The 113,406-nt window shown below is 65.9% G+C and carries 112 protein-coding genes and 1 pseudogene (2 of these 113 running past the window's edge); 33 read left to right on the forward strand and 80 right to left on the reverse strand.

Features of this window, described 5'->3' with window-relative positions:
- From LGR54_RS00550 to LGR54_RS00600, 11 genes are all read right to left on the reverse strand, one after another.
- Positions 1-680, reverse strand: partial view of a replication initiator protein A gene (locus LGR54_RS00550; RefSeq protein WP_230360041.1) — the 5' portion only. 400 nt of this gene lie to the left of the window's left edge; 680 of the gene's 1,080 nt are visible here — the first part of the coding sequence; its start codon is at positions 678-680; the stop codon falls past the left edge of the window.
- Between the two features lies 1 nt (position 681).
- The gene (locus LGR54_RS00555) at positions 682-951 is read right to left on the reverse strand and encodes an AlpA family transcriptional regulator (protein WP_048646203.1); all 270 of its coding nucleotides are present in this window, start codon (positions 949-951) and stop codon (positions 682-684) included.
- A 157-nt stretch (positions 952-1,108) separates the two neighbouring features.
- Positions 1,109-1,666, reverse strand: a complete 558-nt coding sequence (locus LGR54_RS00560; RefSeq protein WP_370638101.1) for a DUF2285 domain-containing protein — start codon at positions 1,664-1,666, stop codon at positions 1,109-1,111.
- A complete protein-coding gene (locus LGR54_RS00565; protein ID WP_230360042.1) occupies positions 1,647-1,901 on the reverse strand; it encodes a transcriptional regulator domain-containing protein in 255 nt (84 codons plus the stop codon). Before LGR54_RS00565 ends, LGR54_RS00560 begins: the two co-directional genes overlap by 20 nt.
- Before the next feature lie 297 nt (positions 1,902-2,198).
- A complete protein-coding gene (locus LGR54_RS00570) occupies positions 2,199-3,041 on the reverse strand; it encodes a DUF932 domain-containing protein (protein ID WP_230360043.1) in 843 nt (280 codons plus the stop codon).
- 387 nt (positions 3,042-3,428) lie between these two features.
- Positions 3,429-3,749 carry a DUF736 domain-containing protein gene (locus LGR54_RS00575; protein ID WP_048646204.1) on the reverse strand — a complete coding sequence of 107 codons (321 nt, stop codon included), beginning with the start codon at positions 3,747-3,749 and terminating at the stop codon, positions 3,429-3,431.
- A 733-nt stretch (positions 3,750-4,482) separates the two neighbouring features.
- Positions 4,483-4,773, reverse strand: coding sequence for a putative quinol monooxygenase (locus LGR54_RS00580; RefSeq protein ID WP_230360044.1), 291 nt, complete (start codon positions 4,771-4,773; stop codon positions 4,483-4,485).
- Between the two features lie 41 nt (positions 4,774-4,814).
- On the reverse strand, positions 4,815-5,237 hold the full coding sequence (locus tag LGR54_RS00585; RefSeq protein ID WP_230360045.1) for a type II toxin-antitoxin system VapC family toxin: 423 nt from the start codon (positions 5,235-5,237) through the stop codon (positions 4,815-4,817).
- Entirely contained in the window at positions 5,234-5,488 is a 255-nt protein-coding gene (locus tag LGR54_RS00590; RefSeq protein ID WP_230360046.1) for a plasmid stabilization protein, read from the reverse strand. The genes LGR54_RS00585 and LGR54_RS00590 overlap by 4 nt, the downstream gene beginning before the upstream one ends.
- Before the next feature lie 96 nt (positions 5,489-5,584).
- On the reverse strand, positions 5,585-6,001 hold the full coding sequence (locus tag LGR54_RS00595; protein ID WP_230360047.1) for a hypothetical protein: 417 nt from the start codon (positions 5,999-6,001) through the stop codon (positions 5,585-5,587).
- A 134-nt stretch (positions 6,002-6,135) separates the two neighbouring features.
- Entirely contained in the window at positions 6,136-8,172 is a 2,037-nt protein-coding gene (locus tag LGR54_RS00600; protein WP_230360048.1) for a ParB/RepB/Spo0J family partition protein, read from the reverse strand.
- A gap of 635 nt (positions 8,173-8,807) precedes the next feature.
- On the opposite strand from LGR54_RS00600, the gene LGR54_RS00605 reads away from it, so the two are divergent.
- From LGR54_RS00605 to LGR54_RS00630, 6 genes are all read left to right on the forward strand, one after another.
- Positions 8,808-10,814, forward strand: a complete 2,007-nt coding sequence (locus tag LGR54_RS00605) for an ATP-binding protein (protein WP_230360049.1) — start codon at positions 8,808-8,810, stop codon at positions 10,812-10,814.
- A 30-nt stretch (positions 10,815-10,844) separates the two neighbouring features.
- Positions 10,845-12,116 carry a hypothetical protein gene (locus tag LGR54_RS00610; protein WP_230360050.1) on the forward strand — a complete coding sequence of 424 codons (1,272 nt, stop codon included), beginning with the start codon at positions 10,845-10,847 and terminating at the stop codon, positions 12,114-12,116.
- Positions 12,116-13,270, forward strand: a complete 1,155-nt coding sequence (locus LGR54_RS00615) for a hypothetical protein (protein ID WP_230360051.1) — start codon at positions 12,116-12,118, stop codon at positions 13,268-13,270. The genes LGR54_RS00610 and LGR54_RS00615 overlap by 1 nt, the downstream gene beginning before the upstream one ends.
- A gap of 148 nt (positions 13,271-13,418) precedes the next feature.
- Complete coding sequence (locus LGR54_RS00620) at positions 13,419-13,967, forward strand: hypothetical protein (protein WP_230360052.1); 549 nt, start codon at positions 13,419-13,421, stop codon at positions 13,965-13,967.
- Positions 13,964-14,647, forward strand: coding sequence for a hypothetical protein (locus LGR54_RS00625; protein ID WP_230360053.1), 684 nt, complete (start codon positions 13,964-13,966; stop codon positions 14,645-14,647). The genes LGR54_RS00620 and LGR54_RS00625 overlap by 4 nt, the downstream gene beginning before the upstream one ends.
- A 42-nt stretch (positions 14,648-14,689) precedes the next feature.
- A complete protein-coding gene (locus LGR54_RS00630) occupies positions 14,690-15,913 on the forward strand; it encodes a DUF3644 domain-containing protein (RefSeq protein WP_230360054.1) in 1,224 nt (407 codons plus the stop codon).
- Between the two features lie 417 nt (positions 15,914-16,330).
- Here the strand turns inward: LGR54_RS00630 and LGR54_RS00635 are convergent, their stop codons facing one another.
- From LGR54_RS00635 to LGR54_RS25905, 3 genes are all read right to left on the reverse strand, one after another.
- On the reverse strand, positions 16,331-16,504 hold the full coding sequence (locus LGR54_RS00635; RefSeq protein ID WP_230360055.1) for a hypothetical protein: 174 nt from the start codon (positions 16,502-16,504) through the stop codon (positions 16,331-16,333).
- 152 nt (positions 16,505-16,656) lie between these two features.
- Entirely contained in the window at positions 16,657-17,337 is a 681-nt protein-coding gene (locus LGR54_RS00640; RefSeq protein ID WP_230360056.1) for a uracil-DNA glycosylase, read from the reverse strand.
- Positions 17,334-18,017, reverse strand: coding sequence for a nucleotide pyrophosphohydrolase (locus LGR54_RS25905; protein WP_370638129.1), 684 nt, complete (start codon positions 18,015-18,017; stop codon positions 17,334-17,336). The genes LGR54_RS00640 and LGR54_RS25905 overlap by 4 nt, the downstream gene beginning before the upstream one ends.
- A 303-nt stretch (positions 18,018-18,320) precedes the next feature.
- Between LGR54_RS25905 and LGR54_RS25910 the strand changes: the two genes are divergently transcribed.
- Together LGR54_RS25910 and LGR54_RS00650 are read left to right on the forward strand one after the other, a co-directional pair.
- Positions 18,321-18,398 carry a hypothetical protein gene (locus LGR54_RS25910; RefSeq protein WP_370638130.1) on the forward strand — a complete coding sequence of 26 codons (78 nt, stop codon included), beginning with the start codon at positions 18,321-18,323 and terminating at the stop codon, positions 18,396-18,398.
- Between the two features lie 280 nt (positions 18,399-18,678).
- Complete coding sequence (locus tag LGR54_RS00650) at positions 18,679-20,871, forward strand: metallophosphoesterase (RefSeq protein WP_230360058.1); 2,193 nt, start codon at positions 18,679-18,681, stop codon at positions 20,869-20,871.
- A gap of 16 nt (positions 20,872-20,887) precedes the next feature.
- On the opposite strand, the gene LGR54_RS00655 is transcribed toward LGR54_RS00650, so the two are convergent.
- From LGR54_RS00655 to LGR54_RS00850, 40 genes and pseudogenes are all read right to left on the reverse strand, one after another.
- A complete protein-coding gene (locus LGR54_RS00655; RefSeq protein ID WP_230360059.1) occupies positions 20,888-21,478 on the reverse strand; it encodes a hypothetical protein in 591 nt (196 codons plus the stop codon).
- Positions 21,478-21,957 (reverse strand): hypothetical protein, encoded by a 480-nt coding sequence (locus LGR54_RS00660; RefSeq protein WP_230360060.1) that lies wholly within the window; start codon positions 21,955-21,957, stop codon positions 21,478-21,480. Before LGR54_RS00660 ends, LGR54_RS00655 begins: the two co-directional genes overlap by 1 nt.
- A gap of 424 nt (positions 21,958-22,381) precedes the next feature.
- Entirely contained in the window at positions 22,382-22,579 is a 198-nt protein-coding gene (locus tag LGR54_RS00665) for a type II toxin-antitoxin system RelE/ParE family toxin (protein WP_370638131.1), read from the reverse strand.
- 312 nt (positions 22,580-22,891) lie between these two features.
- Positions 22,892-24,529 carry a hypothetical protein gene (locus LGR54_RS00670; protein WP_230360062.1) on the reverse strand — a complete coding sequence of 546 codons (1,638 nt, stop codon included), beginning with the start codon at positions 24,527-24,529 and terminating at the stop codon, positions 22,892-22,894.
- 146 nt (positions 24,530-24,675) lie between these two features.
- A pseudogene (locus LGR54_RS00675) lies at positions 24,676-25,007 on the reverse strand (transposase); the annotation flags it as partial.
- A gap of 371 nt (positions 25,008-25,378) precedes the next feature.
- Complete coding sequence (locus tag LGR54_RS00680) at positions 25,379-26,410, reverse strand: hypothetical protein (protein ID WP_230360063.1); 1,032 nt, start codon at positions 26,408-26,410, stop codon at positions 25,379-25,381.
- Between the two features lie 54 nt (positions 26,411-26,464).
- Positions 26,465-27,187, reverse strand: a complete 723-nt coding sequence (locus tag LGR54_RS00685) for an SDR family oxidoreductase (protein WP_230360064.1) — start codon at positions 27,185-27,187, stop codon at positions 26,465-26,467.
- 35 nt (positions 27,188-27,222) lie between these two features.
- Positions 27,223-28,548, reverse strand: coding sequence for an FAD-binding oxidoreductase (locus tag LGR54_RS00690; protein ID WP_230360065.1), 1,326 nt, complete (start codon positions 28,546-28,548; stop codon positions 27,223-27,225).
- A complete protein-coding gene (locus LGR54_RS00695; protein WP_230360066.1) occupies positions 28,545-29,006 on the reverse strand; it encodes a GtrA family protein in 462 nt (153 codons plus the stop codon). Before LGR54_RS00695 ends, LGR54_RS00690 begins: the two co-directional genes overlap by 4 nt.
- A complete protein-coding gene (locus LGR54_RS00700; protein ID WP_230360067.1) occupies positions 29,007-30,416 on the reverse strand; it encodes a UbiA family prenyltransferase in 1,410 nt (469 codons plus the stop codon). It abuts the gene before it with no gap.
- A 332-nt stretch (positions 30,417-30,748) separates the two neighbouring features.
- Positions 30,749-32,221, reverse strand: coding sequence for a phage terminase large subunit (gene terL / locus LGR54_RS00705; RefSeq protein ID WP_230360068.1), 1,473 nt, complete (start codon positions 32,219-32,221; stop codon positions 30,749-30,751).
- Entirely contained in the window at positions 32,214-32,669 is a 456-nt protein-coding gene (locus LGR54_RS00710; RefSeq protein ID WP_230360069.1) for a DUF5681 domain-containing protein, read from the reverse strand. The genes terL and LGR54_RS00710 overlap by 8 nt, the downstream gene beginning before the upstream one ends.
- A gap of 5 nt (positions 32,670-32,674) precedes the next feature.
- Positions 32,675-34,291: a DNA methyltransferase gene (locus LGR54_RS00715; RefSeq protein ID WP_230360070.1), complete on the reverse strand. Its 1,617-nt coding sequence runs from the start codon at positions 34,289-34,291 to the stop codon at positions 32,675-32,677.
- A gap of 258 nt (positions 34,292-34,549) precedes the next feature.
- Positions 34,550-34,789: a hypothetical protein gene (locus LGR54_RS00720; RefSeq protein WP_230360071.1), complete on the reverse strand. Its 240-nt coding sequence runs from the start codon at positions 34,787-34,789 to the stop codon at positions 34,550-34,552.
- Between the two features lie 9 nt (positions 34,790-34,798).
- Positions 34,799-36,085 carry an RNA polymerase subunit sigma-70 gene (locus tag LGR54_RS00725; RefSeq protein ID WP_230360072.1) on the reverse strand — a complete coding sequence of 429 codons (1,287 nt, stop codon included), beginning with the start codon at positions 36,083-36,085 and terminating at the stop codon, positions 34,799-34,801.
- 11 nt (positions 36,086-36,096) lie between these two features.
- Entirely contained in the window at positions 36,097-37,617 is a 1,521-nt protein-coding gene (locus tag LGR54_RS00730) for a tripartite tricarboxylate transporter permease (RefSeq protein ID WP_230360073.1), read from the reverse strand.
- A 34-nt stretch (positions 37,618-37,651) separates the two neighbouring features.
- Complete coding sequence (locus tag LGR54_RS00735) at positions 37,652-38,155, reverse strand: hypothetical protein (protein WP_230360074.1); 504 nt, start codon at positions 38,153-38,155, stop codon at positions 37,652-37,654.
- A gap of 125 nt (positions 38,156-38,280) precedes the next feature.
- Positions 38,281-39,297, reverse strand: coding sequence for a tripartite tricarboxylate transporter substrate binding protein (locus LGR54_RS00740; protein WP_230360075.1), 1,017 nt, complete (start codon positions 39,295-39,297; stop codon positions 38,281-38,283).
- Positions 39,298-39,901: 604 nt separating this feature from the next.
- Positions 39,902-40,183, reverse strand: coding sequence for a metal-sensing transcriptional repressor (locus tag LGR54_RS00745; protein WP_230360076.1), 282 nt, complete (start codon positions 40,181-40,183; stop codon positions 39,902-39,904).
- Between the two features lie 199 nt (positions 40,184-40,382).
- Entirely contained in the window at positions 40,383-42,263 is a 1,881-nt protein-coding gene (htpG, locus tag LGR54_RS00750) for a molecular chaperone HtpG (protein ID WP_230360077.1), read from the reverse strand.
- Positions 42,264-42,383: 120 nt separating this feature from the next.
- The gene (locus LGR54_RS00755) at positions 42,384-44,027 is read right to left on the reverse strand and encodes a Na/Pi cotransporter family protein (RefSeq protein WP_230360078.1); all 1,644 of its coding nucleotides are present in this window, start codon (positions 44,025-44,027) and stop codon (positions 42,384-42,386) included.
- Between the two features lie 211 nt (positions 44,028-44,238).
- A complete protein-coding gene (locus tag LGR54_RS00760; protein ID WP_230360761.1) occupies positions 44,239-45,192 on the reverse strand; it encodes an aminotransferase class IV in 954 nt (317 codons plus the stop codon).
- Positions 45,193-45,239: 47 nt separating this feature from the next.
- Positions 45,240-45,782 (reverse strand): flavin reductase, encoded by a 543-nt coding sequence (locus LGR54_RS00765; protein WP_230360079.1) that lies wholly within the window; start codon positions 45,780-45,782, stop codon positions 45,240-45,242.
- A 31-nt stretch (positions 45,783-45,813) separates the two neighbouring features.
- The gene (locus tag LGR54_RS00770; protein ID WP_230360080.1) at positions 45,814-46,959 is read right to left on the reverse strand and encodes an ABC transporter ATP-binding protein; all 1,146 of its coding nucleotides are present in this window, start codon (positions 46,957-46,959) and stop codon (positions 45,814-45,816) included.
- Entirely contained in the window at positions 46,956-47,795 is an 840-nt protein-coding gene (locus tag LGR54_RS00775; protein ID WP_230360081.1) for an ABC transporter permease, read from the reverse strand. The genes LGR54_RS00770 and LGR54_RS00775 overlap by 4 nt, the downstream gene beginning before the upstream one ends.
- Positions 47,792-48,598, reverse strand: a complete 807-nt coding sequence (locus LGR54_RS00780; protein WP_230360082.1) for an ABC transporter permease — start codon at positions 48,596-48,598, stop codon at positions 47,792-47,794. Before LGR54_RS00780 ends, LGR54_RS00775 begins: the two co-directional genes overlap by 4 nt.
- A gap of 95 nt (positions 48,599-48,693) precedes the next feature.
- Positions 48,694-49,773: an ABC transporter substrate-binding protein gene (locus LGR54_RS00785; RefSeq protein ID WP_230360083.1), complete on the reverse strand. Its 1,080-nt coding sequence runs from the start codon at positions 49,771-49,773 to the stop codon at positions 48,694-48,696.
- Between the two features lie 110 nt (positions 49,774-49,883).
- Positions 49,884-51,185 (reverse strand): LLM class flavin-dependent oxidoreductase, encoded by a 1,302-nt coding sequence (locus tag LGR54_RS00790; RefSeq protein ID WP_230360084.1) that lies wholly within the window; start codon positions 51,183-51,185, stop codon positions 49,884-49,886.
- Between the two features lie 355 nt (positions 51,186-51,540).
- Positions 51,541-52,233 (reverse strand): TetR/AcrR family transcriptional regulator, encoded by a 693-nt coding sequence (locus tag LGR54_RS00795; protein ID WP_230360085.1) that lies wholly within the window; start codon positions 52,231-52,233, stop codon positions 51,541-51,543.
- Between the two features lie 468 nt (positions 52,234-52,701).
- Complete coding sequence (locus LGR54_RS00800) at positions 52,702-53,640, reverse strand: ABC transporter ATP-binding protein (RefSeq protein ID WP_230360086.1); 939 nt, start codon at positions 53,638-53,640, stop codon at positions 52,702-52,704.
- A gap of 19 nt (positions 53,641-53,659) precedes the next feature.
- Positions 53,660-54,295, reverse strand: coding sequence for an ABC transporter permease (locus tag LGR54_RS00805; RefSeq protein WP_230360087.1), 636 nt, complete (start codon positions 54,293-54,295; stop codon positions 53,660-53,662).
- Complete coding sequence (locus tag LGR54_RS00810) at positions 54,292-54,924, reverse strand: ABC transporter permease (protein WP_214008085.1); 633 nt, start codon at positions 54,922-54,924, stop codon at positions 54,292-54,294. The genes LGR54_RS00805 and LGR54_RS00810 overlap by 4 nt, the downstream gene beginning before the upstream one ends.
- Positions 54,925-54,967: 43 nt before the next feature.
- Positions 54,968-55,786, reverse strand: a complete 819-nt coding sequence (locus tag LGR54_RS00815) for a phosphate/phosphite/phosphonate ABC transporter substrate-binding protein (RefSeq protein ID WP_230360088.1) — start codon at positions 55,784-55,786, stop codon at positions 54,968-54,970.
- Positions 55,787-55,791: 5 nt separating this feature from the next.
- The gene (locus LGR54_RS00820) at positions 55,792-56,796 is read right to left on the reverse strand and encodes an ornithine cyclodeaminase family protein (RefSeq protein ID WP_230360089.1); all 1,005 of its coding nucleotides are present in this window, start codon (positions 56,794-56,796) and stop codon (positions 55,792-55,794) included.
- Positions 56,797-56,890: 94 nt separating this feature from the next.
- The gene (locus LGR54_RS00825; RefSeq protein ID WP_230360090.1) at positions 56,891-57,787 is read right to left on the reverse strand and encodes a glycine betaine ABC transporter substrate-binding protein; all 897 of its coding nucleotides are present in this window, start codon (positions 57,785-57,787) and stop codon (positions 56,891-56,893) included.
- 45 nt (positions 57,788-57,832) lie between these two features.
- Positions 57,833-59,335, reverse strand: a complete 1,503-nt coding sequence (hutH, locus tag LGR54_RS00830) for a histidine ammonia-lyase (RefSeq protein WP_230360091.1) — start codon at positions 59,333-59,335, stop codon at positions 57,833-57,835.
- Positions 59,332-60,093 (reverse strand): histidine utilization repressor, encoded by a 762-nt coding sequence (gene hutC / locus LGR54_RS00835; protein WP_230360092.1) that lies wholly within the window; start codon positions 60,091-60,093, stop codon positions 59,332-59,334. The genes hutH and hutC overlap by 4 nt, the downstream gene beginning before the upstream one ends.
- Complete coding sequence (locus tag LGR54_RS00840) at positions 60,090-60,959, reverse strand: MaoC family dehydratase (protein ID WP_230360093.1); 870 nt, start codon at positions 60,957-60,959, stop codon at positions 60,090-60,092. Before LGR54_RS00840 ends, hutC begins: the two co-directional genes overlap by 4 nt.
- A 2-nt stretch (positions 60,960-60,961) precedes the next feature.
- The gene (locus LGR54_RS00845; protein WP_230360094.1) at positions 60,962-61,762 is read right to left on the reverse strand and encodes an SDR family oxidoreductase; all 801 of its coding nucleotides are present in this window, start codon (positions 61,760-61,762) and stop codon (positions 60,962-60,964) included.
- Positions 61,759-63,309, reverse strand: a complete 1,551-nt coding sequence (locus tag LGR54_RS00850) for an acyl CoA:acetate/3-ketoacid CoA transferase (RefSeq protein WP_230360095.1) — start codon at positions 63,307-63,309, stop codon at positions 61,759-61,761. Before LGR54_RS00850 ends, LGR54_RS00845 begins: the two co-directional genes overlap by 4 nt.
- 362 nt (positions 63,310-63,671) lie before the next feature.
- Between LGR54_RS00850 and LGR54_RS00855 the strand changes: the two genes are divergently transcribed.
- The 3 genes from LGR54_RS00855 to LGR54_RS00865 all read left to right on the forward strand — a co-directional run bounded on the left by LGR54_RS00855 (position 63,672) and on the right by LGR54_RS00865 (position 67,278).
- Positions 63,672-64,496: an aldo/keto reductase gene (locus LGR54_RS00855; RefSeq protein WP_230360096.1), complete on the forward strand. Its 825-nt coding sequence runs from the start codon at positions 63,672-63,674 to the stop codon at positions 64,494-64,496.
- 29 nt (positions 64,497-64,525) lie between these two features.
- Positions 64,526-65,734 carry an MFS transporter gene (locus LGR54_RS00860; protein ID WP_230360097.1) on the forward strand — a complete coding sequence of 403 codons (1,209 nt, stop codon included), beginning with the start codon at positions 64,526-64,528 and terminating at the stop codon, positions 65,732-65,734.
- 110 nt (positions 65,735-65,844) lie between these two features.
- The gene (locus tag LGR54_RS00865; RefSeq protein WP_230360098.1) at positions 65,845-67,278 is read left to right on the forward strand and encodes an amidase; all 1,434 of its coding nucleotides are present in this window, start codon (positions 65,845-65,847) and stop codon (positions 67,276-67,278) included.
- Between the two features lie 15 nt (positions 67,279-67,293).
- Here the strand turns inward: LGR54_RS00865 and mgrA are convergent, their stop codons facing one another.
- Together mgrA and LGR54_RS00875 are read right to left on the reverse strand one after the other, a co-directional pair.
- Positions 67,294-68,325 carry an L-glyceraldehyde 3-phosphate reductase gene (gene mgrA, locus LGR54_RS00870; RefSeq protein ID WP_230360099.1) on the reverse strand — a complete coding sequence of 344 codons (1,032 nt, stop codon included), beginning with the start codon at positions 68,323-68,325 and terminating at the stop codon, positions 67,294-67,296.
- A gap of 116 nt (positions 68,326-68,441) precedes the next feature.
- Positions 68,442-68,834 carry a GFA family protein gene (locus LGR54_RS00875; protein WP_230360100.1) on the reverse strand — a complete coding sequence of 131 codons (393 nt, stop codon included), beginning with the start codon at positions 68,832-68,834 and terminating at the stop codon, positions 68,442-68,444.
- Between the two features lie 230 nt (positions 68,835-69,064).
- Here LGR54_RS00875 and LGR54_RS00880 point away from each other — a divergent pair, with 230 nt between their 5' ends.
- Positions 69,065-71,089: a primary-amine oxidase gene (locus tag LGR54_RS00880; protein WP_230360101.1), complete on the forward strand. Its 2,025-nt coding sequence runs from the start codon at positions 69,065-69,067 to the stop codon at positions 71,087-71,089.
- Positions 71,090-71,125: 36 nt separating this feature from the next.
- Here LGR54_RS00880 and LGR54_RS00885 read toward each other — a convergent pair whose 3' ends face one another.
- Genes LGR54_RS00885 through LGR54_RS00895 form a run of 3 tightly spaced genes read right to left on the reverse strand, consistent with a single transcriptional unit; the run spans position 71,126 to position 74,299 of the window.
- Positions 71,126-71,536, reverse strand: coding sequence for a GtrA family protein (locus LGR54_RS00885; protein ID WP_230360102.1), 411 nt, complete (start codon positions 71,534-71,536; stop codon positions 71,126-71,128).
- A gap of 1 nt (position 71,537) precedes the next feature.
- On the reverse strand, positions 71,538-73,265 hold the full coding sequence (locus tag LGR54_RS00890) for a hypothetical protein (protein WP_230360103.1): 1,728 nt from the start codon (positions 73,263-73,265) through the stop codon (positions 71,538-71,540).
- A complete protein-coding gene (locus LGR54_RS00895) occupies positions 73,262-74,299 on the reverse strand; it encodes a glycosyltransferase family 2 protein (protein WP_230360104.1) in 1,038 nt (345 codons plus the stop codon). Before LGR54_RS00895 ends, LGR54_RS00890 begins: the two co-directional genes overlap by 4 nt.
- A gap of 106 nt (positions 74,300-74,405) precedes the next feature.
- On the opposite strand from LGR54_RS00895, the gene LGR54_RS00900 reads away from it, so the two are divergent.
- Both LGR54_RS00900 and LGR54_RS00905 read left to right on the forward strand, forming a co-directional pair.
- Complete coding sequence (locus tag LGR54_RS00900; protein WP_230360105.1) at positions 74,406-75,275, forward strand: ChbG/HpnK family deacetylase; 870 nt, start codon at positions 74,406-74,408, stop codon at positions 75,273-75,275.
- A 65-nt stretch (positions 75,276-75,340) separates the two neighbouring features.
- Complete coding sequence (locus LGR54_RS00905) at positions 75,341-76,549, forward strand: M23 family metallopeptidase (RefSeq protein WP_230360106.1); 1,209 nt, start codon at positions 75,341-75,343, stop codon at positions 76,547-76,549.
- On the opposite strand, the gene LGR54_RS00910 is transcribed toward LGR54_RS00905, so the two are convergent.
- Genes LGR54_RS00910 through ftsE form a run of 3 tightly spaced genes read right to left on the reverse strand, consistent with a single transcriptional unit; the run spans position 76,525 to position 78,892 of the window.
- Positions 76,525-77,217: a YdcF family protein gene (locus tag LGR54_RS00910; protein WP_230360107.1), complete on the reverse strand. Its 693-nt coding sequence runs from the start codon at positions 77,215-77,217 to the stop codon at positions 76,525-76,527. The two genes, LGR54_RS00905 and LGR54_RS00910, sit on opposite strands and share 25 nt — an antisense overlap.
- 12 nt (positions 77,218-77,229) lie before the next feature.
- The gene (locus LGR54_RS00915; RefSeq protein ID WP_230360108.1) at positions 77,230-78,240 is read right to left on the reverse strand and encodes an ABC transporter permease; all 1,011 of its coding nucleotides are present in this window, start codon (positions 78,238-78,240) and stop codon (positions 77,230-77,232) included.
- Positions 78,233-78,892 carry a cell division ATP-binding protein FtsE gene (gene ftsE / locus LGR54_RS00920; RefSeq protein ID WP_230360109.1) on the reverse strand — a complete coding sequence of 220 codons (660 nt, stop codon included), beginning with the start codon at positions 78,890-78,892 and terminating at the stop codon, positions 78,233-78,235. Before ftsE ends, LGR54_RS00915 begins: the two co-directional genes overlap by 8 nt.
- Before the next feature lie 172 nt (positions 78,893-79,064).
- On the opposite strand from ftsE, the gene hpt reads away from it, so the two are divergent.
- Entirely contained in the window at positions 79,065-79,631 is a 567-nt protein-coding gene (hpt, locus tag LGR54_RS00925; RefSeq protein WP_230360110.1) for a hypoxanthine phosphoribosyltransferase, read from the forward strand.
- A gap of 38 nt (positions 79,632-79,669) precedes the next feature.
- On the opposite strand, the gene LGR54_RS00930 is transcribed toward hpt, so the two are convergent.
- Positions 79,670-80,128: a helix-turn-helix domain-containing protein gene (locus LGR54_RS00930; protein WP_230360111.1), complete on the reverse strand. Its 459-nt coding sequence runs from the start codon at positions 80,126-80,128 to the stop codon at positions 79,670-79,672.
- A gap of 83 nt (positions 80,129-80,211) precedes the next feature.
- On the opposite strand from LGR54_RS00930, the gene LGR54_RS00935 reads away from it, so the two are divergent.
- Positions 80,212-82,551 carry a heavy metal translocating P-type ATPase gene (locus LGR54_RS00935; RefSeq protein ID WP_230360112.1) on the forward strand — a complete coding sequence of 780 codons (2,340 nt, stop codon included), beginning with the start codon at positions 80,212-80,214 and terminating at the stop codon, positions 82,549-82,551.
- Between the two features lie 38 nt (positions 82,552-82,589).
- Here LGR54_RS00935 and argH read toward each other — a convergent pair whose 3' ends face one another.
- Entirely contained in the window at positions 82,590-83,975 is a 1,386-nt protein-coding gene (gene argH, locus LGR54_RS00940) for an argininosuccinate lyase (protein ID WP_230360113.1), read from the reverse strand.
- 27 nt (positions 83,976-84,002) lie between these two features.
- Between argH and LGR54_RS00945 the strand changes: the two genes are divergently transcribed.
- The 4 genes from LGR54_RS00945 (at position 84,003) to LGR54_RS00960 (ending at position 87,980) form a co-directional block, all read left to right on the forward strand.
- Positions 84,003-84,791 carry a TlpA disulfide reductase family protein gene (locus tag LGR54_RS00945; protein WP_230360114.1) on the forward strand — a complete coding sequence of 263 codons (789 nt, stop codon included), beginning with the start codon at positions 84,003-84,005 and terminating at the stop codon, positions 84,789-84,791.
- Positions 84,792-84,806: 15 nt separating this feature from the next.
- Positions 84,807-85,721 carry an alpha/beta hydrolase gene (locus tag LGR54_RS00950; protein WP_230360115.1) on the forward strand — a complete coding sequence of 305 codons (915 nt, stop codon included), beginning with the start codon at positions 84,807-84,809 and terminating at the stop codon, positions 85,719-85,721.
- Between the two features lie 213 nt (positions 85,722-85,934).
- Positions 85,935-86,885, forward strand: coding sequence for a DMT family transporter (locus LGR54_RS00955; RefSeq protein WP_230360116.1), 951 nt, complete (start codon positions 85,935-85,937; stop codon positions 86,883-86,885).
- A 168-nt stretch (positions 86,886-87,053) separates the two neighbouring features.
- Positions 87,054-87,980 carry a sugar phosphate isomerase/epimerase gene (locus tag LGR54_RS00960; protein WP_230360117.1) on the forward strand — a complete coding sequence of 309 codons (927 nt, stop codon included), beginning with the start codon at positions 87,054-87,056 and terminating at the stop codon, positions 87,978-87,980.
- 101 nt (positions 87,981-88,081) lie between these two features.
- Here the strand turns inward: LGR54_RS00960 and aceA are convergent, their stop codons facing one another.
- Positions 88,082-89,380, reverse strand: coding sequence for an isocitrate lyase (aceA, locus tag LGR54_RS00965; RefSeq protein WP_230360118.1), 1,299 nt, complete (start codon positions 89,378-89,380; stop codon positions 88,082-88,084).
- Between the two features lie 187 nt (positions 89,381-89,567).
- Entirely contained in the window at positions 89,568-89,816 is a 249-nt protein-coding gene (locus tag LGR54_RS00970) for a hypothetical protein (RefSeq protein WP_230360119.1), read from the reverse strand.
- A gap of 135 nt (positions 89,817-89,951) precedes the next feature.
- Between LGR54_RS00970 and LGR54_RS00975 the strand changes: the two genes are divergently transcribed.
- Entirely contained in the window at positions 89,952-91,391 is a 1,440-nt protein-coding gene (locus LGR54_RS00975) for a short-chain fatty acyl-CoA regulator family protein (RefSeq protein ID WP_230360120.1), read from the forward strand.
- A 66-nt stretch (positions 91,392-91,457) separates the two neighbouring features.
- Positions 91,458-91,928, forward strand: a complete 471-nt coding sequence (locus tag LGR54_RS00980; RefSeq protein ID WP_370638102.1) for an OsmC family protein — start codon at positions 91,458-91,460, stop codon at positions 91,926-91,928.
- A gap of 868 nt (positions 91,929-92,796) precedes the next feature.
- Here the strand turns inward: LGR54_RS00980 and LGR54_RS00985 are convergent.
- Complete coding sequence (locus LGR54_RS00985; protein ID WP_230360121.1) at positions 92,797-93,105, reverse strand: putative quinol monooxygenase; 309 nt, start codon at positions 93,103-93,105, stop codon at positions 92,797-92,799.
- Positions 93,106-93,228: 123 nt separating this feature from the next.
- Here LGR54_RS00985 and LGR54_RS00990 point away from each other — a divergent pair, with 123 nt between their 5' ends.
- Positions 93,229-93,822, forward strand: a complete 594-nt coding sequence (locus LGR54_RS00990; protein WP_230360122.1) for a TetR/AcrR family transcriptional regulator — start codon at positions 93,229-93,231, stop codon at positions 93,820-93,822.
- A 50-nt stretch (positions 93,823-93,872) separates the two neighbouring features.
- Here the strand turns inward: LGR54_RS00990 and LGR54_RS00995 are convergent, their stop codons facing one another.
- The 12 genes from LGR54_RS00995 to LGR54_RS01050 all read right to left on the reverse strand — a co-directional run bounded on the left by LGR54_RS00995 (position 93,873) and on the right by LGR54_RS01050 (position 102,507).
- On the reverse strand, positions 93,873-94,754 hold the full coding sequence (locus LGR54_RS00995; RefSeq protein ID WP_230360123.1) for a 3-hydroxybutyryl-CoA dehydrogenase: 882 nt from the start codon (positions 94,752-94,754) through the stop codon (positions 93,873-93,875).
- A gap of 72 nt (positions 94,755-94,826) precedes the next feature.
- Entirely contained in the window at positions 94,827-95,774 is a 948-nt protein-coding gene (locus LGR54_RS01000; RefSeq protein WP_230360124.1) for an electron transfer flavoprotein subunit alpha/FixB family protein, read from the reverse strand.
- Position 95,775: 1 nt separating this feature from the next.
- Complete coding sequence (locus LGR54_RS01005) at positions 95,776-96,528, reverse strand: electron transfer flavoprotein subunit beta/FixA family protein (RefSeq protein ID WP_230360125.1); 753 nt, start codon at positions 96,526-96,528, stop codon at positions 95,776-95,778.
- Between the two features lie 257 nt (positions 96,529-96,785).
- Entirely contained in the window at positions 96,786-97,505 is a 720-nt protein-coding gene (locus LGR54_RS01010; RefSeq protein ID WP_230360126.1) for a rhomboid family intramembrane serine protease, read from the reverse strand.
- 95 nt (positions 97,506-97,600) lie between these two features.
- The gene (locus LGR54_RS01015) at positions 97,601-98,260 is read right to left on the reverse strand and encodes a glutathione S-transferase family protein (RefSeq protein ID WP_230360127.1); all 660 of its coding nucleotides are present in this window, start codon (positions 98,258-98,260) and stop codon (positions 97,601-97,603) included.
- The gene (locus LGR54_RS01020; RefSeq protein ID WP_230360128.1) at positions 98,257-98,838 is read right to left on the reverse strand and encodes a cob(I)yrinic acid a,c-diamide adenosyltransferase; all 582 of its coding nucleotides are present in this window, start codon (positions 98,836-98,838) and stop codon (positions 98,257-98,259) included. The genes LGR54_RS01015 and LGR54_RS01020 overlap by 4 nt, the downstream gene beginning before the upstream one ends.
- A gap of 9 nt (positions 98,839-98,847) precedes the next feature.
- Positions 98,848-99,051 carry a twin transmembrane helix small protein gene (locus LGR54_RS01025; RefSeq protein WP_230360129.1) on the reverse strand — a complete coding sequence of 68 codons (204 nt, stop codon included), beginning with the start codon at positions 99,049-99,051 and terminating at the stop codon, positions 98,848-98,850.
- A gap of 52 nt (positions 99,052-99,103) precedes the next feature.
- On the reverse strand, positions 99,104-99,580 hold the full coding sequence (locus tag LGR54_RS01030) for a TspO/MBR family protein (RefSeq protein ID WP_230360130.1): 477 nt from the start codon (positions 99,578-99,580) through the stop codon (positions 99,104-99,106).
- A gap of 192 nt (positions 99,581-99,772) precedes the next feature.
- Positions 99,773-100,228, reverse strand: coding sequence for a host attachment protein (locus tag LGR54_RS01035; protein ID WP_230360131.1), 456 nt, complete (start codon positions 100,226-100,228; stop codon positions 99,773-99,775).
- A gap of 109 nt (positions 100,229-100,337) precedes the next feature.
- Positions 100,338-101,027, reverse strand: a complete 690-nt coding sequence (locus tag LGR54_RS01040; RefSeq protein WP_230360132.1) for a GNAT family N-acetyltransferase — start codon at positions 101,025-101,027, stop codon at positions 100,338-100,340.
- Entirely contained in the window at positions 101,024-101,512 is a 489-nt protein-coding gene (locus LGR54_RS01045; RefSeq protein WP_230360133.1) for a MarR family winged helix-turn-helix transcriptional regulator, read from the reverse strand. Before LGR54_RS01045 ends, LGR54_RS01040 begins: the two co-directional genes overlap by 4 nt.
- 161 nt (positions 101,513-101,673) lie before the next feature.
- The gene (locus tag LGR54_RS01050; protein ID WP_230360763.1) at positions 101,674-102,507 is read right to left on the reverse strand and encodes a YihY/virulence factor BrkB family protein; all 834 of its coding nucleotides are present in this window, start codon (positions 102,505-102,507) and stop codon (positions 101,674-101,676) included.
- Between the two features lie 241 nt (positions 102,508-102,748).
- Between LGR54_RS01050 and LGR54_RS01055 the strand changes: the two genes are divergently transcribed.
- The 7 genes from LGR54_RS01055 (at position 102,749) to LGR54_RS01085 (ending at position 109,722) form a co-directional block, all read left to right on the forward strand.
- A complete protein-coding gene (locus LGR54_RS01055; RefSeq protein ID WP_230360134.1) occupies positions 102,749-104,047 on the forward strand; it encodes a glutamate-5-semialdehyde dehydrogenase in 1,299 nt (432 codons plus the stop codon).
- 172 nt (positions 104,048-104,219) lie between these two features.
- Positions 104,220-104,795: a nicotinate-nucleotide adenylyltransferase gene (locus LGR54_RS01060; RefSeq protein ID WP_230360135.1), complete on the forward strand. Its 576-nt coding sequence runs from the start codon at positions 104,220-104,222 to the stop codon at positions 104,793-104,795.
- Between the two features lie 214 nt (positions 104,796-105,009).
- The gene (gene rsfS, locus LGR54_RS01065; protein WP_230360136.1) at positions 105,010-105,423 is read left to right on the forward strand and encodes a ribosome silencing factor; all 414 of its coding nucleotides are present in this window, start codon (positions 105,010-105,012) and stop codon (positions 105,421-105,423) included.
- Between the two features lie 19 nt (positions 105,424-105,442).
- On the forward strand, positions 105,443-105,925 hold the full coding sequence (gene rlmH / locus LGR54_RS01070) for a 23S rRNA (pseudouridine(1915)-N(3))-methyltransferase RlmH (RefSeq protein WP_230360137.1): 483 nt from the start codon (positions 105,443-105,445) through the stop codon (positions 105,923-105,925).
- A gap of 70 nt (positions 105,926-105,995) precedes the next feature.
- Complete coding sequence (locus tag LGR54_RS01075) at positions 105,996-107,615, forward strand: murein hydrolase activator EnvC (protein ID WP_230360138.1); 1,620 nt, start codon at positions 105,996-105,998, stop codon at positions 107,613-107,615.
- Complete coding sequence (locus LGR54_RS01080) at positions 107,612-108,961, forward strand: S41 family peptidase (protein ID WP_230360139.1); 1,350 nt, start codon at positions 107,612-107,614, stop codon at positions 108,959-108,961. The genes LGR54_RS01075 and LGR54_RS01080 overlap by 4 nt, the downstream gene beginning before the upstream one ends.
- 353 nt (positions 108,962-109,314) lie before the next feature.
- On the forward strand, positions 109,315-109,722 hold the full coding sequence (locus tag LGR54_RS01085) for a hypothetical protein (protein ID WP_230360140.1): 408 nt from the start codon (positions 109,315-109,317) through the stop codon (positions 109,720-109,722).
- 197 nt (positions 109,723-109,919) lie between these two features.
- Here LGR54_RS01085 and LGR54_RS01090 read toward each other — a convergent pair whose 3' ends face one another.
- A complete protein-coding gene (locus LGR54_RS01090) occupies positions 109,920-110,930 on the reverse strand; it encodes a hypothetical protein (RefSeq protein ID WP_230360141.1) in 1,011 nt (336 codons plus the stop codon).
- Between the two features lie 286 nt (positions 110,931-111,216).
- Between LGR54_RS01090 and LGR54_RS01095 the strand changes: the two genes are divergently transcribed.
- From LGR54_RS01095 to LGR54_RS01105, 3 genes are all read left to right on the forward strand, one after another.
- Positions 111,217-111,729 (forward strand): RNA pyrophosphohydrolase, encoded by a 513-nt coding sequence (locus LGR54_RS01095; protein WP_230360142.1) that lies wholly within the window; start codon positions 111,217-111,219, stop codon positions 111,727-111,729.
- Positions 111,730-111,947: 218 nt separating this feature from the next.
- Positions 111,948-112,640 carry a TetR/AcrR family transcriptional regulator gene (locus tag LGR54_RS01100; RefSeq protein ID WP_230360143.1) on the forward strand — a complete coding sequence of 231 codons (693 nt, stop codon included), beginning with the start codon at positions 111,948-111,950 and terminating at the stop codon, positions 112,638-112,640.
- Positions 112,637-113,406 carry the 5' portion of an efflux RND transporter periplasmic adaptor subunit gene (locus LGR54_RS01105; protein ID WP_230360144.1) on the forward strand. Its footprint extends 502 nt past the window's final position, so the window shows 770 of its 1,272 coding nt (coding positions 1-770); the start codon lies at positions 112,637-112,639; its stop codon lies beyond the right edge, outside the window. Before LGR54_RS01100 ends, LGR54_RS01105 begins: the two co-directional genes overlap by 4 nt.

Genomic DNA, 113,406 nt, shown 5'->3' on the forward strand with positions numbered 1-113,406 from the left:
AACAGCCAGCCATGCTGCTGGCGGCCAGCGTGCTTGCGGGCGACGCGATAGAGCCAGCGTTCGATGCCGCCGGTCAGCCGGAAATAGAGCGGGTCGATGGTCAGGACCAGCGAGCGGTCGATGACGCCGCGATAGAACCAGTCGGGCAGGACGAACTCCATGCCCTCGACGCGGCCGTCGCGGGTGGTCAGTTCTTCCCATTCGTTGATCCAGGAGAATTGATGCCGCCGCCAATGCTCGCCGTGACGGATGGTGGTGCGGATGACGGTCGATTGTAGGCGGGCGAGCGCGCCCTTCAGCAGGCGGTATTCGCGCGCGCCGGTGGCGCGGCCGATCGCCTGCAAAAGCTGATAGGGCGTGAAGCGCAGGAAGCGCGACGTGCGCAGGCCGTGGTTCTCGGCCTCGACGATCTGGCTGGCGGCCCAGATGAGCACGTCCGCATCCCAGATGGTGGCCATGCCGTGTTCGGGCATCCCGAAGACTTCGACACGCTGGCCGCCGGCCTCGTAGAGGATCGGAGCGACCCGCTTGGCCTTGGCGAGCGAGAAGAACGGCCGCTCCATGAGGTCGCGCTGATCGCGTGGGGATGCGTCGCCGGTGGCGACCACGAACGGATCGAGCCGTTCGCGCTCGCTGCCTCGTGCGAAGCGTCCTCTGCCGGAGGTGACATCACCGGGCATCTCAGCGTGACGCCTTTTCGGCGGGTGTCAGCGGACGGGCCGGGAAAACGCGCGTGGCGGTCTTCTCGGACGCGGACTTGCGGATGCCGTCCTCGGTCCACGCCTGAAGGTCATCGACGGAGTAGACGATCCGCCCGCCGATCTTGCGGTAGGTCGGGCCGGTGCCGTAGGTGCGGTGCTTTTCCAGCGTACGAATGGAAATGCCGAGGAAGCGGGCCGCATCGGGAGCGCGCAGGTATCGGGGCGGCAGCCCCGTCTTCGGATCTATCATGATCGGATCTCCGGTCGGGTTCGAGCGGGCTACCGGTGGCGGCAGCGGGCTGTGGCGAACCGTGGCGGAGAAATGGCGGCTTGCAGCGTGCCGGATTTAAGGGGGCGCGATTCCGGCACCCCGACCGATTGCCACGTCTTCGGCAGCGCGATGGTGATTAGCGCCAGTATGCGGAATGGATGGGATAGCGAAGCAAGTCGCGGTAGCCGCCCCGCATGTAGCGCAAGCCATCGGCAACCAGGCGGCGCGTCTGGTTCTTGCGCGAATCTGCTTCCCAGTCGGCTTTGGTGCCAGCGAAGCCAAGGAGCTTTTCGGCGATCTGGCGATAACTTGCGCCTTCAAGATGGCCGTCGAGCGCGCGCAGGACCAGAATGAACCGATCGCGCGTCTGCTGTGGCAGGACCCGCGGTCCCTCGCCGATGGGCCGATCAGACAGGGCGCGCCAGATGCGCAAAAGCGCCTCGGCGCGAAGTTCCAACAGGGCGTCAAGGGGCAGAACAACGCAGTAGGTCGCTCGATCGTCTGGTGGCGTTTCGGCGAGCCAGAACTGATGGCTCAAGTCAGTCGATTGCCAAAGGCCATGCCATCCTCCGTCCACATCCGGGCGAGCATCGAGGCCGGACAGGCCCGGCAGATCGATCGGCATGGCGGCGGGATCGTCGCCGACTTTGGTGGTACACCGAAGCTCGATGGCCTCAGGCAGCAGCGCGGGCATCCAGAACAACGGGACGTGGCCCGCTGGCTGGTGCGGATCGGCCGGGAAATCGTAACCCCCAGCGCTCGGAGAAACTTCTCCGGGCGGCGGCTTGATGTTGAGGAAGAGCTTTCACGCGATGAAAGTCACGATGATAGTCGTCATCGCGGCGTAGAAACTCCCAGGCAAAGCCGGCGGTGGAGATGCTATGCGCATGTCCGTAAGCGGCCGGCGCGCGCCAATCAGAACTCGGCATGGCGTCACCCCTAATCTTGCGCCGCCTCGCGACACTAGAAAGAAGAAAGGTGAACAACCTCAGATGTATTTTGCAGATATTGTTTAGAGATATGTTGATCGTTTAATGCGATCAATATTGGTTAATGTTTTACTATCAGAATAGACGTTCTCTGGCGAGCCGGGCGTGCCCGGCGAGCCGTTTTTTGCGCAGCAAGCCCGCCGATCCGCGAAAGCGGATCGGCGGGAAATCGGAAATCCGATGTTGGGCAAAGGCGGAAAGCCGTAGAACCGGAGTGGCGGTTCTACGGCTTTGCGATCAGGCGGTTTTCAGGCGCTGCATTCCCTCGGCCAGCGTCCACAGGGCTCGATTGAGGCCGACATTCTGGTCGATGCCGTTGATGGCTCGGGTCTGGCTGCGGCGGATACGACCGTCTGACGTCTGGCGGCGTCCGCTGAGTCCGCCCCGGATGAGGTTTTCCTGAATGACGTTGAAGGTCTGCCACAGGCTTTGCCCGATATCCTCGCGGCGGCGCGGAGCGATAATCTGGTCCGGGCGAAGGGGGCTTTCGTCCTCGCCATAGCGGGCGACGAGGCTCGCTTCCCCCAACACCTGCTGTTCGGCCTGCGACAACCGGGTTTCCTTCATCGTCTCAGTCGCATCGATCAAGCGCGGGAAATCCTCCGCGACAGTGTAAACGCCTTCGATGATCTGATCCTGTATCCCGCCTTTGTGCGGAACGCGGACTTCCTCGAACCGCTCGCCCGCGATCATGCTGTTTGTGCAGACGAAACGCAGCACGCCCGCGAACATCTGATAGGCTGACGTACCGTCATGTGAATTGACGATGATGACTTCCGCCGCCTCCGGCTTGCCGATGCCATCGTCCCGGCGCAGGCGCAGCATGTGCTTGGCGTGGCCCATGCGCTCACCATCGCGCGGAACCGCCTGCACGGCGAAGAACGGGAACCATCCTTCCCGGCGCAGCCCCTCCACAATCTCGATGGTGGGAACATAGACATAGCGCTCCGAGCGGCTGTCATGGGCTTCGCGGGCGAAGATGGACGGGACGTGTCGATAGAGGGTTTCGTTGTCGAGGGCTTCGCGCCCGCTGATCTGGTGGGAGTTGCGGCCGAACCGGGTGGCGAGGCTGTAGGTCATGATCTTGATCCTCATTGGCTTGGGTTGGAGCGCAGCGCTGCGCTGCAACCCTGGCCGTCGCCGAGACCGGGGGGTGCAAGGAGCAAGGGCGGCCGGGCCGGAGGGGGATCACCCGGCCTGCACGGAACGGCGGAACGACGTGGAGGAAGGCTGGGGAGACCGGCCCGGACGAGCGTCAGCGATCCCTTGCGCCGCGCCAGGGGGCAGCGCCCCCAAGCAAGCTTGCCGGCGTGAGCGCCAGCGGGAGCCGGGCACAAAGCTGGATCAGGATGTGCAAAGCCGCCGAGACTGAAAGCCGCATATCCTGATTGCCGTATTCCCCTCAGGACGGCGGATAAGCATGAAGAAGCCCCGCGCGCGGCGGGGCTTCGTCGGCGATATCCGTTTTCAATCGCCGTTGCGGCGGGACCAGATCAGATTGTGGCTTTCGCCGCTCTCGTCCTCGACCAGGCTGGCGTAGATCGGGGCCGGAAAGCTCGGATCGTCCAGCTTGACCGAGAGATATTCGCGGCCGGTCTCGCGAGCGGTTTTCTTCCAGGCTGCACCGAACTCGACGGATGGGCCGGCGATGATGCGATAATCAGGGCCGCGTTCGCTTTCGCCTTCGGTGGGGACGAGCTTGGCCTTGACGTTGAGGGTCAGGGTTTTGACCGTGCCGGTGAAGCCCGCGCCATTGTCGTTCTTGGTAAAGGTGCCGATGGTCGCCATTGTCGTTACTCCGTTCCACGGGCCGCGCCTATCGCGACCTCGATGGTGGTCGTGCGACCGGAGACGATCGGCCCGCACCCTTCAGGGCTGGAACGCAGTGGAAGGCGGCCGGCGGCGGCTTTTTTGGCTCGCGGTGCAAAGCGCGCTCGCGCGCGGCGGAAAAAAGCTCGCGACGGACGTTGCGGGAAATCGATCGAGGCGAAGCCGGTCTTCGGTCAGACCCATGCCATTCGAGGGCGCCGTGGGCGCGGCCCTGCAGAAGGAAACGTGACCTTGGCGATGATGCCCCTTGTCCGACGCGATGCGCGCCATGAACCGGCAGATCGAGATCCGACCTTCAGGCGTTGGATGGCCTTTCCACACTTTGGCGGTAACGTGCAGACCGCCGCGGCATCCTCCGTTCACGCGATACGGGTGCTGAATGCTCGCCGCCGGGCCGGCTTTGCAGTTCAGTCGGTCGGGCTAGGCGACCCGAGCGCCCATCCTGATTTCAGCTTCGTGATCGGAGGACGCGGGAAAGATTCGCGGCAAATCCGCTGCAACTGCGATTGAAAACGGATATCGCCGAAGCGGCCCCCTCCCGTGCGAGGCTTTGTGTAGTCCGCCAATTTTTCGCCTTAGCGATCGAAGCCGAATGGCGGAAACGCGCCATCGCGTGGTTCCGGCGCAGCCGAGAGCGCGGCCCGAAGGGCAACGCCTAAACTTGTTCGGAAGAAACGCCTCTCCGATCGAGTCAGGCCGGAAACGCATCCATGAGGATGAACGTCGCTTTCTGCCGCTGGTGAGCATTGATGAGCGGGACCAGCCGCGTGAAATGCTCGGTCCTGCAATGGGCGTCCAGCGCCGCTCGATCCGGCCATTCCTCGATGAAGATGAAATGTCCGGGGTCTTTCTGGTCGGTGAAGAGGTCGTAGGAGATGCAGAGGTCTTCCTGCCGGGTCTTCTCGACCAGCTCGCGGTAAAGCGGCAGGACGATCTCAACCGCTTCCGATTTGATGAAATCCTCGGCGATGACCTTGAGCATAAGGCGGCTCTCCATTTCGCAATCGGGCGATGCTCCGATGCTCAGCGTCCGGCCGTCCAAGGGTCGATGATCGGGAGACCCGCCGCCTTGAAGGCGCTGGCGTCACGCGTGGCGACCGCAAAGCCGTGGGCGGTCGCGATGGCCGCGATGTAACCGTCCGGTGTCGGAAAGCCCTTGCCAGCGTTGCGCGCCGCAACGGCGAGGTCGGCATAGCGGCGGGCCGCGTCCGTATCGAAGGGGAGGATTCTGCCGTCGAACAGGCCGAGGAGTCCGTCGAGGGTTGCGGCGAGCTTCTGCTTGCGCTGCCCGTCCGGCATCGCGCCGATGCCGAACAGGAGTTCCGCGACGGTGACGCTGGAGAGATAAAGGGTTTCGGCAGCCTGCTCGTCCAGCCAGTCGCGCACGGCGGGAGCCGGTTCCGGCTTCATCGCCTCGGAGACGACATTCGTATCCAAAACGATCATTCAAAGCTCATGGGCACGGCGGGCGTCCGGTCGCGGGCCTGTTCCAGCGCCTCGAAATCGGCATTGGTCAGCCCGGCCTCCCGGCTCAACGCTGCTAGGGCGGAACCGATGCGCAGGCGGTTGGCGGGACGAACCGCCTCTTCCAGAATGTCCCGGATTTCGGCTTCGGTGCTGCGGCCATGATGGGCCGCACGCACCTTGAGGGCGCGGTGCGCCTCGTCGGACAGGTTGCGAATGGTGACGGCGGGCATCTGATGGCGTCTCCGGCTAGGTGATAGCGACGCCATCAACATAGTTAAGTTGATATCATCAATCAAGATGTGACGGCCACAAGAGGCGCGGTTGCGCTATCTGGTGGGCGGGCTGATGTCTGCCGCCAATCGCAACCACGCCGCTAGGCCAACGAAGCCGCCGCCGATGATCGAGAAGACTTGCCGCCAGACTTCGGACGGCACGGCTTGCGTGGCGATGCCATGAACCAGCGCGTAGCCCGCGATGGCAGCGGGCGCGGCGAAGACGAGCGCCACGGCAAGGCGCAGGATCGGCGCGCGCACCGCCATGAACAGGACGATCAGCAGGCCATAGGCGGCTGCACCCGCCACCAGCCCGACCAAGCCCGCGCCGATGAGGCCGGAGCCGGAGGCGTAGGCCCAGCGCGCCGCCTCAACACCGATCATGAAAGGCAGCGCATAGACGGCGAGCGTATAGGCCAGAATGCAAAGGCCGGCGACCACTGCGATGGCCATCAGCATGAGCACGAACATCGCAAGTTCCTCCTGAACCGATGACGGTCACGGTCATCGGCGGGTCGCGGGGGGCGATCCCCGCGCGACCGCGATTTTTTTCCGAGAGTGAAGAAAGGAAGGCCGGGACCGCGTGCACGATCCCGGCCCGGTCCTCACTCGGCGGCTTGGAGGTAGGCGTCCGCGTCCGGCTCGGCGTCGAGCCATGCGGGTCGCGTGGTGCGCAGCACGGTCGGCAGCCAGCCGGTTCCGGCCAGAAGCTGTTCGGCGGCTTGCGCCATCTCCGGCTTCTTCAAGCCCGCGATCCGCTCGGCGGCTTCATCGCTGACGGCTTCCCGCACGGCGGCGAGGATATGCGCCTTGGTCACACGCCCGAGATAGGTCTGCCCGGTCGGGGTCCAGTGCGCCGACATGTCCAGTGTCGTCGCCGTCGCCAGTTTCTCCGCCGTCGCGCGGGCGTTCGGCTTCTGCTCCCATGGCAACTTGACCGCATTGACGGTCATGGCGGCGCAATGGGCGAGCAAGGCCATGAGGCTCGCATGGTCCAGCCCGGCGATGAAAGTCCAAAGGTCCGCCACGTTGCGAGGCATATCCGACGCCCATCCGGCATGACGATCGGCCAGCGCCTTCGCGGCGGGCGTGTCCTCGATCCCGTCCGCGTGGGAGGCGAGATAGGCGCTGGTCAACCGGATTTCGAGGCAGGAAGCTTCCCCGCCACGATAGAAGGTCTGCGCCGCCAGCGCATGAACCACGGCGACAAGCGCCATATCCGGCTGCTCGCCAAGAGCGAGGCGAAGGCCAAGGGTGCGATGGGCCGTCAGGTCGCGGATGAGAAGATCCGATAGCGACTTGCCCGCATCCCCGGCGTCCTCGTCCTCCGTGTGCGGTTCGGCTTCCTCGTCCTCACCGTCTCCCTCGTTCCCGATGATCTCCCCATCCTCGGTGACGATCACGCCGTCCACGATGCCGGGTTCTTCCTCTGGTTCAGGGGCCTCGTCCTCGGCGCGAATGAAGCCGCGTTCGATCCGAGCCGTGCCGTCATGATTGAGGATAACGAACACGCCGCCGCGCGCGATCTCGCCGGCGTCATAGGCATGGCGCTTGGCGTCGATCCGCTCGATCTCCGCTTCCAACTCCCCGAACCGCTGGTCCACCTCGTCCGGCAATTCGTCATAGCCGTCATATTCGGCGGTCAGACGGTCGTATTCCTCCTGTGATGCGTCATAGGCAGTGGCATCTTCCTCCGACAGGTCCACCGGATGCGGATAGGTGCGGCGCATTCCGTGTGCATGGGGGAAGTCGATGTGAACGGCAGTCCACTTCCACCCCTCTGCCGTCTGCACCTCGGCGGCAACGCCTTCCAACTTGTTGATGACAAGCCGGTCGAGTAGCGCGGCATCCTCGAAATAGCCGCTCCGATCCTCGGTGAAGAGGTCGCGGATGATGGTGCCACCAGCCTCAGCGTAACTGTCCGCTCCGACGAAGATCGCGCGCCGGTCGGTCGCCGCGACATTCATTTTGGTCAGGTCACGCCGAATGGTCGCGGGATCGCGGTTCCATGACAGGTTCTCATAAACCTGCTCCTGCCGATCGTGGTCCTCGGTGATGGCAAAGGCCATCAACTGGTCCAGCGACAAGCTGCCGTCTCGATAGACCCGCATCAGCTTGGGGCTGACCGCACCAAGCCGAAGCCGCTGCTTCACGACATGCGCCGAAACCCCGAACCGGGCGGCGATTTCCTCCGCGCCCCATCCCCTGCGCTCGGAAAGCTCCCGGAATCGTTCGAACTGATCGGCGGGCGACATGCTTTCACGGGTAATGTTCTCATCAAGGCTGATTTCCGCCGCATCATTCTCGGTATCCAGCACGCAGCGGATGGCCTCTGTCTTCTTGATCTGCTTGCGCTTCACGCGCAGCAACTGCGCCAGCCTGCGGCCTTCGCCAATGGTCACGAAATAGCTTCCGGTGGGCTCGCCTTCCGCGTTCGTTTCTGGCTCCACCACCAGATTTTGCAGCATTCCCTTGGCCGCGATGCTGGCCGCCAGCGCCTCGATATGGGCTTCGCTGTGCGGGGTCTTGCGGGCGTTCTTAAGCGACTTCTTCAACTTGTTCAGCGGCACGAACAACACCGCGCCGTTTTCGATGGCGGGGGCTTCGGAAACCGTGGCGGTGGTTTCGACAGTGTAGGTCATGGTCTTGATCCTCATTGGCTTGGGTTGGAGCGCAGCGCTGCGCTGCAACCCTGGCCGTCGCCGAGACCGGGGGGTGCAAGGCGCAAGGGCGGCCGGGCGGAGGGGGATCACCCGGCCTGCACAAGCGGATCGAAGTCATGACGAGAGTGCGCAGCACATATCCGCGCGGAAGGCTGGGGATACCGCCCGTCCGCCCTTGTGCCGCGCCAGGGGGCAGCGCCCCCAAGCAACCGGCCCGGCCAGAGCAAAGCGGAGGCCGGGGAGATAGATTGGACCAGGATATGAGCGCGCGGGAGGCTGGAGACCCTAGATCCTGATCGCCGTTCTTTACGGAACGATCTCTCTAGGCAGATGTGTATCCATTGGGTACACTCCTGGCATGACCAAAAAAGATGTCGGGTTGCGCATCAGGTTGGACCGGGATCTTCGGGACGAATTCGTCGCGGCGTGCCAGGTCCATGATCGTCCAGCGGCACAAGTGCTTAGGGAGTTCATGCGCGAGTACGTCCGCGAAAGTGTCGCGTCCTCTGCGATCAGAGCTCCGGAACGAGAATCGAGAGGGAACGAAGAATGACATCGGCGAGCCTGTCCAGATACAAGGCAGACGACGGCCCGACCGACGTGAGCGAGGCGGCATGAGCAATGTCAACGTCAGGCGGCTGGTCGAGAACATCCGATCCGGGACTAACGTCTATACGCCTTTGGTTGAGCTAGTGGTGAACGCCATTCAGGCCATCGACCAAAAGGGCGTCAAGAATGGTCTGATCCAGATCGAAATCCTGCGAAGCGGACAGGCGGACATCATCGACCGTCTTGAGGATATCGATGGTTTTATCGTCAAGGACAACGGGGTCGGCTTCACGAAAAGCAACCGCGATTCCTTTGATACACTCTATACCGAACAGAAGATTGCTGATGGCGGTAAAGGATTCGGCCGTTTCACCTGCCTCAAGTATTTCAATTATGTGAAGGTCGCAAGCACCTTCGCTGTCGACGATGCGTTCCATGATCGATCCTTCAGGATGGGCCTAGATAAAGACATCATCGTTGAAGAGGAAACGTCTGCTTCGGAAAAGCGGGAGACGGGTACGGCAGTCGAGATTTCCGGAATCAAGTCGGTCAAGTTCCCCGACAAGCGCCTCGATACCGTCAGCCGCGTTATCGTCGAACGGTTGCTGCCTTATTTCGTGGACAAAGAGCGGGCTTGTCCGCGCATCTTGATCCGGGAAGCGAGCGAGCCATCCGGCGGCGTCTCTCTCAACGATTATCTGGGGAAGGACAACAGCCAGATTGTGGAGATGCGAGTTGAACAGGGCACGTTCACGCTCCCGGCCAACGAAGAGGCTAAAGACTTTCAAGTCCGCGTCTTTAAGTTCTATGCGCCGAGGTCGGCCAAGAGCAAAGTTAGCCTTGTCGCGCACCGGCGCGAGGTGACGGACAATCCGCTTCAAGCCTACATACCTGAATTTGCCGAGGAGTTTTATGAGGCCGGCCCCGACCAGGACCTGTCCAAGGGGCGCAACTTCGTCGTCAAATCCTATGTATTCGGCGACTACCTTAATGACAACGTGTCGCTCGAACGAGGCGAATTCCGCTTCCAGACCGACAACGACCTGCTGAGCGGCATTTCTCAAAGCGAGATCGAGCAAAAGGCCGCCGAGATCGCGCAGTCGGCGCTGGGCTCGGAAATTACCGAGCGGAAGAGGCGCAAGCAGGCGCGCATCGCCGACTATGTGTCGGCCGATGCGCCCTGGCACCGGACGCTAGCGAACGAGGTCGATTTCGACGCCCTGCCCATGCGTCCGTCCAACCAAGATATCGAGCTTCATCTCCAAAAGAAGAAGTACGAAAAGGAAATCCAGACGCGCTCACAGGTGGCCGCGCTACTGAAATCAGAAAACCCCGATGAGTTGGGCGAGAAGATCATTCAGCTTATGGATAGCATTTCTGACACCAGCAAGAACGATCTCATCCACTACGTTTCCATGAGAAAGTGCGTTCTCGACCTCTTTTCCAAGTCTCTAGAAATCGATGCCGATGGAAAACATAAATCGGAAGGCGACGTGCATGACATCATCATGCGGCGCAAGAAGGATTCAGAAGACCTCGACTATGATGCGCATAATCTCTGGATGCTGGATGAGCGGCTGAATTTTTCGTCCTACGTGTCTTCCGACAAGCCGCTGAACAGAGCCAATGGCGACAGGACCGATATCACTATCTACAACCGGCGTGTCGCCTTTCGTGGTGAGAACGAGGCCAGCAATCCCATCACGATCTTCGAGTTCAAGAAGCCGCAGCGCGACAACTTCGCTGATCCTTCATCGAAGGAAGACCCAATTCAGCAGATCGTTCGCTATGTGAACCAGATTAGAGACGGGAAGTTCAAGACCCCCACCGGACGGGACATTATCGTCAACGGCACGACGCCATTTTACGGATACGTGGTTTGCGACCTAACCGCCAAGGTCAGGAAATGGCTTGAATTCGAGAAAGACTTTACACCTATGCCTGACGGACTTGGATGGTTTCGATGGTTCGGTAATAATAGTCTCTATATGGAGGTTTTAAGCTGGACTAAGCTCCTTCGAGACGCAGAAATGCGAAACAAGATATTCTTCAATAAACTCGGAATAGACTGAAAAGATACGAGTAAAAAACTAGGGGGGTGTATGGGAACGGCGAGCGACAAGGAAATCAAGGGCGCGTGGGTAATCCACCACGGTCGCAAGCTCGTTCTGGATGTGAACGGGCCAGCGGAGTTTCCCGCCATTAACGAGGCGGCGAAGGCCGCGACCCTCCTCACTAAGCTCGGCCAAACAAACCAGGCAACCGTCACCAAGCTTGAAGCGCGCGCTATCGCTGTGGCCTCGGGTCTCGATCCCCGGTTGGAGCTAAATGGGCTTCTCCAGGTGCTTGAGCGCAAGCGCCTGATCGACCAGTCCAAGGACGACATCTCTATTCTGGGCGTCACGACGCGCGGCTCGCTTGGTCATGCCACCGACATCTACAACGAGGCCGAGCCGAGCACCTACGAAGAAGCGTCAATCACGCTGGCGGAAGTTGCTTCGGAGGCACCCATCCGGCGCGCCGATGTTTCGCAACGGATCGGCGATACGCACAAGCTCACCAATGCTCAGGTCGGCGATTTTCTCGATCGTGCCGAAGGCATCGGATTTGTCGACAAAGAGGGTGATGGAAACGACCGGCTGCTGTTTAACGGCAACCTTTTCCGCCGGTCGTCCGTCGTCAAAACCCAGAAGGTACTAACCTCCCTCACCGATGCCGAACAGCGTTTGATCAGCGAGATCTCCGAACAACTGTCCAAGAGCGGATGCTTGAGCGTCCAGCACGTTGAGCACGTTCTGTCGAAGCCGCTCTTCGAGAAGCTGGTTGCGGCAGCCGTCTATGATCTCAACGAGGTCACGAACGAGCAGGGCAGCCATGTCTACGTCACTGCACCCGCCGCCTTTCATAAGTTTGTCGATCCGATGGTTGATGATTGCTTCGACATGGCGAAGTCGCTTGTGGCGGCGCTCACCTACGGCATGGTTTCTCGGTCATCCTCCCAAGGCCGGATCACGCAGCTTCCTGCACTTGTGAGCAAGCTAATCTCGGGCCGTGAGGTTGGGCCGACAACTTCCATTGGACAGGACTATCGGGTTCTTGAGGTCAACGGCGTCGTCAAGCTCCGGCGTGACGCGAATTATGCTAATCGTTACTATCTGCGGCTGCTCAAGAGGGAGGTAGGAGAGCTTGCGTTGCAGGTGCTTACGCAAGGTAATGCCTATGCCCAATCTCTAGCCGATCTGCCCAGCGCGCCCATGGCAGGATACGTTGGCCCCGAAGAGAGCCGAACCTCAATTCGTAAGAACCAATCCCCGTTGAGCAAGCGAGCGACGCGGGACGTGCTTGAGGCCGTTCGTGGCGGGCGGGTGCTGTGATGAACGACAAGGTGCAAACGCCCAAGGGGGCTGTGTTGGAGGAGGTGCTGCGCGCCTACTTTCTGCGTGCCGGTTTCTTTGTCATTCGCGGGGTTCCGTTTCGCTTTGCGGATGAAGACCTTACTGACGTCGACCTTTGGTTGTATGAGCGTCCGACCGGCACTTCTCGGCGGGTGCAGATTTGCGACATCAAATACAAGCAACGCCCAAAGGCAGTTGAGCGCATCTTTTGGACGAGTGGGCTAGCCGATGCGCTAGACGTTGACGGAGCATATGTTGCAACGACCGATAAGCGTAAGAGTCTACGGTCCGTAGCAGAGAAGCTTGATCTGCAACTGATCGATGGCACAGACATTCAACGCATTCAGAACAGCCAGGCCGTGCTCTACTCGGAGCGAATGGGCGATGAGCAACTGATCGCCGAATTGCAGGCAGTGGATAAGGGCTTCCGAAACAAGAACCTGCAGGACGCACGATTTGATATACTATCGGCTCTCTCGGAGGGTTTTGGCGCTCCGTCCGCAGTCAGAGCTTTGGAAGGCTTCTCCCGGTTGGCTACGGCCGCCGTTGCTTACCACCCTGACTCACAGGCCGCTCGTTCGGCTGGCCGCTTGGCCTACCTTGCTGGGGCCATCGCCTGCCAAAGCCTCGATTACGTCAGCGTCGGCGCGGCATTTCGAACAATAGACGAGAGGCGGGACTTAATCCTGCGGGCTGTGCGGCTGGGTGCATTGGGCAATGACGATGGGCAGCAGACGCTTCGCTTGGCTATGGCGCTGGTCGAAAAATACGCGCCCGGTGGCAGGGGAACCGCTATGGCAGTAGAAGCCGGCTTAAAGCGGGATCTGGATCAAATCCCCGCTGAGATCGTCGCGGATCAAGCGGTACGGCTCCTAAAATCGGACCAGCTTTTCGTGACCGGGCGCGAGCTTGAAATGGCAAGCTACCACATCGCGCTGCCGACGTTTGACGGCCTCAGCGTCCAAACCAAATCGATGCTCGGAGCACTTCTCGACTATGCCAATGTCGATCGTCAACGATTCGCGAATGCATGGAAGTCTAACTCCAGCGCCACTATCGCATCCGCCCAGGCGATGACTGAACAGGTTGATAAGGACGCTTCATCGCAAGCCTCTCTTTTCGGAGAGGAATAGCTGTGATCGCGGTGATCAACATGGGTGGCCGGACATCCGATATAGCCGCCGTCAAGGGGGGCTGCGCTTTCGCGAGCAAGCAAGTATCTTATTTCCTATGTTCAGACCCGCGGTTGGAAAAAACGAACTCATATCGCTCATCGAGGAGATGTCTGAACTCGATGTGGCGAGATTTCTCTATTTTCAGGAAATGGCGGCTACCTATCTGTCCGTTGGCAAATTCGAAAGCATGCTGATCTCAGCGATGCATATGTGCGATCGCGTCAAGGTTCAAAAAGCCCTCGGGCTGGACGAAGATGCGTGGGCACTGTCAGTCGCTAAAAAGTCTCAGCTTGAAGGATCGACCCTCGGCTCCCTGATCAAGATACTCGAACGCCATAACGTCGATCCGGCCGACATCGCGTATCTGCGGTGGATCAAGGATAAGCGGGACTACTTTATTCATCGACTTTTTCACGACCACGCTTGGCCTGGTGAGATGGACGCAGAGAGCTGCCAATTCATGAGGCGCCGCCTTCTCGCGATCCAGCTATGGTTGGAACGGGGAGAACGTAAAATCTGGCGCATTTTCGAACGCGCCGGATTTATCGAGCTGGATCACCTCGAAGATGGGGGATTGCTCGTCATGAATAGCGGGATCTACGACCTGATCCAGGCGGATATCACTAAGCTCGGATCTGAAGGAGCTGACGCTTGAATCCGGATCTGAAAGATATACCGGATCGCATTCTCAACCTCGCGATCGGCGCGCTCAGCCAAGCTAACACACACGCTGTCTATTCCGATCCTGGCCGGGAATATTGGGATCATATGTGCATTCTCAATGCGGCTCACGCAGGTGAGCTCTTTTTAAAGGCAATTATTGCGCGAGAGCATCCACTCCTAATATTCAAAGATCTGTTCAGCTTGGACGACAACAAAGGCAAGCTTCTTGATATAGAAACTCTGATCAGACGGGGTCGGACGCACGATTTTGAGCGGTTGCCCCAGGTGCTTTGGGCGACGACAGGCAGACGAATTCCTAACCGAGAATGCTACGAGCGGGTGAGGTTAGCGCGCAATTCCATCCAGCACTTTTGCGCGCCGGAGAAGGACGATCTTCGGGCCTTATCACTCGAGTTCATTTACACCATTATCGATCCGCTCATTATGGAGGTGTTTGGTTTATTCGCGATCGAATACCATGAAGATCCAAGCGTCGGGTACGACTATGTCGTCAGCTCGCTGCTCGGCAGAGAACTCAAGTTTAGCATTCCTGACGATTTTACGATCACCGAAATCAGTATGCCGGAGGTACTCGGAGGCACGAGTGCCAAATATAAAAACTGGATCAAGAAGCAGGTGACGAAGATTGGAAGGCTTGACCTCCTATCGTGACGTTGCGGAATGTGATCCAATCTTGGAAGGGGGAGATTGGGCATGGCGCAAAGGCCGAAACGCAATGCGGCCAACAAACTGGAACGTTGGGAAATCGCGCTCATTAAGCGCATGATCTCAGCAGGTATTTTGAACGATCAGGACATCCTTGCCTATTTCACGCGGCCAACTCGTAGCATCAACCACGCGCGGATTGCCGAAATTCGGAATCAGGCAAAACACCGCAACGTAGCGGCTGCCAGCCAAGCAGAGCTTGGGGCATTTTTGCAAGCGTGGCCACAGATAGATCCGGTCACTGGAGCTCACCTGCGCGGCGACGAGTTGCTTGTTAAAGCGCGCGAAGCGATGCTCCAGGCGGTGCAGGGCTTCAATAATCCTCGCGCATATTTTAAAAGCGAAATGTTCATCGTCATCGCGGTAATTGCTTACACTTACCTTCTTCACTGGCACTACCGTCGAAGCGGCGTCGACATCCGCTACAAGCGAGCGGTGGACGGTGTGGAGACCGTCTTGAAGACGCGGCACGGAGCAGACAAACATTGGGAGCTGGAGGCGTGCATCGACTACGCCGAATGTCCTCTCGATGCTCCAACGATTGCGAACCTCAGGTTTTTGATCGCTATTCGGCATGAGATTGAGCACCAGCTAACCAACAAGATCGATGATACGATCTCAGCGAAGCTGCAGGCCTGCTGCTTGAATTTCAACCGGGCTATAAAGGAGATTGCGGGCGCGCAGCACGGCCTGGACCGAGATCTATCCCTCGCCTTACAGTTCAGCGGTATCAGCAGAGATCATCGTAACATCCTGCTCTCCGAGACGGATATGCCGGCTCACATCCAAGCAGCTCATACTGAATATGAGGATGGGTTGACCGACGAGATGGTGGCGGATCCGCGCTATTCTTATCGCGTCGCCTACATCGAGCAGGCCGTGAACTCGCGAGGGAAGGCGGATCAAGTCGTTGAGTTTCTACGTCCGGGTACTGAGAAGGGTGACCATGTTCGACTGGCGTTGAAAGAAGTCGAAAAACCGAAGCTTAAGCCGGGCCAGATCGTCTTTCTGATGAGAGAGGAGGGCTATCCTCGCTTCAATTTGCATCATCATACCCAGCTTTGGCAGACGGCGGACGCTAAGGCTCCAGGCAAAGCATTTGGGACGACTCTGGCTGATGGCGCTTGGTATTGGTACCCAGCGTGGGTCGACCAAGTGCGAGCGCATGTGCAGGCAAATGGAGATCGATATGGGCCAGGGCCAGCCGGGTGAAGAAATCGAGCGCCTTCGCGATGCGCATGATCAGTGTACTGCGATACCGTGCCAAACCTCCGAAATGGCCGCCGTTAGCCGCCCAAATGCCGCCGATAGCCGCCGATAGCCGCGTAGTGCGGAATATCTGTATAATAATCAGAGGTTTATGATGATGTCGTAGTTCTCATCTTCATCGGGCGCTGCCCGCCAGTTAATTTCATCAAGTAATTGATTCTGCTTCATTTTCAGCGTCGTCGCCGACGCAACATCGCCATTTCGCCCCACATTTTTGATTTGCTGTCGCCGCCTTTTACATTCGCATGATACCCTGTCGTGGGTTGACCTTGAACGGCGACGACCCAATGTCGCGGTAGCGCCAATATGCCTATGCCCTCCGTCAACTCCGATATGATACGGAGGACAAGGCCATGGCGCTCAAACTTCTCGCTGCAATCCCTTGCCGTATTCGGGCGATGTGAGCTTGAAAGCCGCGGCAACGCCGAGCAAACCTGCCGAATGTGAGCTGAAGGCCATCGGCAACAAGCCGCCGATCCTACTCCAGAATCTCAGCAGAGCATCCATCTCACCGCCGTGATCAAAGGCCGGCACTCTAACTCCGGCGATCCAGCCATTGGTCTCGGATTAACGGCGCCTGGCTCCATCCAAATTCGGACGAAAATCAGGGTCGCAGGTCAGAGAGATGTCCACGTGACGCTTGACTTTACTCGATGTCACCCGCCGCCAAGGCTTGCTCAACAGCTTCAAAATAAAGGAATCTGCTGCAGGCTTTTCGAGCGCTTCACTGGCAATGAGTAGAGGCGGGAAATGCCTTCGATAAACTCTGACTGTCCACCGTAGCTGGGATGCCTAACGCACGCCGCCTCGAAACCAAGTTCCGTCAGTGCCGACTGAGCATCGCGGCCAATTGCGACGAGCTGCCGGGGCCGAAGTGTATCAACAAGCCATTCCATGAGAAATCGCGTCGCATACCGCTCAGAACGCTTGTGAGTTCGGTTGGACATCGGCGCACCAGCATCGTGAGGATGCAGGGGGAAAACATTCCACAAGAACACCTTGCGGTTCACGGCCGAAAGCGTGTCCCAGACCACCCTTGCAGTGCGTTCTGATAAAGCAGGTCCACCCGTCGAGCGCGAAAGCTCATCCACACCCATCATGGCTGCATAAGCCTGCAAGTGCATCTCATCGGTTAGCGCCAAGCCAGTTCGGCGCCCTCCGCGATAGCCCAAATCGCGTGCTATCCACATGGAGTCCACGCCGGTCTCCAAGGAGGCGTCAATTACCTTGCGCAGATTGTCCCGCCGGGTCGCGGCAGCCCCCGGAAGATCATGGTCAGCATCTTCGTCACTATAGGGATTAAAGGCGTTCTCGAATTTCAACGACGAGATATGGTCCACAAACGACCATGCGGATTGACCAATCATTCCGGTGCCTGGAACGTAAGGGTGTGTGCGTTTAGGTCGGCCGTCACCGTGCCGCCCCGATGTTCTCTGAGCTCCCGGAATACCCGAAATCCGTCCAGGATCGCCATCTCCCATTGCCACATTGGCAACTTGTCCACTTCGTATCCGCACACAAGCTCCTTGATCGCCTTCAGCAGGTGGTAGTCGACCGCGGTCACGTTCCGGAAAAATTGGTGCCGTTGACCGTGGTTGAACACCCATGTCGAGATGCCCTCCTCAATGAGCGAAGCGCGCGCGCCGTCCTCATTTTCATCAACTGCCGGGTCACTCTTCCGCTTGACCCTCAGCAGTCCCCGCAGAGAGGGTGACCAACCGAGGATCGCAGCGTAGGAGAGGTGGAAGACGTCGTGGAAGCGATAGTCGTCGGGCGGGTGCCGGTTATCGGTGACAGCGTCACCGATCTGGACGCCGTCCATTTCTTGGATCACTTGGACCCGGATGCCAGACGTTTCCTCGCGAAATCGCATGCGAATGACACGGGGTAGCCGTTCTTTGGCCGGGTACTTCTCGTCGAAGTGCTCCGGCCAGACCTTCTCCAGCGGCCAGCGGCTGAGCGACTTGGTGATATTTTTCCGGGCTGCCGTTTCGAGGCTGACGTTCACATCTCCCGCCGCCGAGATCAACAGCCGGAAAATCTCCACCAGATGGGACGATAGCGCATCGCGATTCCGCTCAATCCTACCCTGATAGTGGTCCTCAAGCAGGAGCCCAACCTTGCCTGCAAGCGCCAGAAGGCCGCGTTCGACGACAGCGGCCGGCTGCGGCCACTGAGCGGGCGAAATAAGCTTCTGCAGCTGCTCAAATGTCAGGCTGGCATTGGCGTCGTCCCAGTTTGAGTAGCCGGCGCTGGCTCGGTGAGCGACCTCGCTGAGCAGCAAACCAGCGCGTGAGGCTGCGTTGGCGAAGTACCATAGCGTGTCGCCCAATTCTTCGAGGGTCGATTCATGGTAGGCTTGGTAAGCGTCCTTATCGCGCTGCTTCTTTTTGAGCTCGCTCAGCAAGCTGCCAACCTCGCCGTATAGACCCAGCAGCACGAAGCTCAGGCCGTCCATGCCCGGCTTGGGGTTCTTGTCGGTTTGGCGTGTGAAGCCTTGATATTCGTCCAGGGCGAGCGGCGCATCGAGGCCAGCAAACAACGAATGTTGGTTGCGCAGAAACACCGTGTCCGCTTCTCCGAACATGAAGAATCCCTCCGCTAGTCTTTGTAGGCGATGCCGGTCCCTTTGAGAATCATGAATCGATAATTTATACCGGTACCATGCTCCGCTCGCGTTGAGTTGTGATCGTTCTTAGGGAGGGAAAATGACCAGAGACGCGGTGTTTCTACATGTTACCGACTCGCATCTCGACGGCGGCATTCAGGTCATCAAGCGCGATGATCACAAGGAAAAAATCCAAGGCATCGATCACGCGACCAGAGATCATCTCTTGAAATCGACATTTGAGCGGGTTGCAGAGATCCTAGCCGCAAGGGGCATCTCTCTGGCTGGCGTTATCTTTTCCGGAGATGCAACCGACAAGTCGAAGCTGGAAGGCCACATCCACCTGTACGAGCTGATACTTAGCTCTTTCGGCCGATTTGGGGTCTCTACCAAGAATATCGTAGCCGTCCCAGGCAATCACGACGTCGTGCGTGGCTCCAAACCTAGCTCTCGGGAACGCTATGAACGCTTCAACAAAGCGTGGCGCGAGACCGGATGCATTACGCCCTGGCTCGACGGGCTTGATACGAGTTTTGCGCTCTCCGCCAAACACTCTCTCGCATCGTCGGACGGCGATTGGCTGATTGCTCCGATCAACAGCAGCAACTGGTCTCAAATTCGGCTCGACCTCACCGACAAATCGCTGGCGGCAGTTTGGGACAAACTTCACGAGATTCCTGAGTTGGATGCTCTAGGGCAAGCAGCCGTGAGAGAAGGCCTCGACGGCTTGTTGCACGCCGACATGGCGCGTGTGTCGGAGGAGCAGCTTGAGTACGTCCGCAAACTCATCGCGACTTCGAACGTCCCAACGCATGGGCACCAGCTCAGAATCGTGGTCCTACATCACCATCTGCGCTCTCCCGGCTTACGGGAAGAGGTCAAGCCTTTCGCCGATCTCACTAACCTCACGCTGCTGCGGACTTTCATTCGGCAGCAGCGGATCGACGTCGTTATTCATGGCCACAAACACGAATCCACCGTTGCTTACGATTACATAGACAACGATGCAGGCGATGATCCTCATAGGACGCTGGTGATATCGGGCGGTAGCCTGATTGGAGAAGATGGCGGCTACCCCGTGCGCCTGCTCACATTCAAGGGAATGCCATCCACGCCGGAGGTTACAGTCGAGGAATTTGGTATCCCGCGAGGCGGTACTACGACCGAGATCCGGCAGGAAAAAACGCGGCGCCTTTGGCAAGTTGAGGAGAAATTGCCCGGTGGGCCCGTCGTTCTTCAAGGTGCCGACATCGATGTGCTGTACGATCGCGCTATTAAAGTCGTTGCCGATGGGCATGGAGGCGGCCCGCTCATAGTGCACCTCGATGCTGAAGACGCTCCCCACGGAAATCTTCCACTCCCTCGCCGTTATGAGGTTCCGGGAATTGAGGATGAAGCACGCCGCCAAAAGTGGCTGGAGGACCTAGTTCGCTGGTGGCAGGAACCTCATTCCAAGCTTGCAGTACGTCTTCCTCAGGCACACGGCGCAAGGATGCGGCGCTACGGTGGCAAGCTTGATCAGGTGGACCGCATCAAGCGGCTTCTGCAAACGAAAAACACAACGCGAGCAATAGCTATTTTGCTAGACCCGTTTGTCGATTTTGAGAAAGACACCACAAAAGAGGAATTTGCGTCGTTCTGTCTCGTGCAGTTTACACGGCGCCAATCCGCTTCGATCGGTCCGCAACTCAAGGGTGAGGCGGCGAAGCCCAAACTCGACTGCATCGCCTATTACCGAGCCCAGGAATTCCGGCAGTGGTGGCCGATCAACATGGCAGAGCTTCGCCTCGTGCAACGTCAGATCAGCGAGGGGATAGGCGCCCTGCCTGGCCGGATAACGACTATTGCTGCCGACGCTCGGTTCATTTCTACCGCCCCGATGCAGGCGATCGTGCCCATTATTGACCGATGGTCCGACCACGCTCCGGAAACCCTGCACATCCTAGCCAATGCCCTGTTGAGCGATGGCGCCCTCACCGCCAGGCAGGAGGAGGTCGTCGAGGAATGGCTGCTCTCGCTAGATAATCAGCTCTCGGCGACCACGGCATGGAACCCCGATGGCATGCCCGTAGCCCTAGAGGGGCTGGAGACCTTGCGCAGTTATCTCATGAGCTCCGAGCCAGCGACGGATGACAGCAAGGCCATATGCGATCTGCTCGCAAGGCAGATCACAACCAACCGAACTTGGACACGGTCACCGCGGGAACAGACCGATTTCGCCAATTGGGCACCCGCGACGAAAGCTAATCTCGCCGAGATGCGTCAGCTTTCCACAAGGAGAACATCGAAATGATGGCAAATTACCGCCATCATCTCCAATCAGTGGGCTCCGCAATGTAGCCGCGGCCCGGATCGGCAAAAAGCCACGCCGTGAAATGCTCAAGGCCGACGGCTGAGAAATTATTGCGGTGTCCTGGACCCCGTTTGATGAAGCCTTTGAACTCGTCGGGAATGAGCCGAGCGTGCTTGCCGTAGTACGCGAAACTCCGTCCGAGTAAGACGCGCTGTGTCCTGCTGGTATCCCGATTCAGATTGGCCGGATCCGGGCGACCATCCTCTCTGCTATGAAAAGAGTCGGCTTGAAAAAAGCCCCCGCCCGGCAGCGAGTGGTAGATATTGTCGCCATGCCGTTGAGCCATGCTCCCGTGCATTACCGCTCGCTTCCGATGGAAGCGCTGATCACTCCAGTACGCGTCGAAGTCGATGATCTCATCGACACGCATCCAATAGATCAGATGCTGGCTCATTTTATTATGTGCCGTCCCTGTACCTATCACGTGGTCTCCGACCGCCGCGGTCGCGCGGATCATCGGCTTACACGCCGCCAATGAACACCATCCATGAAACGGGTTCGGCGCAAATCCCACGTCATGCTCGATCACATAGGAGTGCAGCCTCATCAGCACTTATTCCGCTTCGTCTTAGGGGCAACTCGCGGCTCGCCCGCTGGCGTGTCCCAAGTCGATTCTTCGTCCGACAGGACAGCCGCTAGCTTCTTTGAATCCCAAACGACAGCGCCAGAGCCAATCTTCCCAAGAATGCTCGGGAGCGTCCTTTCTTCAGCCCCCTTCGGCCAAACTCCGACCGCGCGCCCACCACTTCCGACTGCGCTGCCAACCGCACCTTCCAACTGAGGGTCATCGGCACATTCCGGGGTCAAGACCACGATAAGGGTGACATCGTCCTCCTCGTCATTGACCTCGGTGTCGTTGTCGCCTGCGTCTGACCTTTGGTGCTCTTCATCCTCCTGATCGTCGGCACCATCGCCCGGCGCGGGTTTATCCTCATCAACCTGGACGCAGCCCGCTTCAGCCAGCAACTGATCGAGCTCGTTCTCGTCGACGCCGACCTCGCCCTTCTTGAACACGCGAACCTTCATCACGGCAGCCCCTGTTCATTATATGTTCGTCCAATCTTTCGCCGAGTCTTGTTCAGTAGTCAAACCGGGATGCTTCGTAGGACTAGGTGGCTTTGGTGTTTCCCAGGACGAGATTGAACGCGATAATGCGCCCAGTAGCGACTAGATGCCGGACCGAAGGCAGGCCTCACAGCCGCCAATTAGACCAACCAGACCCAGTCAAGCTGCTACCTCACACTAGATGGAACACCTAGAAGCGGGCACTCCGGGCGTCAGCTCCGACTGCCCGATGTTTGGCGCCGCTGCCCAGCCTCGAAGTAAACTGCCGAAAAACAGGATTTTCAGACGCGACACTGAGGATCGCCCGACATCGGCTTCCTGACCTGGCATTAAAACACTGCCGATTTTTAGAGCTGCCGAAGGTGCCTTCAACGGCATATGTACCTTAGAGCAGTTTTTCCCATTGTCGCGTACCATGCACGACACGGACAATCTCGGCCCCCTCGTCGGTTTCGCGGTACAGAATGAGGTAGTTGCCGATGGAGGAGCATCTCAGTTCGGGCCGAACCTCGGGCTTGGCGACGCCGATACCCGGCATCTCCCCAATCCGCTGGCAACGGCGGTGACCCCACGGTAGGCAAATTTACTACCGTGGGTAAGGGTAGATTTCCCATGCCATGTTCGACGAACACAGGCAGCGACAGGTAACCAAAAACATCGCGCCTTCGTTTTCGTATGGCCGATCAAACCGACAAAGTTTTTCGTGCGTCACTCTCAGGGTGGCAGGTTCGCCACGAGTTGCCATGAAGGCCGTCACCGAAAACACCTGTTTTTCGGTATGGTCGCACCGAGGCGCTGGATCGCTGATGAAATTCATCGCTGCGGGGGCTGACCGACCGCTTTCTGGTGTCTGGTTGTCCTAATCGGATCCCGTGTGACGTGCACTTAACGGCGGCTAGGCGGCCGCATCCTTAGGCTTGGGCTTCAGGTTTAAATTGACCTTCGCGCAGCCGCAGCGGGCTGCTTCCTTGGTCTTGCCGGTATGCACGACGTATATCAGGTCGCCGCAGGCATGGCACTCAAACTCGCGCTCCAACTGTTTGAAGGCGGCAATCACCGGCGCAAAATCCTGTCGCTGGAGGTTGGCCCATTCGTTGAAATGGACGGCTGGGTTGATTTCCCATTGCTCGCTTTGCGATTGGGTCACGGCAGCGGTGAAGTCCGTATGACAGCCGTTGATCTCCTCAACGCGGGCTTTGTCGCCCCAGCTTTGCGCGGTCGTTTTTGCCTTCTTGTAGAGTTCGTTCATCGCGCCGATAGCGGCGGGCAACAGGTCGCCCAGCTCGTACTTGCCATCGCTGCGATACTCGACGCGACCGCCTAGGCGCGCGCACCACTCCGCCGCGGCATATTCGAGGTAATGCCGTAGCTGACCGGCGGCGGCGCGTATCTCGTTGTTGGCAACCAATTGATCGACCTCCGCCCATACGTCGATTTGCTTCCATTCCTGTGGACCGTGATCGACATGCCATTTGCGGAAGGTAATTGCACTCTTGCCCGCAACAAGCTTGCTGCTCTTCATGTGATTCAACCACACCGGGTCGTGGGTGGTGAGCACAAACTGGGTTTTCGGAAACTTGGTCCTGAGTAGGGTACAGACTTCGCGCCGGTGCCCGGCATCGACAGACATCAACACGTCGTCCAGCACGGCGAAAGTGAACTGGTCGCCAAGCAGGTGCTTCATCAAGGCGAGGTATAGGCACAGGCCCATGCCGTCCTGATGTCCTTCGCTGTGATAGGCACCAGGCGGAAAAAAGCCCTTGCCGTAGAAATCAACTTCGAAGCCGAGCTTGCCGAGCGAGGGCGTTAATTGCGCCTCAAACTTGCTTTCGTCGTCAGCGTTGATGTCGCGGTAGTAGCCGCGGAACTCCGTCTCCACCTCATTGTAGATTGCCTCGAGCGCTTTATCAGTAGCCGTGCCATACAACGCGTGTACTTTGGCGGCGGCGTCGGTTTTAGCCTTCCCCGACGCATATTTTGTCATCGCATGACGCCACGATTCCAAGCGTTCCTGCCCCACGGTCAGGAAATCGCGTGCTGCGTCGCGGTCGGTCGGCTCGGGCAATGCCTCGACGCTCGCGGAAAGCATGGCGATATGTTCAAGCGCCGGTTGGACGTCCGCCCAGTCGGTGTCGAGCGCCGCGATCGCGTCATCCAGCGGCAGGAAATTGCGCAGCGCTTCGGCACGACGATCAGCTTCGTTTGCCACCACCGCGAACGGCTCAAATGCGAGCGGGGTAGGCAGGTCGCGGGCATAGACAGCTAACTGCCGCAAAATCGGTCGCAACCCTTCCAAAGCGACGGCGACGGGCGCAATCAACTCCTCGACTCGTTTGCGTTCGGCCGCGGCCGCTTTCAATTGCTCGCGTTGGGCCTCGACCACGGCGCGAAACTCGGCGGGTTCCCACTCGGTTTCGCAGACGGGGCAATGTTCTTCATCGAAAAGAGCAAGGGCAGTGGCAAGCATCCCATCGCGGGTCAGGTCGGCAAGTTTGGCCTCGTTCTCTTTTAGCGCAGTGAGCGTATCAACCACGCCCGACCATACCGCTTCGGTTTCTGGCGTTTTAATCGCTTCAAGCGAGGCAAGCCCATTGGCAATGTCGGTCTTGGCCTGGACCTTGGGAACCTTAGACGCGGGTAGGCCACTCTGCGTTTCCAGCCCGTCACGAATAGATGTGGTCGCCGCTGCGAGTAGCTCTTCTCTTCGATCGCCAAGGTCACGAACGCTCTTCGCGATCCGGGCTTCAGAAGTTTTTTCCGAGCGCCTCGCGCAGCGTCGCGACGTCCAGCATCGATTCCGCCAAAAGCTTCTTGAGCTTGCGGTTCTCGTCTTCCAATGCCTTAAGCCGACGCGCGTCGGATACCTCCATGCCGCCATAGCGACTGCGCCAGTTGTAGAAGGTGGCGTCGCTGATCCCGTGCTTGCGGCAGATATCCGCCACCGCAATCCCAGCCTGATGCCCCTTCAGCACCGCGATGATCTGCTCTTCGCTGAACCGGCTCTTTTTCATCTCCGTCTCCTTCCGACGGAGTCCAATTCAAACCGAGGGCGCTTCAGGGGGCAACGTCACTGCCTGCGCAAATGAGGCAGGATGGCCCGGTTCACCCGCCGGGTACCGAGCACGTTGACGTCGTAAAGCTCGGCACGCCCTTTGAGGAGGAGAACAAGCGGCTGATCGCCGTCGGTCGAACCAGACTGCAGACCTACTTAATTGGACTAGGCGCTGCAGACTGGGAGTGAGCCTAGTCAACGGCAACCGCCTTCAACCTTTCAACTCTCCACCAGCCATAGGCAGCTGCCTCCGATTAGACGGCGCTACTGGGAAGCGAAGTTAACCGTGGGCTGGCGCCCATCCCGACCAGACAGCAACTCCGGGAACGTTCAGCTTCGCGTGACCACACCAGTTTGGCCTATACCGCCCATCTCCATCATTCGAGCAAAGAAAATAAGGAAAAAAATGGATATCAATGGAAGATACATCCTCGTTTCATTTATAATTCCAAATATAATAATATTTAAAATAATAACAAGATACAATACAATCGAACAATTTATGTAAAAATTTTTAGTTTTTGACATAATAAAAATCAAATACAATATAGATAATAACACCATTAATGTATGAAATATACTTGGTGATACGAAATTATGAAAAAATAAAATCTTAATATTTGATAATATATGGATATGATTTCCAATTACCAAATTTATATTATCCATTCCACCAAATGGTCGCTCTATGAAAAGAAAATCTCGAGAAAATTTCGTGTAAAAAATTCCTACTATCATCAATATAATTGATGATGGTATTTTTAATAAAATATAGTTTTTGAATTTTTTCCTTTCTTTCTCATTACCAAATAATACCCCCGACAACACCACAATCACGTAAAAAATAGGAATAAGTAGAGCTATCTCTCTATTCAAGATCGCAATTAAATATATTAAAAGAAGCCATTCCTTTTCTTTTGAAAATAAAATAACATAGGACACTAATGTAAATACGATAATATCAACAATATCCCACGTATAAAGCCAATAATCTTGCAATACAATGAAAATGTAAGACCACATGCATGCCGCAAAAAGCGCAGGCGGACGCGGAATTCCCTGAAGTCTAAGCAGCAGATAGAAAACAAAATTCTGCACCAGTAGCCCTGCAGCCGTGAAGGCAAGTAGACTCTGCTTGTAAGTCGGAAGCACCCAATCGATAGTAAGGACGAGATAAGGCCCGAGCAAACGGTTCTGAAATGCACGCCAATGCGGACGCCCCTCGGTAACCCCGTACGCAGCATCCACGAGATCCTTCCAATCACCGTGCATCATATATAGCGCACGAAAGGTCAATCCCGACAGGATGAAAATGGCAAAAATGTAGATAAATTCCACTCTACTGAAAAAAATCGTCCGCATTCCCGCCATCCTTTGACAGTAACTATTCAAATAATTCTATGTCGTCGAGAGATTTCATGCCTTTATTTTCTTAAATATGAACTCCGGCAAGTGGCGAATGACCGACATGATCATGCGCCAGATCGCGCGCACATAGACAACGTCACGCTTCTTGGCGAGCGCGACGCTTACGGCATCGGCGACCTCCTCGGGCTGGGCGGTCAGGATGGGCGGTAGTTTCAGCTTCGCGGTCATGCGGGTGGCCACGAAGCCCGGCTTTACTGTCACGATACGGACCGAGGAGCGCGACAGCCGCGCCCGAAGACCGGAGAGAAACGCAGTAAAACCAGCCTTGGCCGATCCATAGACATAGTTCGAGGCGCGCCCGCGCTCGCCCGCGACCGAGCTGATGCCGACGATCACTCCGCTGCCACGGACCTCGAAGCGGAGGGCGACAAGCCCGACGAGAAGGGACGGCGCGACATAATTGGTCTCCATGACCAGCCGCGCCGCCGCCGGATCGTTGGCCGAGGTCAGGTTGTCGCCGAGCAGGCCAACCACGCACACGGCGATATCCGGCAGCCTCGGCAAGCGGTCGAGAAGGGCCGCATGGGTATCGAGGGCCAGGATGTCGAACGTCACGATAGTGACCTGCACCCGATAGCGCAGACGAATGTCCTGCGCATCCGCCTCGATGCGGGCGGCCTCGCGCGTCGTCAGGATCAGGTCCCCGCCCGCAGCGGCATGGCGGCGGGCTATGGCGCTCCCGATATCAGAGGTGCCACCGACCACCAGCATGAGCGCTCCAGTCCTGCGGGAGCCCGTGAATGCATTCATAGGTCGAGCCTTTGCGACAGGAGAGATGAGAAGCGCCGCAACGGATCGAGGCGGGCACGCACGGCGCGAAAGGCATCAACCTCCTCGTACCCGGCCAAGATACTCGGCCCGCCGCGGGCATCCTTGGCCAGATAAAGCCGGCCTCCATGCGCTGCGACCACCCGATCCAGATCGAGCAGCAGATTAAAGGTGTCGGCGCACACCGGAAAGTCGAGCGCCAGCGTGTAACCCTCGCGCGGGAACGAAAGCGAGGCGGGACGCTGCAAGGCAGCCCCAAACAGCTTCAACACTGCAAGAAACGACCCCACTCCCGCCGCCGCGACACGCGAGAGTATGGCGCGCAGGCCGGTGCGGCTTGACGCCATCGGCAGCACGAACTGGTACTGCACGAAGCCATCACGCCCATAGAGCCGGTTCCAGTTGCCGATGGTGTCGAGCGGATAAAAATAGGAAAACAGCGTCACCAGGCGATCGCCGGGGCGCCCGCGACGGTAATAGGCCGCGTTGAATGCCGAGACGGAGTAGCGGTTCAGCATCAGGGCCGGCGGCGAGAACGGCAGCGACATTTTCTGACGCCAAGTCGTCGCGAAGGCGCGCCCCGCCCTCCCGGCCGGCAGTTCGTCCCTCCCCAGATGCTCTCCCAGCATCACCAGCGAGCGCCCTAGCCTTGCTCCCGTCGACAGGCAATCGATCCACGCCACCGAATAGCTAGCGGCACCGTTTGCCTCGAACAGGTCCATCGCCACGTCGAGATCGGCTGCCTTCTCCACCCGCTGCCACACCAGATCCGTCTCGATCCGCCGCATGAAGAAGGCGACCCGGAAAATAATCCCGGTCAACCCCATGCCGCCGAGCGTGGCGTTGAAGATGTCGGCTTCATCGATCGAAGAGCAACGCAACAGCCGGCCATCCGCAAGCGCTAGATCGATCCAATCCACATGATCACCAAACGAGCCGTCGACATGATGGTTCTTGCCATGAACATTCGCCGCCACCATGCCGCCGACCGTGACGAAACGGGTTCCCGGCGTAACCGGCACGAACCAGCCGCGGGGCAGAAAGAGATCGATGAGTTCCGACAGGAGCAGGCCCGCTTCGCAGACCAGCAACCCGGTTTCCTCGTCAAACGCGACAAGCCGGTTCATCCGCCGCATATCTAGTACGCAGACGGCGTTGAGCGCGGCATCGCCATAGGCGCGGCCATTGCCCCGCCCAATGAGACTGGTCGCGTGGCCGATGCATGCCTGGACCTCCTCAACGGCGGCAGGCCTGGCGGGCACGGCTTCGATGCGCGGATAGCCTCCCCAGCCCGAGAGCATCATATGGCATTCTCCGTCGTGGCCCTGGCCCGGGCCTCGGCTTTGACTCCGAAGACGAAACTCTTGTCCAGCTGGTATTTCAGCAGATACCCCACGGCCAGACCAAGCCCGCCGCCGACATACATCCCGGCACCGCCCGGATCGACCATCGAGCCGACGATCTCGGCCGACCAAAAGATGACGGTAGTGACGCCTCCCGTCGCGGTATAGAGGGAGAACCTCCTGGCGTGATGGGCGGCCCCTCGCGAGGCATCGCGAAAGATGTAGTGCTTGTCCAGGACGTATTTCGCCACCAGGCCGGCGCCGGTGCCCACCACCAACGCCACGCCAAGTTCGACCCAGGCACTCAGCTGCAGCACTGCTAGGATCTGCAGCACGATCCATTGGCAGCAGAGATTGATGCTGGTCGCCAGCAGCGCGAACAGCGCATAGAGAGCGGCGATCGTCGTGGCGCGCGTCATCTAGATGCTGATGGCAATCGCGCCGGAGCAGGCCGCGGCACTCAGAAGGCTTGTACGATCGGTCGCGGCGAACACCACGGGGTCGTCATGCATTTCGCCGCGCTGGGTGAGGAGCAAGATTCGACTGATCCAGAATAGCAGGATGATGCAGATGACCCAGAGGCGATCCGGATACGTATAGAGTGCTCGCACGGCGTCGCTATTGAGATAGAGCGCCAGTACAAGCAAGGATACATAACCAGAAGCAGCCGACATGAACTGCAACGCCGGCAGATCGTTCAACCTGTAGGCACGGCCGACCGGATCCTTCCTGTCCTTGCCCAGGCGGTCGATCAGTTCCGAGCATCGCTTGACCAGCGCCAGACAGAAGAAGATGAAGATCGCGAAAGCGATCAGCCAGGGCGACAGCACGATACCGGTCGCCACCGCTCCCGCCCACAGGCGACTGCCATAGAGACAGGCAAGGACGACAACATCGACGAGCAGCTTCTTCTTCAGATGGAATGAATACGCGCAGGTTACCGCATAATATACGACAAAAACCTGAAGAAATGCGACAGGCAACAGCAGGGACAGGAGAATCGAGCAGGACAGTAACACGGGGCACAGGATCACGCCATGGAGAATGGGGATACGCCCGGACGCGAAGGCGCGGTCCTTCTTCCGGCTGTGAGCGCGGTCGCTCTTCAGGTCAAGCAGGTCGTTCAGGACATAGACGCTGGATGCGCCGAGACTGAAGCTGACGAAGGCAATGAGAACCGTCAGGAACTGGTCGAAGAATTGATGGGCCGCGATGGCGGGCACGAAGATCAGCGTGTTCTTCAACCATTGATGAATGCGAATACAGGACAGGTAATCCTTGAGCCGAAGATGCCTCAGGCAGATCGGCTCCGCATGCGGCGCCCAGGTGCGGATCTCCGCCAGATGGGCCGGACGCGCATCGGCGACATAGACATTGCGAGCCTTGCGCCACACATACTTGTCCACCGGGGCATCGCCGATATAGTCGAACCCGCCTTCGCCGAAGGCATCGCACAGCGAACGCGCTTTGGCGCCACCGGCAAGATTGACCGTGCCTTGCGAACCGAAGACACCATCAAAGAGTCCGAGACAATCGGCGAGCGCCTGTGCGTAGCGTATGTCCGCGGCAGAAGCGAGATAGATCTTCCGGCCCTTTTCACGCTCCGCGCCGATGAAACTCAACACTTCTTCATTGAATGGCAAAGTATCGAACTCTATGACAGCCTCATCCGCAAGGCGTGACTTCAGAGCCGCCTTACCTCCCGGGAGCCCCACCAGAGATTTCAGTGCCTTGTACGGGGAAACAGAAAGCAAAACAAAGAAAGATTCCAGCAAAAGGTCCGTACGAATAAGCGTTCCGTCAAGATCCACGACGAGAGGCGGATCCATAGGGCACCCTCCCTTCATTTTCACGGATACGTTGATTGCACGTGTCGGACGAAGACTCATTGGACAGACGTCGATATACCGTAAGGTAAATCTACCTACGTGTGCGCCCCCAATCGGACCAACAGCCTTCCCGAAATGTAGCCGGATTCGCCATTTTGGCGTAGGCGGAGCACATATTCGCTGCGACGAAACATTTTCGAGAAAACCGCACAGTTCTTGTCGGTTATCTGGCTTGTTGCTGGTTCTGTCGACACCGTGATCGGGCGCTCAAGGAAACAGGAAAGCGAGGCAACCGAACGATTGGAGGTTGCTCCATCCCCCTTTCCACCCAGCTATGTGCGTGCCTTGAAACTCCGCCCTTTCGGTCGCGGCAGGCTGGACGGGCGCGGGCGCGCGGAGGGCTCGGACTGACGCACAGGATTGAGCGGGCTGGTCCGGCGAGTGAGGTATTCGAGCGCCTGACTGGTGGAATCGACCTGGTCGTCATGACGGCCGTTCGGGAAGGCCAACAGCTCGTTGAGCCACTCGGCATACCAGGGCGCGTCGGTAGGTGCGTAGACTTGGCCCGATTTAAAGCGTGCCGACTGGGCGAGGAACCGCGCCTGCTTGTCGACATGCGGCTTCTTGAGCACCACCTGACGCTGGCCGGTGCGGCGCAGGTCCTGTGCGATCGCCCGCCCCATGTCACCATCTTCAATAATGGTCTGATCCACCTGCCAACGGCCGGCGAGGTTGGTGATCTCGCGGCGCAGATCGGGGACTTCGAAACGTCCGCGGACACGGTCCAGCAGGTAGAAGTCCAGCCCCTTAGCTCCCCAGACCGTCCCGACCGACCAGTCGGCGGTCTCCGAGAGCGTCGATGCAGTATCCCAACTTGCAATCACGAGGTCGAAGGAGGTCGGACGGTTGGCGTAGCTGCGCAGCCACTCGCGCTTGACGATGTTGCCTTCGAGCGGCAGCGGTGTCTGCTGATACTGGCTGGAGAAAACAAGACTGCCTTGGGCGCGACGGATGCCCTCCAGGATGTGCAGCGGCTCACGGTCGGGATGCAGCACCTCTCCCGGTCGGCGCAGATGAACATCATGAGCATTGTCACTCAGCTGGTAGGTTTGCTCCTCTATGGCGATGGCCGGAATGGACACGACCGCCCACTCGTCCTTTCCCAAGACATGGCCAACCAGATCATCCTCGTGCAGCCTTTGCATGATGATGACGATCGCGCCGGTGACCTTGTTGTTGAGGCGCGTACGCAGGGTATTGTCGAAGGCTTCGTTGACACGCCGGCGCTCCGCTTCGGACAGCGCATCGGTCGCCTTGATCGGATCGTCGATCAGGATGACGTCGGCACCACGGCCAAGCAGAGAGCCCTCCATGCCGGCGGCATAGCGATAGCCATGCAGGGTCGTTGTCAACTCCAGCGTGCGCGGCGCCCTGCTGGCGAAGACGAGCTGCGGGAATGTGCGCTGATACCAATCGGTCAGCATGACCGTCTTGGTATCAGCGGCGAGCTTCTGGGCGAGATCCCTGGCGTAGGATACCGCCATGACGCGCTGGGTCGGGTCCTTGCCCATCAGCCAGGCGGAGAAGGCGACCGAAACAGTAATCGACTTCATCGAGCGTGGCGGGACGTTGACGATCAGGCGGCGCACCTCACCGCGCGCCACCCGGGTCAGTTGCCAGCACAGATGCTCAATGTGCCAGTTGGGGCGATAGCGGATGCCGGGCTCGAGGGTGGTGAAGCTCTTCTCGACAAAGGCCGTCAGATCCTGACGAAGGAGGGCGCGGAATGTGGGAGCATCAGACATTGCCGCCACCGTCCTTCGCCTTGCGCGTACGGCCCTTGCCGGGCCCCCCTTCCTGTTTCGGCGGCTGAGGCTTCTGACCGCGGCGGGCGATGGCACGCTCGAGCAGCTCTGCGTCGTCGTCCGACAAATCCTCATCCTCGTGGCTCTCAGTACCCTCGTAGCGCTCGGCGCGATCGAGCAGTTTCTCGATCGCGCGGATATCGTCCTTGAGAGCTTCCTGAGCGAAGCGCAGGAGCAGAGCACGCCGAACCGTCACGATCTGCTTTTTCCGGTTCTCGCTAAGCTCCACGCTGCGGCCGAGTACTTCCTCAAACTCGGTCTTAAGATTGGAATAGCCCTTCTTGCGACCGCCGGGATTGCCGCTGGTTCCCGGTGTGAAACGCGTGTGCTCCGGCGGCTTGCGGTAGCCGATCTCATAGTCGGTCTTGCTGTTCTTGCCCTTCGCCATGACCATCACTCCGAGCCGAGCGACGCGGGGATACGGCGACGGATGTGCTTCTCCGGTGCGACTTCCGTGATCGACTCGGGGTGGGGCATCGCCTGACGAGCATGAGCAAGCTCGGCGAAGGTCATATTGGTGGCGAGATGACGCGCCGTTCCACCCGACCACTGCTCCCAGCGAAGGATGGCGACATCGACATAATGCGGGTCAAGTTCGATCACGCGGGCACGGCGCCCGGTCTTCGCCGCGGCGATGATCGTCGTGCCGGAGCCCGAGAAGGCATCAAGGACGATGTCGTTGCGGTTCGACGCGTCGCGGATGGCATCGGCAACCAGCGCCACCGGCTTCGGCGTCGGGTGCAGTTCCAGTTCCTTGCGCAGGCTCGTGGCGCCCGGATAGGCCCAGACATTGGTGCGGTTGCGCCCGAACTTGCCCAGTTGGACATTGTTGATGTGCCCGGCACCCGGCTCCTTGAACACGAACACCAGTTCATGCTGGCTGCGATAGAGCGAGCCCATCGCGCCGGCGCCCTTGTCCCAGATGCAGAGGTTCTTGAGCTCCAGCCCGGCCTCTCCACCCGCCGCCAGCATCTCGCCCATGTGGCGCCAATCCATGCAGGCGAAGTGCAGCCCACCCTCACGGCAGAAGGCTTTGCACATGGCGAGGAAAGAAGTCAGGAAGCGCACGAACGCCGCCGCATCCATCTCGCCGACCGCCATGGGGAATTCACCATGGCGACGGCTGCCAACATGCTGTGTGATGCTGACATTATACGGCGCGTCGCTGATGCTCATGGCCGCGCGCTCACCATCCAGCAAGGCTTCGTAGGTGGCGGCCTCACGGGCGTCGGCGCAGATGATGCGGTGATCGCCGAGCACGAAGACATCGCCAAGACGGGACACCGGATCGGCCGAAGTTTCCGGGATCTCCTCGTCCTGCTCCACGGCGCCACCGGTGTCAGAGATCGTCTCGACCAGGCGATCGATCTCGGCCGAGGCAAAGCCCGTCACCGACAGATCGAACGAGAGATCGAGCGACAGGTCAATCTCAAGCAGGTCTTTGAACTCGAGCGCCAACAGCGTCTCGTCCCATCCCGCCTGCTCGGCGATCTTGTTGTCGGCCAGACGCAAGGCACGCTTCTGCGCCTCGTTCAAATGGCTGATGCGAACCACCGGCACAGTGGTGCGTCCGGCACTCTTGGCCGCCTCAAGGCGGCCATGGCCAGCCAGCAACGTACCATCGTCCTCAATCGTCAGCGGGATGACAAAGCCGAAGCTCTCGATCGAGCGCTTGATCTGCTCGATCTGCGCATTCGAATGCGTGCGGGCATTACGGGTGTACGATTTCACCGAGCCGATCGAAACCGTCTCGATCGTCAGCTGGAGGTCGTTATAAAGATTGTTAGAGGTCGGGAGGCCTTCTACGTCACTGCAGCTCATGGTTGCAAATCCAGGACAAGGATTGACCTCCGCATGAATGAACTCATGCACATCGCCACGCTGGAGCGTGCCGATCGGAGGCAACCCACAAATGCCCTGAAGAACGTGCTGCTGTGAGTAGACGAACAAACGAAGACCATAGCCGCGGGCCACTGTCAACCGTGGCCGGTAGTCCGCGTCGATTCTCAATGAACTCCCGACAGGCTCACTGCAGCCCGCTGCAACTTAATGAGGAGAATTTTTCTCTGCTGATTTCCCTCAGAGCAGGGAAATGTCGGAGACCGGTTCGCAGGCGACCAGTTCCACCGCCAATCAGCTGCGAGCCGGGCCGTCAGGCATTGCTGATATCTTCCTGAAACGTCCGCCAACGCTCGACGCATCCTACCGTCGATTCGATCTGCAAGCGGCGTAGCTCCGTCACCCCTCGCCGGCCTGACTGTCGGGCCCTCAGCAGGGGGCGGCACACGCAAGGGCGGTGACAAGGCGTGCCCCGTCCATGGCGCGGGCGATACGGTCCAGCGCCCGCCAGTCGAGTGAGCCGGTCTCCTCGCCGAAATAGACGGCCCAGGCGCGAGCGGGCACCGGCTCGCCGCTCATGTCAGCCTCGATGCACCGGGCGATCCGCGCCAGTTCGGACGGCGTGACGGCAAGGCCGTCGGGCGGTTCGTCAAGACAATCGGCGCACATGCGGCAATCTCACCCTTCGAAGGCGAGCAAGTCGAGGCCGCGATCGCGGTCGAGCAGGGCGACGATGCCGCGTGGATCGACATCGACATCATTGCTCTGCGGGGCGGCATGACCCGGCGCCGGCGCCGGAATGAAATAGCCGGCCTCGCGCGGGGTCTCGGGATCGGCGAGGTCGATCACCCTGAGCCCACCGGCAAACCAGCTGGCGAAGACGAGGCTGCCGATCTGCCGCTCCTGGAATTGATGCGCGCCGAACCGCCCGCCCGCCCGCGCATAGGGCGAGGCGCTCTCGGCGAGGTGGAAGGTGGAGAGGGGCTTCAATGCCGCCGGATCGGCGGCGTCCATCACCCAGAGAAACGCATGCGGCTGGCCCGGCGTGTGCTCGTGCTCCTCGTCGACGATCAGCGCGATGTCGCGCCCGGCGATCTTCTCGGCGAGGCGGAACAGCGTATGCGTCGGCTCGGGGAAGGGCGGATGGTAGTTGTAGCTGCCGAGCGTGCGTGGGCGCGCAATGTCGGAAATGTCGATCGTGTAGCCGCCGGCGTACCAGCATGCGGCCCACAATATGTCGCCGACCCGCAGGGCATGGTGAAGCCGGTGGCGTTGGCCGGGCCATGTAAGCACCTCGCCGGCCGCGACATGCTGGCCGGGCAGGTGCCAGCGCGCGACCTCGCGCGGAAGGGTCGGGTCGGCAAGGTCGTAGATGACGAGGATATTGCCGACATATCCTTCCATCTCGGTGGAGATGTAGGCGTAGCGCTCGTCCATGTCGAAGCGGTGCACGCCGATGCCGCCGGTCTTCACATAAGCGAGCTGGCGCGGGTTCGCCGGATCGGCGATGTCCCATACCCGGAAACCACCGGCATCGTAGCCGCGGGCGAGGCCGGCGCGCAGATCGGCCACATCCCCACTCGCCACCCCGAGCGTAGCGGCGAGCTCCGCATCGGTGGGCGGACGGTCGAGGCGGGCGGCGAGCTCGGTGGTGACGGCAGCGAGACGTTCGCCCTTGCGGTGGAAATGCCGGCGGTGACGCTCGACATTGGTGATCATCAGGTCGCCGGCCACCTTCACCTTGTGGGTATGCGAGAACGGATCGGGCGGGGCGATGCGTCCCACGATGCGCGGCCGGGCGGGGTCGGCGATGTCGAGGATGGTGGTGCCGTCGGGCGGCGACATGTGGCCGACGAAGGCGAAGCCATCCTTGATCGTCACCTCGCCGCCGCCCGGCAGGTCGAGCCGGGCAAGCGGGCGGATATTGGCGCTGGCCAGCGCCCCGTGTGGCACGTGGACGGTCATGGTCGGGCCCTTCAGGCGGCGGCGATCCGGGCGGCGGCGCGGTTGCGCCGCCACTGCACGATGGAGGGGATGGCCAGCGACACCGCCAGCGCTGCCCAGAGGATGTTGCCGACCGGCGAGGAGAAGAACACCCACGGGTCGTTGCCGCTGATGCGCAGCGCCCGCATCACGTTCGCCTCCAGCATCGGCCCGAGGATCACCCCGATCAGCAGGGCGACGACGTTGAAGCCGGTCTTGCGGCAGACATAGCCGATGGCGCCGAACAGCAGCGTCAGCCACAGGTCGAACATGTAGCCGCGCGGGGCGAAGGCACCGACCAGGGTGAAGGCGATGATGATCGGCGCCAGCACCGGGGTCGGGATCATCACCAGCTTCGACACCCAGCGGGTGAGCGGCAGGGTGGTGAACAGCATCACCGCATAGGCGATCAGCATGGTGATGAACACGCCATAGCCGAGGCCGGGATTCTGGATGAACAGGCGCGGGCCGAGCTGTACGCCGTGATAGGTCATCACGATCAGCATCACCGCCGCGGTGGTGCCGCCGGGCACGCCGATGACCAGCAGCGGGATCAGGTCGCCCGAGGCGCAGCCATTGTTGGCGGATTCCGGCGCGATCACGCCTTCCGGAATGCCCTTGCCGTATTCTTCCGGCGTCTTGGAATAGAGCCGCGACTGCTGATAGGCGACGAACGCAGCGATCGAGGCGCCGGCGCCCGGCACGATACCGATGATCAGCCCGATGATGCCGGTCCAGATCATGTGCCAGGTGCGCTGGAAGGACATGACGACGCCCTCCCAGGTCTCCTTCCAGCCGGCCTGCTTCATCATCTGCATGCCGGTCTCCGAGAGCACCGACGTGCTTTCCATCATGATCAGCGCCTCGGAGATGGCGAAGACGCCGATCAGTACCGCGATCAGCGGCACGCCGTCATAGAGCTCGATGAAACCGAAGGTGCCGCGCGGCGTCGAATAGATGGAATCGGCGCCGATCGCGCCGATCAACAGGCCGAGGAAGCCGGCGATCAGCCCCTTGAGCATGTTGTCGGAGGCGACCGAGGCGATCAGCGTGATGCCGAACAACAGGATCACCACCATCTCGACGCTGTGCATGTAGAAGGCGAGGCGGGCGATATAGGGCAAGAGGAAGATCGACATCAGCGCGGTGACCATGCCGCCGACCGTCGAGGCGACGAAGGACAGCACCAGCGCCTGCTGGCCGAGCCCCTTCTTCGCCATCGGGTAGCCGTCGAGGCAGGTCGCCGCCGATCCGCCATTGCCGGGAATATTGAGCAGGATCGAGGTGATGCCGCCGCCCATATGCGAGGCGACGAACAGCGACACCATGAAGATCATCGCCACCTCGACATCCACCGCGAGGGTGAAGGGCAGCAGCATGATGATGGTGTTGGCCGAGCCGAAGCCCGGCATGGCGCCGATGATGATGCCGATGGTGGTGGCGATGACGATCAGCCACAGATAGCTGAAGTTCAGCAGGAACTGGTCGGAGAGTACGGTCAGGCTGAGATTCATGTCGGACCTCCCGTCCGCTAGGACGCGACCGGGCTCAGAGGCCGGTCAGCGCCGAGACGAGACGCTCGAAAGGGCCCTGCGGGAACGAGGTCCGCAGAATGAGGATGAACAGGATGAAGCCGCCGAGCGCCAGGCAGCCGGCGACGATCGCCGCCATGCGGGCGGACATGCGCTCCAGCCACATGAAGCAGGCGAACAGGAAGCCGAAGGTGCTCAGCGTGAAGCCGGCCCAGGGGATGACCGCCACCGAAAGCACGGTCAGGCCGAACAGCGCACCGCGCAGCACGGCCAGCTTGTGGTCCTCGTAGAGGCTGGTGATCTCGAGATAATGCGTGCCGCGCAGCAGGCCGACGGCGGTGCGGATGGCGAAGATGCCGATCAGGATGAACAGCACCACGGCGCAGAACACGCCGGAGACCTTCGCCTCCCAGTCGAGCTCGCGGATGGAGATGAGGTAGTAGATCGCGAAGGCGGCGCCGAGGGCCGGGATGATCCAGTCGGCGCCGGTCGCGACCTTGCCGTTACGCTCGTCGTTCATGGCGATGTCCTGCGCGGGGGCGGAGGTGGCGTGCGGACCCGGGCCCGCCGGGCGGGGTGCGGCCTGCGCGAGGCGGCCGCGGGTGCCGCCTTCGCGGCGGCACCGAGGAGGCCGTGCCGTCCGGCTCAGCCCTTGGAGGCGCTCAGCAGCGGGCGGAAGCGCTCGGCGAGTTCGACGAACTCCTTCGCCGATTCCTGGCAGGCGACGGCGTCGCCATACTGGATGAACTCCCAGGGCGTACCGGCCTTCTCGGCGACCACCTTGTAATCGGGATCGGCGAATACCTGCTTGAAGGTGTCGGAGAGCTTCTTCACCCGGTCGGGATACGTTTCCACCGCCTTGGCATGGATGGCGATGGCGCGCTGGCCGGACATTTGCGGGATCTTGGTGCCGAGCGCCTGGTTGACCGGCGGCGCGTTGTTGGTGAGTTCCGGTGCGCGGTTGGTGTCGTTGAACACGGTGAGGAAGCGCGCCTGATCGCCGAGGCCCAGCGAGGAGGACAGGAAGGTGGCGCAGCCATCGACCTCGCCGGTGATCGCCGCCGAGCGGGCGGGACCGCCGCCGCCATAGGGGATCATCCGTACCTTCATGCCGGTCGCTTCGGCGAGCGCCAGCGCGCCGATGGTCGAGGGATGCGGCAGGCGGCTGGTGGAAAGGGTGATCTCGCGCTTCTTTCCTTCCTCGACCATGTCGCCGATGGTCTTGAACCGGCTGGTGCCGGGCACCCAGATCACGCTGTCGTCGACATCCATGCTGCCGATATAGGTGAAATCTTCCGGGTACTTGTATTTGACCTTCTGGGTCGCATACATGATCATCTCCGGCCCGATATTTCCGAAGAGGATATTGTAGGCATCCGGCTCGCGCTTCGCGACGAAGACCTCGTAGCCCACCTGGCCCGATGCGCCGGGGAAGTAGGAATACTCGAAATTGGCGCCGAGATATTTCGACCAGATCCGGTTGAAGGCACGGGCCGCCTGATCGACGCCGCCTCCCTCGCCGGTAGGAACCAGCACCTGCATGGTCTTGCTGGGGAACTCGCCGGCGGCGCGCGCCAGCCCCGCGCCGAGCACGGACGGGATGGCGGCGAGCGCACCCGCCCCCGCGAGCAAGGCCTGGCGGCGATCGAGCATGATGGACATTGGCTTCCTCCCGAGGCGCGTCGTCGCGCCCATCATCTGTCGGGCTTGGCGAACCCGCGGCTGGATTGATCCATACCGATTTTCTTTTGGTTATATATTGGTTGCATAAAGAGTCAAGAAATACAGCAATGATATTGTCTGATCATACGCATAGGGGTTTCTGATGCCCGTCAAATAATTAGACCAATCTAATATTGGTCGAATATCGGCAAGCGCGACCGCTCCTTTACGGAACGCCGGTAGCCGGGAATGCCAGGGAGGCGGACCAGTCGCTCCGCTTCGCCGCAAGGGTGCGGGCGGACAGCGACCAGGAGACGGCACGCGTCGGGAGTGCGCCGACATCGCCGATCCGGCGGCCAGCGCCGCACCGATGGAGGATTTCGACTGGGCCCGGATCGAGCTCAATCTGCCCGACAGCGGCGCGGAAAGCTTGTCGCTGTTTCAACCGGGACCGATCGGCCCGGCCGTGCTGCGGGGCGGCGGCCATCATGGCCTTGAATGCCCCCCGTCTCACCATGCGCACGCATCGTCCCCATAGTGCCGGGGCAACGTCAGGCTGCCGGCGCTACTCTGCGGCAACAGCCCGACGAGACGGGCATGAACCTCAGAGGTACTTGATGATGTCCTTGAAATCGTCGAGCGCGCCCCGCCGATCCGGCTCCAACGGCGCCACCACCTCGTCGAGGCAATGGTCGAGATGATCCTGGATCAGGGTCTTCTTGGCCTGGCTGATCGCCTTCTCCACCGCGTGCAACTGCTGGGCGATGTCGAGGCAGGAACGGCCGGCCTCCACCATCTCGATCACCGTGCGCAGATGGCCATGCGAGCGCTTGAGGCGCTTCACGATCTCGGGATGGCTGTGGTGGATGTGCGGGTGCTCACTCATGACATGATCCTATCCGCCCGGATGGAAGAAACCACGGCTTCCTTCGCAGGCCGCCGAACGGGACGTCGACCCAGCCGCGCGCCGTGCCAGACAGACATCGCTTCGCGCGTCCCACGGCAGGCCGCAGTGTCGAATGTCCCGATGTCGACGGGCCGGTGGCATACGCGAAGATGGGCGCCCCTTCGCGGCGATGCCGCCGCTAGGACGCCCCGAGGCCAAGCGCGATCAGCCGGCCCAATCGCTGCGAAAATGCCTTCGCATCCGCCGGCCGCTCGCCGTCCAGCACGCGCGCCGTGTCGAGCAGCAGATAGGCCACGTCGGCCCGCATCGTCTCGTCTCGATTCGCGGCGAGGCCCAGGATCATGGCGTGGCGCGGGTTCACCTCCAGCACGGGCTTGGCCGCGCCGTCGATACGCCCGGCAGCGGCGAGCAGGCGCTCGAACTGACGATCCGGGCCGCTCTCCCCCGCCACGAGGCAGACCGCGCTATCGGTCAGGCGCTCCGACGCCCGCACGTCGGCCACCTCCTCGCCCAGCACTTCCTTCATCGAGGCGAGCAGGGCTTGCACTTCCTCGCTCGCAGCGGCCGATGGCGCCGCCGCGCTGTCGAGTGGCGGGATCAAGCCGAGATCGGCGGCTCCCTGGGTGATCGACTTGAACGGCTTGCCCTCGAAATCGAGCCCGCTCGCCGCCCAGAAGCTGTCGACGGGATCGCTGAGCAGCAGCACCTCGATGCCGCGCGCCCGGAAACCTTCGAGATGCGGCGACGCGGCGATGCGGCCGGCATCGTCGCCGACGATGTAGTAGATCGCCGTCTGGTTCTCCCTGAGGGAGGCGACATACTCCTTCAGGCTGCGCCAGCCGTCGCCCGACGCGGTGGTCCGGAAGCGGGCGAGGCCGAGAAGCTGTTCGCGGCGCTCGAAATCCTCGTACAGGCCTTCCTTGATGACCGCGCCAAAATTGTCCCAGATCCCGGCAAAGGCGTCGCCGTCCTGCTCGGCAAGCTTCGAAAGCTCGGCAAGGATGCGATTGGTCACGCCCTTCCTGATCGCACCGAGCAACGGGCTGTCCTGGATCATCTCGCGCGAGACGTTCAGCGGCAGGTCGGCGCTGTCGACGAGACCGCGCACGAAACGCAGATAGCGCGGCAGCAGCTCGGCTTCGTCGGTGATGAAGACGCGCTTCACATAGAGCTTGATGCGCCCCTTGCGGTCGGCATCGAACAGGTCGAACGGGCGCGCGCCTGGCACGAAGGCCAGCGCGGTGTATTCGTGGCGGCCCTCGGCGCGGAAATGGACGGTCGCGGCCGGCTCGTCATACTGCCCGGCCACGCTGCGATAGAAATCGGTATATTCCTGCGCGGCGATCTCGCTCTTCGCCCGGGTCCAGAGCGCGGCTCCGTCGCCGAGGGTCACCGCCTCCGCCCCCGGCTTCTCGATCAGCGTGATCGGCACCGGCACATGGCCGGACTGCTCCTTGACGATGCGCTCCAGCGTCCGGCGCTCGGCATAGGATGTCGCCTCCTCCATCAAATGAAGGGTGACGCGCGCGCCGCGTGCCGGAGCTTCGTCGAGGGCGACAGGCGACACGGAAAATTCGCCCTTGCCGTCCGACGCCCACATCCAGGCTTCGTCGGTGCCGGCACGGCGACTGACCACCTCGACCTTCGAAGCCACCATGAAGGCGGAGTAGAAGCCGACGCCGAACTGGCCGATCAGTTGCGCCCCTTCCTTGCCTTCGGCCTGCGCCAGGCGATCCATGAAGCTGCGCGTGCCCGAGCGGGCGATGGTGCCGAGCGCCTCGATCATCTCCTCGCGGCTCATGCCGATGCCGTTATCGGCGATGGCGAGCGTGCCCGCCTCCGGATCGGCGGCAAGAATGATGGCAAGCCTCGGCTCGTCGCCCAGCAGCTCCGGCGCGGCGATCGCCTCGTAGCGCAGCTTTTCGCAGGCATCGGCGGCGTTGGAGATCAGCTCGCGCAGGAACACGTCCCGGTCGGAATAGACCGAATGCACCATCATGTGCAGCAGACGGGAGACGTCGGCTTCGAAATGGCGGTGTTCGGGGGTCTGCATCGTCATGGGGGCACGCTGCTCGGCTGGAAGGGCTCGGCGACTGGGATGGCAAAACTGGCCGGATCTTTCAAGATGGCCACCGGCCTCGGGACGGCGCTCTACGGCAACGGACGCGCATCCGGATCGTCACGCGCCACGGCCGAGAAGATGCGCCGCCGATCGCCAGGCATGATGCGCGATCCGGTCGAGCCGCCGGGCCGCGTCGATCCGTGCGAGGGCATCGACCGCGGTCAGCTCACCCGGCGCAACCGAGGCGAGGGTCGCGGCACGATGGTCCCGCTGCAGGGCATCCAGTTCCCGTGCCAGGCCCTCCACCTTGCCGAGCGTAGTGGCCAGCTCGGCCGAGACGGTCCAGCCAATGGGAGCCGCCTGCGCACTGAGGGCGCTTTCCGACGTGATGGAGGCACCGATTGTCTGGACCTCCCGCATGGCCTCTGCACACAGTTCGGCGGCGCGACGATCATGAGGTGCGCCAGCGGAAGGCTCGGACAGCGTGCCTTCCGTCAGGACCTCCATCAGGCGCGAGGCGTGATCGAGCGCGTGCAACGTGCTGGTCATGCGGAACCGCTCGGCCTCCGTCTCCGGCGGCGTCTTCAGTTCGGAGAGGAAATCCCGCACTTCCGTGAGCACGGCGGCGCCCTGGCCCGGCGCAACGGATCCGGCGCCTCCCGACAGCGCTCCGGCGACCGAAGCGGCGGCGGTCGCGAGGACATCCGCCACCACTCGCCGGGCGGTCTCGACGGCGATCACCGGACTGGCGAGCGCACTCGGGTCAAGTGCCCGCTCGAGCGGCGTCTGCCGAGACGGCAACAACCGCTCGACGACGCGGGTGAACCAGTGTGTCGCCGGCAACAGCACCGCGACACCGACCACATTATAGGCGGTATGGTAGGCGGCCAGCAGCGTCATCCCATCGATCGACCCGGCGAAGGCCTGCATGAGCGCCGTGGTGAACGGAAAGGCGACGATGGCGATAAGCGCCGCGATGATCTTGAACAGCACATAGGCGAGGGCGAGGCGCTTGGCCGTGGTGCTGGCACCGATGGCCGCCAGCGCCGAGCTCGTCGCCGTCCCGATGTTCTGGCCGATGATCAGCGCGGCGCCCTGTTCGAGATTCACCGCGCCGGCAAAGAAAGCCGAAATGGTGACGGCGATGGCGGCGGTGGAGGATTGCATGACGGCGGTCATCGCCAGACCGACGACGATCAGCGTCATGAGGCCGACCGATCCGGTCAGCCAGCCCACCCCCGGCGTGCCGAGAACCGCGGGCAGATCGGACGGGTGCAGGCTCTCCGCAAGGCCCCCCATGCCCTGCTGAAGCGTCGTCAGCCCATAGAGCACCAGGGCGAAGCCGGCGAGCGCACTGCCCGCCGCCGCGATCCGCTCGCCCGCCAGCAGCCGCGTCAGCGCCCCGATGAAGATCATCGGCAGCGCATAGGTCGACAGCGAGACGCGCACGCCGATCAGCGCCACCAGCCAGCCTGTGCCCGTCGTCCCGACATTGGCGCCGAACACCAGGCCGAGTCCCTGCGGGAAGGTCAGGAGCCCGGCGCTGACCATGCCGATCGTCGTCATCGTCACCGCGCTGGAGGACTGCACGAGCAGCGTGACGATCGCGCCCCAGAAGGCGCCCGACACGGGAGTGGCCGCCGCCTTGCCGAGCACCGTGCGCAGGGCGGATCCCGCCAGCGCCTTCAGCCCGTCGGTCATGACGGTCATGCCGAGCAGGAACAGCCCGACGCCGCCGAGAATGGCAATTGCTGTCGACATGCACGTCTACCCCGCCTGCGCCGCACTCGGCGCTCGACGCCCTGTGTGGCACCGTCCGGGTGATTACGCCAGCCGGCGGGGCCGCGCCCGGCATCACGCCTCGCCGCAGGGGTCCCGGACAAAGGCCCGTGAAAGCGGCAGCCCGTGCCCGGCAGAGGCGGAATCGTGCCGGCTCGGGGCCGCCGCCCCGACAGGATCGGCTGGCCTGGCCTCAGTGGTAGTCGATGGGGAAGCTGAGCTGCGGATCGTAGTGGAGGTCCCAATAGGCCTCCCAGATCTGCCGTGTAACTGGCCCGACCTGGCCGCCGCCGACCGGCCGGCCATCGAGCGTGGTGACCGGCATGACGCCCGCCGCCGTCGTGCAGAAGAACAGCTCGTCGCAATGATAGGCGAGATCGACCGGCACATGCTCCAGGCGCACCTCGATGCCCCGGGCGGCGGCGATCTCCATCACCGTCTTGCGGGTGACCCCTTCCAGCACGCCACGTTCGGGCGTGTGCAGCACGCCATCCTTCACCAGCACGATGTTGTAGCCGGCGCCCTCTGTGATGTTGCCGTCGCCGTCGGGCAGGATCGGGTAGATGGCGTCGCGGTCCTGCGCCTCCAGAAGGCCTCGGGTGAAGTCACCCCATTGCAGGTTCTTCACCGTCGGGTCGAAGGCGCCGGGCGGGGTGCGCCGCACGGTGCGGGTCACGATGGCCGGCGCGCCGGTGCGCTGCATCTCCGGGGGTACCACCCACACATAGGGCGAGAGGAACATGTAGAGATTGTTGACGAGGTCCGCCGGCCGGTTGCCGCGCACCGCCTTCAGCCCGCGGGTGACGATGAGGCAGACGAAGGCGTCGCGAATGCCGCTCCGCGCCGCCATCTCGCAGAGCGTGGCGCGCACGGCCTCGCGATCCAGGGGGCTGCGCAGGCGCAGCTTGGCGCAGCTCTTCTCCAGCCGGTCGAGATGGTCGTCGAGCCGGAAGAAGCGCCCGTCCCAGATCGCCGGCACGTCATAGGTCAGGTCGGAGCGCAGGAAGCCCTGGTCCATCAGCGGAATGCGCGCCTCGGCGAGCGGCACGAGCTCGCCTTCGACCCAGGCGATGCCGCCCGCAAACGGATTGGTGCTGGACTTCAGCGCCGCGAGGCGCTGCTCATAGCCGGCGAACACGGCTTCCATGCTGCTCAAGATAGGCTCCTGCTGAATGATCGATGCCGGCCGGGCCGTCAGCCGAGCCGGTGGAAGCGCCGGTCGAAATAGACGAGGCTGTCGGCCCCGTCGCCCTCGCGCATCGCCAGCACCTCGCAGAACAGCACGTCATGCGTGCCCATTTCCTGCACGGTCGCGACGCGGCAATCGAAGGCGACGGCGGCGCCGACCAGCACCGGCGCGCCGGTGGCGAGCGTCGTCCATTCGCCCTGCGCGAAACGCTCGGCCATCGCGCCGCTGCCGCCGGCGAAGGCCATGGAAAGCGGCTCGTGCGGGCCGCACAGCGTATTGACGCACAGGATGCGCGTCGCGGCGATGATCGGGTGCGAACGGTTGGTGCGGTTGACGCAGACCAGCAGCGTCGGCGGCGTGTCGGTGACGCTGCACACCGCCGAGGCGGTGAAGCCGTAGGCCTCGCCATGCTGCACGGTGGTGATGACGTTCACCGCCGCCGCCAGCTTCGACATGCCGCCGCGAAAGCTGCGGGCGTCGGGCGGGGGCGGCACGGACGACACCGGCGCGGCGGCGTCGACGGCTTTCGGGTCGAGGCGATTCATCATCGGGAATGTCCTTCGATCTGCCGGCTCAATGTCAGTCCTCGGCGATGGTGACGGCCATCGCCGCGTCCCAGCCGATCTCGACGCTGCTGCCCGGCGCCAGCAGCTCGATGCCCGGGAGCGAGGGCACGCGCACGGTGACGAGACCGTCGCTGCCCGGCAGGCGGACGCGGTAGCGCAGCGTGCCGGTGGTGAACACGGCTTCCTCGACCGTGCCGAGAAAGCGGTTGTCGCGGCCCTGCGCCGCCGCGCCGAGAGCGATGTTCTCCGGCCGCAGGCACAGCGCCCGGCGCTCGCTCACCCGGCTCGGCGCCAGCGCGCGGATGGTGAGCCCACCCGGCGTGCGCACGGTCACCTCGCGGCCCTCGCGCGCGAGGATCTCGGCCACCGGCAGCAGGCTGGCCTCGCCGAGGAAGCTGGCGACGAAATGCGTGCCCGGCATCTCGTAGAGCTGACGCGGCGAGCCGATCTGTTCCAGCATGCCGCCGCGCATCACCGCCAGCCGATCGGCGAGGAAGGCGGCTTCCTGCTGGTCGTGGGTGACATAGATGACGGTGGCGCCGAAGGCGCGCTGGAAGCGCTTGATCTCCTCCTGCATCTCCTCGCGGAGGTTCTTGTCGAGCGCGCCGAGCGGCTCGTCCATCAGGAGCAGGCGCGGGTCGTAGACGGCGGCGCGGGCCAGCGCGACGCGCTGCTGCTGGCCGCCGGAGAGCTGGGCCGGGCGACGCTCGCCCATGGCCTCCAGCCGCACCATGGCGAGCGCCTTCTTCACCCGATCGCCGATCTCGCCACGCGAGCAGCCGCGCATCTTGAGCGGGAAGCCGATATTCTCCGCCACCGTCATGTGCGGGAACAGCGCGTAGTTCTGGAACACCATGCCGATATTGCGCCGATAGGGCGGCATGGCCACGATGTCGGTGCCGTCCACCCGCACTGCGCCATAGCTCGGCGGCACGAAGCCGGCGAGGATGCCGAGCAGCGTCGACTTCCCCGAGCCGGACGGACCGATGAGGGCGAAGAACTCCCCGGCCTCGATGGTCAGCGTGGTCTCGTGCAGCACGGTGAGGTCGCCATAATCCTTGCTGATATGGTCGAACTCGACCCGCGCGCCGCGGGTGGCCGGCAGGTCCGACATCGGCAGGGATCCCCTTTGCAGCGTCGAGGCTGTCATGTCGTTCATGCGCCGGCTCCTTTGGTCTCGCCCGCCAGGCGGCGGCGGGCACGGGCGCCGGTCAGCGCCGCCAGGCACAGCAGGGCGATGGTCGCCCCGAGCATCACCACGGTGGCGGCGGCGATCACCGGCGTCATCTGGAAGTTCAACTGCTCCCACAGCAGGCGCGGCACGGTGCGCGTCGTCGGGCTGGTGAGGAACATGGCGAGGATGAGCTCGTCGAAGGAGAAGGTCAGCGCGAAGATGAAGCCGACGATCACCCCCGGCCGGATCATCGGAAACGTCACATAAAGGAAGGTCCGCCACGGCCCGGCGCCGAGCGTCATCGCCGCCAGCTCGAAGGTCGGCGCGTAGTTGCGCAGCGCCGCCGAGACGGTGATGAACACCAGCGGCATCGTCACCACCGCATGGGCGAGCACGATGCCGGGATAGGTGCCGACCAGCCCGACCTTGGCCATCAGCGGGAACAGGCCGATGGCCAGCACGATCTGCGGCAGGATCAGCGGCGCGATCACCAGCGCCGCCAGCGTGCGGCGGAACGGCATCGCCCCGCGCACCACGGCGAGCGCCGCCATCACCCCGAACACCGTCGCCACCAGCGCCGCCGGCACGCCGATCTTCAGGCTGTTGAGGATGGCGAAATGGTAGTCGGCGCTGGCGGCGAAGCTCTCATACCAGCGGGTGGAGAACCCCGAGGGCGGGAACTTCAGGAAGGTGTCGCTGGAGAAGGACAGCGGCACGATCACCAGCGTCGGCAGCACCAGATAGACCAGCACCAGCACGGCGAACAGGACGAGGCCGGCGCTGGCGATGCGCCAGAACGGCGTGGCGGCGGTACGGTTCATCGCGCCTCTCCCGCGCCGGCGAGGCGGCGGTTCAGCCGCTCATAGAGCATGAACAGCGCGCAGGTGAGCACTAGCAGCACCGCCGCCAGCGCCGAGGCGAGCGGCCAGTCCAGCAGCCGCGAGACCTGCTGCTCGATGGCGACCGCGATCATCGGGCTCGATCCGCCGAGTAGCGCCGGCGTGATGTAGAAGCCCAGCGTCGAGATGAACACCAGCACGCAGCCCGCCCCGACGCCCGGCATCGACAACGGCAGGTAGACATTGACGAATTGCCGCCACGGATTGGCGCCGAGGATGGCGGCGGCGCGCAGCACGCTGAGATCGATGCCGCGCATGGCGCTGAGCAACGGCAGGATCATGAAGGGCAGCATGATCTGCACCATCGCCACATGGGTGCCGACATCGGTATTGGCGAGGCGCAGCGGCCGGTCGATGAGGCCGAGGGCGAGCAGCATCTCGTTCACCACCCCGCGCCGCTGCAGCAGCACCAGCCAGGCGTAGGAGCGGATGACCGCGCTGGTCCAGAACGGCACCAGCACGAACACCATGCCGATCATCAGCCAGCGCCCCTGCGCCCGGCTGATGAGGAAGGCGACGGGATAGCTGAGCACCAGGGCGGCGACGGTGACGATCGCCGCGGTCTGGAAGGTGTAGATGAGCGAGTAGCGCAGCGCGCCGTCGCCGGCGATGCGCATATAGGTGTCGAGCGGCCCGGCCGGGACGGCGAAGCTCTGTCCGAGCACCCAGAGCAGCGGTGCCACGAAGAACAGCGCCAGCAGCGCCAGCGGCGCCGCCAGCAGCAACAGGCCTCCCCTCGACGGCGACCACGCCCGCGCCCTCTGCCGTCGGGCGGCGCGAGGAGCGGAGGTTGCCGCCGTCCCGGTCATGGTCGCGTCGCTCAACCGACCAGCCACTTGTTGAAGCGGGCGAACAGTTCATCGCCATGCTCGGCCCAATAGGCAACGTCCTGCAGCACGGCGGTCTTGCCGTTCTCCGGCGAGTTGGGGAGCAGCGCCTTGGTCTTGGCGTCCAGCAGCTCGAAGGCGGCGGGAACGGTCGGGCCGTAGGGGATGTGCTGGGCAAAGGTCGCCTGGTTCTTGGCCTCGACGAGATTGGCGAGGAACTGCATCGCCCGCTTCTTGTCCTTCACGCCCTTGGGCACGATGAAGGCGTCGCAGGTGAAGATGCTCTGGTCGAAAGTATAGTCGACCGGCGCGCCGTCGTTCTTCGGCTTGAACAGGCGCCCGTTCCACGCTGTGCCGACATCCACCTCACCGGACGTCAGCAACTGAGCGCTCTGTGCGCCCGACGTCCACCAGGTGAGGTTCGACTTGATCTTGTTGAGCGAGGAGAAGGCGGCGTCGAGATTGAGCGGGTAGAGCTTGTCGGCAGGAATGCCGGCACCGAGCGCGGCAACCTCCAGCGTCTGGGGCGCGAGCTTCCACAGACTGCGCTGTCCGGACTTGGCGGCCGCATCGAAGAACTCGACCCAACCCTTGGGCCGGCTTTCGGGCGAGAAGGCCTGGGTGTTCCAGCCCATCACCAGAGCCGCGACGTCGGAGACGATGTAGTGCTCGTTGGCGGCCCAGGGTTCCAGCACCTTGCGGGGCACGATGTCGTAGTCGATCGGCTCCAGGAGGCCGAGCTTGGCCAGCACCGCCGCCTCGGCGAAGTCGATATTGGCGACGTCGACATCGACCGCGTTGGCCTCGACCATCGCCTTGATGCGGGCGGTGTCCATATAGGGCGCGCCGAGGATCTTCACGCCGCTCTTGGCGGTGAAGGTGTCGAAATAAGCCACCTTGTAGGCCTCTTCGAGCGCGCCGCCGGAATTGGGCACCGTCATGGTGTCGCTGGCCGCGCGCACGATGGACGGGGCGCCGAGGCCGACCGCCGCCGTGGTCACGGCGGCGGAGGCGAGGAAGGCACGGCGGGAAAGGCCACGCGAAGCAGAATTGCGGTCGGCACGGTCGGACATGACGGACATCCTGATCTCGAAATGAGGGCCATTGGCACGCGGCCGGTTGCCCGGCGAACTCACGGCACGTCCATCGCCGCCGCGCGCACCGGCGCGGGCGGCGCACGCATTCAGCTGCGCAGGTTCTCGCGGAAGGTGTGCCCGGTGTAATCCTTGCGGTAGATGCCGCGCCGCTGCAGCTCCGGCACCACCGACTTGACGAATTGCTGGTAGCCGCCGGGGGTGAGCGAGGGCACGATGACGAAGCCGTCGCAGGCCTCGGATTCGAACAGGTCCTGCATGTGGTCGGCGATCATCTCCGGCGTGCCGATCAGCTGCGGGGTGAGCTCGCTGATGCCGAAATGCTGGCCGGCCTCGCGCAGGGTGAGGTTCTTCTTCTCGCTGCCCTTCAGGATGTTGTCGAACACGCCGCGCGAGCCCTGGTTGATCTCCATGTCCACCAGCGGCTTGTCGAGCGGATAGCCGGACAGGTCGACGCCCATGGCGTTGGAGATCTCGGCGACGCCGAGCTCGGGGCTGACCAGCGAATTGAGGTAGGCGGCCTTTTCCTTGGCGATCGACTCGGTCTCGCCGACCACGATGTCGATGGCCGGCAGCACCGCGCAATGGTTGGCGGGGCGGCCGTTCTTCGCCAGCCGCGACTTGATGTCGGCGTAGAAGGCCTGCATCTCCGCCTTGTCGTGCTGCAGGGTGAACAGCACCTCGGCCCAGCGTCCAGCGAATTCGCGCCCGCGCTCGGAGGAGCCGGCTTGCATCAGCACCGGGCTGGTCTGCGGCGAGCGCGGCGTCTGCAGCGGGCCGCGGGTCTTCACCCACTTGCCCTCGAAATTGACGTAGTGGACCTTGTCGGGATCGGCATAGACGCCGTTCTTGCGGTCGAGGATGAGGGCGTCCTCGTCCCACGAATTCCACAGCGCCTGGCAGGCCTCGATGACCTCCTCGGCATGGTCGTAGCGCAGGCCGCGCTCCATCAGCTTTTCCATGCCGAAATTCTGCGCCTCGCGGTCATTCGCCGAGGTCACGACGTTCCACGCCGCCCGCCCGCCGCTGATGTGGTCGAGCGAGGCGAAGGCGCGGGCGATGTGGAACGGATGGTAGAACGCCGTCGACATGGTGGCGGCGAGGCCGAGATTCTGGGTCACCGCCGCCATGCGGGCGAGCAGTTGCAGCGGCTCCAGCAGGAAGATCTGGCCGGGCTGGCGCAGATTGGCGGCGAAGCTCTTGCCGAACGTATCGAACAGAGTGAGCACATCGACGAAGAACAGGCCGTCGAACTTACCCTCCTCGAGGATGCGGGCGATGTTCTCGTAGCGCTTCGGATCGAGGGCATCGACCGCGTCGCTCTCGTCGTGCCGCCAGCTGCCATTGTGGTGCCAGTTGGGTCCTGCGATGCAGAAACCGATGAAATGCATTTGCCGTGGCACGCCCGTCACCCCTGCGATAGCGACATGACGTCTCGCTGACGGACGACCCCTCACGGGCCGGTCCGCATCGATGTCCTGTCGGCTCATTCTCGATGACAGGGACGATAATGATGGAAAAATCGAATATCAATACGAAAATGCCGGCAACGTCTCCCGGCATGCGCATTTTCTGGTCGATGCATTCAATATAGGCAAATGCCTAGGCGCGAACTCGAAAATTTGCGCAAAAACCGGATCATGGACCAATCGTTCCACGCCGATCCGGCCCGAGAGGTATCGATATCGACCGAAAGATCCTCCGGCCACCTGCCCATTTCCGATCAAGAAAGCCGATAATTCCCCGTTATGGCGCATCGACCGGCCGCGGCTCGATCCACTCCGGCAGGTAGCAGCGCAGATAGGCCACCACCGCGCGCACCGCCTCTTCGACGGATTCGCCGGAAATGCGCTGATGCTGGCTGTAGGAGAGCGCCCAGATACCGTCGGCGATGGCGAGCGAATTGGCGAGCTTGTAGGTCCAGTCCCGCACCGGCGGCATGAGGAAATGACGGTCGAGGATCTCGGCGCGCGTATGCGCGACCGCCAGCGTGCCGGCCATGTCGCGCTGGCGCACCTCGGTGCTGATGCTCGCGCCGAGGAACAGCCGCATCAGCGGCCGGTGGTCATTGTAGAAGCGCCCGGCCGCACGCACCCGCAGCGCCACCAGATCCTGCCAGCTCGCCGGACGGGGATCGAGGATTTCGATCGAGCGGCTCACCATGCGCTGCAGGTAGTCCTCGGCAAGGGCGACCAGGGCCGCCTCCTTGTTGGGAAAGAAATGATAAATCGACGCGGGGGGCACGCCGGCCCGCTCGGCGATCTGATAGAGCCCGACATCGCCGACATCGTGATCCTCCAGCAGAGCCTCGGTCGCCTCGATCAAGGCCTTGAGACGGATCTGGCCGCGCCGCCGGCGCACCCGGCCGGTTGCCGGCGTCACCTGTTCAGCCTCGCCCACCGCCTCGGCGCTCACTTCTGCTTCGGGACTCTCGCTCATCCGCACTCCATTCCTCAGCCAGGCGACAGGCGGAATACCGCCACCGGCGAGGCCACTCCGACGCCGACACGCACATAGAAATCGATAATCGATGATTTCATCATTATCGATCCGGTCAAGCCGTATCCTTCCCGCCCGGCGCCACGCGCCTTCTCCGCGGCCTGTCACCGGCAGCCCGAAGCGACGGAGGGTAAAGGCACAGGGTCACTCATTGGCGCCTAGCCGGCCAGCCTTCCGTGCCGCTCCGGCAGCAAGACGCCTCGACTGGATATCGCTGACAAGGAAGATATCGATTATGCCGGCGCCGGAGCCAATCTCCCCGGCGGGGATGGAGGCGTCCAGCCCCCGGCGAAGACCATCCGGCCGGTCGATATCGGGCGCCGTCGCAACGGGATCATCACCGATGCGGGCACGTCCCAGGCGTCTTCCGCATGGCGAAGGGCGGCACCCGCCTCAGCGCCGTTCCGCTCAGCGCTGCGCCGAGAAGATCGCCTCGCGGGAGACATAACCGACGAAGGACCCGTCCGTACCGGTCACCGCAAGGCCGGGCAGGTCGTCCGCCAGCAGCCGCGCCAAAGCGTGCTGCAGGCTGGCCTCCGCCGCGATCGAGGGGACCTGTCCCAGCACATGCCCCCGATCCATGATCTCTTCGACCGTGATCAGGTTGAGCCGCTTGATGGCACGGTCGAGGCCGAGGAAGCTGGCGACGAAGTCGTCGGCGGGCCGGGCGAGCAGGGCTGCCGGCGTATCGTATTGCAGCAGCCGGCCGTCGCGCATGATGGCGATCCGGTCGCCCATCTTGATCGCCTCGTCGAGATCGTGGGTGACGATCACCACCGTCTTGCGCACCTTCTTCAGGATCTGCCGGAACTCGTCCTGCACGCGGACGCGGGTGATCGGGTCGATGGCGCCGAACGGCTCGTCCATCAGCATGATCTCCGGGTCCGCCGCCAGGGCGCGGGCGAAGCCGACCCGCTGGCGCTGGCCCCCCGACAATTCATGCGGGAAGCGCCGGCGCATCACCGCCGGGTCGAGGCCGACCAGGTCCAGCAATTCGTCGATGCGGCGGTCGGTCCGCGCCTTCTCCCAGCCGAGCAGGCGGGGCACGGTGGCGATGTTCCGCTCGATGGTCATGTGCGGGAACAGGCCGACCTGCTGGATCACATAGCCGATGTGGCGGCGCAGCTCCTGCGGGTCGGTCTCGGCGACGTCGCGCCCGTTCACCAGTACCCGGCCGCTGGTCGGCGTCTCCAGACGATTGATCATCCGCATCGTCGTGGTCTTGCCGCAGCCGGACGGGCCGATCATCGCCACCGTCGTGCCGGTCTCGATGACGAGGTCGAGATGGTCGACCGCGTGGCGATCGCTGCCGGCGTAGCTCTTGGTCACATGATCGAGCCGTATCATGGCATCCACTTCCCAAGCATCATCGTCTGGTGGTGACGGAGCGTTCGATCCAGCCGAACAGCACTTCCGTCAGGATGGCGAGCAGGGCGATCGGCACCGCGCCCACCAAGAGGCGGGGCATGTTCATGATCGCGATGCCGGCATTGATGAAATCGCCGAGGCCACCGCCGCCGATGAAGGAGGCGAGCGCCGCGCCGCCGATCACCTGGATGGCGCTGGTGCGCACCCCGGCAAGGATCGAGGGCACCGCGAGCGGGATTTCGATCTGCCAGCGAATGTCGCGCCGGGCCATGCCCATGCCGTTCGCCGCGTCGAGGATGGAGGGGTCGATCTCGCGGATGCCGACCACGGTGTTGAGCAGCAGCGGCGGCACCGCCAGCACCACCAGCGCCACCACTGAGGGCAGGAGGCCGATGCCGAGAAACGGCATCGCGGCCGACAGGATGGCGAGGCTCGGGATCGAGCGCAGCGAACCGGCGACGTTGATCGCGACGAAGGCCGCGCGCGGCGCCCGCGCCACCACCAGCCCGAGCGGCATCGCGATGGCCAGCGCGATGCCGAGCGAGATGACGCACATCAGCACGTGGCGGTTGAAGGCCGAGAAGAATATGCCGGGATTGGCGAGGATCCAGTTGAACGCCTCGACGAGGATCATCCGCCGACCCTCCCGCTGCGGCGGCGCAGCACCCGCTCCAGCCCGGCGAACAGATAGTCGGTGAACAGCGCCAGAGCCGAGGTCAGCAAGCCGCCGGCGATGATCTTCTCCGGAAAGCGCTGGTCGATGCCCTCGAAGATGATCACCCCCAACCCGCCGGCATTGATATAGGCCGCGACGGTGGCGATGCCGATCACCGTGACCATCGCGATGCGCACGCCGCTGACGATGAAGGGCAGCGCCAGTGGCAGCTCCACCTCCCAGATGCGGCGCAGGCTGCCATAGCCCATGCCGTGCGCCGCCTCGAGCACGTCGCGCGGGATCGACTGGAAGCCGAGGCCGATATTGCGGATGAGGATCATCAGCGAATAGGCGGCGAGGCCGACGATGGCCGGCGCGGCGCCGATGCCCATCACCGGGATGAACAGCGCGAACAGCGCCAGGCTCGGAATGGCGAACAGCACGCCGGTGACGATGACGATCACGTTGAAGGTCGCTGGCCGGCGCGCCGCCCAGATACCGACCACCAGCGAGATCGCCAAGGCGATGCCGACCGAGCTCATGACGAGATAAAGATGCTGCAGCAGGGCCTCGACCAGCCGGTCGATATTCTTGGGGACCCATTTCATGGCCGAGCCCCCCGCGCCGGCCGCCGGTCCGGTCGCCGCGTTCTCACCACGTCGCTCCCAGTTCCCGGTCGGTGGCGTCGGCCCGTGCCGGCAGCGTCGCATAGGCGGCGATATCCGGCACGGCGAAGGCCTCCAGCCCGAGAGCCCCCAGGATCGACCGGCCGGCCGGATCGTCATGCGCACCGAGCAGCGCCGCACGGAGCGCCGCTACCGCCTCAGCCGGCTGCCCGACAGCCGCCACCAGCAGCGGGCAGGGCGTCGACGCCGTCGTCGCCACGATGCGGAAGGGCCGCACCAGCGCCGGCTCGTGGAGTTCGAGCAATTGCCACGCATAGGCATCGACCGGCCCGGCATCGATCCGCCCCTCATCCAGCGCCGCCAGCACGCCCGAGGGGTTGAGGAACGGGCCATCCGCCGAGATACCCACAGCCGCGGCGCCGAAATGCTCGAGAAGGAATTGCCGCGGGGCATGATAGCCGGACTGCGAGTCCCGCACCGTCCAGCCCCAGCGCACCGTCGCGAGCTCGGCGATCGACTGCGGCCCGTCGCGACGCGTCACGATGTGGCTGGCATAGAGTGGCCATCCCCGTGCCCATGCCGCGCGCGACACCGGTGCGGCGAGCGGGACGGGTCGCCGCGATGGCGCCAGCCGCGCGAAGGGATAGCCGCACATGAACACCGCCCCCATGTCCGGCCGGCTCCACAGCGTGGACAGCGGAGCAGGGGCGGCATGGGCGATCACCTCGAGCCGGACACCCGACCGCCCGGCCAGCCACGCGAACAGTTCGTCCCAGGCCGCGCGGATGGCGGGGCTGAGATTGTACATGCGCGAGCAGGCGACGGGCGGGGTGGTATCCGGCATGGCGATCACGCGAACCGCAGCCGCTGGCCGATGCCCATGGCGTGCGCCTTGTCGACCATCGCCGCGCCGAGGGCGACATCGGTGGTGCTGAGGCCGCGATGCCAGAACAGGATGGTCTCGCCGTCGCTCTCCCGGCCCGGCTTCAGGCCGCAGACGATCTGGCCGATCTCGGCATGCAGCGTCTCGGCGGTCACCTTGCCGGCATCGACATGCCGGCGCAGCGCGCCGAAGGGGCGGCCAGGCGCGCACTGGCCCCAATCGTCCACCACCACCTTGTCCATGATGTCGGTGAGGTCGAATTCCAGCGCGCTCATCGTGCCGTAGGGCACCACGAACGCCCCCTTCTTCACCCATTCGGTCCTGAACAGCGGCGTCGGCTCGGGCAGCCGGCTGGCCTCGACCATGATGTCGGCGCCCTTCAGGCAGTCTTCCCAATTGTCGGTGACGACGATCTTCTTGCCGAGGTCCTGCTCCAGCCGCGCGGCGAAGGCGTCGCGGCTTTCCGGGCGGCGGGAATGGACGCGGATTTCCTCGAAGTCGAACAAATGGTCGAGCAGCCGCACATTCCAGTAGGAGGTGCCGCGCGCGCCGACATGGCCGAGCACCTTGCTGTCCTTGCGGGCGAGATATTTGGCGCCGATCGCCGTCACCGCGCCGGTGCGCATGTCGGTGATGGCGGTGGCGTCGACGACCGCCTTCGGCATGCCGGTATGCGGGTCGAACAGGTTGAGGATCGCCATCTCGGAGGGCAGGCCGATCTTGTAGTTGTCGACGAAGTCGCCGACCACCTTCACCCCGGCCGTGTCGAGCGGCTTCACATAGCCGCGCAGCACGTTGAAATGGCCCTTGTCGGAGCTTTCGGGAACCAGATGGACGCGCGGCTCGATGACGGTCTCGCCGCGGCCCTGGGCCTCCAGCGCCTTCTCGACCGCGCCGACGATCTCGTCATTGGTCAGCGCCAGCGCCTTGGCGTCCAGCGCGTTCAGATAGTCGATCCAGATTTCCTGCATTCCCGTTCTCCAAGGGATCGACGGGCGGTGCCGGTCGATCGAGGGCAGTGGCGCGGCGGCCGGAGGTGAATCCTTCCGGCCGCCGCCGCCGGCATCAGGGAAGAAGGCCTTCCTGCTTCAGGAATTCCTTCGCCACGTCCTTCGCCTCTTCGTGGTCGACCTCGACCTTGGCGTTCAGCACCCGCATCTTCTCATTGTCGAGATGCGGGCCGAGCACTTCGAGCACCTCGACCAGCTTCGGATTGGCGTCGATCACCTGCTGGCGGACCACGGGGGCGACGTAGTAGGGCGGGAACAGCCCCTTGTCGTCCTTCAGCGCGACGAGGTTCTGGGTGTTGATCTGCCAGTCGGTGGCCGCGCCGTTGGCGACGTCGATGTCCTTCTGCGCCAGCGCGTCATAGCGCAGGCCCAGCTTGGCGAACTGCTTGAATTCCTTGAACTCGGCATCATAGACGCGCTTCAGGCCGGGCAGCCCGTCGGCGCGGTCCGGGAACTCGGCGCCGCCGCCGAACACCAGCTTGTTGGAGACCTTGGCGAGGTCGGACAGCGTCTTCAGCTTGTCGGCGTCGGCGGTTTCCTGGCGGACGACGATCACATAGCCGTTGTTGATGCCAGTCGGCTTCAGCCAGGCGAGGCTGAACTTCTCGGCATAGAAGTCCTTCACCTGCTTGTAGACCGCGTCGGCGTCGGTCGACATCGTGCCCTTCACCACCGCCGACAGCGCGGTGCCGGTATATTCGGGGTAGAGGTCGATCGCCCCGGTGGTCAGCGCCTGATGAGCGATCAGCGTGCCGCCGAGATTGATCTTGCGCTCCACCTGGAAGCCGGCGTTCTCCAAAAGCGCGGCGTACATCTCGGCGAGGATGTACTGCTCGGTGAAGTTCTTGCTGCCCACCTTGATCGGCTCGGCGGCGGCGGCAGGCTGGGCGGTGACAGCGACGACGGCGGCGACCACCGCGGCGGCGGCGGACAGGATCGACAGTCTTTTCATGCGCGTTCTCCCTGATGTCGTGGAGAGGAATGGGTATGGCGGCGGCTAGGGTTCGGATGTTTCGACCAAGGCGGCGATGGCGGTGAAATCGGCGGCCTGCGAGCGGTCCTCGTGCAGCGGCGCGACGCGCGCGCGGATCGCGCGATAGACCTCGCCGGTGCCGGCTCCCAATTCGCCGGCCACGCCGCGCAGTTCCACCGCCTGGGCGGAGGCGGCGAGCTCGATGGCGACGAGGTAGCGCATCCGCTCGATCATCGCCTCGATCTTGGCGAGGACGCTGGGGGCCAGCGACGCCTGGTCCTCCACCCCGTCGGCGACCGGGATCGGGGTGAGCGAGACCGGCGCGGCGAGGCTGCGGATCTCCACCTCCAGCAACGAGACGGTCTTCTGCACCGTCGCGAAGCCGGTGCGGCTCTGCCCGAGCGGGGTGAGGAAGCGCGGCAGGTCGGAAAAGCCGGCCGAGGTGATCTTCATCGTGCGCCAGGCGATGGCGGCGGCGCAGTGGGCCAGCGCCTGGCCGAGCCGCTCCCAGGCCAGCACGAAGGCGGTCATGTCGAAATTGCCATGCGACAGGATGAGGCCTTCCTCGGCGAGCACCACCGGATTGTCGCCCGAGCTGGCGATCTCGATCCGCGTCGCCTCGCGCGCCTCGGCGAGCGCATGGATCAGCGCGCCCCACACCTGCGGCGCGCAGCGATAGCTCAGGGGATCCTGCAGCCGCCGCGCCGCGCCCTCGGCGAGCAGCGAGCCGCCCGCCAGCAGGCCGCGCAGCCGGGCGGCGGCCTCGCGCTGCCCGAAGGCGGGCCGGGCCGCGAGGGCGCGGTCGTCGAAGGCCGTCACATTGGCGCGGAACGCCTCGAAATTGAGCGCCACCGCCGCCAGCGACCAGGCGAGCAACCGGTCGAGATCCTCCAAAGCGAGGCACGCCCGGCCGACCGACAGGCTGTTGGCGACGACGAGGGCGTGGCCGTCCTTGGGCGCCAGCGGCAGCGGGCTCAAGCCGGCGGCGGCCAGCGCCTCGCCGGCCGGCATGACGGTGCCGCGATATTCCGCCTCGCCGTCGCCCAGCAGCGCCCGCCCCATATGGGCGAGCGGTGCGAGATCGGCGGCGCCGATCGAACCGAGCGAGGGCACCACCGGATGCACGCCGGCATTCAGCGCCGCGACGAGGCCGGCGAAGACCGGCGGCGACACGCCGGAACCGCCGGCGGCCATGCTGGCGACGCGCACCGCCATCATCGCCCGTACCGCCTCGCGCGGCAGGGCCGCGCCGACGCCCACGGCGCGGGCCTGCGGCACCCGCAACTGGAAGGCGACGAGATCGTCCACCGCCAGCTTGGTGTCGACGCCGGCGCCGAGCCCGGTCGTCAGGCCGTAGACCGGCACCTCGGCGGCGACATAGCGGTCCACCACCGCCCGGGCGGCGGCGATCCGCGCCTCGACCTCAGGCGAGACCACGAGGCGGGCATCGCGCCGGGCGATGGCGGCGATGTCCCCGGTCAAGGGGGCGGAGCCCGAAAACGAGACGGCGTTCCCGGTGGCGGTCATGGCATGGACTCCTGCGGCAGGCGGACGGGTTTGGCCGGACATTCACGCGAACGGGCTTCCAGCCGGTACTTGTCGCCGGGATAGGAGAGCAGCGCACAGGTCACCACCGCCTCGCCCGACCACGTGCGGCGGAACACCCGCAGGCATGGCTGGTCCGGCTTGACGCCGAGCAGCCGGCGGATCGTCGCGTCCGGCCGGATCGCCTCGACGAAATGCTCGAAGGCGGTGATCGGCGCGACCTGCGAAAGGTATTCGTTCGGGGTGATCCGGGTGAAGTCATTGGCGAGATAGTCCGGTGCGACGACAGGATTGACGTAGCGCTCCTCCATCTGGATCGGCTGGTCGTCCTCCAGATGGACGATCAGCGTGCGCATCACCTCGATGCCGGCCGCGATGTCCAGCGACTGGGCGACACCAGCATCCGCCGCGATGCGCTCGGCGACCACCACCCGGGCGGTGTGCGCATGGCCGCGGCCGGAGATCTCCTCGGCGATGTTGCGGATCTGCAGGAGATCGACATCCTGCCGCTGCGAGGACACGAAGGTGCCGAGCCCGGCGGAACGCGTCAGCACGCCCTCGAACATCAGCTCGCGCAAGGCGCGGTTGGCGGTCATCCGGCTGACCCCGAAGGCGGAGACCAGCTCGCTTTCGGAATAGACGCGGTCGCCGGGCTTGAGCTTGCCCTCGGCGATCAGCGCGACGATGTTGTCCTTGATGCGCAGATAATGCGGCGCGTCACCCGCCGGCCGGGTCTTCATCGCGCCAGCCTCGCCGTGCCGTGGTCGAGCACGGTGACATCCCGCGCCGGCACCCGCACCCGGAAGTGCAGCTCGTTGCCCGCCTGCCAGACCGCCACTTCCAACGTGTCGCCGGGATACACCACGCCGGTGAAACGGGCGGCGATGGCGCTCACATCGGCGAGGCCGGGCGCTCCCATGAGCCGGCCGATCGCATAGCCGGCAAGGCCGAAGCTGCACAGGCCGTGCAGGATGGGACGCAGGAAGCCGGCCTGAAGCGCATAGGCGGGATCGGAATGCAGCGGGTTGCGATCGCCGTTCAGGCGGTAGAGCAGCGCGGCATCGCCGGCCACCGCCAGCGACAGCAGCGCATCGGGCGCCCGCTCCGGTACCGGCGGCAGCGGCGCCAGCGGCGTGCCGGCCGAGCCGCAGCCGCCATCGCCGCGGCAGGCATTGGTCTGCAGGATGGTGGCGACCAGCGCCGCGTCCGGCCGATCATCCTCGGCCAGCACCGCGATGGTGCGCTCGAAGGTGGCGAACATCCCCTTGCCGGGACCGCGATCGACCACCGACACCATGCGGGAGCGCGAGACCAGCGGCGTGTCGAAGGGCACCGGCCGATGCAGCGTCAGCCGGTGCTCGGAATGCACCAGCCGCTGCCAGTCGACGCCGGCATCCTTCATCCACGGGCCGGGATGCGCCAGGATATTGGCGAGAGTCGGCGTCGGCACCAGGCCGTTTTCCTGCGTCCGCCGCAGGTGCTCGGCATCGAGTGGCTCGCGGCCATAGCCGACCGACAGCGCGTAGAGCATGGCGTCGCGAGCGCTCGCCACGCCCCTGCCCTCGGGAATGGGGAAGTCCATGAGATCGCGGGCGGAGACCGGCATGCTCAGACTCCCTTGCCGGCGGCCGGCTTGCGGACCCCGCCGGCGAGCCGGATGCCGCCATCGACCGACAGCAGTTCGCCGGTGACGAAACGGGCGCCCTCGACCAGCCACACCACCGCCTCGGCGACGTCCTCCGGCGTGGCGACGCGGCCGAGCGGCGCGGTGCCCGAGAAGCGGGTGGCCAGCGCCTGATAGGCGTCCTCGCCCAGCGTCTGGCGCATCCAGCGCGTGTCGATCACGCCGGGGCATACCGCGTTGACCCGGATCTCCGGGCCGCAGGTCCGCGCCAGCGCCAGGGTCAGCGCGTTGAGCGCGCCCTTGGAGGCGGTGTAGGCCAGCGAGGTGCCGCCGCCGGTGAAGGCGACATTGGAGGAGACGTTGACGATGGCACCGCCGCCGGCAGCGCGCATGGCGGGGATCGCCGCCCGGCACATCTGGTAGGTGCCGACCACGTTGACGCCGAACACCTTCTGGAAGTCCTCGCCCGACAGCGTCTCCAGATCGAACGGATCGGACTTCACCGTCACCGCTGCATTGTTGATGAGCGCGTCGAGGCGCCCCCAGCGCGCGACGGCCCGGTCGACCATCATCCGGCACTCGGCATCGTCCGAGACGTCGGCCCGCACCAGTTCCACCTCGGCGCCGAGCGCGGCGCAGGCCGCCGCCGTCTCCTCCGCCTCGGCCTGGCTGCGGGTGTAGTTCACCACCACCCGCGCACCCTTCTCCGCCAGCATCCGCGCGCAGGAGGCGCCGACCCCGGTGGCCGAGCCGGTGACGATGACGACGGCTTCATCGAGCTTCACGGGCGGGCATCCTTCATGGCGGCGGAGGAGAACAGGCGGGCATCCATCGTCGCCAGCCGCTCCGCGACGGCGACGCCGGGTGGCAACCGGTCGATGACATGGGCGCGCGGGTCGATCCCCGGCGCCACCTCGGTCAGCGTCAGCCGGCCCTCGACGACCTCGAACACCGCCCGCTCGGTGATGACGAGCTGGCGCTGCCCCGCCGGTGCGGCGGCCGGATCGGAGCTGACCTGCGCCACCTTCTCGACGATCTTGCAGGCGTCGCCGTCCTTCATGATCGACAGCCCGCCCTCGACGATGCGGATATCGGCGCCGCCGCGCGAGAAGGAACCGAGATAGGCAACGCTGCCGGCGCTCTGCGCGATATTGGTGAAGCCGCCGACGCCGACGATGGTGCGGCCGAAGCGGCTGACATTCACCGCGCCGCGCGCATCGACCTCCGCCATGCCCAGGAAGGCGACGTCGAGCCCGCCGCCGTCGTAGAAATCGAACTGCGAGGCCTGCGGGATCACCGCGCTCGGATTGACCGCCGCCCCGAAGGATAGCTCCTCGGCCGGAATGCCGCCGATCACCCCGGATTCGATGGTGACGGTGTAGTCGTCGAAGCCTTCCTCGCGGGCGATCCGGCCGATGCCGGCGGCGATGCCGATGCCGAGATTGATGGTCGGGTGGCGATGCCCGGGGAGCTCCAGGAAGCCACGGCGCTGGATGACCTTGTCGAGGGTGAGCGGCAGCGGATCGAGCCGGCTGACCGCCGCCCGGAAGCGCCCGGTATAGGCGAGGTTGTCGGTCTCGCCGAAGCTCACGCCATGCTGGGCGGGATCCTCGCAGACCACGACATAGTCGACCAGCGCCCCGGGAATGCGGACATCGGTGGCGGGCAGCGAATGGCGCTCGGCGATGCGCTTGACCTGCACCAGCACGATGCCGCCGGAATTGCGCGCCGCCTGTGCCATCGCCAGCACATCGAGCGAGAACGCCTCGTCCTCCAGCGTGACGTTGCCGTCCTCGTCGGCGGTGGTGCCGCGCAGCAGCGCGCAGTCGATCGGCAAAGCGGGATAGAGCAGCCAGTCGCGGCCGCGCAGCGTCACCCGCTCGACCAGCTCGGCGGTGGTCGCGGCATTCAGCCGTCCGCCGCCATGGCGCGGATCCATGAAGGAGCCGAGCCCGATATGGGTGACGACGCCGGGCTGGCCGGCGGCGATCGCCCGGTAGAGCTGGGCGATGACGCCCTGCGGCCAGCAATAGGCCTCGATCTTGTCGGCGACGGCGAGTTCGCCCAGCCGGGGGGTGCCGCGCCAGCCGCCGGCAATCACCCGCCGCACCAGGCCCTCATGGCCGAAATGCCCCATGCCGCGCGTCTTGCGGTCGCCGGTGCTGGCGGCGAACAAAAGGGTCAGCCCGCGCGGCGCTGCTTCGGACAGATAGCGCGCCTCGACGGCGGCGGAGATCGCCTCGGGATGGCAGCAGCCGCCGAATCCGGCCGCCGCGACGGTCATGCCATCCTTCAGAAGACGCGCCGCGTCCGCGGCGGAGACGATCTGCATGCCCTGCTTCCTGCTGCCCTGCTTGGCGGTCGCGACCTGTATATACAGGCATGACCGATGGGCACCGGCAAGGCAATATTCGCCCGGGTCCAAATGTTGAGCATCGACCGTCCCGACGAGCCACGGACGGGGCATCGCCGAGGCCCGCATGCGCCGGAACAGCCGCCTGTGAAACGATTTCACAGATGCTGTGAGGCCGGACGTGTTCTCACGGCGGCGGGACGGCACTATGTGGGGATCATGCAAGACCGTACCGCCCCCGATTCCGCCGACCGGACAACCCGCGCCCTGGCGTGGAAGATGCTTCCGGCACCGGAAGCGTTCGAGGCGGCCGAGGTCGTCTGATCATCAGGAGACTATCCATGCAGACCGTCACCGTCAGGGGTGCCGCGATTCCCGCGCTCGGCTTCGGCGTCTTCCGCATGTCGGAAGCCGAGGTGGAGCAGGTGGTCCCCGCCGCGCTCGAGGCCGGCTTCACCCATTTCGACACCGCGCAGATCTATGGCAACGAGGCGGCGCTCGGCCGCGCGCTGCAGGCGGCCGGCGCGCGGCGCGACCAGCTGTTCCTGACGACCAAGGTCTGGGTCGACAAGTACAGCCCGGACCGCTTCGCTGCCTCGGTGGCCGAGAGCCTCGACAAGCTGAAGGTCGACCAGGTGGATCTCCTGCTGCTGCACTGGCCGGGCGACAAGGTCGCCATCGCCGAGCAGATCGCCATGCTGAACGAGGTGCACGCCGCCGGCCTCACCCGCTTCATCGGCGTCAGCAACCAGAACGTCGCCCAGCTGCGCGAATCCGTGGCGCTGAGCGCTGCCCCCATCGTCACCAACCAGATCGAGATGCATCCCTATCTCGACCAGCGGGCGATGACGAAAGCTGCCGCCGCGGCGAATGTTAGCCTGACCGCCTATTTCGGCATGGCCGACGGCGAGGTGCCGCGCGATCCGAAGCTGGCCGCCATCGGCGCCCGGCACGGCAAGACCGCCGCGCAGGTCGGGCTGCGCTGGCTGATCCAGCAGGGCTTCGTCGCGCTGTCCAAGACGGCGAAGCCCGAACGGGTCGCCGAGAACATCGCCGTGTTCGACTTCGCCCTCAGCGACGAGGAGATGGCGACGATCGCCTCGCTCGCCCGGCCGGGCGGACGGCTGGTCAGCCCGCCCGGCCTCGCTCCCGCCTGGGACGACTGAGCCGCGAACCGACAAGCAGGAAGCAAGAAATGGACGCGACAACTTCGAAGGCCCGACCCGGAACGCGCGAGGCGAACGGGTTCAACTGGCCGCTGCTCGCCCTCGCCATCGGCGCCTTCGGCATCGGCACCACCGAATTCGCCCCGATGGGATTGCTGCCGGTCATCGCCCAGGGGGTCGACGTCTCGATCCCCACCGCCGGGCTGCTGGTCAGCGCCTACGCCATCGGCGTGATGATCGGCGCCCCGGTGATGACGCTGGCCTTCAGCCGGTTCGGCAAGCGCACCGCGCTGATGCTGCTCATGGGAATCTTCACCCTCGGCAACCTGCTCTCCGCGCTGTCGCCGGACTACTATACGCTGCTGGCCTCCCGCCTCGTCACCAGCCTCAACCATGGTGCCTTCTTCGGCCTCGGCGCCATCGTCGCGGCGAGCGTGGTGCCGAGGGAGAAGCAGGCGAGCGCGGTAGCCACCATGTTCATGGGTCTGACCATCGCCAATATCGGCGGCGTGCCGGCTGCCACCTGGATCGGCCAGCAGATCGGCTGGCGCATGGCCTTCGCCGGCACCGCCGTGCTGGGCCTTGTCGCCATCGCCGCGCTGTGGCTGGCCCTGCCGCGCGGCGAGCCCGGCAAGGTGCCGAACGTGCGGCGCGAGCTCGGCGTGCTCACCCACCCCACCGTGCTGCTCGCCATGTCGACGACGGTGCTGGGCGCCGGCGCCATGTTCACGCTCTACACCTATGTCGCCCCGGTGCTGGCGGAGCTGACCGGCGCGTCCGGCACCTTCGTCACCCTCGCTCTGGTGCTGATCGGCGTCGGCTTCACCCTCGGTAACGGCCTCGGCGGCCGGCTGGCCGACTGGTCGCTCGATGGCGCCACCAAGATCTTCCTCGCCGCGCTGGCGGTGATCATGGCAGCGCTGCCGCTGCTGCTCACCAGCCATATCGGCGCGGCGATCGGCCTGCTGGTCTGGGGCGCCGCCGCGTTCGCCATCGTCCCGCCGGTGCAGATGCGGGTGATGCAGGCCGCCGCCGAGGCGCCCGGCCTCGCCTCCGCCATCAATATCGGCGCCTTCAACCTCGGCAACGCGCTCGGCGCGGCGCTCGGTGGCGGCGTGATCAGCTTCGGCCTCGGCTACGCGGCCGTGCCGGTCGCCGGCGGCCTGCTGGCGGCCGGCGGGCTGGCGCTGGTGTGGCTCGGCCGCACCCGCCCGGTCGCCCGCACCTGCGACGCCTGAAAGCGGGCGAGGATCCCGCCGATATCGGGGTTGATTTCCCCGCCTGCCCGTCGCTTCTAGGGCATGAGCGACCGGCAGGCGCCGGCGCGTCGAGCAGGCAGGGGATATCGATGTCGCTGATGGACCGGACGGCAACCGAGCTGTCGCACCTGATCGCTTCCCGGCAGGTGAAGCCCTCGGAAGTGATGGCGGCCTATCTCGCGCGTCTTCCCGCCGTCAATGCGGCGATCAACGCCATCGTCGCCCCGCGCGACCCGGACGCGCTGATGGCGGAAGCCACCGCGCTGGACGAGGTGCCGCCGGCCGGCTGGCTGCACGGCCTGCCGCTGGCGGTGAAGGATCTGGTGAGCGTGCGCGGTATCCGCACGACTTTCGGTTCGCCGCTGCATCGTGACAACGTGCCGGCGCAGGACGATCTGCTCGCCGCCCGCCTGCGCTCCGCCGGCGCCATCTTCACTGGCAAGACCAATACCCCGGAATGGGGGCATGGCAGCCACAGCTTCAACCCGGTCTACGGGGTGACGCGCAATCCCTACGATACCCAGCGCGCCGCCGGCGGCTCTTCCGGCGGCGCGGCGGCGGCGCTCGCCGCCCGGCTGGTGCCGGTCGCCGATGGCTCGGACATGATGGGCAGCCTGCGCAACCCCGCCGCCTTCTGCAATGTCTATGGCTTCCGGCCGAGCTGGGGCCTCGTCCCCGGCGATGCCGACGGCGACACCTTCATGGCGACGCTGGCCACCGACGGGCCGATGGCGCGCACCGTCGAGGACCTCGCCCACCTTTTGGAAACGCTGGCCGGCGAGAACCCAGAAGTGCCCTTCGGCCGCCCGACGGCGCCCTATGCCGCCCAGCTCGACATCGACCTGTCCGACCTGCGGGTCGGCTGGCTCGGCGACTGGGGCGGTGCCTATCGCTGCGAGCCGGGCATCCTCGACCTGTGCCGGCGGGGGCTCGGCGTGCTGGAGGATCTCGGCGCCCGCATCGATGTCCTCGCCCCGCCCTTCCCGGCCGAGGAGCTCTGGACCGCCTGGACGCATCTGCGCGGCTTCCTCAACAACGGTTCGAAGGGTGCGTTGTGGGCCGATCCCGCCAAGCGCGCCCAGCTGAAGCCGGAAACCGTCTGGGAAATCGAATCCGGGCAGGCGATCACCGCCGCGCAGGTCTATGCCGCCAGCCTCACCCGTTCGCGCTGGTACGCGAAGGCCGCCGCGCTGTTCACGCAGTACGACGTGCTGGTCATGCCCTCGGCGCAGGTATGGCCGTTCCCGGCGGAGTGGCGCTGGCCGCAGGCGATCAACGGCCACGCAATGGACACCTATCACCGCTGGATGGAGATCGTGGTGCCGGTCAGCCTGATCGGCCTGCCCTCGCTCGGCGTCCCCTGCGGTTTCGGTCCGCAGGGACTGCCCATGGGCATGCAGATCATCGGCGCCACCGGTACCGACGCCCGGGTGCTGGCCGTCGGCCACCACTATCACCAGGCGACGCGCTGGCCGGAACACAAGCCGCCGCTGCTGGCCGCCGCCGAGACGGCGGCCTCCTGAAGCCGGCGGCGTCCCTCAGAGGGTCGAGGAGACCCGCCACAGATCGGTGCCGCCGTCCTTTGCATGGCGGTCGATGGCGGCGAGTTCCTCCGGCGCGAAATCGAGGTGCTTCACCGCGTCGAGCGAATTGTCGAGCTGCTCGACGGTGCGCGCGCCGATCAGCGCCGAGGTGACGCGCGGGTCGCGCAGCACCCAGGCGATCGCCATCTGCGCCAGCGTCTGGCCGCGCGCGCCGGCGATGTCGTTCAACGCCCGGATGCGCGATAGGTTCTCCTCGCTCAGCATCGAGGCCCGGAACGAGCCCTGCTTCACCGCGCGCGCATCGTCCGGCACGCCGGCGAGATATTTCGAGCTCAGCAGCCCCTGCGCCAGCGGCGAGAAGGCGATGCAGCCGGTGCCGAGTTCGGCGAGCGTGCCCAAAAGCTCGTCCTCGATCCAGCGGCTCAGCATGGAATAATTGGGCTGGTGGATGAACAGCGGCACCCGCTCCGCCTCGAGGATCGCCGCCGCCTGTCGCGTCAGCGCCGGCGAATAGGAGGAGATACCGACATAGAGCGCCTTGCCCTGGCGATAGAGATGGGCGAGCGCGCCCATGGTCTCCTCCAGCGGTGTCGTCGGATCGACCCGGTGCGAATAGAAGATATCGACATAGTCGAGCCCCATGCGCTTCAGCGACTGGTCGAGGCTGGCGACGAGATATTTGCGGCTGCCGCCGACCCCGCCATAGGGGCCCGGCCACATGTCCCAGCCCGCCTTGGTCGAGATGATCAGCTCGTCGCGATAGGGGCGCAGATCGCTGGCCAGCACGCGGCCGAACATCTCCTCCGCCGAGCCGGGCGGCGGGCCGTAATTGTTGGCGAGATCGAAATGGGCGACGCCGCGATCGAAGGCCCGGCGCAGGATCGCCCGGCCGGTCTCAAACACGTCGGTGCCGCCGAAATTCTGCCAGAGGCCGAGCGAGACGAGCGGCAGGTCGATGCCGCTGGTGCCGCAGCGGCGATAGGACATCGCCCCGGCATAGCGGTCGGCGGCAGGGGTATAGGTCATGGTCCGGCGTCCTTCGCTTCCGTCAGTCTCGTGCGATGATCGAGCACCCGGTTCGGGATGCCGAGCTCGGCATATACCCCGCCAGGCCGCGCGGCGCTCTCACGGCTTTCGGCGCCCTACTCCTCGAAGCGGTCGGCGGCATCGCGATCGCGGTCATAGCGCCGCGCCAGCGGAAACGGCGGCAGCCAGGATTCGCGGCGGATGGTCCAGAGCTCGTAGGTGGGCCTCAGCTGGTCGGGCGCATCCAGAGCACCCAGGTTCACCTCGATTTCGTCCGCGCTGCGCCCGAAGACGGAAGAGCCACAGCGGGGGCAAAAGAACCGCCCGGCATAGTCGCGCGTCTCGCCTTCGATCGTCACCGCCTCCTGCGGAAACACCGCGGAGGCATGAAACAGCGCCCCGTGATGCTTGCGGCAGTCGAGGCAGTGACAAAGGCCGACCCGGTAGGGCCGTCCCGACGCCACGAATCGGACGTCGCCGCACAGGCAACCGCCGGTGAACCGGTCCATGCTGCGTCTCCTCCAAAATCGGCGAGGCTCCCGGGAAGCCGCCAGCCCGCGCCGCTCCCGAGGCGCGGATCGCAGCGGCGGGTCGGCTGACGATCCAACCCACCCGACCGCCGATCTCCATTGCCGCGTCGGCGCAAATTATCGACTCGTCAGCGCCTCAAGCAATATAGGGAGCGGCAACAGTCGACATTCTGTCGGAAAGCGAAATGCCAACCCAACCGAGGGCCTCCATGTCATTCGACGACACGTTGCCGCAGGCTTCCACCGGCCCGACGCGGAATGCCGCCGCTCCCGCTTATCCGCTCGATCCCCTGAATCTCGACGAGATCGCCACCGCGGTCGCCCTCCTCAAGGCCGAGAAGGCGCTCGGCGAAACCGTCCGCTTCCCGATTGTCCGGCTGGAAGAGCCGGCGAAAGCCGAACTCGCCGGCTTCCGCGCCGGCACCGTGCCGCCCCGCCTCGCCTTCGTGCTGACGCTCGACATCGCCTCGGGCGCCAGCTTCGAGGCCATCGTCGACCTGTCGGCGGGGACGGTCGCCTCGTATGACCGGCTGCCGACCGACGAATTCCCCTATGGCCAGCCACCGATCATGATCGAGGAGTTCCTGCGGGCAGAGGAGACCGTCAAGGCCGATCCCGCCTGGCGGGCCGCCGTCGCCAGGCGCGGCATCACCGAAGCGGACCTGCCGCTCGTCCAGATCGACCCGTTCTCCGCCGGCTACTTCGACCGCGACGGCGAACGCGGCAAGCGCATCGTGCGCTGCGTCGCCTATTGGCGGGGCGACATCCGCGACAACGGATATGCCCACCCCATCGAGGGCGTGGTGGCGGTGTTCGACCTCATCGCCAACCGCATCATCCACCTCATCGACGAGGAGAAGATCGTCCCGGTTCCGAAGAAGCCGCACAATTACAGCCGCGAGGCCTTCCCCCAGACGCGCGAGGGCCTGAAGCCGCTGCATGTCGTGCAGCCGGAAGGGCCGAGCTTCACCGTCGACGGCTGGAAGGTCGAGTGGCAGAACTGGAGCTTCCGGATCGGCTTCACCCCGCGCGAGGGACTGGTGCTGCACGAACTCGGCATTCGCGACGGGGAGCGGCTGCGGCCGGTGATCTTCCGCGCCAGCATCACCGAAATGGTGGTGCCCTATGCCGATCCTACCGCCAACCATTACTGGAAAAGCGCCTTCGACGCCGGCGAATACGGCCTCGGCCGCCTCGCCAACTGCCTGGAACTCGGCTGCGACTGTCTCGGCCACATCCATTATTTCGACGTGCCGGCCGCCGACGATCTCGGCCAGCCCATGCTGATGAAGAACGCCATCTGCATGCATGAGGAGGATTACGGCATCCTCTGGAAGCACTACGAATTCCGTAACGGCATCTATGAAGTCAGGCGCTCGCGCCGGCTGGTGATCTCCTTCTTCGCCACCGTGGGTAATTACGACTATGGCTTCTACTGGTATCTCTACCAGGACGGCACCATCCAGCTGGAGGCCAAGCTCACCGGCATCATCCAGACCGCCGCGGTGACGCCGGGCGAGGCCTATCCCTGGGGCGGCATGGTCGACGAGGGTCTGGGCGGGCCGACCCATCAGCACTTCTTCAACGCCCGGCTGCACATGGACGTCGATGGCGGCGGCAATACTGTCACCGAGCACGACTTCGTGCCGCGCCCGTGGGGCGACGACAATCCCTATGGCAACGTCTTCGACACCACGACCAGGGTGCTGAAGCGCGAGCGCGACGCCGCGTCGCTCGCCAATGGCGCGACCGGCCGCTACTGGAAGGTCTCCAACCCGAACGCCGCCAACAGCGTCGGCAAGCCGACGGGCTACAAGCTGGTGGTGACGCCCACCCCGGTGATGCTGGCGCAGGACGACGCCTTCGTCGCCCGGCGCGGCGGCTTCGCCAAGAAGCATGTCTGGGTGACGCCGTTCCACCCGGCAGAGAAATACGCCTCCGGCGACTATCCGAAGGTGAATGCCGGCGGGCAGGGACTGCCGGCCTATGTGCAGCAGAACCGCGCCATCGAGAATGCCGACCTCGTGCTGTGGCATTCCTTCGGCCACACGCATGTGTGCAAGCCGGAGGATTTCCCGATCATGCCGGTGGAATATGCCGGCTTCATGCTGAAGCCAAACGGCTTCTTCGCCGGCAACATCGCCATGGACCTGCCGGCAGAGAAGAACGCCCATTCGCGCGACAACCGGGACGATCCGGCGGCCCCCTCCCCGAGCAAGTCCTGCTGCAGCTGAAACGGACGTGGACGGTTCGCCGGCCTTGTCACCTTGTCAGGGGCGGGCCGGGCGGAAAGTCCAGAGCAGGTTGCCGGCATAGTGCCAGACCACCAGCAGGCCGGTGGCCATCAGCTGCGACGGCAGATAGGGCAGGCCGAGCCCACGGGTGAAGCCGGCCATCATCAGCGCGTTGAGCACCAGGCCGCAGCCCGCCACCAGGAAGAAGCGCGGCGCCGCCTCGCTATGCGGGCGGTCGCTGCGAAAGGCGATGCGGCGGCTGAGCAGGTAGTTCACCACGCCGCCGGTGAGAAAGCCGGCGGTGGAAGCCACGACCGGATCGATCCCCGCCCCGCTCGCCAGCGCCACCAGCACCGCGTATTGCGCCAGCGTGCCGAGCGCGCCGAGCGCCGCGAACAGCAGGAAATGGCGCAGCCGGGCGATCAGCGGGGTGGCGGCGAGGTCCATGTCACGGCACCTTGCGGGCCACGGTCGCCGAGCCGGGACCGTGGAAGGAAACCGCCGGCGTGTCCGGATCGGCATCGTCGTCCCAGGGCAGCGGCTCGACGACCGGCGAATGGCGCGCCCTGAGGTCGACCACCATGGCGAGCGGCACGCCGAGCCGGCTGATGGTGCGGTAGGTCAGGCCCGGCACGAGGTTGTCGCAGCCGACATTGCGGGCGGTGAGCAGGAAGTCGGCGTCGTCCCAGCTTTCGGTCAGCTCGAGATCCGGGCCGAGGAAAGGCTGCACCTGGCCGTCCTCGGCACAGATCGCCACCTTGTAGGGCTTTGCCGGCGGATGGGCTTCGACGCCCTCGCGCAGTTCGGTCGCCGCCTCGCGGATCGTCGCCGACCAGTAGTCACCCTCGAAGCGCCCGTCGGCACCCGCCAGCCCGCCAACGAGTTGGTTGTAGCCGACATACTCATAGGGATGCAGCGCCACGAAGCTCGCGGCGTTGAAGGCGAACAGCGAGCCGGCGACCGCCGCGGTGGCGAAGCCCAGTCCCGGCGAGACCCGCAGCGCCGCCCGCCACAGCGCCGCGATGCCGAGCGCGGCGGCGATCGTCGCCGGCGGGATCACGAACAGGAAGTGGCGGATGCCGTTATAGAGCGGGGGATGCTCGGCCAGCGTGAACGCCACCGGCACCGCCAGCGCTAGCACCAAGGGCAGAAAGACCAGCGCCCGCCGCCGGTCGTCGGCATTGGCGCGCAGCAGTGCCAGCACGCCGAACGGGATAGCGGCGATCAGTCCGAGCAGCGCCACGTCGGGCAGCTTGATGAGCAGGTATTCGCTCATATAGAAGCCCGGCACCTCGCCGATCGGCACGTCCTTGCCATTGATCAGCGTGCTCAGGTCGAAGCTGAAATGGCTGAAGGCGCCCATCGCCTCGAAGAGATTGGTCGGCGGCAGCACCGACCACGGCCAGGCGAGCGCCATCACCGTCAGCGCGACCAGCCCGGCCGGCACGAGACGCAGCACCAGACGGGCCACGAGCCGGACGTCACGATGGATCACCCCGGCCGCAACGACAGTCAGTCCGAGATAGAAGATCGCGAACACGCCGCCCACCCGCAGCCCCAGCGCGCAGCCGACCGCGAAGCCGAGGCCGGCCACCGTCCGCCAGCTCGGCAGGCCGGGCAACGCCGCCGCCACGCAGGTGACGAGATAGACGCTCCACGCCATGGTCGCCGCGAAGGGCACGTCCTTGGTGTGGGTGAACATCGCCCCGCCATACATGCCGGTGACGGCGAGGATCGCCACGGCGAGGATCGCCGCCTTCTCGCCGGCCAGCAGCTTGGTCCAGCGCCACACAGCCACCAGCCCGGCGAGGCCGAAGCCGGCCGAGATCAGGTGGCGCAGGTCATAGACCGGCAGGCTGACATAGGGCTCCAGCCCGGCGGCGATCAGGTCGAACAGCCCGCCATAGAGATAGAGGTTGATGTAGTGGAAGGCACGGTCGTCCTTGAAGCCGCTGCCGTACCACTGCCAGAGTAGCTGGCCGTAGGTGTGCTGCACCGGCTCGTCATTGCTGATGCCGTAGTCGCGGAAGACCACCAGCACCCAGGCGGTGAGCCCGGCGAAAAGCGCGAGACTGACGACGCGCGTCAGCGCCTGCGACTGCCAGGCGCGCGAGCAGAGCACGCCGAGGCGACCGGCGAGGGTGGCCGGCGTCGGCCGGGAAGCGGCGAATGTCACGGCTGCGTCTCAACCAGCGGAGAAAGGGGAGCGGCAAAAGGAGAAGAAATCGAGGTCGCGGGCACATAGCCGACCTCGTCGGCGACGATATACAGCGGGCGCTGTTTCACTTCCGTGAAGATGCGGCCGATATATTCGCCCATCACCCCGAGGCTGATCAGCTGCACGCCGGAGAGAAACAGCGTCGAGACCATGATGGTGGCGAAGCCCGGCGTCTTGACGCCGAAGAACAATGCCTCGCCGATCAGATAGACGCCGTAGAGCGCGGAGAGCGCGGCGAGGCCGACGCCGATCAACGACCACACCCGCAGCGGCACCATGGAGAAGGACGACAGGCCGTCCACGGCGTAGCGCAGCAACCGGATGAAGTTGAAGGAACTCACCCCACTGGTGCGCTCGGCAACCTCGAAATCGACATCGGCCTGCTGGAAGCCGACCCAGCTGGTGATGCCCTTCATGAAGCGGTTGCGCTCCGGCAGGGCGTTGATGGCGTTGACCACCCGGCGGTCGAACAGGCGGAAGTCGCCGGCGCCCTCGGGGATGTCCACTTCGCACATCAGCCGGAAGAAATGGTAGAAGCCCTGGCTGAACAGCCGCCGGGCCAGCGGATCGGTGCGGCGCGAGCGGCGCACGGCGGTCACCATCTGCGCGCCACGACTCCACGCCTCGATGAGCTGCGGCACCACCTCCGGCGGATGCTGCAGATCGGAATCCATCAGCACCACGACATCGCCGGTAGCCGCGCGCAAGCCGGCGGCCATCGCCGCCTCCTTGCCGAAATTGCGGGCGAAGCGCAGCCCGCGCACGCCGGCGTCGTTGACACCGATCGCCGCCACGCGCGCGAAGCTGTCGTCGCGACTGCCATCGTCGACGAAGACGAATTCGCGGGCGAGCCCGGGATAGGCGTCGAGCACCCGGCAGAGCCGCCGGTGCAGCTCCTCGAGATTGCCAGCTTCGTTATAGACGGGGATGACGAACGAAATCAGCCGGGGCACGCGATTCGGCGCCGTGCTTTCGGGCGTACTGTGAATCATTGCGGAACTTTCCGGCTCGGACGTCTAATAGTCGGCAGCGGTCTTATTTGCTGCTTATTCCAAGGTTAAGTATAAATCAATTGCGATATTTTTAGGGCCTCAAGAAGTGACGGCATCCGCGACTTCACCCATAGTAATCTGCGCCGATGACTTCGGTTTAAGCAGTGGCGTTTCCGCAGGCATCATCGAATTGATTACCTTGCGGCGCCTGTCCGCCACCGGCGCGATGACCGGTCTACCGGGCTGGCGGCGACATGGCGACGAACTCGCACGCCTTGTGCGGCATGCGCCCGCCGACGTCGGATTGCACCTTACCCTGACCGGTCAGCGGCCGCTTTCGCGCGCGCAAGGTCTTGCTGCAAATGAACGATTGCCTTCCATCGGCACGCTCACCCGTGCCGCGCTCACCCGCACCCTGCCGCTCGAGGCGGTACGCGCCGAAGTAAAGGCCCAGCTCGATGCCTTCGAGGATGTCTGGGGGGCGCCGCCAGACTTTCTCGACGGACACCAGCATTGCCACATCCTGCCGGGCATACGCCGGGTGGTGATCGAGGAGCTTGCCGGCCGCTATGGCACGTCGCCCTGGCTGCGCTCCTGCGGCGAAAAGCTGCAACGCTCCGCGCGTCGTACCGGCTTCGCCAAGGCGGCGGTGATCGACGCCTTCAACACCGGGCTGCGGGCGCGGGCGGCCCGATCCGGCCTCGCGACCAATGACAGCTTCCGGGGCTTTTACGACTTCTCCGACCGGGTGCCCTACGCGCAGGTGTTCCGTGGCAGCATCGCCGACGCCGCCAACAGCGGCCGGGTGCTGGTGCACTGCCATCCCGGCCGGGTCGATGCCGAGCTGGTCGCACTGGATCCGCTGACCACGCCGCGCGAAGGCGAGCTCGCCTATCTCGCCTCCGCCGCATGCGGCGAGGATCTGGCACGCGCTGGCGTGCGGCCGGCCCGTTTCGCCGAGCTGGCGACCACCTAGCGCGACAACGCTTGCCGTCCGGCACGGACTGGGCGAGGTTGCCGATCTCGCTCGGAGGTATCGCCATGTTACGCGTCGCGGCCGTCGTCCTTCTCACCCTTGCCGCGCTGGCGCCCGCCGTCGCCCAATCGCTGCGCGAGGGCGAGACGCTGAGTTCGATCACCGTCGCGCCTCTGGCGCCGCCGCATCCGGTGCGTGGCGGCGATGACCGCACGCATCTCGCCTATGAGCTGTCCATCGGCAATCCGAGCCGCCTCTTCGTGACCCTGCACAAGGTCGAGGCGGTGACGCCGGACGGCACCGTGCTTGCCACGCTGGAAGGCGAACGGCTCGCGACGATGTTGCAGCGCTTCGGCGGCGAGGGGCCTACCCTGGCGCCGGGCACGGTCGCGACGCTGTTCATGGACGTCGCGCTGGCGGGGGACGCACCGGTCCCCGAACGCCTCGCGACCCGGGTCGGTGCCACCCGCCAGGACGCCGACAAGGACGGCAAGCCGGTGCCGATGCCGGCCGACACGCCATTCCCGTCGGACTATGTTTTCACCACCGCGCCCTTCGCCATCGGCAAGCCGGCGGTGGTGGTCGAGGCGCCGCTAAGAGGCAAGGGCTGGGTCGCGGTGAATGGCTGCTGCGACGCCATCACCTCGCATCGCGGGGCGGTGATGGCGGTGAACGGCCTGTCGCGGGTGCCCGAGCACTTCGCCATCGATTTCGTCAAGCTCGACGATGCCGGCCACCTGTTCAACGGCGCGCAGGGCACGCTCGCCAGCTACGCCTTTTACGGCGCTCCGATCCATGCGGTCGCCGACGGCACCGTGGTCAATCTCTATGACGAGGCGGAGGAGCAGGTGCCCGGCCAGCCTGCCAAGGGCATCACCACCGCCAATGTCGGCGGCAACATGCTGGTCGTCGACATCGGCGACGGCAATTTCGCCTTCTATGCGCATCTCCAGCGCGGCAGCCTGCAGCGCAATGGCGGCAAGCTGAAGCTCGGCGACCGGGTGAAGGCCGGCGATGTCATCGGCCTTTTGGGCAACACCGGCAATTCGTCGGCGCCGCACCTGCATTTCCACGTGATGGACGGCCCCTCGCCGCTCGATGCCAACGGCCTGCCCTATGTGTTTCGCCGCTTCACCGGCATGGGCGTGCTGCCGCCCGAGGAGGACGACGCGCTCGAGAGCGGCCGGGCGCTGAGGATCGACACTGCCCGCCTGACCGGACCGCAGGCCGATGCGCTGCCGCTGAACGATCAGGTGGTCGATTTCGGCGAGTGAGGCCGCGACAGCGCCGTCAGTTCGTCGGTCGTCGCCGGCGACGGCCTTATGCCGGCATAGGCGGCGAGATATTTCACATATTCGAGCAGCAGCATGCGGCCGGAGGCGAGCACGCCCCAGGGTCCGGGGCGGACGACGCCGGCAACCGGATAAGGCAGCAGCTCGACATCCGGCATGGCGCGCTCCATCTCCACCAGCGCGCGCGGCATGTGCCAGCCCGAGGTGACGACAATCAGCGAGCGGAAGCCGAGCCGATGCGCCCATTGCGCCGCTTCGATGGCGTTGCCGCGTGTATTGAGCGCCGAGCGGCCGAGTTCAGCGCAGCAGTCGAGCACCGTCTGCGCCACCGGCACGGTGCGGCCGATCTCGACCAGCGTGGTCTCCGGATGCACCCCGGTGATCAGCAGGCGTCGCCCGCGCTGGTCGGCGAGCAGGTTGGCCGCCTCCGCCACCCGGTCGGCGCCGCCTGTCAGCACCACGATGCCGTCGGCCGTGCGCCCGGTACGGTCGTCCGGACCGAGGATGCAGAACAGGAAGGCCGCGAAGCCGACGAGGAACAGCACCACCGCCGCCGCCAGCAGGCCGGCGACGCGCGTCAGCAGCCACCGGACCCGACCCGGGCGGGCCGCGGCGTCGCGATGCGGCGAGGCTGATTCGCTTTTCGTCACGGATAGGCCACCTCAGCTGATGCCGCGCAGCGTCCGATAGACGGTGATGCGGGAGGTTACCGCCGTAACCAGCGCCACCAGCACCGACGCGCCGAGAATGCCCCCATAGCCGCGCAGGTCGAGCGTCATCGCTCCCAGCAGCGTATCGGCCGGCGTGCCGGAACCGATCCAGTGCGGGAGGGTCGAGGCCAGGAAGAACACCGCCATGGCGGTACCACCGCCGAGCACGCCGCCCTTCAGGCCGACGGCGAGAAAATGATGCTGGAATTCGGCAGCAATGAAGCCGTCGCGGGCGCCGACGAAATGCAGCACCTCGACGATGGAACGCGCCGCATCCACCGCCGCGCGGGTAGCGAACACCACGCACAGCACGGTAGCGGCGGCGACGAGCGCCAGCACGGCGAGCCCGATCGCCACCACCGCGCGGGCGGTGGAGGACAGGCGCTGCGTCCATTGCCGGTGATCGTCGAAGCTGGCGGACGGCACCTGCTCGGCCAGCGCCGCACGCAACGCCTCGACAGTATCCGGGCCGGCATCCGGCGCCAGCGTCACCACGACGAGGCGCGGCACCGGCAGGCTGGAGACATCGAGCCCCGATCCCAGCCACGGCTCCAGCAGCCGGGCCGTCTCCTTGGTATCGAGCGCGCGGGCCTCGGCGATGCCGGGGGTCGCCTTGGCGACGCCCACCGCCTTGGCGAGGGCCGCCTCGACGTCCAGCCCGCCGCCGGGCTTGATCTGGATGGTGGTTTCGCGGGCGATGTCGGCAGTCCATTCGGAGGCCACCGACCGGACCGCCGCCACCGAGCCGATGGTGATGCCGGCGAGAAATGTCATGATCGCCACCACGGCGACCAGCGCCCCGCCGGTGACGGTGGCCGACGGCACGATGGCGCGCGCCCCGCGCCCATGCCGGGAGCCGCCGGCTTCGGCGGCGCGGCCGCCCGGCAGCAGCGCCCGAAGCCTCGCCCACAGGCCGGGCCGGGCGCCGGAAAGCGGGTCGGAGATGTGATGCGCCTCACTCATAGACGGTCAGCCGCCCCTGATTGATGACCAGCCGGCGAGCGTCGAACTGATCCATCAGCGCAATGTCATGCGTGGCGATCAGCACCGAGGTGCCGGTCTTGTGCAGCTCGACGAACAGCCGCAGCAACCGCCGTGCGAGGCGCGGATCGACATTGCCGGTCGGCTCGTCGGCGAGCAGGATCTCCGGCCGGCTGATCAGCGCGCGGGCGATGGCGGCGCGCTGCTTTTCGCCGCCCGACAGCACCGGCGGCAGCACATGCATGCGCTCGCCGAGCCCGACCCAGCCGAGCAATTCGGTCACCTCGGCGCGATAGCTCGATTCTTCCCGCTCCTGCACCCGCAGCGGCAGCGCGACGTTCTCATAGGTGGTGAGGTGATCGAGCAAGCGGAAATCCTGGAACACGATGCCGATGCGCTGGCGCAGCGCCGCCACCTCATCCGGGCCGAGTGCGGCAACATCGCGACCGAACACATTGATGAGGCCACGCGTCGGGCGCAGCGACAGGAACATCAGCCGCAGCAGCGTGGTCTTGCCGGCGCCCGAGGGACCAGTCAGGAACTGGAAGGAATGCGGAGGAATGCCGAAGGTGACATCCCTCAGCACCTCGGGGCCCATGCCATAGCGCAGGCCGACATTCTCGAAACGAACCAATCTGCAATCCTCAGGACATAAGCACGTGCCGCCGGCGACCATGCCGGCCTTGTCCTAACATAGAGTATGCGCCGTTGTCGGGAATCCGCCTGCCGGACAGGGTGGCTGGACGCGGGGCGGTCGCCCGGTCCATCCTGCTTTCCGTACGCGCATTCGACGACCAGGAGACATTATGAGCGAAGCGGATACCGGAGCCCAGACGGCCTCGCCGAAGATCGAGGTGCTGTTCGACGCCGAGACCATCGCCACCCGCAACCGCGCGCTCGCCGACGAGATCGTCGCCGCCAAGCCGGAGAAGCTGGTGGTGATCGCGGTGCTGAAGGGCAGTTTCGTCTTCGCCGCCGACCTGATCCGCGCCATGCACGACGCCGGGCTGGCGCCGGAGGTGGAGTTCATCACCCTGTCGAGCTACCGCGATTCGCAGGTGTCGGCCGGCTACGTCACCGTGCTGCGCGACATCGACAGCGAGGTGAAGGGGCGCGACGTCCTGCTCATCGACGACATCCTCGAATCCGGCCGCACCCTCGCCTTCGCCAAGGACCTGCTGGCCGCGCGCGGCGCCCGGCGGGTGATGGTGTGCGTGCTGCTGGAGAAGTCGCACAAGCGGGCGGTGCAGATCGATGCCGACTTCGTCGGCTTCAAATGCCCGGACTATTTCGTGGTCGGCTACGGCATGGACGTCGCCCACGCCTATCGGCAGCTGCCCTTCATCGGCCATATCCCCCAGGCCGAGGGCTGACGCGAAGTCTGGGGCTGACGCACGGGAATACCGAGCGCTTAGCCGCCGAGCCGGCCGGCCAGGACCGCCGGCTCGCCGCCCTGGTGATAGGCGCACTCGCCGTGATCGGCGAGGATCTCGATCACCCGGCATGCGCCGACATGGCCGTGCGAACACCCCTCCACCATGCGAATCAGCTCGGCGCGCAGGGCCTGCAGGCTGGCGATGCGGTGCTCCACCTCGGCGAGCCGGTCGCGGGCGATAGCATCGGCGGCGGCGCAGGGCTGCTCGGGCTCGTCCTGCAGCTTCAGCAGCGCACGGATCGCCTCCACCTCGAAGCCGAGCTCGCGGGCGTGACGGATGAAGGCCAACCGCCGCACGTCGCCGGCGTCATAGGTACGACGGTTGCTGCCGGTGCGCGGCGGGCTGGGCAAGAGCTCGATGCTTTCATAGTAGCGGATGGTCGGCACCTTGACCCCGCTGGCCTTCGCCGCCGCGCCGATGCTGAGATTGGCCATATCGAAATCCTCGAAATCGCCTCTTGATCCTCTAGTCGCTAGAGGATGTAGCGTCGCCTTCGCTGATGGACAAGGAGGCGCGCATGTCGGCGCTCAAGCAACGCTACCGCATCGAGGGCATGGACTGCGCGTCCTGCGCCGCCAAGATCGACACCGCGGTGCGCCGCGTCTCGGGCGTCTCCGAAGTGGCGGTGTCGGTGACCGCCGGCACCATGACCGTCGAGCATAGCGGCGCCGATCTCCTGCTCATCGAGAAGCGGGTGAGCGGGCTAGGCTATGGCATCGCGCCTCTGGTTCGCCCGACCGAGGTGCCGGCGACGCAGCCTCATGATGACGGCCATGGGCATGACTGCGGCTGCGGGCACGACCACGGTCATCACGGACACACGCATTCCGCACAGGATCACGCCGGCCATCGGCATGGCACCGACGGAAATCACGACCATGGCCATGGCGACCATGATCATGGAGATCACGACCACGCCGGGCAAGGACGCGGCCAAGGAAGCACGCTGAAACCCGCCTCCGAGGCTGCCGGCGGGCATGTGCATGTGATGGAGGCCGGCTCCTGGTGGCGCAGCGCCAAGGCACGGCTGACGCTGGCCTGCGGCGGCGCGCTCGTGCTCGCCTATGTCGCCGGCCATATCTGGCCTGACTATGACCGCCAGATATTCACCGTCGCCATGCTCGTCGGGCTGCTGCCGGTGGCGCGGCGAGCGGTGATGGCGGCGCTGGCCGGCACGCCTTTCTCCATCGAGATGCTGATGACTATCGCCGCCGTCGGCGCGGTGATCATCGGCGCCGCCGAGGAAGCGGCGATGGTGGTGTTCCTGTTTCTCGTCGGCGAACTGCTGGAAGGCGTCGCCGCCGGCCGCGCCCGTGATTCCATCCGCGCCCTCACCGCGCTGGTACCCAAGGTCGCCCGCCTGGTCGAGAACGGCACCACCCGTGAGATTCCGGCCGAGGCGATCGCTGTCGGCAATGTCATCCTCGTACGTCCCGGCGAGCGCATTCCCGCCGATGGCGCGGTACTGGAGGGCGCGAGCACGGTGAACGAGGCGCCGGTGACCGGCGAAAGCGTGCCGGTCGCCAAGGCGCCGGGCGACCTGCTCTATGCCGGCACGGTGAATGGCGAGGCGGCGCTGACCATGCGCGCCACCGCCACCAGCGCCGACAACACCATCGCCCGCGTCGTCCGCCTCGTCGAGGAAGCGCAGGAGAGCAAGGCACCGACCGAGCGCTTCATCGACCGCTTCTCGCGCTGGTACACCCCCTTCGTCGTGCTGCTGGCGGCGCTGGTCGCGGTGGTGCCGCCGCTGCTGTTCGGCGCGGCCTGGGACGAATGGATCTACAAAGGCCTCGCCATATTGCTGATCGGCTGCCCCTGCGCGCTGGTGATCTCCACCCCGGCGGCGATCGCCGCGGCGCTGGCCTCTGGCGCCCGGCGCGGCCTGCTCATCAAGGGCGGCGCCGTGCTGGAGAAGCTGCGCGAGGTGAACGCCGTCGCCTTCGACAAGACCGGCACCCTCACCGAAGGCAAGCCGCAAGTCACGGACATTCTTGTCTTTTCCGGCGACGAGGCCGAGATGCTGCGCCTCGCCGGCGCGCTGGAGGCCGGCTCGACGCACCCGCTGGCCGCCGCAATCCTCGCCGCCGCCGAGGCGAAGGGCATCACGCCCCCCCCGGCACAGCAGGCCGGCGCCATCGGCGGCGAAGGCGTGACGGGCACGGTGGACGGCCGGGCGCTGTTCCTCGGCTCGCCGGCAGCGGCCGGCAAGCGGGCGCCGCTGGCTGCGGAGCGCCGCGACGCCATCGAGGCACTGAACGCCCAGGGCAAGACCGTCACGGTGCTGGTGGCGGACGGGATCGCGCTCGGTGGCATCGCCATGCGCGACGAGCCGCGCGCCGACGCGGCGGCAGCGCTCAAGGCTTTGGCGGATCAGGGAATTCGTACGGTGATGCTCACCGGCGACAATGCCCGCACCGCCGAGGCGGTCGGCCGCGACCTCGGCATCGAGGTGCGCGCCCAGCTGATGCCGGCGGACAAGCAGCGGATTGTCGGCGAATTGAAGCGCGCCGGGCTGACCGTCGCCAAGGTCGGCGACGGCATCAATGACGCGCCGGCTCTGGCCGCCGCCGATGTCGGCATCGCCATGGGCGGCGGCACCGACGTGGCGCTGGAGACCGCCGATGCCGCCGTGCTGCACGGCCGCGTCGCCGATGTCCGCGCGATGATCGAGCTGTCGCGGCGGACCATGGCCAATATCCGCCAGAATATCGGCATCGCCTTGGGACTGAAGGCGTTTTTCCTGGTGACCACCATCGCCGGCATCACCGGCCTGTGGCCGGCGATCCTCGCCGATACCGGCGCCACCGTGCTGGTGACCGCCAACGCGCTGCGGTTGCTCGGCAAATCGAAGTGACGTCGCTCCCTCTCCCCGGCGGGGAGAGGGACGCGTCTTCAGCCCTTCGCCAGCAGCTTCAGCCAGCGCTTGGCCTGGGCGCGGACGTTCTTCGGCGCGGTGCCGCCATAGGAGACGCGGCTCGCCACCGACTTTGACACCGACAGGACACCGAACACTTCCTGAGCGATGCGCGGTTCGACCGACTGCATCTCCTCGAGGCTAAGCTTATGGAGCGGCACGCCTTTCCCGCTCGCCAGCGCGACGATGCGACCAGTGACGTGATGCGCCTCGCGGAATGGCAGGCCGAGCACCCGCACCAGCCAGTCGGCGAGATCGGTGGCGGTGGAATAGCCCGAACCGGCGGCGGACTTCATCTTCGCCTCGTCCGGCACCATGTCGCGCACCATGCCGGCGGTCGCAGCGACCATAAGCGACAGGGTGCCGAGCGCGTCGAAGGCGCCTTCCTTGTCTTCCTGCATGTCCTTGGCATAGGCGAGCGGCAGGCCCTTCATCACCATCAGCAGGCCCGAGAACGCCCCGGCGATGCGGCCGATCTTGGCGCGCACCAGCTCGGCGGCATCCGGGTTGCGCTTCTGCGGCATGATCGAGGAGCCGGTGGTGAAGCGGTCGGACAGCTTGAGCAGACCCACCAGCGGTGAGGTCCAGATGACGATTTCCTCAGCAAAACGAGTGAGATGCATGGCGCAGATCGATGCCGCCGCCAGCGTCTCCAGCACGAAGTCGCGGTCGGAGACCGAATCGAGCGAGTTGGCGGTCGGCCGGTCGAAGCCAAGACTCGTTGCGGTAGCGAAACGGTCGATGGGGAACGAGGTGCCGGCCAGCGCGGCGGCGCCGAGCGGGCACTCGTTGAGGCGGGCGCGGGCATCCCTGAGCCGGCCCCGGTCGCGGCCGAGCATCTCGACATAGGCGAGCAGATGGTGGCCGAAAGTCACCGGCTGGGCGGTCTGCAAATGGGTGAAGCCGGGCATGACGGTGGCCGCATGCTCCAGCGCCTTCTCGCTAAGTGCCTGCTGCAGATCGGCAATCTGCGTATCCAGCGTGTCGATGGTGTCGCGGACATAGAGCCGGAAATCGGTCGCCACCTGGTCGTTGCGCGAGCGGGCGGTGTGCAGCCGGCCGGCGGGAGCCCCGAGCAGGGTCGCCAGCCGGGATTCCACATTCATATGAATGTCTTCCAGCGAACGCTGGAAAGTAAACTGCCCCGCCTCGATCTCTGACAGGATCGTGTCTAGACCCTCGCCGATCTTTTCGGCATCAGATGCCGTGATGATCCCCTGCGCGGCCAGCATGGCGGCATGCGCCTTGGAGCCGGCGATGTCCTGCGCGTATAGACGCTGGTCGAACCCGATGGAGGCGTTGATCTCCTCCATGATCGCGTCCGGTCCGGTCTCGAACCGGCCACCCCACATCTTGTTGCTCATGCTGACTTTTTCTCCGCGAGGACGGCCATGACCGAACGACCAGAGCCCATCGATCCGACCCCTCCGGGCAAAGGTCGCGGGCACGGCGGACGGCTTGCCCTGTATGCCGCGCTCGCCCTTGTCCTGGGCGGCGCCGCCGGGTTTGCTGGCGTATACGGGATCGGAGGGGGGCTGCGCAACGCCGACGCGCCGGTCGTCGCCACCGGGCCTGCCAATCCATCCGCCGGTGAGGCCAGTGAGGTGACCAGTCAGGCCAATTCGGCCTCGGTCGAGGCCGGTCAGTGCAGCAGGGCCGGCGACGCCGCGCGCAAGCTCGGCGACCTCGCCAAGGGGGAGCTCGCCGCCTTCGCCCCGACGCTGAAGCCGACCCGCATTCCCGACCTCGCGATCCTCGCTCCCGACGGGGCGTCGACCCGGCTCGCCGAGATCGGCGGCGACGGGCTGCGGCTGGTCAACATCTGGGCGACCTGGTGCGTGCCCTGCCGCACCGAGATGCCGGCGCTCGACAAGTTGCAGGCCGAGCGCGGCGGCAACGGCTTCGAGGTGGTCGCCATCAACATCGACACCCGCGACGGTGACAAGCCGAAGCGCTTCTACCAGGAGACGGGGATCCGCAACCTCGCGCTCTATACCGACCCCAAGGCGAAGGCCTTCCAGGACCTGCGCGCCGTCGGGCGCGGCTTCGGCCTGCCGACCACCATGCTCATCGACGCCGAGGGCTGCGAGATCGGCCATATCGCCGGGCCGGCGGAATGGGCGAGCCCGGAGGCGCTGGCGCTGGTCGACGCCGCCCGGGCCGCCTACGCCAATCCCTGACGGCAGGCCCCGGCGGTGAACCGGCGCGAGCTGCTCGCCTTGCTGACGCTGCTCGCCGGCGGCGGGGCTGCGGCGGCGGGGGAGCTTCCAGCGCCGCGCGTGCTGCCGCTCTGGCCGGAGGTGCCGCCCGGCGGCGGCGGACCACAGGGCACCACCGACATCGACCGGCGTGGCGCGCTCAGCAACATCTCGCGACCGACCCTGACGCTGTTCCTGCCCGAGCGCCCCGCCGGGACCGTGGTGCTGGTCGCCTCCGGTGGCGGCTACCGGCGCATCGAGGACGGCAAGGAGGCGCTGCCGGCGGCGCGCTGGCTCGCCGCGCGCGGATTTGCGGCGGCGGTGCTCGACTATCGGCTGCCCGGCGAGGGCTGGGGCGCCGGGCCGGCGGCGCCGTTGCAGGATGCGCGGCGGGCGCTGCATCTGCTCGCCTCCGGCGTCGCGGGGCCGGGGATCCGCCGGGTCGGCGTGCTCGGCTTCTCCTCCGGGGCGCATCTGATGGCGCTCGCCGCCGGCGCGGCGCCAATGGGCGCCTATCCCGCCGTCGACGCCGCCGACACGGCCAGCGCGCGGGTGGATTTCGCGGCGCTGATCTATCCGGTGCTCACCCTTTCCGGGACGCTGCACCCGACCTCGGCGCAGCGCCAGCTGGTCGGCCGGCATCCCCTGCCGGACGACGCGGCGGCATGGTCGGCCGAAACCTATGTCGATGCCCGCTACCCGCCGACCTTCCTCGTACAGGCCGCCGACGACCCGGTGAGCGACCCACGCCAGGCGCCGCTGATGGCGGAAGCCTGCCGGCGCGCCGGCGTACCGGTGGAGCTCGATATGCTGGCGAGCGGCGGCCATGGCTTCGGCCTCGGTCGGCCGGGCACCCCGAGCGCCCAATGGCCGGACCGCTTCGCCGCCTGGCTGGCAAGCCTTCCGCTCTGAGGTTCTTCCGCTCTAAGACATCTCCCGCCCGGAGGCGCTTCCAGGCCCTACGAATCCCCCGGCTGGCAGCTCGGCCATGGCCGGCGTGACGATCGTCACCCGAAACGGGTGGCGCCGCCGGCGGCCGGCTGGTATCTCCCCACGACCGGCGTGGTTGCGATCGCCCGCCCCTGCACGTGACGACCGCGCCGCATCGCCTGCCCGGAGAGTTCCATGCCCCGCCCGACCGTCCGCCCCGGCCCGTCCTCCTCCGGCGTCGTGCCGATGGGACCGGTGGACTGGGGGCTGCTGGTGCTGCTCTCGGTGATCTGGGGCGGCTCGTTCTTCTTCGGCAAGATTGCCATCGCCGAGATTCCGCCGCTGACCATGGTGCTCACCCGCGTCGCCATCGGCGCGGTGGTGGTGGCGCTGATCGCCCGGCTGAACGGCATCCACCTGCCGCTCGACCGGCGGCTGCTCAGCCAGTTCGTCGTCATCGCCCTGTTGTCGACGGTGATCCCGTTCAGCCTGATCGCCTGGTCGCAGCAGCATCTGCCGAGCGGGCTTTCCTCCATCCTCAACGCCGCGACGCCTTTGTTCACCGTGCTGGTGGCGCAGGTGTTCACCCGCGACGAGAAGCTGACCGCCGGCCGGCTGATCGGCGTGGCGGTCGGCTTTGCCGGCGTCGCGGTGATGATGGGGCCGGCGCTGCTCGGCCGGCTCGGCGGCCATGAGCTGCCGGCGCAGCTCGCCGCCATCGGCGCGACGGTGTCCTACGGCTTCGCCGCCGTCTATGGCCGGCGGTTTCGCGGCCTGCCGCCGCTCGGCGTCGCCATGATGCAGCTGATCTGCGCCACCGTGCTGCTGGTGCCGGTGGCGGCGCTGTTCGAGCAGCCCTGGCGCCTGCCGGTGCCCTCGCCGCATGTCATCGGCGCGCTGATCGGCCTCGGCGCGCTGTCGACCGGCATCGCCTTCGTCATCTATTTCCGCATCCTCGGCCGCAACGGCGCCACCAACATCTCGCTGGTGACCTTTCTGGTGCCGGTGAGCGCCATCCTGCTCGGGGCGCTGGTGCTGGGCGAGGCGCTGGAGGCGCGCGAGATCGCCGGCTTCGCGCTGATCGCGCTCGGGCTGGCGGCGATCGACGGCCGGCCGGCGAAGATGCTGTTCGGACGGCGGGCGTAGCGACGCGAGCGGGGCGGAACAGGGCGGCGGGAAAGAGCTTGCCTTCCGGCCGGCGAGGGATCGGCGCTATGCAGGAGGCGGCCGATTCGGCCCAATGCCGCACGCCAGCTCCCCAAGCTCGGGCACCGGACCCGGGCCGGAGGCCTGTGCCCGAAGGAGGATCCCGCCTTGACCCATCCAGCGCCCAATCCGCCCGCAACTCTGCCATCCCGCAACCTGCTCGGTGTCCACGCCCTCGTCTGGGTCGGCGACACCTCGCGCGAAGGCATCGAATTCGCCGTGAAACGCACGGCCGAGACCGGCTACGACCTGCTCGAACTCTCGCTGCACGGGCTCGACGGGCTCGACACCGCTCATGCCCGCGCGACCATCGCGGCGGCCGGGCTGAAAGTCTCCTGCTCGCGCGGCCTCTCCATCGATGCCGACGTATCGCACGAGGACCCCGCCGTGGTGGAGCGCGGTGCGAAGCTGCTCAAATCCTCCATCGAGAAGACCGCCGCCCTCGGCGGCACGGTGCTGACCGGCGGGCTGTTCTCGGCCTTCTGCAAATATGCCCGGCCGGTGAGCCCGCGCGGGCGCGCCAATGCGGTGGCGGTGCTGAAGGACCTGTCCAAGGACGCGGCGGCGCTCGGCGTCACCCTCGGGCTCGAAGTGGTGAACCGCTACGAGACCCACGTGATCAACACCGCCGCGCAGGCGCTGGTGCTCGCCGACGAAATCGGCGCCGACAATGTCATGATCCATCTCGACACCTACCACATGAACATCGAGGAGGACGATTTCGTCCGCCCGCTGCATCTGGTCGGCGACCGGCTCGGCTATGTGCATATCGGCGAGAACCATCGCGGGCCGCTCGGCTCCGGCCACATCGACTTCACCGGCTTCTTCCACGCGCTCGACGACATCTCCTATGCCGGGCCGATCACCTTCGAGAGCTTCTCCTCCACCGTGGTGGCCGAGCAGCTCTCCGGCGACCTCGCCATCTGGCGCAATCTCTGGGCCGATGGCGAGGCGCTGGCCCGGCAGGCGCTCGCCTTCACCCGCGCGCAGATCGAGGCCGCGCAGGCCCGGCCGAGTTCGCCGCGCCGGGGCTGAGGCGCCGTCGCGCACATGAAAAACCCTCTCCGGCGGGGCCGCCGGAGAGGGCAAGTGAGACGGTCGTCTCGGAAGCCGGCCGCCTCCCCAAAGGGATCGCCTCAGAACTGCGCGGTCTCGGTCGAGTCCTGCATCGCCGTGGTGGCGCTCATGCCGTTGGTGAGCGCGGTGGCGATGGCGTCGAAATAGGAGGTACCGACCTCGCGCTGGTGGCGGATGGCGGTGAAGCCCTCGGCCTCGGCAGCGAACTCCGCCTGCTGCAGCTCGGAATAGGCGGCCATGCCGTCCTGCTTGTAGCGACGGGCGAGGTCGAAGGTGGTGAAGCTCACCGAGTGATAGCCGGCCAGCGTGATGAACTGGTACTTGTAGCCCATCGCGCCCAGTTCGGCCTGGAACCGCTTCATCGCCGCGCGGTCCATGTGCTTCGCCCAGTTGAACGAGGGCGAGCAATTATAGGCCAGCATCTTGCCGGGATGGACCTTGTGCACCCCCTCGGCGAAGCGGCGGGCATCGTCGAGGCTCGGCGTCGAGGTCTCGCACCACAACAGGTCGGCATAGGGGGCGTAGGCCACCGCGCGGGCGATGCCGGCCTCGAAGCCGCCCTTCAGCCGGTAGAAGCCTTCCGCCGTGCGCTCGCCGGTGATGAAGGGCGCGTCGGTCTCGTCGATGTCCGAGGTGATGAGCCGCGCGGCCTCGGCGTCGGTGCGCGCCATGATCACCGTGGGCACGCCGAGCACGTCGGCGGCGAGGCGGGCGGCGTTCAGCGTGCGGATGAAGGTGCGGGTGGGGACGAGCACCTTGCCGCCGAGATGGCCGCACTTCTTCTCCGACGCCAGCTGGTCCTCGAAGTGGACCGCCGCCGCGCCGGCCTCGATCAGCGCCTTGGTCAGCTCATAGGCGTTGAGCTGGCCGCCGAAGCCGGCCTCGGCATCGGCAATGATCGGCACGACATAGTCGGTCTTGCCGTCGGCCTTGCCCTCGTGGCGCTCCAGCGTCTGGATCTGGTCGGCGCGCAGCAGCGCCTTGTTGATGCGGCGGACCACCGCCGGGACGCTGTCGACCGGGTAGAGGCTCTGGTCCGGGTACATGTCGCCGGACGAATTGCCGTCGGCGGCGACCTGCCAGCCGGAGAGGTAGATCGCCTCCAGCCCGCCCTTCACCTGCTGCACCGCCTGGTTGCCGGTATAGGCGCCGAAGGTGGGCAGGAAGTCGCGGTCGTGCAGCAGCTCCCACAGCTTGCGGGCGCCGTGCTGGGCAAGGGTGTGCTCGATGCGGAGCGAGCCCGCGAGCTTGGCCACGTCGGCGGGGGTGAAGGTGCGGGAGATGCCGTTCCAGCGGTCGGGCGCCCAGTGCGGCGCGGGGAAGGGCTGGTTGGGATCGGGGCGGGCGGTGTCGAGCATGATATCCTCGGTAAAGCCTTTACAGATGCAATGGCGGAGCGGGGCTTGCGGAGCGGTCGGGCCGGGAAGGCGGAAGGCGCGGATCGGCCGGGCGGCGCGGCGGCACGGACATCGGCCGTACCGCTGGCGTTTAGGGGCGCCGTTTAAGCGGGCCGCCCGGGATTTCGCGCTCTGCCGCGCCGGTGCCTCAGCTGCCGGCCCGGCGCATATAGGTGGCGGCCACCATCGGTTCGGGACCGAGATGCGCGGCGAGCGGCGAGCCTTCCGGCAGGCGGAAGCTGTGGCGGCCCATGCGGTGCAGGATCGAGAAGCCCTTCGCCGCCAGGCCGTCCTTGGCGTAGACGCGGCTCACCTCCTCGGCATTCTGACCGATGATGGTGATGAACTCGTCGCTCTCGGTGCGGTGGCTGCGGGTGCGGTGAGTGTGGGTCGACATGGTCGCGCTCCGTGTTTGGCTGATGTAAAGATTTGACCACACGGCGCCGCAAAGCAATATATATAAGAAAATCATGGTGTTAAGCTGAAAAGCGTTGTAAAGTTCTTCAACGCGGATTGTAAAGCGAGCAAAGCGATGGCGACGGACGATCCCCAGGTCGGCGGGCGCATCCAGCGGCTGAGGCGCCAGCGCGGCGTCTCGCAGGCGGAGCTGGCGAGCGCGCTCGCCATTTCGGCGAGCTATCTCAACCTGATCGAGCACAATCGCCGGCGCATCACCGTGCCGCTGCTCTTGAAGCTCGCCGGCTTCTTCGGCATCGAGCCGGGCGAACTCGTCGAGAATGATGAGACCCGGCTGATCGGCGATTTGATGGAGCTGTTCGGCGACGAGGTGTTCGCCGATTCCAGCCTGACCAACCAGGATGTGCGCGACCTCGCCAATTCCAACCCGGCGATCGGCCGGGCGGTGGTGCGGCTCTACGACCAGTATCGCGCACTGCGCGGCGCGCGGGCCGGCGGCGCGGGAGCGGCCGAGCCAGGCGTACCGGCGGCCGGCGGCCAGATGACCGGCGGGCATCCGGCCACCGACGCGGTCTCCGACTTCATCCAGGCCAACGCCAACCACTTCCCGACGCTGGAGACGGCGGCCGAGCGGGTGCGCGCCGATGTCGACGCCGAGCCGGATTCGCTCGACTACGGGCTGCGCAACTACCTGTTCAACGTGTTCGGGCTGAACTGGCGCACCGCCAACCTGCCGGCCGGCATCGCCCGGCGCTACGACCCGGAGCGGCGCGAGGTGCTGACCGCCGAGGTGCTGGAGCCGGCCTCCGCCGCCTTCGCGGTGGCGCACCAGATCGGCCTGTTCGCCGCCGGGGCGGAGATCGACGCGCTAATCGAGGACAGCGACCTGCCGGCCGACGCGCCGGTGGTGGCGCGCAACGCACTGGCTTCTTATTTTGCCGGCGCACTAATCATGCCCTACGAGCCGTTTCTCAAGGCCTGCCGCGAGACCCGCTACGACATAGAGCGCATCCAGCGGCGGTTTCGCGTCAGCTTCGAGCAGGTGTGCCAGCGCATGACGACGCTGCAGCGTCCGGGCCAGATGGGCGTGCCGCTGCACCTGATCCGTACCGATATAGCCGGCAACATATCCAAGCGCTTCTCGCTCTCCGGCATCCGCATCTCCCGCCATTCCGGCGCCTGCCCGCGCTGGAACGTCTATTCCGCCTTCCTGCATCCCGAGCGGATCAACGTGCAGATCAGCCAGATGCCGGAGGGCCAGCGCTATTTCTGCATCGCCCGCTCCTATGCCCGCGGCGGGCACGGCTACCAGGCGCCGCGCCGGCACCTGTCCATCGGCCTCGGCTGCCACATCGCCCATGCCGGCAGCCTGGTCTATGCCGATGGCATCGACCTCGCCGACCCCAGCCAGACCGTGCCGATCGGCGTCGGCTGCCGCATCTGCCCGCGCCTCGACTGCGAGCAGCGCGCCCACCCGCCGGCCGACCACCACTTCACCCTGAACGAGCGCGACCGGGCGGAGAGCTTCTATGCCCCCGGCCGCTGGGGCAATTGAGGCCGCCGGCTACCGTGCCAGCGGTGCTCCGGGAGGGACTTGCGGGATCGACCGGAGCGGAGGAGCATGGCGGGCCTTTCGCTGGCCGGTGAATACCGGCAGCCGGAGGGTATGAACCGGGAGGCCACCATGGCGACGACGCATGTCGAGCTAAGGAGCATGCCGGGCACCCAGGCCGCGACCGGATGGGTCGGCGGTCATACGGTGACGGTAGACCGGGCGGAGGGGGTAGCCGGAGGTGCGGGCCTCGGCTTCAACGGCAATCAGCTGCTGGCGCTCGCCATCGGCGGCTGTTTCTGCAACGACCTTCACCTCACGGCCCACGCGATGGGGGTGATCCTCACCGAGGTGTCGGTGAGCGTGGAGGTGGACTTCGACGGCGAGCCACCCATGGCGACCGGCGCCCGTCTCACCGCCCAGGTGAGCGCGCTGCCGCGCGACGTGAACGATCAGGAACTGATCACCAAGGCCTTCACGACCTCGGCGGTGGGCAACTCGCTCCGCCGCGGCGTGCATCTGGAGCTGGCCGCCGCCTGACGGCGGACCGGCATCTGCCTTTGCGCCTTCCGACCGGCGGGACCGGCCGGGAGGCGGAGGCGGGCCGGAACGTGTCCGGCCCCGGCCCCGTCGCTGCAACCGTGGGACACGCGGGGCCATGGAGAAGATGCCGGGCGCCGGGCGCGACAAGACGCGCCCCGGCGCCCGATGACGCCTCTCCCCATCATCGCGATATCCACCTGAGCGTCGAAGCCGTGTGACCGCTTGCGCCTGAAGGCGGAGCCGGCACGCCGAACGGACACTCAGGAGACTGGAGCGGGAGGGCGGGCCGACATGGAGGCGATGCGACGGCACGACGGCACAGCATCGCGGATACCCGGGCGGCGAAGGGCTGGGCCGGCACCATGGGAAGACCGGAGGATGTCGGCGGCGGCAGACTGGGCTTCGGAATAATTGCCGGGTCTCGTCATCGGCGAGCGCCTTTGCAACGACCTGCACTACGCCGCCGCCCGACTCGGAGCCGAGGTGGGCAGGGCGGCGGTGAGCGTCGAGATCGATTTCGACGGCGCGCCGCTCCTGGCCACCGCAGCGCGGGGAGCGCGTGGATTGCCGTGCGACCGGACGGCGCCGATGCCGACGCGGTGCTGTGGCGCGCCTGGGAGATGTCGACGGTATCCGATCGCTGCGGCGCGGCGTGCCAGTAGTGGGCAGGTAAAGGGGAAGGCCGGACCGGCATCGACGGACCGGAAACCCGCCATGAGGAGAGCCGGGGCAACCAGCGCAGGCGATGGCAACCTTGCCTGACCATCTAACGCGACCGGCTGGCCGGTTCCACCCGTGCGGGCCGATGGTCCCCGGTTCGGCAGGTCCGCCGGGAAAGATCCTCGGGGTGACGGAAGGCGCAGCCTCAGGCCGGCGTCGCGGCGCCGCCGGCGAGCGGCCGCAGCGCGATCACTGCCGAATCCTCGATATGCGCAGGCAGCTGGGCGAAAAGCTCGACGATATGAGGCGCCACCAGATGCTTGTCCAACAGCTCGCGGCTCGCCCATTCCTCGGTCCAGACGAAGCGGCGCGGCTCGTCCAGATCGCGGTTGAGCTGGTAGGCGATGCAGCCCTCCTCGGCATGGGTGGCGGCGATGACGCCCCGGAACAGGCCTTCGACAAGGCTTTCCGAACCCGGCTTGACGAGGAACATGGCGACGACGGGGACGGTCATGGGCTTCTCCTGTGGCACGGCACGGAAAACATACTGACGAGTAATATTATCGTCGAGTATGATCGGCGGGCAGGCCGTCGCGAAGCCATGCACAGTGCGCATATCCAACCGGGAGCGAAGAGGATGTCGGCGCCGGTTCCGGCCGAGGCCACCAAGGGCGAGCGAACCCGCGAGCGGCTGCGCCGCGCGGCGACCCGCGTCTTCGCGCGCGAGGGCTATGAGGCGACGCGGGTCGCCGACATCGTGCGCGAGGCCGGCGTCACCCAGCCGACCTTCTATCTCTACTTCGCCAGCAAGGAAGCCGCCTATGAGGACCGGGTGGAAGCGTTTCGCCAGCGGCTGCAGCAGACCACGCTCGGCAACCTGCTCGACCCCTCCATCCCGCAGGCCGAGTTCACCGACCGGGTGGCACTGAGCTTCCGGCGCTTCCTCGACCTGATGGCTGAGGATCGCGAGCTGACGGAGATCGGCTTCTTCCAGCCGCCGGGCTGCACCACCACCAAGGCGCGGCTGGTGCACTGGGTGGCGGACAACATCGCCCGCGAACAGGCCGACCGCCTGTTCCGCGACGACCTGCCGGCCGAGTTCATCGCCCGCCTGCTGGTGGGGCTGCTCGAGCAGTTCGGGCGGATGGAGGGAAACGACGACCGGCGCCGGGAGCTCGCCCAGGCCTGCGCGACGCTGTTCTGCCACGGCACAAGGCCGCCTCCCGGCTGAGACCGGGAAGGCGGAAGCGTCGGGACGGCGTCAGGAGAGCGCCGGCCGCCTCAGCGGGTCGGGATCGGCTTCTCGCCGCGATAGTCGTAGAAGCCGCGCTGGGTCTTGCGGCCGAGCCAGCCGGCCTCGACATATTTCACCAGCAGCGGGCAGGGCCGGTACTTCGAATCGGCCAGCCCCTCATGCAGCACCTGCATGATCGACAGGCAGGTATCGAGGCCGATGAAATCGGCGAGCTGCAGCGGCCCCATCGGGTGGTTGGCCCCTAACCGCATCGCGGTGTCGATGGCGTCGACCGAGCCCACGCCCTCATACAGCGTGTAGATCGCCTCGTTGATCATCGGCAGCAGGATGCGGTTGACCATGAAGGCCGGGAAATCCTCCGACACCGCATAGGTCTTGTTCAGCCGGGTGACGAAGCCCTTGGAGAGCTCGAAGGTTTCGTCCTCGGTGGCGATGCCGCGAACCAGCTCGACGAGCTGCATGATCGGCACCGGGTTCATGAAGTGGATGCCGATGAAGCGCTCCGGCCGGTCGGTGGTGGCCGCCAGCCGGGTGATCGAGATCGACGAGGTGTTGGTGGCGAGGATCGCCTCCGGCTTCAGATAGGGGCAGACGGCGGCGAAGATCTTGCGCTTGATCTCCTCCTTCTCGACCGCCGCCTCGATGATGAGGTCGGCATCGCCGAGGTCGCCCATATTGTCCGAGCCACCGATGCGGGCGAGCGCCGCCTGCTTCTCGGCATCGGAATAGAGGCCCTTCGACACCTGCCGGGTCATGTTGCCGTTGATGGTGGCGAGGCCGGACTTGATGCGGTCGGCCACGAGATCGTTGATGATGACGTCGTAGCCGGCGAGCGCGCACACATGCGCGATGCCATTGCCCATCTGTCCGGCACCAATGATGCCGACGCGCTTGATCTCGAAACCCATCACCTTCGCCCGTTGCCGCCACCGTCCATGGGGGGCGGGATACCCACTATATCCCGCTCCCCGCCTTTTGCCTCAGCTGTTTGACTTTACCTTGGCGATTTCCGCCGTCAGTTCCGGCACGATCTGGAAGAGGTCGCCGACCAGGCCGTAATCGGCGACCTGGAAGATCGGCGCTTCCTCGTCCTTGTTGACGGCGACGATCACCTTCGAGTCCTTCATGCCGGCGAGATGCTGGATCGCCCCGGAGATGCCGAGCGCGACATAGAGCTCGGGCGCCACCACCTTGCCGGTCTGGCCGACCTGCCAGTCATTCGGTGCGTAGCCGGCATCGACCGCGGCGCGCGAGGCGCCGACGGCGGCACCCAGCACATCGGCTAGCGGCTCGACGACGGCGTGGAAGTTCTCCGCCGAGCCGAGCGCCCGGCCGCCGGAAACGATGACCCGCGCCGCGGTGAGCTCGGGACGCGCCATCTGCGCGATCTGCTCCGACACGAAGGTCGCGCTCTTCGCCTCGCCGGCGGCACCGGCCTCGCGGATCGGCGCCGAGCCGGCTTCACCCGCCGCGGCGAAGCCGGCGGTGCGGATGGTCAGCACCTTCTTGCCGGCGGCGCGCACGGTCTGGATGGCGTTGCCGGCATAGATCGGCCGCTCGAAAGTGTCGGGCGCCACCACGGCAGTGACGTCGGAGACCTGCATCACGTCGATGAGGGCGGCGATGCGCGGCAGCACGCTCTTCCACACCGCGGTGGAGGGGGCGACGATCGCGTCGTAGTCGGCGGCCAGCGCCACGCCGAGCGCGGCCACCGGCTCGGCCAGGCGATGCGCATAGGCGGGAGCGTCGATCAGCAGCACCTCGGCGACGCCCTCGAGCTTGGCCGCGGCCTCGGCGGCGGGACGGGCGTTCTCGCCCACCACCGCGACGGTGACCGGCGCGCCGAGCGCGAGAGCGGCGGTCAGCGCGCGGGCGGTGACCGGGTTCAGATGCGCGTCGTCATGTTCGGCAAACAGCAGGGTCGCCATCTCAGATCACTCCCGCTTCGTTCTTCAGCTTGTCGACCAGCTCGGCCACCGAGGCGACCTTGACGCCGGCCGAGCGCCCGCCGGGCTCGACGGTCTTCAGCACTTCGAGCTTGGGGGCGACGTCGACGCCGAGATCGACCGGGGTGGTCTCGACGATCGGCTTCTTCTTCGCCTTCATGATGTTGGGCAGCGAGGCGTAGCGCGGCTCGTTGAGGCGCAGATCGGTGGTGAGGATCGCCGGCAGGGCGAGCTCCAGCGTCTGCAGGCCGCCGTCGATCTCGCGGATCACCGTGGCGGTCTCGCCCTCGATGGTCACCTTGGAGGCGAAGGTCGCCTGCGGCCAGGAGAGCAGCGCGGCCAGCATCTGGCCGGTCTGGTTCGAATCGTCGTCGATCGCCTGCTTGCCGAGGATGACGAGGCCGGGACCTTCCTGTGCCACGATGGCCTTGAGCAGCTTGGCCACCGCCAGCGGCTCGACGGCGGCGTCCTCGGTCTTCACCCAGATGCCGCGATCCGCGCCCATGGCGAGCGCCGTGCGGATGGTCTCCTCGGTCTTGGCCGGGCCGACCGACACCGCGATCACCTCGGTCGCCTTGCCGGCTTCCTTGAGGCGCAGCGCCTCTTCCACCGCGATCTCGTCGAAGGGGTTCATCGCCATCTTGATGTTGGCGAGCTCGACGCCGGAGCCATCCGGCTTGACGCGGATCTTCACATTGTAGTCGACCACCCGCTTGACGGGCACGAGGATCTTCATCAGCCGGATCTCCCGCCGCCCGCAACCGGCGGGTCGGCAGTCTCGAACTCCAGGAATGGCGCCGCGCGCGACAGGCGCGACCCCGCGAGGCGCCGGGGAAACTATGGACAGCCCCCCGGCCTGTCAACGTAACGATTCGACGAAAGGGAACCCACGCGAAGCCTTTTGCCGCTTATGGAATTCTGAAATTTCCAAAAGACGGGACACGCCTGTATCCGCCCCCTCCGGTGGGGGCGTCGACCGGGCCGAGCCGCAGCTCAGATCGGCGGATGGCCATCCGGGGTGCCGTCGCGCGTCGTCACCCAGAGCGGCACGCCGGACCGGCGCAGGAACACCACCAGCACCGCGCCGGTGGCGAGGCCGCCGACATGCGCCCACCAGGCGGTATCGGCCTCGCCGGCGCGCAGGGCGTTCCACATCTGGAAGGCGATCCAGGCGCCGAGCGGCCAGATCGCCGGCACCCGGATCGGGATGCGCATGAACATCAGCACCCAGATGCGCACATTGGGATGCAGCATGAGATAGGCGCCGACCAGCCCGGAGATCGCCGCCGACGCCCCCACCAGGGGCGAGGCCGATTCCGGCACCGCGAAGGCATGGGCGAGCCCGCCGGCGACGCCGCAGGCAAGGTAGAAGACGAAATAGCGGGCATGGCCGAGGGCGTCCTCGACATTGTCGCCGAACACCCAGAGGAAGGCCATGTTGCCGGCGAGATGCAGCCAGCCGCCATGCAGGAACATGTAGGAGATCAGCGTCAGCTCGGCCGGCAGCCGCTCATATTCGGCCGGCAGCACCGCCGCGTGGTGCACCACCGCCGGAATGGCGCCGTAGCCGAACACGGTAGCGACGTCGATCTCCGGCCGGTAGCCGTGCTGCACCAGCACGAACACCACGATGTTCACCGCGATCAGCGCCCAGGTGACATAGGCGTGGGTGATGCCTTCCAGCGGGTTGTCGTCATTGATCGGCAGCAGCATGGAGGTTCGAGCGAATCGGCACGCGGGCACCGGCGCTCCGCCCCGACAGAATGCCGCGTCGCGCGGCCGGGCGCCACACACTTGACGGTGCGCGCTCACTCCTCCGCGGCGAGCAGCGCCAGGCTTGGCCGGCCGGCGAGACGCGCCCACCAGTCGGCGAGAGCGGGAAACCCGGCGAACATCGCCGCGCCTTCCGGGGCCTTGAGGAAATAGCCGATCATCGGCGCCAGATGCAGGTCCGCCAGCGACAGCGTGGCGCCGGCGAGCCACGGCCCCTCGCCCATCAGCTCCGCCATCGCCGCGAGGCAGATGCGGGCCGGCGGCAGCGCCGCCGCGATGGCGGCCTCGTTGGCGGGCATGTCGCGCTCCGGCTTCTCCACCCGCTCGACATAGACGCCCCAGACCAGCGCCGGATAGGCATAGGCGTCGGCGATGCCGATCAGTTGGTTCATCCGCGCCCGCGCCCGGGGAGCGGCGGGTTGCAGCGCCGGCCCGGCGAAGGCCTCGTCGACATAGCGGGTGATGGCGCCGGTCTCGTACAGGCGGAAGCCGTCATGCTCGAAGGCCGGGATGCGGCCGAACGGGTGGCGCTGGCGATAGTCGGGCGGTGGGCCATCCGGGGCGAAGACGTCGACCGGAACCTGTTCGCAGGCGACGCCCTTCTCGGCCAGCACCAACCGGGCGATGCGCACATAGACGCTGTAGCTGGCGCCGAACAGGCGCGGCGGCGGGCCCGCGACCGTAGCGGCGCTCACTCCCGCCCCGCCGCCGGCACCCACAGCACGTCGCCGCCGGCGCCGGCATTGGCGACCCGGCTCATGACGAACAAAAGGTCGGACAGGCGGTTGGCATATTTGATCGCCGCCGGCGAGACGATCTCGCCCTCGCGGCCGGCGAGTTCGACCATCATCCGCTCGGCGCGCCGGCACACGGTGCGGGCGACGTGCAGATGCGCCGCCGCCGGCGTGCCGGCCGGCAGCACGAAGGAGCGCAGCGGCTTCAGCCCGGCGTTCAGCACGTCGATGTCGCGCTCCAGCCGGTCGACCTGCGCGGCGACGATGCGCAGCGGTTCCCAGCCCCGGTCGACGCCGTCATCGGGGGTGCAGAGATCAGCGCCGAGGTCGAACAGGTCGTTCTGGATGCGGGCCAGCATCGCGTCCATGTCGGGATGAACAGCGAGATGCAGCCGGGCGACGCCGATCAGCGCATTGGTCTCGTCCACCGTGCCATAGGCGGCGACGCGCAAATCGTGCTTGGGCCGGCGTTCGCCAGAGCCGAGCGCGGTGGTGCCGTCGTCGCCGGTGCGGGTGTAGATGCGGTTGAGCACGACCATGGCGGCGCCTCAGCCCTGGTGCATCAGGATGATGGTGGCGAGCACGAAGCACAGCGCCACCGCCTGCAGCAGCACGCGCCACTGCATCAGCTTCTGCGAGCGCAGCGGCGAGCCGCCGCGCACCATGTTGGCGAGGCCGAGGATCAGCACCACCGCCACCGCCCCGAGGGCGATCGGCAACACCACGAACTTGGCGATGAAGAGAATATCCATAGATGGCCTCGTCTGGCCTCCGCTGCGGCGGGGCGCCGGAGAGGGCGCCCGCTCAGTTCATCGCCACAATGGCAGCGTTCAACGCCGTCGCATAGCCGAGCCACAGGAGATAGGGCGCCAGCAGCCACGCCGCGATGGTGTCGACGCGGGACGAGGCCCAGATGGTGGCGACGACCGCGCCGATCAGCAGGATAATGACGGCCAGCGCCGCCCCTGGCGCCTCCAGCCCGAAGAACACCGGCGACCACAGCGCGTTGAGCGCCAGCTGCAGGAAGAATAGCGCCACCGCCAGCCGCCGCGCCGGCGAGGGCCCGTGCAGCTGCCACAGCCGCCACAGCGCCACCGCCATCAGCACATAGAGCGTGGTCCACGCCACCGGGAACACCGCGTCGGGCGGCGTCCAGGCCGGCTTGACGAGACCGGCGTACCAGGTGGGGATCTTCGGCGTGGTGGCGAGCGAGCCGATGGCGCCCACCGCCAGGCACAGGCCGACGCTGACCACCAGGCGGAAGAAGGAAAGCGTCTTCACATTCGGTCCTCCGGCGGGGGGCGACAGGTGGGTCGGCGACGCCCCCATTACGGCGGAGCGGCGGACTTGGATCAAGTCGCCTTAAGGAAGACCGTCGGAAAGCCGCTTCGCCGGGCACGGAACCCGCGACGCCGAACGCGCGACACCGGCCGGCCGGTGGCGGGCGCCCGGCGGAAGTCGCCGCGGCGGCAATCAGGCGGCGACGTGCTTCTCGATCTCGTAGACCGGCAGCTTCACCATGTCGCGGTCGACCTCGCCGATCAGCGCCTCCTGCACCGCCCGTCCATAGAGCGGGCGCAGCACGCCGAGCGCACGCGGCGAGGCGACCATGAGCAGCGCGGTGCCCTCGCCGGCGGCGAGCAGCGCCTCCAGCCGCTCGGCGATGCGGCGCAGGAAGGCGGCCTCGGCGAGCGCGTGGAAATCGGTGGTCTCCACCGCCGAGCGCGCGGTGCCGGTGGACTGGTGCACCCGGCCGGGCGCGTCGGTGCCCTGGGCGGCGGTCGGCGGGTTGTCCTGCTCATGCACCTCGCGGGTGCGCAGATTGGGGAAGGCCGCGTCGCCCTCATTGCGCAGGACCAGCGCCCTGCGCCCATCGCACACGGCGACGAGGGCTCCGGCCGGAAGGCGAAACTTGTCGGAATGGGTCATGTGCCGGATCTCCTCTCGCTGTGTCCTGATGGCCATCCGACCCCGTTGCCGCGGCCGGCGCCTTGACGAGGGTCAAGGCCGGACGACGGCGAAAGTTCCACCGCGCGCGTCAGCCGGCCCGCGCTGTCACGATCGTCATCGACCCACGCAGGCGGAAGCCGATCGATTCATAGAGGCGGATGGCGGCGTTGCCGGCATAGGCGTGCAGATAGGGGGTGTCGCCGCGCGCAGCGATGCCGGCGGCCACGAACAGCGACAGGCTGCGCGCAAGGCCGCGGCCGCGAAAATCGGGATGCGTGCACACGCCGCTCAGCTCGGTGAAGCCGGGCTGGCGCAGCCGCTCGCCGGCCATCGCCGCCAGTCGCCCATCGAGGCGGACGCCCCAGAAGCCCCCGAGGCTCAGCGCCTTCAGGCCGAACGGACCGGGCCGGGTGAGCGTCGCCAGTTCCAGCATCTCGGCGGCATCGGACGGGCCGAGCGGCGCGATGCGGGCATCGACGGCCGCCGCCGGCAACGGCATCGCCAGCGGCTCGGCGACCATCTGCACGGCCTCGGCGACCGAGGCCGGCGACAACCCGGCCGGCAGCGCCACCTCTCCCGCCTCCGCGAAGACGACGCTTTCGCCCGGCCGGACCAGCGCCGCCAGCGCCCGGCCGGCCTCCGGGCTGTCGTCGCGCAGCGCCGCGAAGGGCAGGATGTCGGCGGGATAGCGTTTCGCCAGCGGGCCGCCTTCGGCAAGCAGGGCATGCCGGCTGGTCAGCGCCGCCCAGACGGGGCGGTCGAGCGGATGCGCGGTCAACGGGCACTCTCCTGGCGGCGGGCGCGGAGATGCAGCGGCTCGGCGACCAGCCGGTCCTCGATCGCCGTGAGCTGGGCGAGCAGCGGCCCGTCGAGGCCGGCGCAGAGCTCGGCGACGGCGGCGTCGATGCGCGGCCAGAGCTCCGCCTTCGCCACCTCGACGAGCTCGCGCCCGGCGGCGCTGAGCGCGACGATCTTCTGCCGCTGGTCGTCCGGGCCGGGCCCGGTCTCCACCAGCCCGCGCTCGACGAGCCGCGCCACCGTGCGGGTGACGCCGGGCTGCGAGACGCCGAGCGCCTGCGCGAGATCGCCGACGGTGAGCGGACCCAGCCGGTCGAGCGCGAGGAGGAAGGGATGCTGGCCGGACAGCAGCAGGGGATCCAGCTCGTCGAGCAGGTACTGGGTGTCGGCCTGCAGCTGCTCGCCGAGCCGTTTCAGCCGGCTGCCGAGCGGCAGATGGCCAAGCGCCCGCAATATGTCGTCCATGCGCGACCTCCCGATCAACATAACAGGTTATATAACTTGTTATGTTATTGCCAGCAAGGCGACCGCCCGGGGGGACGCGAGGCCGGGCTGGAGCATGCTCCAGCTTATTGAATCGAGAGCCCTTAATCGATCAGGTGATTCCACCCGATCGATTAAGGGCTCTAGTAGGCTTCCTCGCGGGAGCGGCGGATGGCGGCGTTGAGCTCGCCGCCATACACGAAGATCGAGGCGGTGGTGTAGAGGAAGACCAGCGCGATCATCACCGAGGCGAGGCCGGCATAGGTGGTGACGTAATTGCCGGCGAAGGCAGCGAGGTAGCGCCCGAAGGCGGCGCCGGCGCCCAGCCACAGGCCGAGCGTGACTAGGATTCCCGGCGCCACGTCGGACAGCCGCCGACGCCCGGCCGGCAGCCACATATGCGCCACCACCAGCGCGACGATCAGGATCACCGAGGTGGCGGCGTAGCGCAGGAAGGTGATGACCCCGCTGAACGGCTCCAGCGCCGGCAGGAAGCTCACCGCGCCCAGCCACAGCACCGGGCCGAGCACCACCAGGAAGGACAGAGCGAGCAGGCCGGCGGCGCCGACCAGCACATAGCCGATGGATTCCAGCCGCAGCCAATACCAGGAGCGCATCTCCTTCACCCCATAGGCGCGGTTGAGGCCGATGCGCAGGCTCTCGATGCCGTTGGAGGAGAAGTAGATGGCGAGCACAACGCCGACGGTGAGCGCGTCCGTGCGCACATGGGTGAGCACCGAGGAGATCTCCCGCCCGATCGGCGCGGCGACCTGCGCCGGCCACGCCTCCAGCATCAGTTGCACCGTCTCCTTGGCGAGATCCTGGAAATCGAAGAAGGCGGCCAGCGCGGTGACGAAGATGAGGAACGGGAACAGCGACATCAGCGCGGAGAGCGCGATGTGGCTGGCGATCGCCCAGCCATCGTCCTCGACGAAGCGCCAGAACGCGTCCCAGGCGATATCGTAGGCACGCAGGATAATGCTCGTGTCTCCCGGGATGGCGGCGCGAGGCGGCGAGGGATGGCTGGTAACGAAATCGGACGTCGGGGCGCAAATGGCAAGCCTCGCGGCGCGGATTCCCGCCACAGGGTTAAGCCGGGGCCGGCGAGGGCCCCTGTCCGCCGCCAGGCGCCGCACGGGTTTTTGGCGCAGCGGCAGTGGAATGTGATAGAAGGGCGCCCCGTTTCGTTCCGCCAACCGTCGATCACGAGTGAGTGCCATGTCCGCCGGCCAGCTGCGCGCCGTCACCGAAGCCGAAACCGATGTCCGCGCGCTGATGCGCGAGTTGGGGACGCGCGCCCGCGCGAGCGCCCGCAAGCTCGCCCTCGCCCCGCCGCCGGTGAAGGAAGCGGCGCTGAAGGCGGCGGCGGCGGCGATCCGCGCCGATGCCGCGCTCATCCTCGCCGCCAATGAGGAGGACGTGGCGCGCGCCCGCGCCGCCGGCCTGTCGGAATCGATGATCGACCGGCTGACCCTGACCCCGGCGCGGCTGGAAGCGACCGCCGCCGGCGTCGCCGAAATCGCCGAGCTGCCCGACCCGGTCGGCAAGGTGACCGAGAGCTGGGAGCGGCCGAACGGGCTGCGTCTCGAGCGGGTGCGCACGCCGCTCGGCGTGGTCGGCGTCATCTATGAGAGCCGGCCCAACGTCACCGCCGATGCCGGCAGCCTGTGCCTGAAGGCCGGCAACGCGGTGATCCTGCGCGGCGGCTCCGACAGCTTCCAGTCCAGCCGCGCCATCCACGCGGCGATGGTGAAGGGCCTCGTCTCGGCGGGGCTTCCCGCCGACGCCATCCAGCTAGTGCCGACGCGCGACCGCGCGGCAGTCGGCGCGATGCTCGCCGGGCTCGACGGCACTATCGACGTCATCGTGCCGCGCGGCGGCAAGAGCCTGGTCGCCCGCGTGCAGGACGAGGCGCGGGTGCCGGTGTTCGCGCATCTCGAAGGCATCGTGCACATCTTCGTCGACAGGGCCGCCGATCTCGACAAGGCGCTGACCATCGTGAAGAACGCCAAGCTGCGGCGCACCAGCGTGTGCGGCGCCGCCGAGACGCTGCTGGTCGACCGCGCCGTCGCCGGCGAGATGCTGGCGCCGCTGGTCTCGATGCTGATCGACGCCGGCTGCGAAGTGCGCGGCGACGAAGCTGCTCAGAAGGCAGATGCCCGGGTGAAGCCGGCCAGCGAGGCGGACTGGGACACCGAATATCTCGACGCGGTGATCTCGGCCAAGGTGGTTGATGGCCTCGACGCCGCCATCGACCATATCGAGACGCACGGCTCGCACCACACCGACGCCATCCTCACCGAGGACGCGGCGGCGGCGGAGCGCTTCCTCGCCGAGGTCGATTCCGCCATCGTGGTGCACAATGCCTCGACCCAGTTCGCCGATGGCGGCGAGTTCGGCTTCGGCGGCGAGATCGGCATCGCCACCGGGCGGATGCACGCGCGCGGGCCTGTGGGCGCCGAGCAGCTAACCTCGTTCAAATACCGGGTGCGCGGCACCGGCCAGATCCGGCCGTGAGCCGGGATGGCCGGACGGCTCCCTCGTCCCGGCGGAGAGAGGGGCGGGGGCCCGATGCAGGATGACCGGCGAGCCATCCCCCTCACCCGACGCGTCCCGCGCCGACTTCTCTACCTCGGGGAGAGGTAAAGCGAATGCCGCCGACACGCGCATCCCGCCCTCGGTGCCGGGCATGCGGATCGGCCTCTATGGCGGCTCGTTCAACCCGCCGCACGCCGCGCACCGCGCCGCCAGCCTGCTGGCGTTGAAGAAGCTGCGGCTCGACCGGGTGTGGTGGCTGGTGACGCCCGGCAACCCGCTGAAGGACAATGGCCACCTGCCGCCGCTCGCCGAGCGGCTGGCGCTGGCGCGGCAGGTCGCCGACCATCCGGCGCTGGTGCCGACCGGGCTGGAGGCCGGGCTCGGCACCCGCTACAGCCGCGACACCGTGGCCGAGCTGATCCGCCGCCGCCCGGGGGTGCGCTTCGTCTGGCTGATGGGGGCCGACAACCTTGCCAGTTTCCACCGCTGGCAGCGCTGGCGCGACATCGCCGACCTCCTGCCGATCGCGGTGATCGACCGCGCCGGGCTCAGCCTCAACGCCACCGCCGCCCCGGCGGCACAGGCGCTGGCGCGCTGGCGGCTCGACGAGCGGCTGGCACCGCGCCTGGCCGACGCGCCGGCGCCGGCCTGGATGTTCCTGCACGGGCTGAAATCGTCGCTTTCCTCCACCGCGCTGCGCTCGCGGGCGGCCCGCGACGAGGTCTGACGCCGTGCCGCCGGCGGCGGTGCCGGAGACCCAGAGTTGCATTGCCTGCGACCCCGCAGGAAACCCGAAGTTGCGCCGCGTGCGGTGCAATATGGCGAAAACGCCGACAAAGCTTGAAAAGCAGGGGCATTCCACGATATCTTAAGCAAGCATTGACGGTGGGGAAAACCTCCACCTCATATGCCTTATGAGAGGATTCGGACCCCTGTCCAGCATGGCGCTTTCCGCAGCCGCCCCCACTAGCCCGGCCGCTGCCCCGGTCTCCGAAGCGCGTTATGACGCCGACGAGATCCTGGCCCTCGTTCTCGCCCGTCTCGACGACGACAAGGCGGAGGACGTCACATCCATCGACCTGCGCGGCAAGACCACCATCGCCGACCACATGGTGGTGGCGTCTGGCCGTTCGCAGCGTCACGTCGGCGCGCTCGCCGATCACCTCGTCGAGGCGCTCAAGGAATTCGGCGTGAAGGGCGTCCGCGTCGAAGGCCAGCCGGCCTGCGACTGGGTCCTGATCGATGCGAGCGACGTGATCGTCCACCTCTTCCAGCCGGAAGTGCGGGCCTTCTACAACATTGAGAAGATGTGGTCGGGCGGACGCCCGGACACAGCCAAGCCGCCGCACGGCTGACACTACGAGGCTTGGGCGGGTGCGCCTTCTGATCGTCGCGGTGGGCCGGCTCAAGGCCGGGCCCGAGCGGGAACTCTGCGCCCGCTACATCGACCGGACCGCCAAGGGCGCCCGTGCGCTCGGGCTTTCCGGCCCCGACATCGTCGAGATCGGCGAGAGTTCGGCGCGCCGGCCGGACGACCGCATGGCGGAGGAAGGCACCGCCATCCTCGCCGCCCTGCCCGAGGGCGCCGGGGTGTTTGCCCTCGACCCGCGCGGCACGCAGATCTCCTCCGAGGAAATCGCCGACGACATGGCGGCGCGGCGCGATCGCGGCACCCGCGCGCTGGCGCTGCTGATCGGCGGGGCGGACGGGCTGAGCCCGCCGGTGCGGGCCCGCGCCGAGAAGCTGATCGCCTTCGGCCGTGCCACCTTTCCGCATCAGCTGGTTCGTGTGATGCTGGCGGAACAGCTCTACCGGGCGACCACCATCCTCGCCGGCCACCCCTACCACAAGGGATGATCGGGGATTACGGGGAAGCCGCCGCCATCGGTTAAGCGCGCGTTAACCAGCTTGCCGCTCTGCTCACCCGATGCCTCAACCCGCCAATGCCCGTCCCTCGCGCCTGCGCGCCCGCCGCTCCGTGGCAGGGCTGCTGGCGCTCGCCCTCGCCGCCGGAACGCTCGCCGAAGCGGTGCATGGCCGCGAAGGCGAGCAAGGGCAGCCGCGGCTCGCCGAACCGCAGGAAACCCTCGACACGCCGGCGACGCCCGACGCGACGGAGGCACCGGGCACGGAAGCGCCGGCCGAGACAGGCCAGGCGCCGGCCCAGGATCCCACCCCGGCTGCAAGCCAGGCCACGGGAAACCAGGCCACGGGAAGCCAGCCCTCCGGGAGCCCGATCGCCGGGAGCCAAGATGGCGGAAGCCCGGCCACCGGAAATCAGGTCTCCGGCCCGACGGCCGGCCAGAACCCGCCCCGCCCGGCGCCGGCCGCCGACCCCGCCGCGCGGACCCAGGCGCAGAAGCAGCGCATGGAGCAGCTCGAGACCAACATGAAGGGCAGCGCCGCCGAGCAGGCCCGACTCGCTGGCGAGATCGAGACGCTGAAAGGCGACCGCGCCAAGCTCAACGCCGCGCTGATCGACACCGCCACTCGGGTGCGCGAGGTTGAGGACAAGCTCGACGCCAGCGAGCAGCGGCTGATCGCGCTCCAGCGCGAGGAGGCGGACATCCGCGAATCGCTCGATTCGCGCCGGGACGAGATGGCCGAGGTGCTGGGCGGCCTCGCCCGACTCGGCAACCATCCGCCGCCGGCGCTGCTGGTGCGCCCGGACGACGCGCTGCAATCGGTGCGCTCGGCGATGCTGCTCGGCGCGGTGCTGCCGGAGCTGAAAGCCGAGACCGAATTGCTGTCCAGCGAGCTCGCCGCACAGGAGCGGGTACGCAAGGACGTGGCCGCCGAGCGCGACGCTCTCGCAGAATTGAAAGCGACGCTGGGAGAGCAGCGTCGCCGCACCGCCGCCCTGATCGCCGAGCGCCAGGGCTCGCTCGACCAGGGCGAGACGGCGCTGGTCGCCGAGCGCGAGCGCGCTGCCGCCTTCGCCGCCGAAGCCAGCAATGTGCGCGATCTCTTGAAGCGCATGGAGACCGAGATCGCCGCCGCCCGCAAGGCGGCCGATGCCGCCAAGGCTCTGACAAACAAGCCGAATCAATCGGCGAGCGAGCGGCTGGCGGCACTCCGGAACCCCGGCCGCATGACGCCGGGCGTCGCCTTCGCCGAGGCGCGCGGCCTGCTGCCGCTGCCGGTAAGCGGCGGCATATTGAAGAATTTCGGCGCCGAAGATGGCTATGGCGGTGCCGAGAAAGGCATGTCCTTCGGCACCCGCAGCCAGGCCCAGGTGGCGGCCCCGAGCGACGGCTGGGTGGTCTATGCCGGGCCGTTCCGCTCCTATGGACAACTATTGATCATCAACGCCGGCGGCGGATACCATATCCTAATGGCCGGGATGGATAAGATAACGGTCGAGTTGGGACAGTTCGTATTGTCCGGAGAACCGGTCGGGGTGATGGGCGACGGCCCTCAACTGGTTTCTTCGGTCGGCCTTGGAACCGCCCAACCCATTCTCTATGTCGAATTCCGCAAGGACGGAATTTCGATTGACCCAACCCCCTGGTGGGTGACGAGCGAGAGCGAGAAGGCACGCGGATGATGCGTAGGACGTCTGTATTTCTGATGGGCGCGGCGATCGGCGCCATCGTCGCTGTTGGCGTTTCGCAGCCGCGCCTGCTGCTCGAGCCGGCCACGGCGATGGCGGCGGCCTCGGACACCTACCGCCAGCTCAACCTGTTCGGTGACGTGTTCGAGCGCGTGCGCGCCGACTATGTCGAGAAGCCGGACGACGCCAAGCTGGTCGAGGCGGCGATCAACGGCATGCTCGCCTCGCTCGACCCGCACTCCACCTACATGGACGCCAAGGACTTCCGCGACATGCAGGTGCAGACCCGCGGCCAGTTCGGCGGGCTCGGCATCGAGGTGACGATGGAGGACGGCCTGGTGAAGGTCGTCGCCCCGATCGACGACACCCCGGCCGCCAAGGCGGGCGTCCAGGCTGGCGACCTGATCGCCAAGCTGGACGACGAGGACGTCAAGGGCATGACGCTCAGCCAGGCGGTCGAGAAGATGCGCGGCGCCGTCGCCACCCCGATCAAGCTGACGGTGATCCGCAAGGGCCAGGACAAGCCGCTCGAGCTGACCCTGGTGCGCGACATCATCAACATCAAGTCGGTGCGCGCCCGCGTCGAGAGCGACGACATCGCCTATATCCGCATCACCTCCTTCAGCGAGAACACCGCCGAGGGGCTGAAGAAGGCGATGGACGACCTCGCCAAGCAGATCGGCGAGGACAAGCTCAAGGGCTACGTCATCGACCTGCGCAACAATCCGGGCGGCCTGCTCGACCAGGCGATCGAGGTGTCCGACACCTTCCTCGACCGCGGCGAGATCGTCTCCACCCGCGGCCGCAACCCCGACGAGATCGAGCGCCGCAACGCGCGGCCGGGCGACCTCGCCAAGGGCAAGCCGGTGATCGTCCTGGTGAACGGCGGCTCGGCCTCGGCCTCGGAAATCGTCGCCGGCGCGCTGCAGGACCACAAGCGCGCCACCATCCTCGGCTCGTTGTCCTTCGGCAAGGGCTCGGTGCAGACGGTGATCCCGGTCTCCGGCAACGCGGCGATCAAGCTGACCACGGCGCGCTACTACACGCCGTCGGGTCGCTCGATCCAGGCCAAGGGCATCTCGCCGGACATCGAGCTGGTGCAGGACGTGCCGCAGGAAGTGAAGGAGAAGGCCGAGGCGGCCGGGGTGGAGACCACCCGCGGCGAGGCCTCGCTGAAGGGCCACCTGAAGAACGGCGAGGACGAGAAGACCGGCTCGCCGGCCTATGTGCCGCCGGATCCGAAGGACGACACCCAGCTGAAGCTGGCGATCGACCTGATAAAGGGCGTGCAGAAGAACGCCGCCTACCCGGCCGATCCCAAGGCTGCCGTGCCGAACTGATCCGGCCCGGCCGGATCCAACGGCCTGTCCCGAGACGACCCGAACCCCGCCGCGAGGCGGGGTTCTTCTTTTGCCGACGTGCCGGCACGGACCGGCCGCAGGGGTTCGGGGACGCGGCCGGCAATGCGTCGCCGGGCAGCGATGCCGGCCGAGGATGCCCGCGCTGGCCGCCGCCACGTTCTCCCGGATACCCGCCCCGCCGCCGACCACGGAGCGCCGGGCGCCGGGCTTCCCCCGCCATCGGCGCGACATCTGCGCAACAACCGGGAAACATCGCCATATTCGACGTATTTTCCGCTTCGGCAGCCCCGACTTGCCCCGATGCTGCCTTGGTCCGGTTCGACAAGCGTCGCATGACATTGCTTCGCCAGCCGCCGGTGGCCTCGCCGGCCTTCCCCCCGAAGATTCTGGCCGAGGCCGAGGAACCGCTCGGCCGCGATGTCGGCCGCGACAGCGACCTCAATCGCGTGGCGGTGGCGATCTTCGGACTGGCGGGGCTGGCCATCATCGCCGTCGCCGCCGCCTGGCTGATGCTGCGGGGCGAGACACCGGTGGCGGTGCGCTCCAACGAGCCGCTGTTCGGCGACAGCTTCGAGCCCGGAAACGCCCCGATGGCCGCCGACGCGCCGATACTTCGCCAGGGCTCGCCGACCGACGATGGCCCTACCCCCGGCGCCTTCACCCTGATGGATGCCGCGACGGGCCTGCGCGAAGTGGTGGAAGTATTGCCGCCGGGCCGGGACGCGACGATAGCCCGCTAAAGACCGCGGCACGCTAAAGACCTCGCACGCCAAGGTCTTGGGTGCGCCAAGGTCTTGGGTGCGCCAAGGTCTTGGGGGCGCCAAGGTCTTGGGGGCGCCAAGGTCTTGGGGGCGCCAAGGTCTTGGACACCCGAGAGCCGTTGGGGCCCCCATCGGGGGTCGGGTCGAAAATCCCTGCGCGCTGCGGCCGGGTCTCCTCAGCCGACGGCAGCCCCGAACAGGTCCAGCGCCAGCGCCGCGACTTCGGCATGGACCGCCGCGCGATCCACGCCGGGCGCGTCGACGCAGATCTCCGGCGCGGCGCGACAGGCGGCCGGCGTGCATTCGCCCAGCAATGCATAGTGTCCGACCTCCGCAGCGAGCGGCAGCAGCCGGCTCGCCGAAAGCCGGTCCCGCAGCCATATCGCCCCCGCCTCGCCCGGCGCCTCGCGATCGGCGCCGCCGACGGTGAGCCCCACCGGGGCGCGGATGGCGGCGAGGCTTTCCGGCGTGAAGGCGCGCACCGTCGGCGCCGGCGCCATCAGCAGCGCCGAGCGCAGGCGCGGATCGCGGCAGGACAGCGCCTGCCGCTCCCACGCGACACGAAAGACCGGGCTCTCCGCCAGCAGCGGCGCGATGCGGCCGGCGAGATCGGGAAATTCGCGCGGGCCGCGCCCGAAGGGCTGGCCAGCCGCCCACTCCAGGAAGCGCGGCACCTCGTTGATCGCGCCGAGCAGCGCCAGCGCCGTGTGACCGCCGAGCGAGAAGCCGGCGGCATGCAGGCGATCGGTGTCGATGCCGCCGGCGAAGCGTGGATCAGCGAGGAGATGGTCGGTGAGCCGCGTGAGGTCGCCGGCGCGTTCCCACCAGCACAGGAAACCTTCCGCCCGATAGGGCTCGCGCGCGGTGTTGCCGTGATGATCGACCCCGGCGACGAGAAAGCCGTGTGCCGCCAGCCGGTGCGCCAGCCAGCCGAGCCCGGCGATCGTGCCGCCGGTGCCGTGCGAGAGCAGCACCAGCGGCAGCTGGCCGGCACGTCCACTCGGGCGGGCGTCGCGGCGCAGCGGCAGCGGCCGGAAGGTCGTTGACGCCGTCCTGTCGGCCGCCGCCGGCTCGTCGCTCGGATACCAGGCCGACCAGCGCAGCGGGCGCGGGCCGTCGCCGGACCAGTTCGGCCGGGACGGATCGGCGAAGACGCCCTCGGTGAAGCCGACCTCGAAACCCGTCATTCCTCCCGCCCCCGCCTGTGCCGCCTGTGCCGCCTGTGCCGCCTGTGCCGCCTGTGCCGCCTGTGCCGCCTGTCAGGGGACGCAGACGGCCGGCCGCTGTCAATGCCGGGCCGGCGCGGCTTCTCCCGTGGCTTTTCGCGCGGCCTGCCGGGCGCCGCGCCCCGGGGAAGCAGGAGCGGGAGCTTCCTGCCCGGTAAGCATAATTCCATCCGGACCTACGTTCGGTCACCGCCTCCGCCTATGATGGATGGGCGGCGAGGTGCCCGCGCCTATTCCGGCCTTTGCGATGACCCCGTTCGAACAGCTTCCCTATCGCCCCTGCGTCGGCGTCGTGCTCGTCAACCGCGACGGGCTGGTCTTTGTCGGCCGCCGGGTCGGCGGCGCCGAGCATGTCGACGCCACCCATTCCTGGCAGATGCCGCAGGGCGGCATCGACGAGGGCGAGAGCCCAGAAGATGCGGCGCTGCGCGAGCTCTACGAGGAGACCAATGTCCGCTCGGTGGAGCCGCTGGCCGAGGTGCCGGACTGGCTGCCTTACGACCTTCCCGAGCCGATCGCCCGCGAGGCCTGGAAAGGACGCTATCGCGGCCAGATGCAGAAATGGATCGCGCTGCGCTTCACCGGCAAGGACAGCGAGATCGACGTGCGGCGCCCCGGCGGCGGCAAGCACAAACCGGAATTCGCCGAGTGGCGCTGGGAGAAACTCGCCAACACGCCGGAACTGATCATTCCCTTCAAGCGCGCCGTCTACGACAAGGTGGTCGCCGCCTTCGCCCCCGTGCTGGCGAAGCAGCCCTAGCGGGCCGGTCGCCCTGCGGACAGCGCCGGATCCGCGACGCTCCGCCGGCCGGAATCGCGGAGCGGTCGCCGAATTTCCGCCACCGTTTGACGCAAGGTTATTTTTGCGAACGAACGTTCGTTCTTGATTGTTCGCCCACGCCGCGATAATGAGAGCGAACGTTCGTTCGCATTTCGGATGGATCCTTTCGCAGGCTTCCTCCCCAACTGGATTACCGCATGGCCGCCGTGTCCGAGACCGCCCGCAATGCCGACCCCGCTCCCGCGCCGCCGGCCGGCGCCGAGGCGGGCGTCGCGACGCCGGCCCGCCGCCGCAAGGCCGATCCGCGCCGGCGGGTGCTCGACGCCGCCGCCGCCTGCTTCACCCGCGCCGGCTTCCACGCCACCTCGATGCAGGAAATCTGCGCCGAGGCGGGTATGAGCCCCGGCGGGCTCTATCGCTATTTCCCGTCCAAGGACGCCATCATCCTCGCCATCGTCGAGGAAGAGCGCAGCGCCCGCATGCAGATGCTCGACATGATGCATGCCGCGCCGAGCTTCGCCGCCGGCCTCACCGCCATGGGCCAGGCGCTGTTCTCCGGCGAGATGCCGATGGTGTGCGCCGATCTCGGCCCGGAAATCGCCGCCGAGGCCGCGCGCAACCCCAAGCTCAAGGCCACGTTCGACGAGGCCGACGAGGAAATGGGCAACGCCATCCGCGAGGCCTTCCTCGCCGGACAGCGGCGCGGCGAGATCGACGCCGCCATCGATCCCGACATCGCCATGACGCTGATCGATGCTATCGGCGACGGGCTGCTGCTGCGCCGACGGCTGCAGCCGGAGCTGCCGCTCGCCGCCATGATGCCCAGCTTCGGCGATCTCATCGCCCGCATGCTCGCCCCCGTCAAACCCGCCATGGTCGACCCGACATGAAGTTCGCTCCCTCCACCCTGCGCGGCCGGGTGACCCTCGCCCTCGCCATGACCGTCCTCGTGGTCGGGGTCGGCGGCTATGCGCTGCGCGATCGCGTGCCCTTCGGCCTCCGGCTCGGCGTGACCGAGCCGGCGCAGGCCACAACCGCCCCCGAACCCAAGGCCGCCCGCGGTGTCACGGTAAGCGTGGTGCCGGCCGCTCCGCGCGAGGTCGTGGAGCGCCTGCCGGTGACCGGCACGCTCGCCGCCCGCGAGGAGATCATGGTCGGGCCGGAGATCGACGGCTACCGCATCACCGAGATCCTGGTGGAGGAGGGCGACCGCGTCGCCAAGGGCGCCGTGCTCGCCCGGCTATCGCGCGACACGCTGGTGGCGCTGCTGGCGCAGAACACCGCCAATGCGGCGAAGGCGCAGGCCGCCATCGCCCAGCAGAAGGCCGCGCTGGAGCAGGCCGATGCCCAGCGCATCGAGGCGGAAGCCGCGGTGGAACGCGCCCGCACCCTGATCAAGACCGGTGCCACCTCGCAGGAAGTGCTCGACCAGCGCGAGCGCGCGGTGCGGGTGGCCACCGCCCAGGTGGCCGCCGCGCGGCAGATGGTGGCCGCCGCCGAGGCGGACGCCGCGCAGATCAAGGCCAATCGCGACGAATTGGAGGTGCGGCTCGGCCGCACCGAGATCAAGGCGCCGGAGGCCGGCATCGTCTCGTCGCGGGCGGCGCGGCTCGGCGCCATCGTGCTGTCGGCCAATAGCGAGCCGCTGTTCCGCAT

The organism is Ancylobacter sp. Lp-2 (genome assembly GCF_020523795.1).
GTDB lineage: Bacteria > Pseudomonadota > Alphaproteobacteria > Rhizobiales > Xanthobacteraceae > Ancylobacter.

Excerpts from the sequence above, each read along its gene's own strand:
- LGR54_RS00800 (WP_230360086.1), bottom strand. The coding sequence starts at position 53,640 with ATGATACGGCTCGATCATGTGACCAAGAGCTACGCCGGCAGCGATCGC.
- LGR54_RS00760 (WP_230360761.1), bottom strand. The coding sequence starts at position 45,192 with ATGGAAGCCGTGTTCGCCGGCTATGAGCAGCGCCTCGCGGCGCTGAAG.
- LGR54_RS00905 (WP_230360106.1), top strand. The coding sequence starts at position 75,341 with ATGTTACGCGTCGCGGCCGTCGTCCTTCTCACCCTTGCCGCGCTGGCG.
- LGR54_RS00720 (WP_230360071.1), bottom strand. The coding sequence starts at position 34,789 with ATGTGCGCCGATTGTCTTGACGAACCGCCCGACGGCCTTGCCGTCACG.
- LGR54_RS00735 (WP_230360074.1), bottom strand. The coding sequence starts at position 38,155 with ATGAACGACGAGCGTAACGGCAAGGTCGCGACCGGCGCCGACTGGATC.
- LGR54_RS00775 (WP_230360081.1), bottom strand. The coding sequence starts at position 47,795 with ATGAACCGTACCGCCGCCACGCCGTTCTGGCGCATCGCCAGCGCCGGC.
- LGR54_RS00570 (WP_230360043.1), bottom strand. The coding sequence starts at position 3,041 with ATGACCTACAGCCTCGCCACCCGGTTCGGCCGCAACTCCCACCAGATC.
- rsfS (WP_230360136.1), top strand. The coding sequence starts at position 105,010 with ATGGCGCTTTCCGCAGCCGCCCCCACTAGCCCGGCCGCTGCCCCGGTC.
- LGR54_RS00695 (WP_230360066.1), bottom strand. The coding sequence starts at position 29,006 with ATGACGCGCGCCACGACGATCGCCGCTCTCTATGCGCTGTTCGCGCTG.
- LGR54_RS00590 (WP_230360046.1), bottom strand. The coding sequence starts at position 5,488 with ATGCCCGCCGTCACCATTCGCAACCTGTCCGACGAGGCGCACCGCGCC.
- LGR54_RS00745 (WP_230360076.1), bottom strand. The coding sequence starts at position 40,183 with ATGAGTGAGCACCCGCACATCCACCACAGCCATCCCGAGATCGTGAAG.
- LGR54_RS00980 (WP_370638102.1), top strand. The coding sequence starts at position 91,458 with ATGGCGGGCCTTTCGCTGGCCGGTGAATACCGGCAGCCGGAGGGTATG.
- LGR54_RS01060 (WP_230360135.1), top strand. The coding sequence starts at position 104,220 with ATGCGGATCGGCCTCTATGGCGGCTCGTTCAACCCGCCGCACGCCGCG.
- LGR54_RS00615 (WP_230360051.1), top strand. The coding sequence starts at position 12,116 with ATGAACGACAAGGTGCAAACGCCCAAGGGGGCTGTGTTGGAGGAGGTG.
- LGR54_RS00650 (WP_230360058.1), top strand. The coding sequence starts at position 18,679 with ATGACCAGAGACGCGGTGTTTCTACATGTTACCGACTCGCATCTCGAC.
- LGR54_RS00875 (WP_230360100.1), bottom strand. The coding sequence starts at position 68,834 with ATGGACCGGTTCACCGGCGGTTGCCTGTGCGGCGACGTCCGATTCGTG.
- LGR54_RS00620 (WP_230360052.1), top strand. The coding sequence starts at position 13,419 with ATGTCTGAACTCGATGTGGCGAGATTTCTCTATTTTCAGGAAATGGCG.
- LGR54_RS00755 (WP_230360078.1), bottom strand. The coding sequence starts at position 44,027 with ATGTCGACAGCAATTGCCATTCTCGGCGGCGTCGGGCTGTTCCTGCTC.
- LGR54_RS01090 (WP_230360141.1), bottom strand. The coding sequence starts at position 110,930 with ATGACGGGTTTCGAGGTCGGCTTCACCGAGGGCGTCTTCGCCGATCCG.
- LGR54_RS00700 (WP_230360067.1), bottom strand. The coding sequence starts at position 30,416 with ATGGATCCGCCTCTCGTCGTGGATCTTGACGGAACGCTTATTCGTACG.
- LGR54_RS00785 (WP_230360083.1), bottom strand. The coding sequence starts at position 49,773 with ATGTCCGACCGTGCCGACCGCAATTCTGCTTCGCGTGGCCTTTCCCGC.
- LGR54_RS00810 (WP_214008085.1), bottom strand. The coding sequence starts at position 54,924 with ATGAAATGGGTCCCCAAGAATATCGACCGGCTGGTCGAGGCCCTGCTG.
- argH (WP_230360113.1), bottom strand. The coding sequence starts at position 83,975 with ATGAGCAACAAGATGTGGGGTGGCCGGTTCGAGACCGGACCGGACGCG.
- LGR54_RS00990 (WP_230360122.1), top strand. The coding sequence starts at position 93,229 with ATGTCGGCGCCGGTTCCGGCCGAGGCCACCAAGGGCGAGCGAACCCGC.
- LGR54_RS00885 (WP_230360102.1), bottom strand. The coding sequence starts at position 71,536 with ATGGACCTCGCCGCCACCCCGCTGATCGCCCGGCTGCGCCATTTCCTG.
- LGR54_RS00640 (WP_230360056.1), bottom strand. The coding sequence starts at position 17,337 with ATGATTGGTCAATCCGCATGGTCGTTTGTGGACCATATCTCGTCGTTG.
- LGR54_RS00880 (WP_230360101.1), top strand. The coding sequence starts at position 69,065 with ATGTCATTCGACGACACGTTGCCGCAGGCTTCCACCGGCCCGACGCGG.
- LGR54_RS01095 (WP_230360142.1), top strand. The coding sequence starts at position 111,217 with ATGACCCCGTTCGAACAGCTTCCCTATCGCCCCTGCGTCGGCGTCGTG.
- LGR54_RS00730 (WP_230360073.1), bottom strand. The coding sequence starts at position 37,617 with ATGAATCTCAGCCTGACCGTACTCTCCGACCAGTTCCTGCTGAACTTC.
- LGR54_RS01100 (WP_230360143.1), top strand. The coding sequence starts at position 111,948 with ATGGCCGCCGTGTCCGAGACCGCCCGCAATGCCGACCCCGCTCCCGCG.
- LGR54_RS01010 (WP_230360126.1), bottom strand. The coding sequence starts at position 97,505 with ATGCTGCTGCCGATCAATGACGACAACCCGCTGGAAGGCATCACCCAC.
- LGR54_RS00860 (WP_230360097.1), top strand. The coding sequence starts at position 64,526 with ATGGACGCGACAACTTCGAAGGCCCGACCCGGAACGCGCGAGGCGAAC.
- LGR54_RS00595 (WP_230360047.1), bottom strand. The coding sequence starts at position 6,001 with ATGTTCGTGCTCATGCTGATGGCCATCGCAGTGGTCGCCGGCCTTTGC.
- LGR54_RS00680 (WP_230360063.1), bottom strand. The coding sequence starts at position 26,410 with ATGCGGACGATTTTTTTCAGTAGAGTGGAATTTATCTACATTTTTGCC.
- LGR54_RS01085 (WP_230360140.1), top strand. The coding sequence starts at position 109,315 with ATGACATTGCTTCGCCAGCCGCCGGTGGCCTCGCCGGCCTTCCCCCCG.
- LGR54_RS00770 (WP_230360080.1), bottom strand. The coding sequence starts at position 46,959 with ATGAACGACATGACAGCCTCGACGCTGCAAAGGGGATCCCTGCCGATG.
- LGR54_RS01035 (WP_230360131.1), bottom strand. The coding sequence starts at position 100,228 with ATGACCCATTCCGACAAGTTTCGCCTTCCGGCCGGAGCCCTCGTCGCC.
- aceA (WP_230360118.1), bottom strand. The coding sequence starts at position 89,380 with ATGCTCGACACCGCCCGCCCCGATCCCAACCAGCCCTTCCCCGCGCCG.
- LGR54_RS01055 (WP_230360134.1), top strand. The coding sequence starts at position 102,749 with ATGTCCGCCGGCCAGCTGCGCGCCGTCACCGAAGCCGAAACCGATGTC.
- LGR54_RS00795 (WP_230360085.1), bottom strand. The coding sequence starts at position 52,233 with ATGAGCGAGAGTCCCGAAGCAGAAGTGAGCGCCGAGGCGGTGGGCGAG.
- hutC (WP_230360092.1), bottom strand. The coding sequence starts at position 60,093 with ATGAAGACCCGGCCGGCGGGTGACGCGCCGCATTATCTGCGCATCAAG.
- LGR54_RS00825 (WP_230360090.1), bottom strand. The coding sequence starts at position 57,787 with ATGAAAAGACTGTCGATCCTGTCCGCCGCCGCCGCGGTGGTCGCCGCC.
- LGR54_RS01020 (WP_230360128.1), bottom strand. The coding sequence starts at position 98,838 with ATGGTCGTGCTCAACCGCATCTACACCCGCACCGGCGACGACGGCACC.
- LGR54_RS00995 (WP_230360123.1), bottom strand. The coding sequence starts at position 94,754 with ATGGGTTTCGAGATCAAGCGCGTCGGCATCATTGGTGCCGGACAGATG.
- LGR54_RS00690 (WP_230360065.1), bottom strand. The coding sequence starts at position 28,548 with ATGATGCTCTCGGGCTGGGGAGGCTATCCGCGCATCGAAGCCGTGCCC.
- LGR54_RS00955 (WP_230360116.1), top strand. The coding sequence starts at position 85,935 with ATGCCCCGCCCGACCGTCCGCCCCGGCCCGTCCTCCTCCGGCGTCGTG.
- LGR54_RS01025 (WP_230360129.1), bottom strand. The coding sequence starts at position 99,051 with ATGGATATTCTCTTCATCGCCAAGTTCGTGGTGTTGCCGATCGCCCTC.
- LGR54_RS01000 (WP_230360124.1), bottom strand. The coding sequence starts at position 95,774 with ATGGCGACCCTGCTGTTTGCCGAACATGACGACGCGCATCTGAACCCG.
- hutH (WP_230360091.1), bottom strand. The coding sequence starts at position 59,335 with ATGACCGCCACCGGGAACGCCGTCTCGTTTTCGGGCTCCGCCCCCTTG.
- LGR54_RS00895 (WP_230360104.1), bottom strand. The coding sequence starts at position 74,299 with ATGATTCACAGTACGCCCGAAAGCACGGCGCCGAATCGCGTGCCCCGG.
- LGR54_RS00560 (WP_370638101.1), bottom strand. The coding sequence starts at position 1,666 with ATGCCCGCGCTGCTGCCTGAGGCCATCGAGCTTCGGTGTACCACCAAA.
- LGR54_RS00970 (WP_230360119.1), bottom strand. The coding sequence starts at position 89,816 with ATGTCGACCCACACTCACCGCACCCGCAGCCACCGCACCGAGAGCGAC.
- LGR54_RS01075 (WP_230360138.1), top strand. The coding sequence starts at position 105,996 with ATGCCTCAACCCGCCAATGCCCGTCCCTCGCGCCTGCGCGCCCGCCGC.
- LGR54_RS00555 (WP_048646203.1), bottom strand. The coding sequence starts at position 951 with ATGATAGATCCGAAGACGGGGCTGCCGCCCCGATACCTGCGCGCTCCC.
- LGR54_RS00865 (WP_230360098.1), top strand. The coding sequence starts at position 65,845 with ATGTCGCTGATGGACCGGACGGCAACCGAGCTGTCGCACCTGATCGCT.
- LGR54_RS00565 (WP_230360042.1), bottom strand. The coding sequence starts at position 1,901 with ATGCCGAGTTCTGATTGGCGCGCGCCGGCCGCTTACGGACATGCGCAT.
- LGR54_RS00975 (WP_230360120.1), top strand. The coding sequence starts at position 89,952 with ATGGCGACGGACGATCCCCAGGTCGGCGGGCGCATCCAGCGGCTGAGG.
- LGR54_RS00915 (WP_230360108.1), bottom strand. The coding sequence starts at position 78,240 with ATGAGTGAGGCGCATCACATCTCCGACCCGCTTTCCGGCGCCCGGCCC.
- LGR54_RS00605 (WP_230360049.1), top strand. The coding sequence starts at position 8,808 with ATGAGCAATGTCAACGTCAGGCGGCTGGTCGAGAACATCCGATCCGGG.
- LGR54_RS00855 (WP_230360096.1), top strand. The coding sequence starts at position 63,672 with ATGCAGACCGTCACCGTCAGGGGTGCCGCGATTCCCGCGCTCGGCTTC.
- LGR54_RS01045 (WP_230360133.1), bottom strand. The coding sequence starts at position 101,512 with ATGGACGACATATTGCGGGCGCTTGGCCATCTGCCGCTCGGCAGCCGG.
- LGR54_RS00935 (WP_230360112.1), top strand. The coding sequence starts at position 80,212 with ATGTCGGCGCTCAAGCAACGCTACCGCATCGAGGGCATGGACTGCGCG.
- LGR54_RS01080 (WP_230360139.1), top strand. The coding sequence starts at position 107,612 with ATGATGCGTAGGACGTCTGTATTTCTGATGGGCGCGGCGATCGGCGCC.
- LGR54_RS00850 (WP_230360095.1), bottom strand. The coding sequence starts at position 63,309 with ATGCAGATCGTCTCCGCCGCGGACGCGGCGCGTCTTCTGAAGGATGGC.
- LGR54_RS00585 (WP_230360045.1), bottom strand. The coding sequence starts at position 5,237 with ATGATCGTTTTGGATACGAATGTCGTCTCCGAGGCGATGAAGCCGGAA.
- htpG (WP_230360077.1), bottom strand. The coding sequence starts at position 42,263 with ATGACGATGCAGACCCCCGAACACCGCCATTTCGAAGCCGACGTCTCC.
- LGR54_RS00945 (WP_230360114.1), top strand. The coding sequence starts at position 84,003 with ATGACCGAACGACCAGAGCCCATCGATCCGACCCCTCCGGGCAAAGGT.
- LGR54_RS00630 (WP_230360054.1), top strand. The coding sequence starts at position 14,690 with ATGGCGCAAAGGCCGAAACGCAATGCGGCCAACAAACTGGAACGTTGG.
- LGR54_RS00765 (WP_230360079.1), bottom strand. The coding sequence starts at position 45,782 with ATGATGAATCGCCTCGACCCGAAAGCCGTCGACGCCGCCGCGCCGGTG.
- LGR54_RS00575 (WP_048646204.1), bottom strand. The coding sequence starts at position 3,749 with ATGGCGACCATCGGCACCTTTACCAAGAACGACAATGGCGCGGGCTTC.
- LGR54_RS00815 (WP_230360088.1), bottom strand. The coding sequence starts at position 55,786 with ATGCCGGATACCACCCCGCCCGTCGCCTGCTCGCGCATGTACAATCTC.
- LGR54_RS00600 (WP_230360048.1), bottom strand. The coding sequence starts at position 8,172 with ATGACCTACACTGTCGAAACCACCGCCACGGTTTCCGAAGCCCCCGCC.
- LGR54_RS00805 (WP_230360087.1), bottom strand. The coding sequence starts at position 54,295 with ATGATCCTCGTCGAGGCGTTCAACTGGATCCTCGCCAATCCCGGCATA.
- LGR54_RS25910 (WP_370638130.1), top strand. The coding sequence starts at position 18,321 with ATGGTAGGCTTGGTAAGCGTCCTTATCGCGCTGCTTCTTTTTGAGCTC.
- LGR54_RS00840 (WP_230360093.1), bottom strand. The coding sequence starts at position 60,959 with ATGCCGGTCTCCGCCCGCGATCTCATGGACTTCCCCATTCCCGAGGGC.
- LGR54_RS00985 (WP_230360121.1), bottom strand. The coding sequence starts at position 93,105 with ATGACCGTCCCCGTCGTCGCCATGTTCCTCGTCAAGCCGGGTTCGGAA.
- LGR54_RS00710 (WP_230360069.1), bottom strand. The coding sequence starts at position 32,669 with ATGGCGAAGGGCAAGAACAGCAAGACCGACTATGAGATCGGCTACCGC.
- LGR54_RS00790 (WP_230360084.1), bottom strand. The coding sequence starts at position 51,185 with ATGCATTTCATCGGTTTCTGCATCGCAGGACCCAACTGGCACCACAAT.
- LGR54_RS00740 (WP_230360075.1), bottom strand. The coding sequence starts at position 39,297 with ATGTCCATCATGCTCGATCGCCGCCAGGCCTTGCTCGCGGGGGCGGGT.
- mgrA (WP_230360099.1), bottom strand. The coding sequence starts at position 68,325 with ATGACCTATACCCCTGCCGCCGACCGCTATGCCGGGGCGATGTCCTAT.
- LGR54_RS00820 (WP_230360089.1), bottom strand. The coding sequence starts at position 56,796 with ATGCAGGAAATCTGGATCGACTATCTGAACGCGCTGGACGCCAAGGCG.
- LGR54_RS00725 (WP_230360072.1), bottom strand. The coding sequence starts at position 36,085 with ATGACCGTCCACGTGCCACACGGGGCGCTGGCCAGCGCCAATATCCGC.
- LGR54_RS00930 (WP_230360111.1), bottom strand. The coding sequence starts at position 80,128 with ATGGCCAATCTCAGCATCGGCGCGGCGGCGAAGGCCAGCGGGGTCAAG.
- LGR54_RS00610 (WP_230360050.1), top strand. The coding sequence starts at position 10,845 with ATGGGAACGGCGAGCGACAAGGAAATCAAGGGCGCGTGGGTAATCCAC.
- LGR54_RS01005 (WP_230360125.1), bottom strand. The coding sequence starts at position 96,528 with ATGAAGATCCTCGTGCCCGTCAAGCGGGTGGTCGACTACAATGTGAAG.
- LGR54_RS00580 (WP_230360044.1), bottom strand. The coding sequence starts at position 4,773 with ATGCTCAAGGTCATCGCCGAGGATTTCATCAAATCGGAAGCGGTTGAG.
- terL (WP_230360068.1), bottom strand. The coding sequence starts at position 32,221 with ATGTCTGATGCTCCCACATTCCGCGCCCTCCTTCGTCAGGATCTGACG.
- hpt (WP_230360110.1), top strand. The coding sequence starts at position 79,065 with ATGAGCGAAGCGGATACCGGAGCCCAGACGGCCTCGCCGAAGATCGAG.
- LGR54_RS00660 (WP_230360060.1), bottom strand. The coding sequence starts at position 21,957 with ATGAAGGTTCGCGTGTTCAAGAAGGGCGAGGTCGGCGTCGACGAGAAC.
- LGR54_RS00685 (WP_230360064.1), bottom strand. The coding sequence starts at position 27,187 with ATGCTGGTGGTCGGTGGCACCTCTGATATCGGGAGCGCCATAGCCCGC.
- LGR54_RS00655 (WP_230360059.1), bottom strand. The coding sequence starts at position 21,478 with ATGAGGCTGCACTCCTATGTGATCGAGCATGACGTGGGATTTGCGCCG.